This window comes from Amycolatopsis sp. EV170708-02-1, assembly GCF_022479115.1.
Classification (GTDB): Bacteria; Actinomycetota; Actinomycetes; order Mycobacteriales; family Pseudonocardiaceae; genus Amycolatopsis.
In genome coordinates, this window is record NZ_CP092497.1 from 2,517,958 (window position 1) to 2,633,300 (window position 115,343).

A 115,343-nucleotide genomic window follows, 5' to 3' on the forward strand; every position below is an offset into this window, starting at 1 on the left:
GACTGACCGACTATCTCGACAAGGGCGCTTCACTCGATCCGGCGGCCCCCTGCCTCACCATGGGCGACACGTCCTTCAGCTACGGCGAAGTGCGGGAGCTGTCGTGGCAGGTGGGGCGGGCACTGGCCCGGTCCGGCGTCAAGCCGGGCGACAAGGTGGCGATCCTGTCCGGGAACGATCCCCTGTCGTTCGGCTGCGTCTTCGGGATCAGCCGGGCCGGTGCCGTGTGGTGCCCGGTCAACCCGCGCAACGAGGCCGCCGAGAACAGGGAGCTGCTCGACCTGTTCGACTGCACCTGTCTTCTGGTGCAAGAGTCCTTCGCACCGCTCGTCTCCCGGATGCTTCCCGCCCTGCCGAAACTGTCCACAGTGGTCTGTCTCGACGGCTCGATGCCCGGCGCCGTCCCGTTCTCCGAATGGATCGGCGACGCCGAGCCCTGGGAGGAAACGCCGCCGGACGACATGGTCCTGCTCGTCGGCACCGGCGGCACCACCGGCCGCCCCAAGGCCGTGATGCTGAGTGGCACCAACGTGGAGACGATGTCGGCGCTCACGCTGATGAGTTACCCGTTCACCGGGCGCCCGCGCTATCTCGCGCTGGCGCCGCTGACGCACGCGGCGGGCGTGCTCTGCTTCCCGGTCATGACACTCGGCGGGGAGATCGTCGTCATGCCCTCGCCGGACCTCGGCGAATTCCTCGCGCTGGTGGAACGCCGCCGCATCACGCACACCTTCCTGCCCCCGACGCTGATCTACCTGCTGCTCGACAATCCGGCGCTGGCCGACGCCGATCTTTCGTCGCTGCAATGCCTTTGGTACGGCGCCGCGCCGATGTCGGCCACCAAACTCGCCGAGGCGATCACCCGGATCGGCCCGGTCTTCGGGCAGCTGTTCGGGCAGAGCGAAGCCCCCATGATGGTCTCCACCCTCTCCCCCGCCGAGCACCTCCGCCCCGATGGATCGCTTGCCCTGGAACGGTTCACGTCGGCTGGTAAGCCCACCCCGCTCACCCGGGTCGCGATCATGTCCGCCACCGGCGAGCTGCTCCCGCCCGGCGAACGCGGCGAGATCGTCGTCCGCGGGTCGCTGGTGATGCTCGGCTACTACAAGGATCCGGACGCGACGGCGGAAGCGAGCGCGCACGGCTGGCATCACACGGGCGACATCGGCTACCTCGACGAAGACCACTACCTCTACATCGTCGACCGCGCCAAGGACATGATCATCACCGGCGGCTTCAACGTCTATTCGGCCGAGGTCGAGCAGGCGCTCATGGCGCACGAAGCGGTGCAGGACTGCGCCGTGATCGGGCTGCCGCACGAGAAATGGGGCGAGCAGATCACCGCCGTCGTCCAGCTCCACTCCGGGAGAACGGCTGCGGCGCACGAACTCCGCGCCGCGGTCAAGGAGCGGCTGGGCAGCATCAAGACGCCGAAGGAGATCCTGGTCTGGCCGGATCTCCCCCGGTCCAAGATCGGCAAGGTGCTCAAGACCGAGATCCGGAAAGCCTTGCTGGACAACGCTTAGCGTCGCGCGAGCTCCTCCGCCGTCGGCAGCGGCCACTCGTAGCGTTCCTTGGCGATCCGGAGGTGGACCCACGTCTCCGCGGTCACGACGTCGGGCCTGCCGCTGATCTCTTCGAGCGCCCGGTCGAGCGCGCGGGCGGACTGCGCGGCGATGGTGGCGACGACGTCGAACCGCCCGATGGTCCTGGCGAGGAACTCGGTGTCCTCGCGCGCGGCGAGCGCCGCCGTCACCGCGTCCCCGGCGCCCCGCACGTTCAGGCCGATCCCGCAGACGAGGCCGGCGTCCGGCCGGGCCCGGCTGAGCACCGGCGCGATCCGGATGACGTCGTGCTCGACCAGGAAGCGCACGCGGGTCCGCGTGGCCGACGGCGACAGGCCGACGTGCTCGGCGATCCGCGCGTAACTTTCCCGCCCGTCGGCCTGTAGCCGCAGCATGATCGCGAGATCGCGGTCGTCGAGCCGCAGCCACGGCGGCAGTGGACGGCCCGGCATGAACAAGCCCTTGACCACGTCCACGTAGACGAGGGTGTTGACCTGTTCCACCTCCGGCAACCCGCGGATATCCGCGACCGTGCGATAGAGCTCGGGCGGGTCGGGAAGGCGCAGCTCGGCGACGGTCTGGTGATCCCCGCTCACCGCGGAGACGAACGCCGCGGCGGGCAGCGCCGCGATGGCGTCCGTCGTCGCCTGCGAGCGGCCCGACGTGCGGATCGCGAGGTGCGCGTACGCGGTCAGGCCGAGGAACTCGGGGTGGACCGCCGCGACCACGTTCAGCGAACCGTCGGCCTTCAGCTGCTCCAGCCGGGCCGACACGGCCGACCTCGAAGCCCCGACGCGTTGGGCCAGATCGGCGACGCTCATCCGGCCGTCCGTGCGCAAAGCCGCGACCAGCGCGTCGTCCACGACGATTTCTCCTCTGCTGAATTTCCGACGGCAAGGCGCACCATATCACCTGTCAAGACGCCTCAAATACAGCCGAGATAGCGCGTTGTGTTCATGATCGTGCGCAGATCGATCGTGGACACCGTCCGTACACACGCGATCTGATTGCGCGGAGGGTTTTCGTCGCTTACCTTCGCCCCACTTCACCGTCGAAAACCCCAGGAGTCCGCCCGATGCGTCTGTTGCCCCTCGATCGTTCAGTCCTCGACGCGCGAGCGACGATCCTGCGTCCCGATGAACTGGTGACCGTCGACGACGCCACCGAAGGCGCCGAAGCGGTGCTCGTGTTCGGCGAGGAGATCGCCGCGGTCGGTTCGGTGGACGAATGCCGTGCCCGCGCGGTGAGCCTCGGCCGTCCCGATCCGGAGGTGCGGCGGCTGCCGGGCACGCTCCTGCCGGGATTCGTCGATCCGCACGCGCATCCCTTGATGTACGGGCAGATGATGACCTGGGTCGACTGTGGACCCGAACGGGCCTCGACCATTCCCGCCATCGTCGCGCTGCTGCGCGAGGCGGCCGAGAACACCCCGGCGGGCAGGCCGATCCGCGGTTACGGCTACGAGCACCGCAACCTCGCCGAGAAACGCCATCCCCGCAAGGAAGAACTCGACGCAGTCGCCGACGATCGCGAGGTCTACCTCATGAACGCCAGCGGGCACGGCGGCGTCGTGAACAGCTTCACGTTGCGGCGCAACGGCGTCACCCGCGACACCCCGGATCCCGACGGCGGGGTGTTCTTCCGTGACGAGCTCGGCGAACTCACCGGGGAACTCTCGGACGCCGCGTGCAACATCCTCACCGGCGTCACCGGGGTGAAGGTCGGGCGGCACGGGCCGAACTTCCATCTCGAGGACGAGCCGGAGGAGCACGCGCGGCAGCTGGCCGCCGCGCAGGAGAAGTTCCTCGCCGCCGGGGTGACCGCGATCGGCGACGCCCAGGTCACGCGCCGCGAATTCGACATGTACCTGCGGCTGGACGAAGCCGGGCGGCTCAAGACACGCGTCCACATGTACCTGCTGTCCCATCTGCTCGACCAGGCCCTGGAAATGGGACTGCACGGCGCTTTCGGCACCACTCGCCTCGCTTTCGCGGGCATCAAGTTCTACGCCGACGGCACGCTCGGCGGGTGGACCGCGTACTTCCCGGACGGCTACGTCGGCGACCCGTGCCGCACCGGGCAGCTCTACCACGACCCGAAGGACTACTCCGCGCTCATCGGCAAGGCGCACGAAGCCGGGCTCCAGACCGCGACCCACGCCCAGTCCCCCGACGCGATCGCCATGGTGCTCGACGCCATCGAGGACGCGCAGCAACGGAATCCCCGGCCCGACGCCCGCCACCGCATCGAGCACTGCGGGCTGCCGTCCCCGGAGCAGATCGAGCGGATCGCCGCGCTCGGCGTCCACCCCGTCAACCAGCCGCAGCACTACTACAACTGGGGCGAAGGCGTCACCGACGCCGTCGGGACTCCCGGCGAGCGGTTCAACCCCCTCGGCGAGTTCCAGGCCGCGGGCGTGCCGGTCACGCTGAGCTCGGACGCCCCCGTCGCGGAGCCGAATCCGCTCGAAGCCATCCAGACCGCGGTGACCAGGACGACCCGCCGCGGTCACCGGCTCGGCGGCGACGACCTGCTGATCGACGTCCGCTCGGCCGTCGCCGCGCATACGATCGCCGGCGCCCGGGTGCTCGGCCGTGAGCGCGACCTCGGCTCGATCACCCCCGGCAAACGCGCGGATTTCGTGCTGCTGGACGAGAATCCCCTGACCTGCGACCCGAGCCGGATCGCGGGTATCGGCGTGCTGGAAACCTGGATCGACGGCGAGGTGGCCCGATGACCGTCCGAACCGACACACAGTCGCTCCGCCGAGCCCGCCGGGCCGGGCTCGCGGCCTTCGTCGGCACCACGATCGAGTGGTACGACAACTTTTTCTAAGGTGCGCTGACCAGCCATTATGTAGTTGTTGATCTTGTCAGGCCGTCGTCAGGCCGTCGCGGAGTCGGAGGCCGGTTCAGGCCGTCGACGGGGCTTGAACGTCTTGTTGGCCGCCAGTCGGGCGCGCTTGTGGCTGTTCGGCACGAGGTGGGTGTAAATGCGGAGGGTGTAGCCGGGGTCATGGTGACCAAGGTATTCGGCGACTTCCTTGATAGAGACGCCGTTGGCCAGCCAGGCCGACGCGCAATAATGCCGCAGGGCGTGCATGCCGTCACGTCGTTTGCCGTAGTCGTACCCCGCCGCGCGGACAGCGGGACCCCATACCTCGTTCGTGAAGTTCCCGCCCGCCACACGCTTGTGGCCAGCGTGCCCCGATACTTGCCCAACTCGTCAGAGTCTTTGTTGATCAACACCCGCACCGTGACCAGATCACCGCCGGGGTGCAGCCAAGGGAGCGTGAGCGTGGCAGGCTCGAACATCTCGCAGTAGTCGTCGATCGCGTCGAGGACCCCTTCCCCGAGCGGCACCACGCGCGTTTTCCCACCCTTGGGAGGCGCGAACACGGGAACCTTCCCGATCCACCTGATTTGCCGCTCTACACGCAACTCAAGGGCGTCACGGTCGATATCGTCCGGACTGGTCCCGAACATCTCCATCTGCCGCAGAGCGCACCCGCCGCCGAGCGGAACCATGATCTGATACACGGGCGGCAGCGCGAGCTGCACCTTGTGGATCTTCGCATCAGGCCAGGGAACGATCTTCCGTTGCTCCGGTTTCGGACGCCGGACACTCTTGGCCTTGCACGGGTTCGCGCGGATCTTCTTGTCCGCCACCGCAGCCTCCAGGATGGCCGACAGCAGATCCCACAACTGTGCCCGGTAGGACGCCTCCACTCCCGCTGTCTTCTCGTCGCCCTCTTTGAGCCATTCCAGCCAGTCCCGCAATGTGTCCACTTTGGCCACAACCTCAAGCGGCTTATCCCGAGCTTCGGATACACGCGCGCCTTCAATCGGTGCGCAACCGTCTGCATGGTCGACGCGTCCTGCGACTGCCCCTTAAGCCACTGCGCCGTGTAGACACGGAGACTGATCTTGCCCGCGTCCGGATCGATGTACTCACCCGATAGCACATCGTGTTGCATTTTGGTCAGGAACGCCTTCGCCCTTCCCAATTGCTTGTCCGGAAACGACTTCGCCCGCTCCTTGCCGTCCTCATCGTAATAGTGGACCTTGTACCGTTCTCCTTTGCCGAACAATTCCGTCTTTTCCCGCACCGGACGGCCGTTGGCATCGAAAACAAGGCGCTTGCCTTCCTTTTTCTGCCGCCACCACCGGTCTTGAACGTGACCTTTCACCGGGTAGTCCCTTTCTCTTCGAGGTTGCCGAAGCATCGGCGTCCCATAACACGACGACGAGGGACCCGGGCCGCCATGACAGAACGACCCGGATCCCCGCCGGTTAGGAGCTGGACAGCTTCGCCAGCCATGCCCTCACTTGTCCGGGCGCGTAGCGCACATGCCGCCCGACTTTCATCCACGGCGGACCCGATTCACCCTCGGACCGCCAATTTCGTAACGTCTTCTCCGGTATCCGCAGGAACGACGCCAGCTCGTCCGGCGTCCACAACGCCTCAACATCGGCCACATCCGTGCTCACCTGATCCCCCTTCCCCTCGATCAAGCAGCCCGCAGCCCGATTGCCGAAGTTTCGGGACTGTCGTCACCGGGTGGACCTTGCGCAGCGAGTAGCGCCCGGCCGTACTCGGCCCGCCAGGTGATCCGTTCGGCGATGGCGCGCATCACCAGGTGGTCCCTCGGTGGGCAGTGGGTGTCGCCGGGTTCGACCTTGCGCCAGACGAACCGATCCGCCGCCGGTTCCTCTTTCACCACCCCGATATCCGCCAGCGCCGACACCACGAACGCCTTCCGGTCCGCCTTGTGATCGGCCACCGTCTTGCCCGACCACTTCCGCGACACCAACACCCGCCGACCCGGCAGCCCGAGCGTCGTCCGACGGTGAGCGCGTCCCTTGCAGCGTCCGGGAACGGTCTTTCCGTTGGCTCCCTTGGGGTTGATGCCGTACAGCAGCCACACCGCGCACCGAGGCGAACACGGGGTCACCGACAGTTCAGCGTGAAGACGGTCGTGGTGATCCCGCTGCGCCGCAGTGTCAGCGTCGACCACCTCACCCGTCGACTTCGTCAGGTACTTGGTCAGGTAGCCGATATGACGCCCGGATTCCTCCGTGCCGCCCAAGATCCCCTTGGAGTGCACCTGACGGCCGAACGTGACCACGTGCGCCGGTTCCTCCACCGCCTCCCGAGCTTCGTCGAACGACGGCAGAGGCTCCCGCGTGTCCGGGTCCACAAACGAGCGGGAATCCATGTCCCACAACGGTTCCCGGTCCGTGTACACGATCTCGTCATGGTTGGGCCACCACACCTGATGGTAGGTAGCCTCCGTGACCATCCTGATGACTTCGTGGGAGATGGAGCCCCGGAGCGCGGTGTGCAGGTGCGGAGCCGCCCGCCGTTGGGGTTCCACGGTGGCGAAGTACTGCACATCCCAGCCGACCACGCGCCGCAGGTTCTGCCACCACCTGTCCACCAGCGCCGAGAAGTGCACCGCGTCCCGAGCCGCCCGCCGGTAGTCATACGTCGACGGGTTCACCGGCGAACCATCGGACCGCACCGGGCCGTAGGTGTCGCAGGTGAGCGTGACGAACATCGACGGCCGGAACTTCCCCGCGTACTCACGACCCACGGTGGTCTTGGCGACCTTGCGCCGAGGCAGGTTCGGCGCATCCTGCCGCCGCTTCGTGGACCGCTTCACCGGACGCTTCTCCGGAACGTCGAGAGCGGGCAGGCGCCCCGTCATCCCGGACGCCCGCAGCTCCTCGTCCACCGAGGCGACCTCTGCCCGCAGCTCCTCCGCCTCGACCTCATCCCCGGCTTCGATCGCGTCCCGGTAGTGCGCCGCCAGGTCAGCCCGGAACTCCAGTAGCTCCGTTTGCGTCTCTGACGGCCTCTCGCGGGTGATCACGGGTTCTTCGGTCATGTGCCAGCCCTCGCGGCACTGTGCCTGCCTCAGCGCCTTTGCCTTGCGAGCACAGGGAAGGCACACCGACTCCACAGTGGACCCGCACGGCACAGGCACGTAGCGGATCTCGCCGGTTTCGGTGTCTCCGACCTCCATAGTGAACGGCCGAACACACACGCCGTGCTTCTCCGCAGTGGCCTTCACGACCTCCGCTGACAGCGTCCCGCGGCTTACCCTGACCCCTACTCCATTCGGGGGTGCCGGCCGGGCGTCCGCACCCGCTTCTACCTGCGAATTCGTGATTTCGGTGGTGGTCATGCCGTCCCCCTCTCGCCGCGCCGATCTGACAGGTGCACCACCGACGCGCCACCGTTGGTGACGTAGTGCTCCAGATGCTTGACCGTCTGATCGGACACCCAGCCCGCCCGCACACGCAGCGGTTCGCGGATGCCCTCTCCCCACACGTAGCCGACACCGGCCGCCGACTCCGGAATCCGGTTCGCCCACGCCCCGCGCTCGAACGCGCCGTCACCGAGCACCATCGGAACCTGCGACTTGGACGTCACCCGCAGCGCCACCCGCCGGGGCAGCAACTCCCGCACCGGAACGGTTTCCTTCGTCGGCTCCTGCACATAGCCGCGCACCGTGAACAACAGCGCACGGCCTTGCGTGGCCAGCACTGCTACCCGCTCCACAATGGCCTCACGGGTCTTGCGGTCGGTGTAGCGGGTCAACGCGCCGATCTCGTCGAACTCCAGAAGCTCCAACGGATACTCCGTCGAGAGCGGCACCTCACGGGTGTTTCCCGCGAAGACGCGCTTACGGTTCTCCAGCTCATCGATCAGCGCGTCCAGGATCTCCAGAGCCTCCTTACCGCTCTGGCCGTAGCGGGTGAAGATCCCGCGCCCGTAGGACAATTCCATCGCTTTCGGGTCGATCCCCGACACACGCACCAGACCGGCCCGGATGGCCGGGGCAGCCGACACCAGCGGCGACCACATCACCGAGCCCTTACCGGCCCCGGTCGCGCCAGCCACCAACGTGTGCGCGCCACGACCCATCAGCGGCAGCGTCCACGGCGTGCCGTACTCCGTCGACCCCGCATAGACCGCCCGCAGATCCACCCCCGACCCGTCGGTGGGCAGCAGCTCCGGGACAGGCAGGCACGTCACCGCCGCGTCGAGCAGATCACGGCGCATGAAGTCGATGGACACCACATTGGGTTCCAGCTCCCGCACCTGACACCGCTGAACCTTGCGCGCCACCGCCAGCTCCCGCGCGACCTCATCGAAGTCTTCCGGCTTCTGGCCCGGAACCAGCCGGACCCGGACCTCATCCCACGACGGGCCGGAGCGCACGGACAGCAGTTTCGGCACTGCCACCCCGGATGCCTGCCGAGCCTTCGCGACCGCCTCACGCTTACGCCGACGTGACACCAGATTCACCGTCACATCAACGGGAATCGCGTCATCCCGGACAGTCAGGCCGCAGGCGTGCAGCCAACCGGCCAGCTTCCGACCGTAGAGCGCCCAGCGCAGCCACCACCCGCGCAGCCACCGACCGCACCACTGGTCATAGCCCACCTCGTCCAGCCGCCACCACACCAGCAGCACGACCGCCAGCACGCCCACCGTGACGACGAGCGAGATCCAGCCCAGCCAGGTGCACCAGGCCCACAAAGCCAGCAGTGCCAGGCAGGTACGCCAGCGCGTGACCAGTTGCCGAACAATCCAGCCGACCACCCGCAACAGGCCCCACAGCGCCATTCCGAGCACCGCCAGCGCGGCCAATGCCTCCAGCACACTCGCCAGGACACGGCCGACCTTGGCCAGCACCCACAGCACCACCGCCAGACCGCCGCCGACCGCAAGGGTGGTCATGATCTCCTGCGTGTTCATCGCCGACCACCCCGCAGACCAGCAGCGGGAACCACGATCGGCAGCGGCAGCATCCCCATGCACGGGGAGCACTTCTCCTCACCCGGCAGCAGCCGAGCGAACCGTTTGCATTCCGTACAGCGCGTTCGGGTGACCCCCGTTGACGCGCGCCGCGTGTCATCATTTATCTTATTCATTGTTCACTTGCTCCAGTGGACAGGCGCAGAACCGGTTTCAGTTTGCCGACCAAGGCCGGTTCTGCGTTCTTATGGGACACTTTTAGCCGCGTGAGGACGTGTTTATGTATCGCACGTCCTCACGCGCGTTTTTGTTTCTATATTGACTTTTCGTTCGGTCTATCTGAATTAGTAGCGCGAGATTCGATCCGCTCCCCACTGCGTCGAAGCCTGCCTGCCGGGTGGGCGAAGCTGAACACCCTCGGCCAGCAGGACCCGCCGAGTCTGGCCGCAGCTCATGCCATGAATGTCAGCCAGTTGCTGAATCGTGTGGCCGCCGTTGTAAGCGTTCACCAGACCCGGAGGCGCTGGCGGCAGCGGGACCTTTGGGGGGCGAAGCTTGACCTTCGCACCGAGGAGCGCCGTTCGGACCGCCCGATAGCTGAACCCGTATTGCTGAGCCAGGCCCTCGATAGTTCTCCCCTCATTCACGTAACGGTCGGCAAGCTCGACGACCACGTCAGAATCAAGCGCCATCAGCGAGTCTCCGCCTTCTCTTTCGCGATCCTCGCCGCCAGCTCCTCCGCCTTGTCTTCCTCGTGTGCGACCCAGTACCGAATCTCGTGATGATGGAAACGGTCCACATCGGACACTGCGCGGTACATCTTTGCGTTGGCCTGCCGCCATTTCAGCCACGTTGCGAGGTTCGAGCCCGGCAGCGGCCGAGTGGACGCCGCAACGTGGTGAGCATCCTTGAGCGTTTGCGGCTCATTCCTGCCCGGGGTAGTCATCACAGACCCCGTTCCTTGCGCGGCTTTCGAGCAGCGCCGCCAGTTCGTCCGCGCAATCGCGGAGTCGGCGAAGGAAGGCGGCTCGGTCCGGCCAAGTGCTCCGGTCGCCCGGGGCCTGATCAGCAGCAGGCCAGCCGTACCCGACAGCACCAGCGCCGGGGGTGATTCCGGACTCGAACCAGTCTCCTCCACTGTCGCCTCGTCCCACCGGGAGATCACCCATGTCGGACCGAACCCCTCCCGCATACTCGTCACCTCCTGCCCTGCGTTCCCACTCCCGTGCTTGGTCTTCGAACGCTTGCGCGGCCGAGCCCACGGCGGCAACCACCCACCACGGCTGATCACGGTCACCGGCCAACGCCCGCCAGGCCTGCGCGACCGACCGCGACGCCGCCGCCATCTCCCAGGCAACCTCCGGATTCGTGCCCCGCGACCGTGCGTCCGCGTCCGACGCGTCCCGATAGGCGCGATAGGCCGTCTCCCACGCTGATACCCGCTTGTTCGGCATCACGACACCACTTCCCTGTAGAAGTCAGTGCCGTCACGCGGCCTTGGCCGAGGACTCACCCGCCGTCGACCGGGCCGCCTTCCCACCCGGGGCCGAACCCGAGCCACTCGCCGCAGCCTTGAACCCGGTCGCGCGGAACATGTAGGCCAGGTACTTGAACTCGCCCTGCCCGGTCACCTTCGGCTCAGCGGTCAACCCGTCGAGCTCCACCGGCCGCATCCCCGGCATCACCTCCGCCGTCGTCGGCACCGGCTGCACATCAGCCAGCAACGTGATTTCAAACGATGCCCGCTTCGCCTTCGCCTCACCCGGATCGGTCGCCGTGAACTTCCACTGCCGCTTACCCGTCACTTCATCGACCCTCTGCCGCACCGGCCGCCCCTGCGCCTTGTCCTCACGCGACTGGTACTCGTTGTCCGCCGACACCTCTCCCACCATCACCAGACCCATAGGGAACGCGTCGTCGTGCTCGATGCTGAACCGGATACCTTTTTCGATCGCCATGTCGTGTTGAACCTTTCCGCTTGTCGTTTCCGCCTTTACCGGCGTACCTACAACAATCGGCCAAACAGGTGTCCCGTCACGACACCATGGAGTACTCACCTGAACGCATCGCGTGCTCATGTTGTCTCATCTTGTCTTGTCTCGCGTGCTAGATTGGTCTCATGAGCACCGATACGGCCACGTCGGAGGCCCGCCCCATCGTTCTCAAAGTGCTGCTCAGGGGACGGCACTTGCAGAGCTACCGCGCGTTCTGTCGCGAGTACGACAAGGTGGCCGAGAGGGTCGACAAGAGCCTACGAGGCGGCGCCCCCAGCAAGGCCCAGTTCTATCGGTGGCTATCCGGTGACATGGTCGGCCTTCCCTACGCCGACCATTGCCGCATCCTTGAAGCAATGCTCCCCGGCTGGCAGGCCGAACAACTCTTCGAGCCCCACGACGGCGGAATCGAGTTCGTACCCGAACCACCGAGTGCCACCCCGGAGCAGCCCGAGGAAACTCGCCTCGAACCCGAAGTGCGCCGCGCTCCGTACGGAAGCCAAATCGGCGAGGAATTTACTCTATCGGTTCCCCGTGCCGAATTCGGCGAAGCGAAGATCGACGTATTTTCCCTACCAAACCCCCAGCCCGGAAGTCTCCTGGATCTCAACTGGGAAACTTTTGGCCTTGGCATTGAACGACTCGGAAGCCAGATCAAGAACCTCGGAAGCCGTCTCGACGTCGATATTTGCTTCGGCATCAACGAGGCCGGATTGGTAATGGCTACCTTTCTTTCTTCCTCACGGTTCTCGCGATGCCCTATCGGATACCTTCGCTGCAACAAGGTTCGCGGCGGAATTGAACTCGATGACGCTTCCGTCTTCCCGGAATCAAAAGACCATCCCACGATCGTATTGTGCGATTTCGAAGTCAAACACTCGGACGCAATTGGTTACCTCGCAAAACAGGTCCGAGAGCGCTACCCGACGGCAGACCTCTACTTTGCGGTGTTTGGCGCCATGACCCACGGGGACGACCCCCGCGCGTACAGCTTTGACGACCTCGCGGGCGTGCAAAACCTGCGCAAGGCAGACTTCTCGGCTATCTTCATCGCTGCAACCATGAGCCCGCCCGGCATTGAACCCCCATTGGAACTGCGCTAAACCTCGAAGGTGGCCAATCAATGAAGCCCGACAGCTTGATTCCTGATCTGGCGGCAAATATCGCCAATTCAGTCAAGGCAATGATGCTCGAAATACGCCCGCGGCTTGAATACGCCGCCCTTTCAGGCAAGCGTAGTGAGCATGAAAACCTACGACACAGTGACAACTTTCTCTCAGACTTCGACCTCTGGATGCACCAACGCTACAAAGAGGAAATCGCCAAACACGTCCGTTCGTTCGTGTACGCCTCAGAGGAAGCTGATCCCGAGGTGATCGGCCCGGACCCAGACCCCGATCTGTGCGTCTTGGTTGATCCGCTGGACACGAGCGAACTTGCCGTGCGGGGCCTGTACGGCTACACCCACATCATGGTCTACTCGCGCTCGCTTGCGCGACCGATCGTTTCGGTGATCGGAGATATCTTCCATCACATTCAGCTCTACATTGGCGCGCGAGATGCACAAGGCGTGGACCGCGCGTTCATGGTTACCGCCGACTCGACGGAATACGTTCTCGATCGACCGTCCCAAGCCTCTCTGTCGCAAGCGTTGGTCACCAACTACCTCATGCGGCCAGACACACGGTTTGTCTCCCTTGCACAGCAAAGGGATTTTCTCGCTGCGCTCAGCGCGCCGTCCGCCGGGGACAAGAAGAAGGGGCGCATTGGCGTCGACTTCGGCTCGGTGAGCTTGTGTCATGTGGCCGCAGGGATGACCGATGCCACCGTCGAATTTGCCAAGGGTTTCGCCATCTGGGATCTCGCACCAGGCCACTACATACTTCACGCAGCAGGCGGGGCCGTCATCGACCTGCACGGCCGACCGATCCCTCTTGACTACGGCTTTCATTCGCTTGCCGACATTGGTGCAGCGATGGACCCGCGCCAAAAGTTCATCGCCGCCGGTAGCGCCAGCCTTGCCGACGAGATCCTGAAATCCTTGCGCGTGTAGCCCCTCTGTACCTCTCACTTCGGCAGGCGACGGCTACATGCGTTGCCTGCCGAATTTGGCTCTATGGGATCAAGGCGCCGCCGTTGGCGGCGCGCGGGTCACCACCCGTCCGGCGGGCTACGCCCAGGAGGCGACGCCGGCCTCCCGCTCCGCTCCGGCAGGCGCCGCCGGGCGAGCCCGCCGCAGGGCAGCACCCGCAGCGCGCCACCAACGACGACGGAGACCCAGGAGCAACACGGCCAGGTCACCCGACCCACCCGACTGACGTGGAGTGGTCACCGGGGCTCCCTCGCCTTTCAGCGTCTAACACCGGCCCGCCCGCATCAAGGCGGGAAAGCGTGCCTTGACACGACCGAACCGGCGCTAGAGGCAGCAGGGACGAGGGGGACGGGGGCAGAACAGGGACCGGCATTGGGCCAGGACACAGCGATAGCCCCGCCTCTTGTTCTGAAGCGGGGCTATCGTTTCCTGCTTTCCCACATGATCAGGTTGCTAACACCCAGCTCGAACCCGGGCATGACCGCCTGCCCGCCAGGCCGTCTACAGGCCGTCAGACGACAGGACACGGCCGGACACAGCGGGACACAACCGGTCCGAAAGAGGCAGGTCAGAGCACCTTTAGCCCCCCAGGCACCGAGGTGGCATCCACCAGGCATCAAGTTGTACGACTTCTTCCTCTACACCTCCGCCGCGGCGCTGGTGTTCGGCAAATTGTTCTTCCCCTCCAACGATCCGCTGACCGGCACGCTGCTCGCGTTCCTCACCTACGCCGTCGGTTTCCTCGCGCGGCCGATCGGCGGGCTGGTGTTCGGGCATTTCGGCGACCGCGTCGGCCGGAAGAAGCTGCTGGTGCTGAGCCTGCTGCTGATGGGCGGTTCGACCTGCGCGATGGGCATCCTCCCGACGTACGCCTCCGTCGGTGTCCTGGCGCCGATCCTGCTGACACTGCTGCGGCTCGTGCAGGGTTTCGCGCTCGGCGGTGAATGGGGCGGCGCGGTGCTGATCGTCTCCGAACACGGCGACGACAAGCGGCGCGGGTTCTGGGCGTCGTGGCCGCAATGCGGGGCTCCCGGCGGGAACCTGCTCGCGACGGCGGTGCTGGCGATCCTCGCCGCGACGCAGTCCGACGAGGCCTTCCTCGGCTGGGGCTGGCGGATCCCGTTCCTGCTGTCCGGGGTGCTCGTGGTGATCGGGCTGTGGATCCGGCTCGCGGTCAGCGAATCGCCGGCCTTTCTTTTGGCAAGAAAACACAGTCTCGCGGCTCAGAACAACGGCGCAACCGAACACGCGCCGGTCGTCGAGGTGTTCCGCAAGAGCTGGCGCGCGGTGCTGATCACGATCGGTTCGCGGATGGCGGAGAACGTCTCGTACTACGTGATCACCGCGTTCATCCTCGTCTATGTCACCACCGGGCTGAGCCTGCCGAAATCGGCGGGGCTCAACGCGGTGCTCATCGGCTCCGCCGTGCATTTCGTGACGATTCCCTTGTGGGGCAAGCTTTCCGACCGGATCGGCCGACGCCCGGTCTATCTGTTCGGCGCGATCGGCATGGCGGTGTGGAGTTTCGTGTTCTTCGCGATGCTCGACACGAAGAATTCCGCCATCATCATTCTCGCGGCGACCATCGGTCTGGTGCTGCACGGCGCGATGTACGGCCCGCAGGCCGCGTTCTTCTCCGAGCAGTTCCCGACACGGGTGCGCTACACGGGCCTTTCGGTCGGCGGGCAGCTGTCCTCGATCGCGGCCGGTGCGGTGGCGCCGCTCATCGCGGTGGCGCTGTTCAAGGAGTTCGGCAGCACGGTCCCGGTCTCGCTCTACGTGGTCGCGATGTGCGCGCTGACCGTGATCGCGCTGCTCGCCGCCCGTGAGACCAAGGGCGAGTCCCTGCACACCGAGGTACTCACGGAGCGCGGTCACGTGTCAGCATGACCGTTGTGGACAGTTCCCCGCAGTTGCGCCGGCTGCTCGAACTGCTCGCCTCCGGGGCGGGCAGCGAGCAGCTGGCGCACGTTCCTGTCGACCCGAAGGCCACCGAGCTGGCGCTGCGGATCCGGGACACCGTCGCCGAGCACCGGCGGCGCGAGGCGGAGCTGGCGGCGTTGTTCGACACGGCCAGCGACCTCGCGCGGCTGGACGATCCGGACGCCGTCCTCCGGTCGATCGTGCGGCGGGCGCGGGCGCTGCTCGGCGTGGACGTCTCGTATCTCAGCCTCAACGACGAGACCGAAGGCAAGACCTACGTCCGGGTCACCGACGGCTCGGTTTCCGCGTTGTTCCAGGACATCGTGCTCGGGATGGGCGAGGGGCTCGGCGGGCTGGTCGCCCAGACCGCGCGGCCGTACGCGACGGCGGATTACTTCAACGACAAGCGGTTCCGCCACACCTCGTCGATCGACACCGGGGTACTCGACGAGGGGCTGACCGCGATCCTCGGGGTGCCGCTGGCGATCGGCAGCAAGGTCATCGGGGTCCTGTTCGCCTCGGACCGGACCACACGGGAGTTCTCGCCCGACGAGGTCGCGTTGCTGTCTTCGCTGGCCGACCACGCGGCGATCGCGCTCGACAACGCGCATCTGCTCGACGAGACGCGCCGAGCGGTCGCCGAGCTGAACGCCGCCAACGCGACGATCAGCGCGCACAACGACGCGATGCGCCGGGCCGAGGACGCGCACGACCGGCTGATGGATCTCGTGCTGCGCGGCGGTGACCTGGCCGAGGTCGCCGCCGCGGTCGCGGACGTGCTCGGCGGCGCTATCGCGGTCTACGACGCGGACGGCGCCGTCCTCGCCCGGACCGACGGTGAGCTGAGTCTTTCGCGTACCGCGGTTTCCGCGTCCAGGACGAGCGGGCGTGCGGTGTCCACTGAGGACGGTTGGCTGTGCGCGGTCCAGGCGGGGCAGGAATTCCTCGGCAGTCTGGTGCTCGGCGGCGGGCCGTCGCTCGGCGAGGCCGACCGGCGGCTGTTCGAGCGGGCGGGCGTGGTCACCGCCGTGCTGCTGATGCAACGGCGGTCCGTCGCGCGCGCCGAGGACGAGGTGCGCGGCGAGCTGCTGTCGGATCTGCTCACCGCGCCCGGCCGTAATCCGGCCGCGCTGCTGGCACGCGGTCGCCGCCTGGGAGTCGATTTGTCGACATCGCACGCGGTGCTGATCGCGCATTCCGACGACGTCTCCCGGCGACGGCTGGCCGCGGCGGCTTCGCGGCACGCGGATCTGGTCGGGGTGCACGCCGACGAGGTGGTCCTTCTGGTTCGTGGCGCGGATCCCGGCGCGCTGGCGCGTTCCGTGGCCGCCGAACTGGCGTCCACAATGGACTGCCCGGTGACGGTGGGCGCGGCGGGCCCGGCGGCGTCACCGACGGAGCTGGCCGTGGCGCACGCCGAAGCCGCACGTTGTGTCGCTTCACTCCTCGCGCTGGGCCGGGCGGGGGAAGGCGCGAGCATGGCCGACCTCGGATTCGTCGGGCTGCTCCTCGGCGAGCACGCCGATCTCGGCGCGTACGTGACCGCAACGATCGGCCCGGTGCTCGACTACGACGAACGCCGCGGCACGGATCTGATCGGCACGCTCCGCGCGTATTTCGCCTGTGGCGGCAACTTGACGCGGGCGAAGGACCTGCTCCACGTGCATGTGAACACCGTCGTGCAACGGCTGGACCGCATCGCGTCGCTGCTGGGCGAGCAGTGGCAGGCGCCCGAGCGCGCGCTGGAACTCCAGCTCGCGCTCAGGCTGCACCGCCTCACCAGTGACCGAAACGGATGACGTCGTCGAATTCTCGGCGGGCGACCGTGGTCGGCGAGGAGCCGGGCGACGGACCGGATTCGGCGCCGTGCCCGAGCGCCACGACGCCGATCGGGTCGTGATCCTCCGGCACGCCGAACTCGCCGTGGAGCCGGTCCACGCTTTCCGGCGCGAGCCCGAAGAACACCGCGCCGAGACCTTCGTCGACGGCCGTCTGGAGGATCAGCATCGTCGCCATCCCGGTGTCGACGTCCCAGTACGGCACGCGCCACCACGAATCGTCTCGATCGGCGAAACCCTTGTCCGGCTTGGCATAGCGGTCGAGGTACGCGTTCTTGACCGAAAGCGGCACGATCGCGACCGGGGCCGTGGTCACGGTATCCGGTGCCCAGCTCGCGCCGAACTCCCAGAATTTCGCGAGTTCTTCGCCGGTGAGGACGAGAAATCCCTGCCCCTGTGAGAATCCGGCCGAGGGGCCTTTGAGCGCGTTGCGCAGGATGCGCCGAAGGCTCGCCTCGGCGACGGGCTCGTCGGTGAACTTCCGGACCATGCGACGGCGTCGTACGACGTCCTGGAATTCCATGGGATCAGCTTAGTGCGCAGGTGGCCGACAGGTCACCGCTCGCACGCGGGATCGTCGCCGAAGCGGGCGGGCGGACGCCGTCGAGCCAGCCTTCGAGAGCGCTGAAAGCCGTGCGGAAACACGGGCCGATCGGACGCAGCCGGTCCGGATATGCGTCATACAGGCCATCGACGTGGTTGCCGTCGACGATCCGGTAGTAGCGCTGCAGCCCGGCGCGGCCCTGCTCGGCGATCATCCGCTGGTAGACGTCGGAATCGCGGGTGATCGGCAGGAGCGTGTCGAGGGTTCCGTGCAGGGTGATCAGCGGTTTGCCGATCCGGCCGGTCAGCGAGACCCGTTCGACCGCGCGGTGCACCGACGGCGGGCGAGCGGCGTAGTCGTAATCGGTCCCGGCGAACGACGGGTCGAATTCGGCCTGATAGATCCGCTGGGTCAAGCCCCAGTAGACGTCGTTGTGGTACTTCCAGAGGAATTCCGAGCCAGGCGCGAAACCGGCGCCGAGGATTTCCTGGTGGGCTTGCGCGGAACCGGCGGCGTACGCGGGATAGGCCTTGATCGCGGGCGGCAGGAAGGTGAACAGGTTCGGGCCGTCTTCGTGCCAAAGCGTGCCCTCCCAGTCGATTCCGCCGTCATAGAGCCACGGCCGGTTCTCGAGCTGCCAGCGGACGAGGTAGCCGCCGTTCGACATCCCGGCCGCGAGGGTGCGGCTCGGCAGGCGTCCGTAGCGGTGCGCGACGGCGGCCTTCGCCGCGATGGTCAGCTGCGTGACCCGCGAGTTCCACTCGGTGAGCGCGTCGCCCGGGCGACGTCCGTCGGCGTGGAAGTCGGCGCCCGTGTTGCCCTTGTCTGTGGCGGCGAACGCGTAGCCGGCGGCGAGGACCTGGTCGCCGATCGCGCGATCGTTCGCGTACTGCCGCCGCACCCCGGGTGACCCCGAAACCACGAGGCCGCCGTTCCAGCGATCGGGCAGCCGCAGCACGAACTGCGCGTCGTGGTTCCAGCCGTGTGTCGTGTTGGATGTCGACGAATCCGGGAAGTAGCCGTCGATCTGGATACCGGGAACGCCCTTGGGGGCGGGGAAACCGGCGGAGGTGAGCCCGGCCCAGTCGGACTGGACGGTGTGCCCGGTGGCCAGGGTGCCGGTGGTGGTCAGATCGTCCAAGCAGGACAGTCGTTGGGCCGCGGCGCCGGGAACGCGCACGTTCCCGCAACCGCTCGCCGCCTGGGCGGGGGTGGCCAGTGCCAGCATCATCGCGAGGACCAGGAAGAGCCGCATCGGCCGACGGTAAGCGCGGTTCTCGGATGGGGGTACCCGGCGCGACCACACAAAACGGGCCGTCGCTGTGGTGTTCTCCCACGTGGGAAGTGCGCATCGGCGGTTTTAGCCTGAGGTGATGCGAAAACTCCTCATCGGCGCGGTGGTTTCGACATTGGTCCTTCTCTTCGCGACTCCGGCACAGGCGGCGACGATCCGTCCGGTGACCGGGTTCGGGAGCAATCCCGGTGCTTTGCAGATGTTCGAATACGTTCCCGACGGGCTGCCGTCCGGACGTCCGGCGGTGGTCGTGCTGCACGGCTGCACGCAGGACGCCGCCGGATACGCGCGTGGCTCCGGCTGGGTCGGGCTCGCGGACAGGCTGCGGTTCAAACTCGTTCTGCCGCAACAGGTCTCGGCGAACAACTTCAGTAAATGCTTCAACTGGTTCCAGGCGGCCGACATCAAGCGCGGGTCCGGAGAAGCCGAATCGATCGCGCAGATGGCGCGGTATTCGGCCGGGAGCCGGACGTACGTGACCGGCTTGTCGGCCGGTGGTGCGATGACGTCGGTGATGCTGGCCGCGTATCCGGAACTGTTCGCGGGCGGTGGTGTCGTCGCGGGGCTGCCTTATGGTTGCGCGACCACGATGATCGACGCGTACTCCTGCATGAACCCCGGCAAGGATCTGACCCCGAAGCAATGGGGCGACAAGGTGCGGGCCGCGGGCACGGGGTCGCGTTCGCCGGTCAGCGTCTGGCACGGGACCGCGGACTACACAGTCGCTCCGATGAACATGCGCGAGCTCTCCGAGCAGTGGACCGACGTCGGCGCGGCAGTAGACACGCACGCCGTCACCGGGATGGGGCACGGTCAGCCGATCGCGCCGGGAGCCGGCTGCGGGCAGGCGGGGCCGTATCTGCTGGACGTCGGCGTATGCGCCGCAGCGGAACTCGCGGCGAAGTGGCGGCTAAGCGAGGACGGCGTCCAGTAGCCCGGGGAAGCGGGCGTGGACGTCCTCGGTGCGTAGCTCGACCCAGCGGGTCCGGCCCTCGACGAACGTCGTCGTGAGGCCGGCCTCGCGCAACACCTTCCAGTGGTGGGAGAGCGTCGGCGCGCTGATCTCGACGTCGTACTCGGTGATGGCGCAGCTTCGCGGCGAAGGGTTGCTTCGCAGGGCGCGGATCAGCTCCAGGCGCACGGGATCCGCGAGCGCCTGGAGCACCGGCACGATCTCGATCTCGTCGACCGACGGCTGCGGCAGCGTGCTGCTCACTTCACTCCAAACTATTTGACAGTCATCGAATAGTCCCGCCACTATACCTCCCATGACGATTCGACGATCATCAAATGATCGGCTCGCTCTGGGGGCTCTGCTGGTACTCGCCGTCGGGACGTTCACCGTCGGCACCGACGGATTCGTCCTGAACGGGCTGCTGCCCGCCATCGCCGCCGACCTGCGCGTTTCCGAAGCGGTCGCGGGTCAGCTGACCACGGTCTTCGCGGTGACCTACGCGATTTCCTCGCCGCTCATCGCGGCTTTCACCGGACGGCTCGACCGGCGCTGGGTGCTCGGCGCTGGGATGGTGCTGTTCACGATCGGCATGGCCGGTCAGGCGCTCGGCGAATCCTTCGCCGTGGTCGCCGTCGCACGCGTGCTGGCCGCCCTCGGCGCCGCCGCGTTCCAGTCCAACGCCTATGTGCTCGCCGGTGCCCTGGCGTCGGACGAGCGCCGCGGCCGCGCGCTGGCCACGGTCTCCAACGGGATGAGCGTGTCGATGGTGCTCGGCGTGCCGATCGGGGTGGTGGCGGGCAACTGGTTCGGCTGGCGCGCGGTGATGTGGGGGATCGGCGCGGTGGCGCTGGTCGTCATGCTGCTCGTGCCGCTGCTGCCCGGGGTTCGGATGCCGACGGTGTCGTTGCGCGACAGGCTCGCCGTCGTCGCGCGGCCGCCGATCGCGCGCGTGCTCGGCGTGAGCGTTCTCGGCACCGCTGCGGGCTTCGCGGCCTTCGTGTACTTGCCGGTGCTGGTGGCGCCGGTGGCGGTGGGCGCGACGATCTCGTGGCTGCTGGTCGGTTTCGGGATCGGGCAGATCGCGGGCAACGCTTTCGCGGGCCGGGCGACGGACTCGCTGGGGCCTTCACGGGTCCGGTCGATCTCGCTGATCGGCACGGTCGTGACGTTCGCGCTGCTGGACGTCGCCGTGCTGAGCCTGCCCAGCTCGCTCGTACTCGCGCTGGCTTCGGGCGTTTTCGGCGGCATGCTGATGGTGCCGCAGCAGCACCGGCTGTTCTCGCTGGCGCCTGACGCGCCGACGGTCGCCATGGGGCTCAACGGTTCCGCGATCTACGGCGGCGGGGCCCTCGGTGCCGCGCTGGGTGGCGTCGTGCTGTCGTCGGCGGGTGTCTGGTGGGTCGGTCCCGTTGCCGCCTTCGTCGCTCTGCTGGGGTTTGCGCTTTCGGTCACTTCGCGCGCGAAGGTGCCCGAGCCCGCCTGACCGAAGTGGTAGCAAGGGACCTTTGCTATCGATTGCGTAGGCATGCTAAGTACCGCGTTGGGCCGCTGGACACTGGGAGCTGCCCAGGCTGGCGCAAGTGGTAGCAAAGGTCCCTTGCTCACTTTTCGCAGGTCAGAGGCCTACTCGACCGACCAGCGCTGCTCGATACGCGCGAATCGCCACACGAGGAGCGCGAAGAGCCACGTAAGCACGAAGAGCGCGACGACCGCGTAGCCCACGTAGTCCAGGCTCAGCGACCCGATCGCCGCGAGCGGCCCGGTCGTGATGCCGAACCGCTCGGTGATGATCGAGACGACCTCGATCGTCCCGATGAGCAAGGCGACCGCGACGGAAAGCGCCGTCACGATGAGGTTGTAGTAGATCTTCCGCACCGGCTTCGCGAGCGCCCAGCCGTACGCGTAGTTCATGAAGCAGCCGTCGGCGGTGTCGAACAGCGTCATCCCGGCGGCGAACAGGATCGGCAGCACCAGGATCGCGTACCAAGGCAGCGAGAACGCCGCCGCGCCGCCGGCGAGCACCAGCAGGCTGATCTCGGTCGCGGTGTCGAAGCCGAGACCGAACAGCACACCGATCGGGTAGATGTGCCAAGGCTTGCGCACCGCTTTGGTGGCGCCGCGGAGCAGCCGGTTCATGAAGCCGCGGTTGTCGAGTTGCCGTTCCAGCGCCGCTTCGTCGAACTCGCCCCGCCGCATACGCCGGAACACCTTCACGATGCCGACCAGCACCACCAGGTTCATGATCCCGATGAGGTACAGGAACACCGCCGAAACGGACGTCCCGATCAGCCCGGTCGCCTGGTGCAGCGCCGACGAATCGTCCTCGACGGCGCCGGCGAGCGCGCGCACGCCGAGCGACAACAGCAGGCACAGGACGAACACGATCGTCGAGTGCCCGAGGGAGAACCAGAAACCGACCGAAAGCGGCCGCTGCCCGTCGGCCATCAGCTTGCGGGTGGTGTTGTCGATCGCGGCGATGTGGTCCGCGTCGAAGGCGTGCCGCATGCCGAGCACGAACGCCGTGACGCCGAGGCCGACCCCGAACACGCCCGTGGCGCCGAGCTCGTACTGGCGCGGCGCCACGAAAAGCGTCAGGACCCCCCAGCCGATGACGTTGAGCGCCAGGATGAATCCGGCCATCCCGGCGACGGACACCCGTTCGCGTCGCGTGAGCGCGAAGCGTCGGGATGAACGGGTCTGTCCGCCGGTGTTCAGCTCGCGCGCACCCTCAGGGAGTCGAGAGCCTTTCGTACGTGGCCATCGCTGGCCGTCAGCGCCTTCGCCGCACTCGCGACGTCTTCGCCGGACAGCAGATGGACCAGCGCGACCTTGAGGTCGCCTTCGGCCTCGGTGAGCGCGTCGGAACAGTCCGCCATGCTCATCCCGGTGGCCTCGCGCAGGATCCGGATGGTCCGCCCGCGCAGCTTCGCGTTGGTCGCCCGCATGCTCACCATCAGGTTCGAATACGTACGGCCGAGTTTGATCATCGTCGCGGTGGAGAACGCCGTGAGGATGATCTTCTGCGCCGTGCCCGCCTTCATCCGCGTCGATCCGGCGATCGCCTCGGGGCCGGTGTCCACCGCGATGAGGACGTCGACCCCCGGCGGCGTCACCGCTGCCGGATTGCCCGAGACCAGCGCGGTACGGGCACCGAGACGGCTGGCCGCGGCCAGCGCGCCGAGCACGTAGGGCGTCCGGCCGGAAGCCGTCAGCCCGAGCACGAAGTCGCCCGGCGCGACGGACTCGGCCACCTCGGCGGCTCCGGCCTTCGCGTCGTCCTCGGCGTCTTCGACGGCTTGGCGCAGAGCGCGCGCGCCGCCCGCGTGATGCGCGATGAACCAATCGGAGGGCACGTTGAACGTCGGCACGAGCTCCGCCGCGTCCAACGTCGCCAGCCTGCCGGAAGTACCGGCCCCGAAGTAGTGCACTCGGTGCCCCGACCGCAGCGCTTCCACGGCGAAGTCGACCGCCCGCGCCACCTGCGGCAGCACCGCGGCGACGGCTTCGGGGACCCGGCGGTCCTCGGCGTTGATCGCGCCGAGGATGCCCATGGTCGACATCAGGTCGATGTCGGTCGTCCGTGGATTGCGCTGTTCGGTTGGCGAGTCGACGTGCACCACCTGGCGTGGGACGGTCATCATGCGCCTCACTTTTTCGCTCATTTGCCGGTTTCCCGCGGCCGCCGCCTGCCGTCGGGCCGGACGCCCAGACGGTGCGAGCCAACCGCGTCCCTGGTCGCGTCGAGCGCGTTGACCGACGCGTCCATGTGCCGCTGCGCGACACCGATGAACAGGCAGTCGATGACGGTCAGCTGCGCGATGCGACTGGCGGTCGCACCCGAGCGGAACGTCGTCTCCCGCGCGGCCGTGGTCAGCACGTGATCGGCGACCTCGGTGATCGGTGAACGCGGGAAGTTCGTCACGGCGACGGTGATCGCGCCGTGCTCACGGGCCACCCGCAGCGCCTCGACGGTGTCCGTGGTCGCGCCCGTGTGGGAGATGCCGATCGCGACGTCGCCGGGGCTCAGCACGGCGGCCGAGGTGAGCATGATGTGCGTGTCCGACCAGGCGAAGCTGACCCGGCCGATGCGGTGCAGCTTCTGCTGCAGATCCGCGGCGACGAACGCGCTCGCACCCACGCCGTAGACGTCCACGCGGCCCGCTCCGGCCACGATGTCGATCACGCGCTGTAGCGACGGGACGTCGAGCTGGTCGGCTGTCTCCTCCACGGCGCGCGCGTCCGCGAAGCTGACCTTGCCGATCACCGCGGCCAGGTCGTCCTCCGGCCCGATCTCGCCGCCGAGATTGCGGGTCGACCGTGCCTCGGACCGGGCGGTGTCGGCCGCCAGAGCGATCCTGAGCTGCGGATATCCGCCGACGCCGACCGCCTTGCAGAACCGCGTGACGGTGGTTTCGCTGGTGTTCGCCGCGAGCGCGACCTCGGTGATGCTGCGCCGCGCGACCTGCGCGGGGTCGTCGAGGACGACCTTCGCGACGCGCTGCTCGGCCCGGGCGAGCCCGGGCAGGAGGGAGCGAATCCGGACGAGCGGGCTCGCGTCAGCGTCCCGTGTCGGCTGCGCCGGCACGGCCTCGGACGGTGCGGCCGCGATTACGGATTCGGTATCGCCCACCGTGGGAAAGTTACTAACCGTTGGCATCTGCGACAAGGCTACCCACACCCTTCGGGAAGATCGCAACCTATCCGTGTCTGCGGATTCGATTTGCGATTAATCGTTGACCAGAAAGTCGCTAACCAGGTCGAGGCCGTTAACGAGGTCGAGCTAACGACTTGGCAACTTAGTGTCGCGACGCAAGGGGCTGTGTCCCGGTCAACGGGGCGGTCCGGTCAGCACATCGGAGCCGATTGGCTACCTAGTGCTCAACTTCCAGCCGGTAGCGACGAAAGTAGGGGGATTATGCTCACTGTCCAGCAGTATGCGGCCGCGTTCAGTGACTTTCACACCGTCCAAGGAAATTCCCCGTCCGGTGTAACGGGCATCGGTCGTGTAACGCCAGCGGAGGGTGATTTGTGAGCTTTGCGACACCTCGGCGGCGGCCCGCCACCAAGCGCGATGTCCGTGCCCGCCGAGCCCGGTCTGCTCCCCGGCGGGAGCACCTGGTCCGGACGCACGCAGGGTAATCGATTTCCAGGTGGCTCCGCCGTCGGTACTTATTTCCAGGAACAGCGAATCCGAGGGCCCTTCGGTGTCCACGAAGGTGTCGAAAGAGACCTTCAGCGGCCCACCGCGCGTCTGTAACGGCGGAGTCGTGAGCGTGGCCGTGGAGACGTCCCCGGCGCCGCTGAACCACGCGTCGCGGCCGCGCGCCGGGCGGACGGCCATCGCCTTCGCGAGCGAACTCGCCCACGTCTCCCTGGCGAGGTTGATCGAGCCCCAGCTCCGCGTCGGGTGCACGCGGTTGGTGAGCAGGATCGCGAACGACCGCGACAGCGGATCGATCACCAGCGAGGTCCCGGTGAAGCCGGTGTGCCCGGCCGTCGAGGGCGCCGACAGCGCGCCCATGTACCAAGGCTGGTCGAGTTCGAAGCCGAGCCCGTGCGCGTTGTCGGGGAACTTGTGGTTGTAGTTCGTCAGCATCGCTCGCACGGTCTCCTCACGCAGGATCCGGTGGCCGCGGTACGCGCCGCCGTTGAGGATCGTCTGCGCCAGCACCGCCATGTCGGGGGCCGTGGAGAACACGCCCGCGTGCCCGGCGACGCCGCCCAAGGACCAGGCGTTCTCGTCGTGCACTTCGCCGCGTACGAGCCCCCGAGGAGGCTTCGCGGCGTACTCGGTCGCCGCGACCCTGGCGAGTTTCGACGCCAGCGGGTTGTACCCGGTGTCGGCCAGCCCCAGCGGGGCGGCGATGCGATCCTGGACCACCTTGTCCAGCGGCGCGCCGGCCACCTTCTCGACCAGGAAACCGAGCGTCAGCAGATTGATGTCGGAGTAGAGGTACGTGCTGCCCGGCGCGTTCTTCAGCGGGCTGTCGAGGACGGCCTTCCGGCGGGACGGGATGTCCGGGTAGCCCTCCCACAGCGACGGGAGCGGTGTCGCGGCGAAGCCGGAGACGTGGGTGAGCAGCTGCTGGACGGTGACGGCCTCCTTGCCGTTCACGCCGAATTCCGGCAGGTACCGCACCACCGGCGCCGAGATGTCCAGCTTGCCCGCCTCGGCCAGCTGCATCACCGCGATGGAGGTGAACAGCTTCGAGATCGAGGCCATGTCGAAGATGGTGTCCGCGCGCATCGGCACCTGCTGCTCGGGCGGCAGTTCCGTGCCCTTGGCGTCGGCGTAGCGGACCGCGCCGCCGACGGCCTGGCGCTCGACGATCACGCCGTCGTGCGCGAGCAGGCCGACCGCTCCGGAGAAATGCGGATGCCCGGTGACGTCCGGTTTCGTCCAGCTCTCGATGAACCGCTCGGCCGCCTTGATCGGCTCCGGGTCGAGGCCGACGTCGGAGGGCGCGCCGTCGCGCAGCACGGTGGACGCGGGCGCGAAGCCGCCGCGCGGCTTGTCGAACCGGCCGGCCGCGCCGTCTCCCTGTTGTCCGGTACCCGGAATCGCCTGTGCTCCCGCCGTCGACAGCGTGGTCGCCGCGACCAGTACGGAGACGGCCGCGATCAGGATCTTCCTAACACGCAAGGTCGTTCCTCTCAGCGGTAGATGAGATGGCGGCGGCGTTTCCGGTCGAACTCGGCCAGTTCGGCCTGCCAGGACCCGACGATCTCGTCCGCTCCGGCGCCCTTGTCGATCATCGTGCGCAGCCTGTCGGAGCCGGAGAGCTTGTCGAGGAAGTTGTCGGGGCGCCACTTGAACTTGTCCGGGTGCACCTGTTTCGCGGTGACGAACATGGTGACCGCGGTGCGGATGGCGTCGAACGCCCGCGGGTCCGTGATGGTCACCTGCACGCCGCCGCAGGGCTCGTTGACGAACTTGCCGAACGTCGGCACGAAGTACGCCTCACGGAACTTCACCCCGGGAAGCCGTAGCTCGCCGAGCTTCTCGCGCCAGCGCCAGTCGAGGCCCGGCGCGCCGATGATCTCGAACGGCCTCGTGGTGCCCCGGCCTTCGGAGAAGACGGTGCCCTCGAACATCCCGGTGCCGGGATAGACGAGCGCGGTGTCCGGCGTCGGCATGTTCGGGCTCGGCGGGACCCAGGTCAGCCCGGTGCGGGCGAAGAGCTGATCGCGGCGCCAGTCCCGCACTTCGACGATTTCGAGCTTGCCCGGCGTGACCCCCTCGGCGGGCAGGAACTCGGCCGCGAAGAACCGCGCGAGCTCGCCGACGGTCATGCCGTGCTGCTGCACGATCGGCTTCCGGCCGACCCCCGAGGCGAACGCCGGGTTCAGCATCGGCCCGGCGGCCTTGCCGCCCAGCGGATTCGGCCGGTCCAGCACGACGACCGCCGCGCCGACCTTCGCCGCCGCGACCATCGCCGTGTACAGCGACCAGATGTAGGTGTAGAACCGTGCGCCGACGTCGGCGATGTCGAAGACGACGGTGTCGACGCCCGCCTTCGTGAACATCCCGGCGAGCTTCGTCGCGTCGGCGCCGTACGCGTCGTAGACGGGCACGCCGGTGCGCGGATCGGTGTAGTCGCCCTCGGAACCGCCTGCCTGCGCGCTGCCGCGGAAACCGTGCTCCGGCCCGAACGCGGCGAGCGGCCGGACGCCGGCGGCGACCATCGAGTCGACGATGTGGTCGCCGCTCGCCAGGACACCCGTCGGATTCGACAGCACGCCGAGCTTGCGGCCGGACAGCGGCGCCCAGCCCTTGGCGGCGAGCACGTCCGCGCCGGTGCGGGTGAGCGGGGGACCTTTGCTACCACTTTCCGGCTGGGCCCCCGCGACAGAGGACCCGGCCGTCAGCGCGGGGACCGCGAGCGCGCCGGTGGCGAGGAAGTGGCGGCGGTTGAGGTTCACCAGGTCAGCCCGTGGCCGAAGGGGTACTTCACCGTGCCCACGTCCTTGCCCGCGGGGACGTCCACCGGCAGCTTGCCCTGCGGCGTCACCTTCCCGAGGATCACCTTCGCCAGCGCTTCGAGCGAAGGCGTGATGTAGCCGTACGTGGCGAGCCATGTCTTGATCGGGTTCTCGTAGCCGGCGTCGTAGGGGATCTGGGCGGCGACCGCGACGACGGGCTTCCCGGTGTCGGCCAGCGCCTGCAACAGCTTGCCCTGCAACGGATACGTGCCCACGTTGTTGGTCAGCACGACGACGAGGTCGACGTTCTTCGCCGCCGCGACGGCCTGCGAGATCTGCGCGTCGGTCGGCGTCTGCCCGGTCTGCACCGCGGTCGCCTGCGTGCCGTGCGCGGTGAGCTTCGCGGCCAGCGACGCCGTCGTGCTCACGCCCCAGCCGGTCACGAGCGTCTTCGCGGGCTGCTGCTTGAGCGGAAGGACGCCGCCGTCGTTGCGGATCGCGGTGACCGACCGGTCGGCGATGCCCTGCGCGGTCGCGAGGTTGGCCGGGACACCGACCTTCGACATCACCTTCGCCGGGTCGACGAACGGCGAGGTCAGGATGCCGCGGTTCAGTTTGAGCTTCAGTACCCGCAGGACGCTCTCGTCGATGCGCCGCTCGGTCAGCTCGCCCTTGCGGACGGCGTCGAGCACCGAGTTGATCGCGAGTTCGAGGTTCACCGGCATGAGCAGCTGGTCGATGCCCGCCTTCAGGGCCAGCACCGGGATTTCCGCGTCGGTGTGCATCTCGCGCACCGCGTCCATCGAGAGGGAGTCGGTGACGACGACGCCGCGGTATCCGAGCTCTTCGCGCAGCTTGCCGGTGAGGATCGGCTTTGACAGCGTGGCGGGCTCGCCCGACGGGTCGAGGCTGGGGAACTGGATGTGCGCGCTCATGATCGAGTCGATGCCCGCCTTGATGGCGGCCTTGAACGGCGGCACGTCGGTCTCGCGCCAGCTGGCCTCGCTCCGGTCGATCCGGGGCAGTTCGTGGTGACTGTCGGTGGCCGCGTCGCCGTGGCCGGGGAAGTGCTTCGCGGCGGCGGACACCGTCTCGGAGCGCCGCCCGGAGTTCTGGAAGCCCCTGACCTGGGCTTCGACGAACTGGCTCGCCAGCTCCGGGCGGCCGGAGAAGGAACGGACGCCGATCACCGGGTTCGCCGGGTTCGAGTTCACGTCGGCGTCGGGGGCGAAATCCTGGTTGATGCCGACGGCGCGCAGCTCGTGCCCGAGGATCCGGGCGGCGTCCTGCGCGGCCTTGGTGTCACGACCGGCCGAGATCGCCATCGCGTTCGGAAGCTCCGTGGCGGGGGCACCCATCCGGGTGACCGTGCCGCCTTCCTGGTCGGTCGCGATCTGCAGCGGGATGCGGGCGCCGCTGCGGAGGGCGGCGCGCTGGAGGCCGTTCGACAGCTTGGCGACCTGCACCGGGTCGTCGAAGTTGTCGCGGCTGTCGTTGTTGAAGTAGATGACGCCGCCCAGGTGGTACTTCTCGATCACCTGCGCGGGGGTGTCCACGCCGAAGTCGGCCTTGTTCTTGGCGTTGACCTCGTCGGCCGATTTCCCGTTCACCCACGTGACGAAGAGCTGCCCGACCTTCTGCTCCAGGGTCAACCCGCGCAGCGTCCGCTGCGCCTCCGCGTCGGCCGTCACCGGCTGCGCGGTCGCCGGAACACCTGCGACACCCAGGGCGAGCAGGCCCGCGAGGGGCAGGGCGAGCGCATGGATCCTCCGATGACGGGCGTGCGCGATTCGGGTCGTCACCTCAAGCCTCCCAGATTCGTGCCTGACTCTCAGATGGAAAGAAGTCCACCTGGAAGCACTGATATCCGGAAGCTACCCACGAGCACTTTGCTTGTCCATCGGCCACCCGCACGAACGGTCCGTTCATACACAAAGGGACGCGAAGGGGCCTGTCACGCTTGAAAACGTGGGCAAAACACTGGCGGCGCCCGTCGGCTAGAAGCCGGCGGGCGCCGCCAGTCAGTGCGGACCACTCGGGCGACCAAGCGTGCAACTCTGGTCGTACCTTCATGGACTCGGCGTCCGGCGTCCCGGTACGCAGTCCCTAGACGACGAGCCTCCCGCGGCGCGCTGCGCGTGGGTACCCGGTGTCCGCACACGGAGATTCGCCGGGGTGGAACAGGCTTCTCTTCTACCTGTTCCCTGGCCGACCGAACGTCCGCACCTACTTTCTACGCCGTGAGCCGGGTCACTTCAAGTGCGCAGACGGGTGCACCGGTACAGAGGCTCGATCTAGTGACACGGGCACCCTCCGCGACGGACAATTCGCGGCTCTGACTGCGAAAACCGGCTGGGTACCGCCGTGTGGGTGTGCGCTCAGCGAGTGCGTTTGCGGCGGTTGTAGCCGTACCAGGTCGCCCCCGCCGCGAAGGCGCCGAGCGCCACCAGGCCGGCGGACCGCGCCGGGATCCGGGTCCGCAGCGACATCGGATGCTCGAAGGCGAGGATCTCCCAGCCCTGTTCCGTCGCGTGCTTGCGCAGGACGCGGTCGGGGTTGACCGCGTGCGGCCGTCCGACGACCTCGAGGAGCGGGATGTCGGTGCTCGAGTCGGTGTACGCGTGGCACTGGGTGAGGTCGTAGCCGTACGTCGCCGCGAGCTGCTTCGCGGCGACGGCCTTGTTCTCGCCGTAGCAATAGAAATCGACTTCGCCCGAGTAGCGGCCGTCCACGATCTGCATCCGTGTGGCCACGCTGCGCGTCGCGCCGAGCATTTCGGCGACCGGCGCGACGACCTCCTCGCCCGTCGCCGACAGGACCACGACGTCGTGTCCGTCCGCGCGATGGGACGAGATCAGTTCCGCGGCCTCCGCGTACACGAGCGGATCGACGACGTCGTGCAGTGTTTCGCGGACGATCGCGGACACCTGCGCGACGTCCCATCCGGTGCACAGCGCGGAAACCTCGGCACGCATCCGCTCGGTCTTCGCCGCGTCCGCGCCCGCGAGGGAGAAGACGAGCTGGGCGTACGCACTGCGAAGGGCGGCTCGGCGGTTGATCAGGCCTTCGCGCAAAAGCGGCTTACTGAAGGCCAGGGCGCTCGATGACGCGATGATCGTCTTGTCGAGATCGAAGAACGCCGCGACCTGGCTCGGCGTCGTGCTGGGTCGGTCCACTCGCCAAGGATAGGAGAGCCGGGCGGCCGGGCGCCCGTTGGTCGACCACGATCGGGATACGACGGTGGAAAATTCACGACCGCGTACCCGGTCCGGCGCGTCGTGCCGTTATCGAATTGTGGGTACCGGCGCCGCCCGCAACGGGCCGGTATCGGAGTTACAGTGAGATTGCCCGGTGTCGCACCGGGCCCAGGTTCAGTCCGACCCCCGGGGCTGAACCCCAGGCGGCCCTCGTCCCTCCCCCCTGGCGAGGGCCGCCTCCTATTTCCCCGTCGTGCCAATGGTTCAGACCTAGTCGGCCGCGGAAACCTATTCAGGGCAAGGTCGAATCGCCCGTAGTTCGTTAACTTTCCTTTCTCTCAAGGGTTTCCTGTGTCCAGCAGGGCTCCGCATCCCATAGCGGAGGGGACCGACAGAAATCGCGGGAAACCGGTTTCCCGAGGCGGAGTTGTCCACAACACCCCGGTTGTCCACAGGCGGGACGGAATGGCGTTGTGCGCGGTGGGGAAGTGGCGCGACCGTGGAAGTCGTCACCCGAGTCCGACCGAATCACTGGGGGAGTCATGACCGCGGAACATCCGCTCGTCGTCGCCGGAGACGACGTCCTGCTCGACGAGATCCTGCGCGTGGCGGCGGCCGCGGGTTGCGAGGTCGAACGAGCACCCGATCTCGACGCCGCCCGCGGGAGATGGGCCCGTGCGCCGCTCGTGGTGCTCGACGAGGAGGCCGCGAGCGCGCCGAACCGGCTGCTGCGGCGGAACAAGGTCCTGCTCGTCTGCAAGGGCGCGCCGACGCCGGTGACGTGGGAGCGGGCCGTCAACACCGGTTCGGAGAAGGTCCTTTCGCTGCCGGACGAGGAAAGCGACCTCATCGGCGAATTCGCCGACGTCGTCGACGGGCCGGCACGGGACGACGGAGTCGTCATCGGGATCATCGGCGGACGAGGCGGGGCCGGGGCTTCCGTGCTCGCGGCCGCCGTCGCGTACCGGGCGGAGAAGTCCGGCACCGGCGGGCTGCTCGTCGACTGCGATCCGCTCGGCGGCGGGGTCGACGTCCTCCTCGCCGCCGAACGCGATCGCGGGCCGCGCTGGCCGGAACTCGAACTCGGCGGCAGAGTGTCCATGGCCGCCTTGAGCGAAGCCCTGCCGCGAAAGAAGTACGCGACCGGCTCACTGTCCTTTGTGTCCTATGGCAGGGAAGGCCGCGGGCCAGGGCCCGATGCGATCGAGGGCGTGCTGTGCGCCGGACGCCGGGCGGGGCGGACGGTCGTCTGCGATCTGCCGAGGTATTTCGGCGCCGAGACGTCCACCGTGATCGGGCTGGCCGATCTGGTCGTGGTCGTCGTCCCCGCCGAACTCCGCGCCTGCGCGGCGGCGAAACAGGTCCTCGCCAGGATCGAGCCCCACGCGAACCGGATCGGTGTCGCGGTACGGGGGCCGTCGCCCGCCGGGCTGATCCCGCAGGAGATCGCCGACGCCGTCGGCGTTCCGCTCATCACCTCGATGGGCCGCGAGCGCTCCCTCGCGGCGGCTCTCGACCGCGGTGAGTTCGTCCTGAGGCATCGCGGGCATCTGGCCACCGCCGCCACCGAAGTCCTCGCCGCCGCGCGCGGACAGCTGGCCGGTGCCTCGCGATGACCGACGATCTGGTCGAGCGGGTACGGCGGCGCCTGGCCGGATCGGCCGCCCCGGCGGATCCGGTGAGCGTCGCGCGGGCGGTCCGCGCCGAAGCCGGTGGCGCGCTCGGTCAGGAGGCCGTCCTCGGCGCGGTCCGGCTGGCCCGTGACGAGTTCGTCGGAGCCGGTCCGCTGGCACCACTGCTCGACAAACCCGGTGTCACCGACGTTCTCGTCACGGCACCCGACGAGGTCTGGACCGATACCGGTGAAGGCATCCGCCTGACGGACGTTCGGTTCGCCGACGAGGAAGCCGTCCGCAGGCTGGCTCAGCGGCTCGCCCTGGCGGGCGGGCGGCGCCTCGACGACGCTCAACCCTTCGCCGACTGCTGGCTTCCGGGAGTGGGGCCGCAAGGCCGGGTCCGGATGCACGCGGTCCTCCCGCCGATCGCGCCGGCCGGGACCGCCCTCTCGCTCCGCGTTCTCCGGCCCGCCACCCATGATCTCGCCGAACTCCGGTTGCGCGGAGTGTTCGGCCCCAGCGGGGCGGAGTTGCTCGGCTCGATCATCCGGCGGCGGCTCGCGTTCCTGGTCTCCGGCGGGACAGGGGCGGGCAAGACGACCCTGCTCTCCGCGTTGCTCGGCGCGGTGCCCCCGGCCGAACGCATCGTGTGCGTCGAGGACGCCGGAGAACTGCAACCGGACCATCCGCAGTTCGTCAGCCTGCTCACCCGCCCGGCCAACGTCGAGGGCGCGGGCGAGGTCGGGCTGAGCGAGCTGGTGCGGCAGGCGTTGCGCATGCGCCCGGACCGGCTGGTCGTGGGCGAAGTACGCGGTGGCGAGGTCATCGCGTTGCTCAACGCCATGAACACCGGGCACGAGGGCGGCGGCTGCACCGTGCACGCCAATTCACCCGAGGACGTCCCCGCGCGGCTGGAGGCGCTGGCCGCGCTCGGCGGATTGAAACGGGACGCGCTGCACAGCCAGCTGACCGCGGCGGTGCGGGTGGTCCTGCACATGCGCCGCCTGCCGAGCGGCATCCGGCGGCTGGACGAGGTCGGTGTCCTCCGGTCCTTTCGAGGCGAGGCCAAGGTCGTTCCCGTCTGGAGCAAGGGCGCCTGGATCGGCGACGAGACGCCGTTCGAGGAGATGGCGGCATGAACCCGTGGTTCCTTCTCTCCTGGGGTGCGGGTCTCGCCTGCTGGCCGAAGCCGATGGCGCGCACTCCGATCGCCTGGCGGCTGCCTCGCACCGTCCGGGTGGGCTGGTGGCCGCTCCCCGCGTCGCTCGCTTTGGCCTTCCTCGGAATCGGCTGGGCGGTGGCGACGCTGGTCTTCACCTTGACCGTCCGCCAGGAGTACCGGTGGCGGGCACGGGAGAAGACGGCGCTGGCCGAAGCGGAACTCACCGGGTCCGTGCTTCGGACCATGATCGGCGAACTCCGCGCGGGCGCCCATCCGGTCGCCGCGGCCGAGGCCACCGCGGAGGCGGTGCCCGCGGCGTCCGGCCGGCTGCGCGGGCTCGTCGCGGCCGCCCGATTCGGTGGCGACACCGCCGCCGATCAGAACGCGCCACCGGCGCTGGCGAACGCGTGGGCGCTCGCGAACCGGTTCGGGCTGCCGATGGCCGAGGTACTCGATGCCGCGCGACGGGACGCCGAGGCGGAGATCGGCTTCCGCCGTCGTCTCAAAGCCAAGATGGCGGGCCCCAGGGCGAGCGCCGCCGTGCTCGCGGCGCTCCCGCTGATGTGCTTGGGGCTCGGCGAGGCGATGGGGGCGGGTCCGCTCCACGTCCTCACCGGGACGGGCGCCGGGCAACTGTCGCTCGTCGTGGGCAGCGGGCTGATCTGGGCGGGCACGGCCTGGTGCCGGGCTCTCACCGGCCGGGTGGCCCCATGCTGACCGGAGCGGCGCTGATCCTGCTGGGCGGTGCCGTCTTCTGCTGGCCGCGCGTCATCCGTGCCACGGAGCGGCCTAGGTGGCTCCGGTCGAAGGGGAGAACGTCCCGCGACAAAGGTGTTTCCGAACTACTCCGGTCCGCGGCCACCCTCGACCTGCTGGCCGCCTGCCTGGACGGCGGGCTTCCGGTACCCGTCGCGCTCGAAGCCGTCGCACCGACGGCTTCACCGAAGACCGCGGCGGCACTGCGCTCGGTGGCGTCGCATCTCGCCGTGGGCATCGGACCGGCGGAAGCGTGGGCCCCGGTCCGCGACCGGCCCGGCCTGACCGAACTGTCCGTCGCCGCCGTCCGCACGGCGAGGGCGGGCACCGCGCTCGCCACCCACGCGAAAGACCTCGCGCGAAGACTGCGCGAGTCGCTCTCCGCCGAAGCCGAGGAACGAGCCGAACGGGCCGGCGTGCTGCTGGCGGCACCGATCGGCCTCTGCTTTCTCCCCGCGTTCCTCTGCCTCGGCGTCCTGCCCGTCGTGCTCGGCCTCGCCGGTCGTCTCGACTTCCTCTGATCGAAAGGCGCTCCCCATGTACAAGCTCCCCACCTTCCGTGAAGACGACGGCATGGCGACGGTCGAGTACGCCATCGCCACCCTGGCCGCCGCCGCGCTGGGGGCCGTCCTCTACTTGGTCATCGACAGCGAAGCAGTCCGTGCCGGGCTCACCGCGCTCATCGAGCGGGCCTTGTCGGTGAAGTTCTGATGGCCGACCGTGGCTCCGTCACGGTGGAGGCCGCGCTCGGCATCGGCGCGCTGACCTTCCTCTCGGCCCTGTTGTTCGCCGGGATCGGCGTCGCCTCCGACCAGCTCCGCTGCACCGACGCGGCCCGCGAGGCGGCGAGGCTCCTCGCCCGTGGGCAGCCCGCCCGAGCCGAACAGGCGGTCCGGGAGATCGCGCCGTCCGGCGCTCGGCTGGACGTCGCCCGTGAAGGCGACACGATCACCGTCGGCGTCGAGGCCGAACCGGTGGCCGGGCTCCTGCCGGGTATCCGGCTGCACTCCCGTGCCTTCGCCGTCGCCGAGCCGGGGGCCGGGCCGTGACCGAGAGCCTGTCGGCCGAAGGGCCCCGCTGTCGCGGTGGCGCCCTGCCGGAGTCGGTCGCGGCTGCGGGTCCACCTGCGGACACCGAGGACGACCGTGGTGTCGCGACCGTCTGGACCGCCTCGATGGTCGCGGTCCTGGTGTGCGCGGCGGCGTTCGTCTTCTGGATCGGCGCCGTCGTCACGGCCCGGCACCGAGCGGAGGCCGCCGCCGATCTGGCTGCGCTCGCGGCCGCCTCACACGCGACGGCGGGGCCCGGCGCGGCCTGCGAGCGGGCCCGTGAGGTCGCCGCCCGGATGTCGGTCACGCTGCTCACCTGCCGGTGGGAGCGCGGCGATGCCCTGGTCGAGGTGCGATCGGAGCCGTCTGGACGGCCGGCGGTCACCGGACGGGCGGAGGCACGGGCCCGGGCGGGGCCGGTCGACCGGTCACCGTGACGGGCGTCGCACGACGAACGGTCGTCCAGTGGTGACCGGCCGGTAGTACGCGTGAGTAACCGCTCGGCGCGAGCAGCGGTCGTTGACGCACGGCGAGCGGTCGAAGCCATGATCAGCTCGCCGCCGAACGGCCGTCCGCCGCTCACCGTGAGCGCCGTCACGCCGGGCGGAAGCCCAGGTCGGCTGCGACGAACGGCCCCGGACCGGTCGTGCACGCCCGTTAATCGGACGTCTGGCGTTCGGTCCGTCCGGTCGGGCTACCGCGCGTTCATCGCTAAGTAACCGCCGGTTGTCGCGTGAGGTCTTCTCCCGATGTGCAACTTGCCGTTTATTGAGATGTGCGCCACCTCGAGAAGGTCGCCGGGTAGCGCGGAGCAGAACCGACACAGGACAGAGTTGACCTGAGGCAGGGACGGAATGTTGGACGCGAATTGGCCGGACAGCTGGCGGGGCGCCTTCCGCATCGAGATGCGGGCGGAGGCGATCGGCCTCGCGTGGCGTGGCTGGCCGGTGCTCCCGGGTGCGGAGCCCGCCGCGATCACCGCGGACGGCGACGACCTCACCTGGCGCCGTCCCGTCCCGGCGCAGGACAACTGGCGTGAACTGCTCGAGACCCACCCGCACGAGGTCGCCACCTGGTTCGGCGACGACACCCACAGCCTGCTCGTGGCCACCGGCACCGTGCTCGACGCCATCGAGGTCGACGACGAGCTCGGCAAGGCCGCCGCCCGCCTGCTGCGCGCCACCGGACACCCCGCCCCGATCGTCGCGATGCCGAACGGCCGCTGGCTGTTCCTGACCACCGTCGCCACGAGCATCCCGCGGGAACTGGCCGACCAGGCCTCGATCCAGTGGCACGGCGCGAACGGTTACATCCCGCTGCCCCCGTCGCCGTTCCAGCACGGTGTCGTGCACTGGCGGGTCAAGCCCGAGGTCTGGGGCTGGCAGCTGCCCGAGGCCACGGAGGTGCACGACGTGCTCGTCCGTGCGCTGGCCGGTGACCGGACCGTCGCCCCCGTGGCGACCCTGAGCACCGCCGCCTGATCAACCCACAACTTCAAGCCACAGCCATTCAAACCACCGAGTGGCCGGACACGGACCCGTGCTGACGCAAAGCCCGAGCACGGTGTCCAGAACGGCCACCGCCCCGCCTTGTCCAGCGGATCGTTGCCGTTCCCGCACTTCGGCGACTGGACGCAGGACGGGCAGCCGGCCGGGCACTCGCAGGAAACGATCGCCTCCCGCGTTGCGGCCAGCCAAGGGACAATCGCGGCAAATCCGCGGTCGGCGAATCCCGCACCCCCGGGATGGCCATCGTGCACGAACACCGTCGCCTCCCCGGTGTCTTCGTGCCACGCGGTCGACACCCCGCCAATGTCCCAGCGGTCGCACGTAGCGAACAGCGGTAGCAGGCCGATCGCCGCGTGCTCGGCGGCATGCAGGGCACCGGGGACGCGCGCCGGATCCAACTCGGCGCTCGTCCCCGGTGCTCCGCCAAGTTCCTTGGTCCCCACCCTGGAGCCTCCGGTCCCCACCGGCTCCAGAACTTCGGTCCCCGCCCGATGGCCCCCGGTCCCCGCCACGCCATCGGACACACCGAGCAGCTCCGCCGAGATCGTGTACCAGACGGCGCGGGTGTGCAGGCTCTGCTCCGGCAGATCCAGCGGAGTCTGGTCCAGCACCTCACCGGAAGGACGCCTCCGCAAGTAGCCGACCACTTGCGAACTGACCGACACCTCGCCGAGGTTCACCGTGACCCCGCCGTGCACGCTGGTCTCCTCGGTGCGCAGCACACTGATGTCGACGATCTCGCGCGGCGACGTGGTCCAGTCCGGATCTTCCGCGTGCACCAGCGCGAGCCCGGTCTCCAAATCCAGTTCGTCGACCACATAGGACGAACCCTGGTGCAGGTACACCGCGCCGGGATGCACCGCGTAACAGGCGGAACCCGGGTCGACGGTGCCGAGCATGCGGCCCGAATCGGCCTCCACCACGGCGATCTGCTCGCCGCCGGAACCGCGGATGCCGACCTCGGCGTGCGGCCGGTCGCGCGAGGTCCAGTACCAGCCGCTCGTCCGGCGCCGGACGATCTTCTCCGCGACCAGATCGGCGAGCACGGCACGCGCCGAGTCGCCGCCGAAGGCCGCGACCTCCGGCTCGGTCAACGGGAGTTCGGCGATGGCGCACGCCAGCTGCGGGCCGAGGACATACGGATTCGACGGGTCGAGGACGGCGGCTTCCACCGGCCGGTCCAGGATCGCGGCCGGATGGTGCACGAGATAGGTGTCCAGCGGATCGTCCCTGGCCACGAACACGACCAGAGCCGCGTCTCCCGCGCGCCCGGCCCGGCCCGCCTGCTGCCAGAACGAGGCGAGCGTGCCGGGGTATCCGGCCAGCACCACCGCGTCCAGCCCCGCGATGTCGACGCCGAGTTCGAGCGCGTTCGTCGTCGCGACGCCGAGCAGCCGCCCGGACAGCAACGCCGCTTCGAGGGCGCGCCGCTCCTCCGGCAGGTAGCCCGAGCGATACGCGGCCACGGATTCCGCCAGCGAACCGTCCACTTCGGACAGAATGCGCCGGGCGCCGAGCGCGGTCAGCTCCGCGCCTCGCCGCGACCGGACGAACGCCAGCGAGCGAGCGCCTTCGATGACCAGTTCGGCGAGGATGCGGGAAGCCTCGGCCCCGCCGAGCGCCGCACGGGTGCCCCGTTCTCGCCCGAGAGTTCCGACAGCAGCGGCGGCTCCCACAACGCGACCGTGCGGGCGCCGCGGGGTGAACCGTCTTCGGTGACCGGGACACAGTCCTGTCCGGTGAGTTTCGACGCGAACGCCGCCGGGTCCGCCGTTGTCGCGGACGCGAGGACGAAGACCGGCGAAGCGCCGTAGTACGCCGCGACCCTCCGCAGCCTGCGCAGCAGGAGCGCCACGTGGGAGCCGAAGACCCCGCGATAGCTGTGGCACTCGTCGACGACGACGAACGCGAGCCGCCGGAAGAACCGGGACCAGCGCGCGTGCGACGAGAGGATCCCGCGGTGCAGCATGTCCGGGTTCGTGAACACCCAGTTCGCGTGCGCGCGGACCCAGTCCCGCTCCTCCAGCGGGGTGTCGCCGTCGAACGACGCCGCCCGTGCCTTCTTGATGTCCAAAGAGGACACCGCGCGCAACTGGTCGGCGCCGAGCGCCTTGGTCGGCGACAGGTACAGCGCCGACGCCCGCTCGTCCTCGACCAGCGCCGAAAGCACCGGCAGCTGGTACGCGAGCGACTTACCCGACGCGGTACCGGTGGAGATCACGACGTGCTCGCCCGCGCGGGCGAGCGACGCGGCTTCCGCCTGATGCCGCCACGGCGCCTTGACGCCGTTCGCTCGCAGCGCCTCGACGACCGGGGCCGCCGCCCACTCCGGCCAGTCCACCGAATCCGCCGCACGGGCGGGCAGCTCGGCCACATGGGTGACCGGGTACAGCGAAGCCGGGATCCCCGCCGTCGCGCGGTCGAGAAGCCGCCGCCCTTTGCCGGGTCGCACCGTGCCGTCCACCTTCCGAGCTTCGCACAGCGCACCGACAGAAACGGGCCGCCGCCGAGCGGATCGGGCACTGGAAGCGGCCGTCGATGATCGATACAGTGACCAGCCTCACAAGGTAACGGAACGTGCGGTGGCGGGGACGCCTTGCCGTCCGCCATCCCACTACCAATACACTCCCGCAATCCACACCGACTGTGGCGAGCGTCATGTGAGACGTGCCTTGCAGTGCGACTAGCGTGACGTTCGGTTCAGTTCCCCATGCCAACGTCGGCACGCCGGTTCCATCGGCGGATCGTCGTTGGCCAACGGCGACGTCTCCAGGAGGACGAATGTCCCGGCAGTTCCTCGCGGAGGGCGAACTCACGCTCTCCGGAGGTGGTTACACCATCGTCGGTGTAATCGCCGTGGTCGCCCTTGCCGCACTGGTCATCGGCTACGTTCTGCTCAAGGAGGTGCTGGCCGCCGGCCAGGGCACCACCAAGATGCAGGACATCGCGAAGGCAGTGCAGGAAGGCGCGGCTGCCTATCTGAAACGGCAGCGCAACACCCTCGCGATCTTCGGTGCGATCGTGTTCGTACTGCTCTTCGCCTTGCCGGCCGATGACTGGAACGAGAAGATCGGCAGGTCGATCTTCTTCCTGGTCGGCGCGGCGTTCTCCTTCGCGATCGGCTATCTCGGCATGTGGCTGGCGACGCAGGCGAACCTGCGCGTCGCCGCCGCTTCGCGGGAGGAAGGCGGTCGCGAAAAGGCGATGCGCGTGGCCTTCCGCACCGGTGGCGTGGTCGGCATGATCACCGTCGGTCTCGGTCTCTTCGGTGCCGCGGTGGTCGTCCTCGTCTACACCGGACAGGCCCCGAAGGTGTTGGAGGGCTTCGGTTTCGGTGCCGCGCTGATCGCGATGTTCATGCGTGTCGGCGGCGGTATCTTCACGAAGGCCGCCGATGTCGGCGCGGACCTGGTCGGCAAGGTCGAGCAGGGCATCCCCGAGGACGACCCGCGCAACGCGGCCACCATCGCCGACAACGTCGGTGACAACGTGGGCGACTGCGCCGGGATGGCGGCGGACCTCTTCGAGTCGTACGCGGTCATGCTCGTGGCGGCACTGATCCTGGGCAGCACCGCCTTCGGCGTGCACGGTCTGATCTTCCCGCTCATCGTTCCCGCCATCGGCGTGATCACCGCGGTCATCGGTGTCTACATCACCAAGGCCAAAGCGGGCGAAGGCGGTCTGGTCACGATCAACCGCTCCTTCTACATCTCCGCCGGTATTTCCGCGGTGCTCTCGACGATCGCGGCGTTCGTCTACCTGCCCGGTTCGTTCTCCGAGCTGACCGGCGGCGCCACGAACGAGTCCGGGAACCCGGCGCTCATCGCGACCATCTCGGTCATCATCGGCATCGTGCTCGCGGCGATCATCCTCAAGATCACCGGGTACTACACCGGCACCGAGCACAAGCCGGTGAAGGAGGTCGGCAAGTCTTCGGAAACCGGTGCGGCGACGGTGATCCTGGCCGGTATCTCGGTCGGTTTCGAGTCCGCCGTGTACACCGCGCTCGTCATCAGCGCGGCCGTGTTCGGCGCGTACCTGCTCGGCGGCGGCGTCGCGTTGTTCGCCGTGGCGCTGGCCGGTACCGGTCTGCTCACCACGGTCGGCGTCATCGTCGCCATGGACACCTTCGGCCCGGTTTCGGACAACGCGCAGGGCATCGCGGAGATGTCGGGCGACGTCGACGAGGACGCGGCGCAGATCCTCACCGAGCTCGACGCGGTCGGCAACACCACCAAGGCCATCACCAAGGGCATCGCGATCGCCACGGCGGTTCTCGCGGCGACGGCGCTGTTCGGGTCCTATCAGGACGCGATCAGCAAGGCGCTGAAGTCGATCCCGGAGGCGGCGCAGGCCAGCGCGTCCGCGCTGAACTTCTTCGTCAACGAAGTGGTCAGCCCGAACACCCTGGTCGGTGTCATCATCGGCGCGGCGGTCGTGTTCCTGTTCTCCGGTCTCGCGGTCAACGCGGTGTCCCGGGCCGCCGGCGCGGTCGTCTACGAAGTGCGCCGCCAGTTCCGCGACATCCCGGGGATCATGGAGGGCACCACCCGTCCCGAGTACGGCCGGGTCGTCGACATCGTCACGCGCGATTCGCTGCGTGAGCTGACCACGCCCGGTCTGCTCGCGGTCTTCGCCCCCATCGCGGTCGGGTTCGGCCTCGGCACCGGCGCGCTCGCCGGCTACCTGGCCGGCGCGATCGCGACCGGCACCCTGATGGCGATCTTCCTCGCCAACTCCGGTGGCGCCTGGGACAACGCGAAGAAGCTCGTGGAGGACGGGAACCACGGCGGCAAGGGTTCGGACGCGCACGAGGCCACCATCATCGGTGACACCGTCGGCGACCCGTTCAAGGACACCGCCGGTCCCGCGATCAACCCGCTGATCAAGGTGATGAACCTGGTGTCGGTGCTGATCGCCCCGGCGGTCGTGCAGTTCTCGATCGGCGCGGACGCCAACGTCGGCATCCGCATCGCGATCTCGCTGGTCGCCGTCGCGATCATCGTCGCGGCGATCGTGGTCTCCAAGCGCCGCGAGTCGGTTCTTTCCGAGACGCCAGCGGAAGCGAAGGCGTAACACCGAACAGTTCCCCTCCGCCGGGCCCGCCACGATTCCCCGTGGCGGGCCCGGCGTGTGTCCGGGGCGGGCTAATCTCTGCGCGTCACGCCGATCCGATCCGGGGGAGTCCCGCCATGAGGCGTTCGATCATCCTGTTCGCCGCTTTCTTCCTGGCCGGCTGTGGTGGTGCCGAGAAGGCGGCCGCCCCTGCGCCTTCGTCGCCCGCTCCCGCGGCCGGGGTTTCCTGGATGGACAGTTTCTGCGGTTCGTTGATCGACTTCGCCAAGATCGGCGAATTCACCATGCCCGACTTCGAGCAGGGCGACGTCGTGAGCGCGCGGAAGGTGATGGACGAGGCGTTCGGGGTGTTCGCGCCCGGTTTCGACAACGCGGTCACCGGCTTGGGGAAGCTGAGCCAGGCGCCGAGCGCGGAGGCCGAAGCGACGCGCAAGGGCATCGTCGACGCGCTGACGCCGATCCGGGACGAGGTGCTCGCCGCGAAGGCGGCGCTCGACGCCGCGCCGAAGGACGACAAGCAGGCCGTCGTGGCCGCCGCGGCCTCCTTCCGGCAAATCGGTTCCCGTATGAACGACCTGCCCGACCCGTTCCAGCAGCTGGAAACGAACGTTTCGTTGAAAACACTGGCCGCGCAGGCCCCGAACTGCGGGAAGCTGCCTTCTTGACCGTTCTTTCCGCCACGTTGATTTGCATTGCCCCCCGGTATCGGTACCGTCGGGGGCCAGCCGGGAAGTCGTCAGGTCGGGAGGTGTTTTCGTGCGGCCGCGGTTCACCGTCCTTGCCGCGCTAGCAACAGGTATCGGACTCGGCCTCGCCGGGTGCGGGCAGCAGCCCGCGGTGACTTCCCACGCCAGACAAGAAGGTCTCGCGACGGTCAGCGCGTCGGAGGCCGACCCCACCTCCGCTTGGGCGGAGGCGTACTGCGGCGCGGCGGGCGGACTCGTCCGGACGCTGGCGACGCTGCCCAGCGTCGATCCGAGCACGCCGCAACAGGCTTCGCGTACCTCCAGCGAGCTGATGCTCTCGGTGGTCGAAGGGCTGGATCGGACCTCCACCGCCCTCGAGAACCTCGGCCCGGCTCCGGTCGCCGGCGGTGACAACTCGCGGACGGCAGCCGTCGCCCAGCTCGCCGGTATCCGCGCCCGGGCAGCCGACGTCCGCCACCGTCTCGACTCCTCAGCAGACCCCGAGGCGACGAAAGCCGCGCTTCGCGACGCCAGGACGTCGCTCGACGAACTGGACCGCCTTGACCTTCTCAGGGGCCTTAACGACGTGCCTCAGCTCGCCGCGGCGAGCAGCCGGATCCCGGTCTGCCAGGAATTGGTCAAACAACCGCGCTGAGTCAACGCCCGATCACTGGCCATGAGTCGAACTTGTGTTCTATTCTGTCCGGGTGGACGGGACGATCTCGCTCTTCTCGGCGGAGGCGAGCGGGCCCGTGCTCGCCGACCTCGCCGGAGTGCTGTGCGGGCCCGGGCGGATGACGGGTTTCGGGCGGACGGCCGCGCGGCTGTCCGCCGTGGTCGACGAGCCCTGGCGAGCGGGTGCCCTCGCCAGGGAATGCCGTCGGCGCGGTGTCCAGGTGCAGGTCTCGGTCGCCGAATGCGGGCGGCCACTCGTGAGAACGCCGTTCCGGGTCGATCTGCTGCCGCTGGAGCAGCACTGGAGCCGTGGTGAAGAGAAGGTGCTGCCGGAGGGCTTCCGGCTCGACGGGGCGATGTTGAGGATGTGGGCGCTGGCGGCGGGCAGTCCCCAGGGCAACGGCTACCTGCTCGCGCTCGATCCGGCGGCGCCGGAGACGCACGAGCGGCTGATCACGGCGCTCGCGCGGCTCGGCGTGCCCGCCAAGGTGCAGAAGGGGGAAGACGCGCTGCTCCGGGTCACCGGGCGGCGCCGGCTCGCGCACGTCCTCGAGCTGATCGGGGACGCGCCCGCAGGGGCCGAGCCCGCTTGGCCGAGCCTGGTGCCCGTCGTCCGGGCCGTCTGACGCTCGTGAGTGATAATGACGGTTCTAACCGTCCCTGCCACTCACGAGGACGTGGCACCGCACTCACGTGATCGAAGCCGTAACTCGCGTGATCAGCGGCGGAACACTCGAGTGCGGCCTCCAGTCGCGCGAGTTACGTCCCTGAGCACGCGAGTCACGCCTCCGCCCACGCCGCGCCTGTGTTCCCAGTCCGTGAAGGCCTCCTTGAGGGACCCAGGGTCCCTCAAGGAGGCCTTCACGGACACGGTTGGCACTCGGTGAGGAGGAAAGGTCAGGGCTTCGGCGCCCGGCAGTTCGGGTTCGCGAGGTCGAGTTCACTGTGCGAAAGGCAGGAGGTCAGCTGGTAGGTCTGCTGCCCGTAGTTGATGCCCTGCCGCACGGTCACGTTCCCGGCCGCGTCGACCTCGCACGGGTTGTTCATCGTGCACCGCTGGCCGCTTTCGTTGCCGGTGTTGTTGACGCCGACGACCTTCCCGGTCGAGGTCTCGATGATGGGCGACCCCGAGGTTCCGCCGATCGTCTTGCACGCCGAGGTGTACCTGATCGAGTCCTTCCAGACCCAGTTCGCCTCGCGGAGTTCGTGCACGAAGCCGTCGACGTTGCAGGAGTAGATCTTCTTCCAATACCCCGAGACCACGTCCATCGCGATACCCGCCGACGGACGGGTGGACGAGAGCGTCAGCGGGGCGATGCCGTACCTCGACTTGATCTTGGCGTAGCTCGTGTCGAGCTGGTAGAGCGAGACATCGGTGTCGGTCATCGTGGCGTAGAGCAGCTTCTTCGCCTTGAGGGTGCCCAGTGACGAGCGGCCGTCCTTGGACAGCAGGCTGAAGGTCCGTGACGAAGGCTTGTCGACGATTACTTCCCCGGGGTCCGGGAAACCTTCTTGCAGGCAATGCCCGTTGGAAAGGACGAGGGCGGGGTCGTCGAGGCTCGCCTCGGGCGGTTTGACCACCGACCCGGAGCAGTTCGACAACGCCACCGTTCCGGCGAAGGTGGTCGTGGCCGCTTCCGCCGGTGCGGTTCCGACCAGGGCGGACGCGGTCAGCATGGCGAACAGTGTGCCGAGGAGTCGTCGGGTCACGTGGAGTCCTTTCGGGTCGGCGTGGACATCAAGTGAAGCGTTGGCGGGTGGGAGCCACCACCGTCGAACGGAGGGTGTTCACCCCGTCACGCGGGACCCCAGGCGGACGTGTCCGACATCACGTGCTAGGTGTTGAAAGGAAACATCGACGAGGTCAGCGGCGATGCGCTGGACACACGATCGGCGGCGTGTTGCACCACCTAGCCGTGGTCCTGGCGGTGCGAGCGTGCACACTGACGGGTCGAGAGGCGGCGCGAAGGCGCCGAAGATGAGCGGAGAGCAGGACAGCGTGGCAGGAGCACGGACGAAGAAGACCGCGGCGTCGGACGACGGCGCGGGCCGTCGTCGGCTGGTGATCGTCGAGTCGCCGACCAAGGCCCGCAAGATCGCCCCGTACCTCGGCGGTAACTACGTCGTGGAGTCCTCCGTCGGACACATCCGCGACCTTCCCCGCGGCGCGGCCGACGTGCCCGCCCAGTACAAGGGCGAGTCGTGGGCGCGGCTGGGTGTCGACGTCGACAACGACTTCAAGGCGCTCTACGTCGTCACGCCGGACAAGAAGTCCAAGGTCACGGAGCTGAAGGGCCTGCTGAAGGACGTCGACGAGCTCTACCTCGCCACGGACCCCGACCGCGAGGGCGAGGCCATCGCGTGGCATCTGCTGGAGACGCTCAAGCCGAAGGTCCCGGTGCGCCGGATGGTCTTCCACGAGGTCACCGAGCAGGCGATCCGTGCCGCGGCCGACAGCACCCGTGAGCTCGACGGCGACCTCGTCGACGCGCAGGAGACCCGCCGCATCCTGGACCGGCTCTACGGCTACGAGGTCTCGCCCGTGCTGTGGAAGAAGGTCATGCCGAAGCTCTCGGCGGGCCGTGTGCAGTCCGTGGCGACCAGGATCGTGGTCGAGCGGGAGCGCGAGCGCATGCGCTTCACCTCGGCGTCGTACTGGGACATCTCGGCGACGATGGACGCCGGCGCCGACGCGTCGCCGCGCAACTTCCCGGCCAGGATGATCGCCGTCGACGGCGCGCGTCTGGCCACCGGCCGTGACTTCGGCTCGGACGGGCAGCTCAAGGCTTCCAACAACGAGATCCGCGTGCTGGCCGAGGCCGACGCCGTCCGGCTCGCCGAGGCGCTGAAGAACCGCGACTTCAAGGTCGCGAGCGTCGAGGAGAAGCCGTACACGCGGAAGCCGTACGCGCCCTTCATGACCTCGACCCTGCAGCAGGAGGCGGGCCGCAAGCTGCGGTTCACCTCCGAGCGCACCATGCGGATCGCGCAGAAGCTGTACGAGAACGGGTACATCACTTATATGCGTACCGACTCCACGACGCTGTCGGAGTCGGCGATCTCGGCGGCGCGCAGCCAGGCGACGCAGCTGTACGGCAAGGAATACGTCTCGCCGTCGCCTCGCCAGTACACCCGCAAGGTGAAGAACGCGCAGGAAGCCCACGAGGCGATCCGTCCCTCGGGCGAGGTCTTCCGCACGCCGGGCCAGGTCGCGAAGGATCTGGACACCGACGAGTACCGCCTTTACGAGATGATCTGGCAGCGCACGATCGCGTCGCAGATGGCGGACGCGAAGGGCACCACGATGTCGGTGCGCATCGTCGGCACCGCCACCAGCGGCGAGGAGGTCACGTTCGCCTCTTCGGGCCGCACGATCACCTTCGCCGGGTTCCTCAAGGCGTACGTCGAGGCCGTCGACACCGAGAGCGGTGGCGAGGCGGACGACAAGCAGAGCCGCCTGCCGCAGCTGGTCAAGGACCAGGCGCTGACCGCGACCGAGCTGAGCCCGGACGGGCACACCACGTCGCCGCCGGCGCGCTACTCGGAGCCGAGCCTGGTCAGCAAGCTCGAAGAGCTGGGCATCGGCCGCCCGTCGACGTACGCGTCGATCATCAAGACCATCCAGGACCGCGGCTACGTGTGGAAGAAGGGTTCCGCGCTGGTGCCCTCCTGGGTCGCGTTCGCCGTGATCGGCCTGATGGAGCGGCATTTCGAGCGGCTGGTCGACTACGACTTCACCGCCGGCATGGAGGACGAGCTCGACCGCATCGCCGCCGGTGACGAGCACCGGACGCAGTGGCTGTCGAAGTTCTACTTCGGCGGCGACATGGGCGTCGACGGTTCCGTCGGCCGTCTCGGCGGGCTGAAGAAGCTGGTCGGCTCGGGCGTCGAGGACATCGACGCCCGCGAGATCAACTCGATCCCGCTGTTCAGCGACGCCGACGGGCACACCGTCGTCGTGCGCGTCGGCCGGTACGGCCCGTACCTCGAGCGTGAGGTGGACGGGACGTCGCAGCGGGCGAACCTGCCCGAGGACCTGCCGCCGGACGAGCTGACCCAGGACATCGCGGAGAAGCTCTTCGCGACGCCGCAGGAAGGCCGTGTGCTCGGCAAGGACCCGGTCAGCGGGCACGAGATCGTGGCGAAGGAAGGCCGCTTCGGCCCGTACGTCACCGAGCTCCTGCCCGAGCCGGAGCCGCTTCCCGAAGGCGCCACCGCCGCGCAGAAGAAGGCCGCGAAGGCGAAGCAGCCGAAGCCGCGGACGGGTTCGCTGTTCAAGTCGATGTCGATCGAGACGATGACTCTCGAAGACGCGCTGAAGCTGCTCTCGCTGCCGCGCGTGGTCGGCAAGGACCCGGAATCCGGCGACGAGATCACCGCGCAGAACGGGCGCTACGGGCCGTACCTGAAGAAGGGCACGGACTCGCGTTCGCTCACCACCGAGGACCAGCTGTTCTCGATCACGCTCGAAGAGGCGCTGAAGATCTACTCGGAGCCGAAGCAGCGTGGCCGGTCCGCGACCGCGAAGCCGCCGCTGAAGGAACTGGGCGACGACCCGGTGTCCGGTAAGCCGATGGTGGTCAAGGACGGCCGCTTCGGTCCGTACGTGACCGACGGCGAGTACAACGCGACGCTGCGGAAGTCGGACAGCATCGAGGAGCTGACCGCCGAGCGCGGCGCCGAGCTGCTGGCGGAGAAGCGCGCGAAGGGCCCGGCGCCCAAGCGCAAGGCTCCGGCACGGAAGACGGCGGCGTCGAAGACGACGGCCACCAAGACGACCGCGGCGAAGAAGACCACGGCGACCAAGGCCGCCGGGACCAAGACCGCGGCGGCGAAGAAGCCCTCGACCCGCTCGACGGCTACGAAAACAAAGTAGCTCTGAGCGCTATGAACGGGCCGTTCCTGGCAAATCTCGCAAGGAACGGCCCGTTCGGCGCTCGTCAGGAGCGAAGGCCCGCCCAGAAGCCGCACCGGTGATCGGCCGCATGAGCGACCGGACGGATCGCGTCCGGCGCGAGCGACAGCACGACATCCCGATCCCAGCGGGGTGACCCTGGCGAGTTCGGGTCACCCGTGCGCATGAACGCGGTCCAGTACGCGATCATCTGCTCCGAAAGGCGTCGCTGCGCCTCGTCCAGCGACTGTTCGACCCCGCTGAGCTCGAACAGATAGACCAGATCGAGGGCGTGCGCCGCGCCGTGCGGCACCGTGGGAACGTCGTTTCCGTTGACGTTGGGCGCGTTCTTGTCGTCGAACTCGTAGGAGTGCACCGGAGTGCGCCGCGAAAGCAGCCTGTTCCCCTCGGCCGTCGGGCAGGCCCATGACCGGTCCGTGGTGACCGTCGCCCAGGCCAGGGCGGGCGAAAGGTAGTCGCGCGACGGGTATTCGGCCGCGACCTCGTCCGCGTGCTCGCCGAACGTCTTGCGCAGGAACTCCTGATAGCGCTCCTCGGTGATCGGCTTGAGCTTCTCGACACCGGCGATGAACGCGCGCATCTCGTCGTGCGTGCCGCCCGAAATCACCGGCACCCGGTGGAAAGCCCCACGCCGCACGGCTTTCGCCGGGTCGAGCGGGAGCAGCGGGGTCCCGTAGGTCAGGTGGTTGGCGAAGGTCTGGTTGTCCTTCATCAGCTCGGCGGCCGGAAGACGCCGCAGGCAACCGAGCGCGTCCGGGCCGTCGCAGCCGTGGCTCGCGGCCACCGCCGCACCGTCGGCTTCCGTTTTCGCGAGCGGCGAGTACGGGGTCTGCGCGGGCTGATTCGGGATGAGACCGCCGGGAGGCCAGTTCAGCAGGCACGAGCCGGACATGATCGCGGCCTTGTGGAACAGGCCGGCCGCGGCGGGTGAGGTGAGCAGCGCGCAGGTGCTCATCCCGCCGGACGACTGTCCCGCCACCGTCACGTTCCGCGGGTCGCCGCCGAACGCGGCGATGTTGCGCTGGGTCCAGCGCAGCGCGGAAAGCTGGTCCATGAGTCCGAAATCGCCGGACCCCGCGAGCCCGGGAAGGCCGAAGTAGCCGAAGACGCCGAGCCGGTAGTTCGTCGTCACCACGACGACGTCGCCCTGATCCGCCAGCCGCTGCGCGCCGTAAAAGCTTCCCGCGTCCATGGTGTAGCCGCCGCCGTGCAGCCAGACCAGCACCGGCAGCCGCCGGTTCCCCGCGTCGCGCGGCACGGTGACGTTCAGGAAAAGACAGTCTTCGGCGCTGTCCGGCAGATACTGGGTGCAGGCGGGGCCGGGTTTCGTCGCGTCGGCGACGTCCTTCCATGGTTCGGGCGGTCGCGGCGGCTTCCAGCGATCCTCGCCGACGGGTGGTGCGGCGAACCTGATCCCGTCGAACGTCCGGACCGGCCCGGAGTCCTTCCCACGGACCGGACCGGCGTCGGTGCGCACGACGAGCGGATCCGCGGGGGCGACGATCGTGAGAAGGCCGGTGACGATGGCCAGCAGAAGATGCATGAGAGGTCCTTTCAGGAGGCCGCGAGACGGCGCCAGAGCCCGACGCGGCGGAAATAGAGGTGTTGCAGTACCTGCACGGCGACGAACGTGACGCCGTACAGCGCGGTGCCGAGAGCCGGCACGGAGTCGACGGGCAGCGTGTACGCCAGCAGGACGCGTCCGGCGGCGTCGGCGATCAGGGCGACACCCCACAGGACGGTCGCGACCCGCCAGGCACGCCGGAACCACGCGTGCCGCGGCCACAGCTCGTCCCATTCGCCGGCGCGCAGCGAGTCCGCGAAACGGCTCTTCGCGACCATCGAGCGGGCCATGCCGAACGCGAGCGGCCTGGCGAACAGCAGCGAGACCAGGAAACCGGCGCCGATCGCCCCGGTGACCCAGCCCGCCTTCGCCACCATGAACCGGGGACTGCCGGTGACGAACGAGACGCCGACGCTGATCGCGAAGATCGTCAGCACGAAGATCGCGAGCGTGTCGATCTTCCGCCGGCGGATCGCCCGGTAGAGGACGAAGAGCACGGTCGGCAGGGCGCAGAGGGCGAGAGCGAAAAGCGGGCTGACGCCGAAGCCGCGAAGCACGTAGTACCCCGCGACGGGCACGACGACTTCGAGCAGCACCACACCCCACTGCCGGATCACGGGATCACTGCCTCCTGGTCGCGAGCTCGAAGAGGGTCACCAGTTCGGCCGCGTAGGTGGCGAGATCCAGCTCCGGGGTGCCGGCGAGCAGGAACACCGGGCCCTCCACCGAACGCCGGATGGTCGTCGCCATCACGTGAACGTCGAATTCGCGGAACTCACCCGATTCCTGGCCCCAGCGCAGGATGCGTTCGACCGGTTCCAACGCCGCTCGCTCGCTCGCCGGGTCGTAGTCGAGCGCGCCGCCGAGGAAGATGTTCAGCAACGCCCGCATGCGCGTCGGCTGTGCGGCGGCGAACTCCAGATTCGCCTCCAGGTACGTCCGCAGCGCCGCGCTCGCCGACGCGGGCTCGCTCATCCGCTCGGCCATGAACGCGCCGATCTCGCGGAAGACGTCTTCGAGGACCGTGCGGACGAGTTCCTCCTTGTTCGCGAAGTGGTACGAGATGAGGCCGGTGCTCGAAAGCTTCGCCTGTTTAGCGATCTGGGCGAACGACGCGCGGGTGTAGCCGAGCTCCGCGATCGTCTCGATGGCCGCGGCCACGATCTGTGCCCGTCTCGCACTCTCGGTGAACGTCTTCGCTTTTGCTTGCATGAGCAAAAAATAGCTCGGCCGAGCAAATCCGTCCACCGGCAACCGCTCACCGACCGCTCGCCGAACCGCCTCACCCGTTCGAACAAAAGTTCTAAAAATTGTCGGTACCAGGGTGTTCAATGGTCAGGTGAGCACTTCAACGACCGCTGTCTTCGACGTCATCGACGAGGTCATCGCCCCGCTGGCCGCCGAGGTTCCGGAGCGTCCCTCGGTGATGGAGTTCTACGACCCGGAGCTCGCCGTGCCGCCGGTGCTGGCCGACGAGGAGCCGACTCCAGGGCTCACCCTGGCCGAGGAGGTGGAGCAGTACACCCGGTTCGTGAGCGGGATGGCGACCATCGGGCTGGCCCCCGGCGGTGAGGTCACGCCCGAGGCCGTCGGGCTGTATCGCGCGCTGCGCGGCGGGTTCATCCGCGGCGTGGTGACCGGTGTGTTCCCGTCGCGCGCGGAGCCGTGGGAGGTCCGGTTCTTCGGCGACGAGGACTACACCACGGTGCTGAACAAACTCGGCAGGCGAGCGCGGCTGCGGTCCGGTTTCCTCAGCGCGCTGCCGGGCTGGGTGTTCGACGGCCTGCCCGACCATCCTCCGGGCACCGGCGAGACCGTGCGCATCGTGACGGACGCCGGCGGGCTGATCCCGCTGCGGGCCCGCGAGGCCGTCGAGGTGATCCGAGAGGGCGCTTCGCGGCCGCGGCACGGCACGGTCCTCGTCGATCTCGCGGTGCGGAATTCCATCCTCGCCGAGTATCCGCACGGCGCGTTCGGCCTGGTGGACAACGATCTCGGCCGGTACCAGTTCAGCGCGGCGATGGACGGCGACGGCCGGTGGACGCTCACCTGGGGCCCGGCCAGCCGGTCGACGGCCGAGCAATGGATCGTGAAGGCGGTGCAGAACCATGCGTGAACCGGCGACCGTGAAGGAACTGATGAAACGCGCCGCCGAGCCGGTGCTGCGCGCGGTGCCCGAGCGGCGGAGCGTCTATCTCGGCTACGACCCGGAGATCACCGACGACGAGATCCGCCGTCTGTGCCCGTCCTACGACGAGCCGGCGGATCTCGTCACCCAGGCCGAGCGGTACGCGGCCAAGGCGGCGATGCTCGAAGAGGCCGGGCTGATGGAGAACGGCGAGATCCATCCGGCCGCGGTCCGGATGCACGGCGTGATGCTGCGCGGTTCGGTGCGAGGCGTCCTCACCGGCGTCTTCGCGTCCGCGCCCCGCTCGGTGCGTGTCGATTGCTATGGCGACGGGCATCAGGCGGTCGTCTGGCGGATGCGGTCGGGGCGGCGGACCACGTTCAGCCTCAGCGATTTCGGCGAGCTGGGAGCCCGGGTCTTCGGCGGGCTCCCGCACGTTCCCGCCGGGGAGACCGAGCCGATGCGCATCAGGATCGACGAGCACGGCGTGCCGCTGCCCGGCCAAGAGGAGGAGGTCGGCCTGGTCGCCGACACGCTGAGCCGTCCGCGCACCGGCACGGCGATCCTCGATCTGGTCGCCTTCGGCGGGCTGAACGCCGAGTACCCGGATTACGGCTTCGTGATCGTCGACAACGATTTGGGGAGGTTCGTGTTGTACGCCGCCCCTTCCGAAGGGTGGCTGATGTTCGGTGGAATGGACCGCCGGGCACTGGCGGCCTGGCTGCACGAGGCGGTGGACTTGAGCCGGACGTAGCCGCCTTGAGCGATGGACGACTGGGGAGGGCGGGCATGGACCTGGATCGGCGCGCGGCCGACGCGTGGTTCCGGCGGCGAGGGCTGCCGATGGTCATCCACCGGCGGAGGCGCGGAGCGGGCATGTTGCGCCGGTCCACGCCGGGGCTGGTGTTCCTGTGCCTGCTCGACCTGCTGCTGGCCGCGTTGCTGAAGCTGCTCGACGTCCCCGAGGACGTCCTCGCGGCCCGGATGCGCAGCAGCGGCGTCGGCTACGTGCTGGGCGTGCTGGCGCTGACCTTCGCCGTGGTCGTGGTGCCGGTGATCGCCGGACGGCTGATGGCGAAGCTGCTTCGCGTGCTGAGCCGCACCAGGGTGCGGTTGGCCGTGATGGCGGCGACGATCGGCTTCTGGCTGGTCGTGCTGCCGCTCGGCGAACGGCTCACCGGGCTGGTGTCGTGGGACAACCCGTTGTGGGTCGCCGTGCTCACCAACCTGGTCGCGCTGGCCGTGCTGATGTTCCTGGTCCGGATCGGCGTCGGTTCGATCCTCACCTGGGCGGCACGGAGCGCGGTCGCCCAGGTCAGGGCCATCGGCACGCTGGCGTCGCGGGCGCTGCCGCTGCTCCTGCTGGTGGTGATGTTCAGCTTCTTCACCGCCGAGCTGTGGCAGGCCGTGGAACGGCTGACCCCGGGCCGGTTGTGGCTGGTGGCCGGCTTCCTCGTGCTGATCGGCGCGGTGTTCCTGGCGTCGATGCTGTCCGACGAGATCAAGGAGCTGAAGTCCTGGACCGTGGAGCCCGGTGCGACCGTGCTGCGTGGCACGCCGTTCGACGACGACACCCCGCCACCGGGCAGGCGCGCGTTGACGAAGACCGAGCGCTTGAACATCGCCTTGGTGCTGTTCTTCGCCCAGGCGGTGCAGATCGTGGCGTTCGGGGTGCTGGTGTTCGCGTTCTTCGTCGTGTTCGGGGTGCTGATCCTCAGCCCGGAGGTCGTGACGGAGTTCGCCGGCCGTGAATCGGCGCCCGGGACACTGCTGGGTGTCCCCCTCCCGGTGAGTTCCGCGCTCGTCAACGTCTCCGTTTTCCTCGCCGTGTTCTCCGGTCTGTACTTCGCCGCATCGACCGCGACGGACGTTCGGTACCGGCGTTCTTTCTTCGAACCTTTGCTGGAGGATGTGAAGATCAGCCTCGCGGCGCGTGACATTTATCTGGCCCATTGGGCGGATGTGCGGCGGGCCGAGGTGGTTACCCTGGAAGCAGAGGACATTCCGTAGTGAGGTGGTCACCATGAGCGGGAAGGGCGGAACTCCCTTCTTCGATGCCCCCGACTTCGTGAAAGGCGATGGCACTCAGGCAGATCCTCCGGGCGACACGTTCGCCGACCCGCTGTCCGGGCTGGTCACGACCGGCACGACGGCCCAAGCCGATCCGTCGGCGGGCGCCGACGAAGTCCACGTGCAGGTGCCGGGTCCGGTCCAGCACGACCCGAAGTCGTGAGCAGGATGGTCAGCGCGGCCATGCTCGCGGACGAGCGGCCCGCCGAAAGCCCGGGCGCGGAGCAGACCGCCGCCCCGTCGCCCGCCAAGGTCGTCAGCACGGTGGGTGAGCAGGGCGCTGCGCCGATCGGGATCCTTCCCCAGCAGCGCACCTGGCCGTCGAGGCCGTCTCAGCTGATCCGTCAGCCCCGCCGCCCGAAGCCGGAAGAACCGGTCGATGTCGACGACGAGGCCGAGGTCGAACTGCGGCGCGCCAAGCGTTCCATGCAGATGCCGAGGCTCGGGAAACCGTCGTCGAACACGGCCGGGGTGATGATCGCGATCGCCCTCATGATCGTCTTCGCGGTCCTCGCCATCCAGCTGCTGGCCAGCCTGTTCAACAGCATCGCGGGAATCTTCGGGTAACCCGTCCGGTGGATACCGCCGGACGGGGCCGTCCGTCCTGACCTCACCCATCGGGATACCCTGGCCATACGGTCGGGGTACCCGGTGTTGACCCGGGTCGCACCCCGGCGCCGCGTGACTAGTGGGGTGGGCGTATCAGCGAGGGCGTGCAGTCGGTGCCCGAGGCGGGCACGAGTGGTCCGTCGGGGCGTGACGCTTCCACCATGCACCGCGTGCGGCGGGTGCTGGCGATCAAGCCGTTCCGCCGGATCTGGGGCGTCTCGTACCTGTGCAGTGTCGCGGACTGGCTGAACCTCCTCACGCTGACCGGCCTGGTCACCAAGCTGACCGACAACTACGCCGCGCAGAACTTCGCGTTCGTCGGGGTCGTGCTGACGTCGCTGCTGCCGGGGCTGCTGTTCGCCCCGCTCGGCGGGCTGCTCGCCGACCGGTTCGACCGGCGCAAGGTGATGGTGCTCTGCGACCTCGGCCGGTGCGGGTTCCTGCTGTCGATCGCGTTCGTCGGCACGCCGTGGTGGGTGTTCGTCGGCAACTTCCTGGTCGGCTGCTGCTCGATGATGTGGATCCCGTCGAAGGACGCGGCGGTGCCGAACCTGCTGCGCCGCCCGGACCAGGTCGAGACGGCCAACCAGCTCGGCATGGTGATGACCTACGGCCTCGCGGTGATCACCGCGGCCGGGGCGAACGCCGTGCTCACCGGTAGCAACACCACGTTCCACTTCTTCCAGGGCGACGCGCAGCTCGGCATCGCCAAGGTCGCCGTCGTCATCACCGGCCTGCTGTACCTGACCAGCGCGATCGTGATCGCGACCCGGATCCCCGAGCTGTCGCTGCGCAACGTCCACGCGGTCGAGAAGCCCAAGGTCAAGCCCGCCGACGAGGAGAAGTTCGGCTTCCGGCAGATGATCGCCGACGGTGCCCGGTTCGTGCGGACGACGCCGCTGGTGCGCGGGCTGATGATCGGCGCTTTCGGGGCGTTCGCCGCCGGTGGCGCGGTGATCGGTTCGGCCAAGCCGTACTCGTCCAGCCTGCTCGCCGGTGACGCGGCGTTCAACCTGCTCGTCCTCGCCGTGTTCCTCGGGCTCGCCACCGGGATGGCGGTGGCCCCGAAGCTCGCGCGGCGGCTCGCGCACGACCGGCTGTTCGGGATCTCGATCGTCGCCGCGGGCCTGTGTCTCGTCGTGGTGGCGTTGTCGCCGCATCTCGCCGTTTCGCTGGTCGCGGTCGCCGCGGTCGGGGTCTGGGCGGGGACGGCGTTCCTGACCGGGGTCACGATCATCGGTTCACGGATCGAGGACGCCGTCCGCGGCCGGATCAACGCGATCTACCAGTCGCTGATGAAGATCGTGCTGTTCGGCTCGACCGTGCTGGTGCCGCTGCTGATCAGCCTGGTCCACACCCGCAAGATCGAGGTGTTCGGCAGCCCGATCACGATCGACGGGACGCGGCCGGTGATGCTCGGCGGCGGTGTCCTCGCGCTGCTCGCCGGCATCTTCGCGTACCGGCAGATGGACGACCGGCGGGCGGAACCGATCCTCGCCGACCTCCGCAACGCTTTGCGCCGCAGCCCGCGCCGGGTGAACGGGCTGCTGATCGCGCTCGAAGGCACGCGGGCGATCAACACCGAGACACAGGCCGCGCGGCTGGCCGAATGGCTGCGCGCGGGTACGCGTCCGGTCGTGCTGGCCGCCGACCCGGCGCTGGATGATCAGCGGCTCGCGAAGCTCGTCGCCGGCGCTTCGCTGTCCGGTGCGCGGGCGCAGGCGCTGGCCGCCGCCGCGGTGCGGGCGGACATCGTGGAACGGGACATCCAGCCCGCGCTCGACGCCGGTTCCGTCGTGGTGATGGAACGGTTCGTGGATTCGCCGCTGGCGCATCTGTCCGCGGTCGCCGGGCTGGACAGCCAGGAGCTCGAAGGGCTCGCCGACTGGGCGACCGGCCGGTTGCGGCCCGACATCACCATCCTGCTCGACGCCGATCCCGGCACGGTGATGCGGAAGTCGGAGTCGCTGGACGCGCAGTGGCGGGTGCAGCATCTGCTCACGGAGATGGCCGCCGCCGACCCGGACCGGTATGTCGTGGTCGACGCGGAAGGTACCGAGGACGAAGTGAGCGACCGGGTGCGGACCGCGATCCGCGCGGTGCTCGTCGGCAGGCTCGCCGGGCTCGCTCCGGCGGAGGAGAAGGTCGAAGCGAGATGACGCTGATCGGTGTCTGGAAGCAGCTCGTCGGCCAGGAGCCGGCCGCGCGCACGCTTTCTTCGGCGTCGACGGCGGCCGCCCGGATCATCGACAACCAGCCCGTCGCGCCCGGCGCGATGACCCACGCCTGGCTGATCACCGGCCCGCCGGGTTCGGGCCGCTCGACGGCCGCGCGGGTTTTCGCGGCGGCGTTGCAGTGCAGCACCGGAACGGGCTGCGGCGAGTGCCCTGGCTGCCGCACCGTGATGGCCGGGACGCACGCGGACGTCAAACTCGTCGTGCCGGAGGGCCTTTCGATCTCGGTCGCGGAAATGCGTTCCCTGGTGCAGGCCGCCGCCCGCCGCCCGACCACCGGGAAGTGGCAGGTGGTGGTCATCGAGGATTCGGACAGGCTGACCGAAGGCGCGTCGAACGCGTTGCTGAAGGCCGTCGAGGAGCCGCCGGACCGCACGGTGTTCCTGCTGTGCGCGCCGTCGGATCACCCGGACGACGTGTCGGTGACGATCCGTTCGCGGTGCCGTCTGGTCACGTTGCGGACGCCGCCGCCGGAGGCGATCGCGCAGGTGCTGATGGAGCGGGACGGCATCGATCCCGAGCGGGCGCGGTGGGCCGCGTCCGTCTCCAGTGGACATGTCGGCCGCGCGCGGCGGCTCGCGACCGACGAGGCGGCGCGGCAGCGGCGGGCGACGGTGCTGCGGATCCCGCTCGGCCTGCGCCGACCGTCCGATGTGTTCACTTGCGCCGATCAGCTGATCAGCGCGGCGGAGGCCGACGCGGGCGAGGAGAGCAAGGTCCGCGACGAGGCCGAACGTTCCGAACTCCGCACCGCGATGGGCGGTGACGGCACCGGAAAGGGTGTCTCCGGGGCGAAACGCGCCGCCGAAGCCGCCGTGAAGCAGCTCGAGAAGCGCCAGAAATCCCGCGCGACCCGAACGCAGCGGGACACCCTCGACCTGGCGCTGGTGGACCTGGCCGCGTTCTACCGGGACGTGCTGGTGACCGCGAGCGGCGCGGGCGCGACGCTGAACCATCCCGACCACGCCTCGGAAATCTCGCAGGCCGCCTCCGCCTGGGCGCCGGACTCGATCCTGCGGCGGCTCGAAGCCGTCCTGGAATGCCGCGAGGCCATCGACCTGAACGTGAAGCCGAGGATCGCCGTCGAAGCCATGGTCACCACCCTGCGCCAAGGCTGATCCGCGCTACCCCAGCCCCCGCCCGTCCCAGGGGGGCGACCCCGAGTCCAGTCTACCGGGGGTGGAGGGGGAAAACGGCTGGTCGCGGGAGTTGTCCACAGGTGGGGATGGTTGTGGACAACTGCTGTGGGTAAGTGAAGGCGCTTCGGGTTCGACGGGGGCCAATGCCGCATGGGGACATCGCGGCTGGGCAGAGGGCGAAGGCCGCCGAAGTCGGGAGCGCAGGGTCAGGGGTGTGTGGAAACAGAGACGTTGAGTATCCCTATTTCCACACACCCTCGACCAAGCGACCGTGTGGATTTCAGGTCATCCAACGCACCAAAATCCACACAGTCACCGCAAGCGAAAAGGGGCCCCCGCCGCGTCAAAAGCGGCGAAGGCCCCGAAGACGATCAAGGTACGAACGGTCCCTTCACGCGGGAGTGAAAGGACCGTTCATCACCCTCCTCGCCCCGTCTAGTCCTCCGAGCCCAGAGAGCGCGGACGCGGCGAAGGCTTGAAAGGCTTCTTCGCCACCGGAACGGGAACCACGGCGAGCCGGCGACGTCCCGGCATGGCGGCCACGAGAACGACACCGAGCAGCAGCATCGCCGTACCCGACCAGAACATCGGCACCGTGTCGTAGGCGGCGTTGGTGTACGCCAGGTTCTTGACCGGCCCCTTCGGCGCCGCGCCACCGTTGTTCCCCGCGGGGGGCGCCTGAGCCGTGCCGCACTCCACGCCACCGGCGGGCGCGTACGCCCGCGCGATCTGCTCACCGAGCGAGACCTGGGCCAGCGACGAAGGCAGCTTCTTCGCCGCGTCCGGCGGCAGCGCCTTCTGCAGCGCCGTCGTCGGCAGGATCTGCAGATCCAGCAGCCGCGCCGAGGCACCCATCTGGAATCCCTTGAACGGCGAGGTCATGTCGCTCGACTTCTGGTTCAGCCCGGCGATCGACAGCTTCAGCACCCCGATGTCGAGCGTGAGCCCGTTTCCGGCCTCACCGCCGGGAAGCTGCTTGGTGGCACCGTTCAGCAGCTCGGCGAGCCCGCCGACGACCGGCACGTTCTTCAGCTGGTCGAAACCCGGGACCTGCTTGAGCGACGGCAGCGGGATCCCGATCGGGATGTCCTTGGTCGGGTTGTTCGCGTCGAGGGTGAACAGCACCTTGTCGCCGCGGACGATCTGCAGCACCGGCGCGGTGTACTCGACCTTCGACGTCTTCTTGTCGCCGGTCGAGGTGACCCGCAGCGTCGGCTGGCTGGCGACCTTGATCGTCAGGCCGAGCGGCGTGCCCTTCAGCAGTTCGATGTTGGCCGCCTGCAGGGTCGACGTCGATTCGACGGCCTTGTTCTTCGAGCCGGGGATGTCGACCAGCCGCACGACCGAACGCGACGACAGCGTGTTCGGCAGGCTCAGCACCGCGCCCTTGCCGTCGGCGTTGGTGCTGGTGCCCGAAAGCAGCCCGCCAAGGTTCGCCAGCGGGCCGAGCGCGGACAGGCCGGCCTTGAGCTGCTCGGAGGCCTGAGTGAGCTGGTCGGCGCCCGGGATGTTCGGGATGGTCGGCAGCAGCGCGAGGTTCGCGATCGACGTGCTCGAATCGGCGATCGTGCCGACGCACGGCCCGAGCGTCGGGCTCCAGCGCGCGTGCGCCTGACCGTTGAGCAGGCCGAGGTTGAACAGCGGGTTCTTCGGCGCGTTGAGGCCGCCGCTGATCGGCTTCGGGTTGTCCGGCAGCGCTGTCTGCACGAGGCTGCCCGGAGTCTGCGGCGCGTTGCCGGCCGCGGACAGGCCGAACGGCGACGACTGCGCGATCGCCTTTTCGTAGTTCAGGTAGGCCTCGGAGTTGGCCTGAGCGCTGGAAAGCCCCATCCCGGCTTCGAGCGCGGACTGCTTCGGCAGCATCTCGCCCGCTCCGGGCAGGATGGCGCTGGTCGGCACCGCGTTCGGCAGCAACCGGAGCACGCCGAGCGCCGCCCCCGCGTCACCGACGGCCTTGCCCAGCGGCTGCGGCCCGATCGGCGCCGACATCGGCGGCTGTCCCGGATTCGCCGGATCGGGGATCGGCGTCGTCGGGATCGTCTGGGCGGTCGCCGGAGCCGCGGTCAGCAGTAGCAGGGCCGCGGCGGCGGGAAGCGCCAGCACACGGGGCAGTCGTTGCCGCATGAACAGGTCCTCCAGTGGGGGATGGGCCGATCTTGGGGGACTGAGACCGGCGTCATAGGACCTTAACGACGGTGGCCCTGGAAGGTGACGTTCAAGCCTCCGCTACACTTGTCTCCGTCATCGGGTGCGAGCCCGATGTCCGCCGCCTTAGCTCAGTCGGCCAGAGCGATTCACTCGTAATGAATAGGTCAGGGGTTCGATTCCCCTAGGCGGCTCCGCAGGTCAGGGCCTCATTCGGAACACTCCGGATGAGGCCCTGACGCATTTCGGGCCCGGTGCGGAGAGCACCCGGAAAGTTCACCCGTTGGTGTCACCCTTGAGGAACATCCGCGACAGCGAGGTGCCCACTCCCGTGAGGTGGTCGACGAGGGTGTCCGCGTCCGCGTCGAGCAGCCCGGAGCGCCACGCGAGCATGATCTCCACGAAGCCGCCGATGCCCAGCAGGACATTGACCCGGAACTCCAGCCCGTCCACGTCCGGTTTCAGATGCGGCCGCGCCAGGTCGATCAGCAGGCCGGTGGTCTCCTGGACGGTCTGCCGCCGCAGTTGCTCCAGCACCGCGCTGCCCGCGTGGTCGCCGAACAGGATCTGCGCGCGTGACGGCTCTTCCTGCACGTGGTGCACGACGACGTCGACGGCGGCGCGGAGCTGGTCCAGTGCGGGTTGCTCGATGCGGGCGGCGACGGCGTCGAGGACCATCCGCAGGGTCTCGTCGCGGACCTGTTCCCAGGCGGTGGCCAGCAGCGCGTCGCGGTTGGCGAAGCTCTCGTAGAAGTACCGGTCGGTCAGGTTCGCCCGCGCGCAGACGCCGCGCATGGTGACCGCCGCCCAGCCCTGTTCCTGCCAGATGTCGAGTGCGGCGCCGAGCAGGGCGAGCCGTCGTTCGGCGCGGCGTTCGTCGGCGGTTTTGCCGCTGTAGCGGCGGGACGCGGTCACTCCTCCATCTTGACAGCAGGTGCCCTCAGATTCATTCTGAGGGCATGCGACCGCAGAATGGCCTGCGCGCCGGGGTGGCCTCCGCGCTGACGTCCGCTTTCGTGCGGCCGATCGCCAACGCGATCCCGGCCAACCGGGCGGGGGTCGCGTTCTCCCGGGCCTTCATCGCGAGCGGTTTGTGGCTGGCTTCGCCGCCGTTGAAGGGGAGCCGTATCGAGCCCGGCATCCGCGGCGAGTGGGTCCGCGCGCCCGACGTGAGCGAGGGCAACGCCGTGGTCCTCTACATCCACGGCAGCGGTTACGCGCTCTGCTCGGCGCGCACGCATCGCGGGCTGACCACACGGGTCTCCGCAGGCACCGGGCTGCCGGTCTTCGCCTGCGAATACCGGCTCGCGCCGCGGCACCGCTTCCCGAGCGCCGCCGACGACGTCCGCGCGGCCTACGACCGGCTTCTCGGCCAGGGCTATCGCCGGATCCTCGTCGCGGGCGACTCCGCGGGCGGGCATCTCGCGGTCGACCTCGCCGCGCAGCTGATCCGGGAACGAAAAGACCCACCGGCCGCGCTCGCCCTCTTCTCGCCGTTGTTCGACGTGACGTTTTCGCTGGCCGCCCAACGGGAACGCATGAGCCCGGATCCGATGATCTCCGCCGCCGCGGCCGCGCGGCTGGTCGGTCTGTACACAGTGGACGCCGACCTCGCGTCGGCGCGGCTGCGCTTCGCCTTCGACGACATCAAGGGCTTCCCGCCGACGATCATCCAGGCGGGCGGGCTCGAAATGCTTGCCGCGGACGCCATCGAGCTGGCCAGGGCCCTGCGCCGCGCGGGGGCGGACTGCGAACTCGACGTGGTCCCCGGCCAGATGCACGTCTTCCAGGCACTGACCCGCTTCATTCCCGAAGCGGCACCGGCGATGGAGCGGGCTTGCCGCTTCCTCACCGGCAATCTCCCGGCGATCGTGAGGGCGGCATGACCAAACGGACCCACGGGGCACAGGCCGTCGTCACCGGCGCGGGCAGCGGGATCGGCAGGGCGATCGCGGCCGAGCTCGCCCGGCGCGGCAGCCGGGTCGTCTGCGCCGACATCGACCTCGAAGCCGCCGAAGAAACCGCGAAGATGCTCAAGGACGCGGTCGCCATCGCCTGCGACGTGTCCGATGTGGACGAAGTCGCCGACCTGGCGAACCAGGCGCGGTCCTGGTTCGGCCGCGAGCCGGACCTCGTCGTCAACAACGCCGGGATCGGCGCGGGCGGCAAACTCGTCGGGGAGAGCCCGCTGTCCGATTGGCAACGGACCCTCGGCGTGAACCTCTGGGGCGTGATCCACGGCTGCCACACCTTCGTTCCCGCCATGCGCGCGGCGAAGGCGGGCGGCGTCATCAACGTCGCTTCGGCCGCCGGTTTCACCGCCGCGCCGAGGATGGCCGCGTACAACGTGAGCAAGGCGGGCGTCGTCAGCCTTTCCGAAACGCTGGCCGCGGAACTGTCCGGCACCGGCGTCGCGGTCACCGTCCTGTGCCCGACCTTCGTGCGCACCAACATCTTCGGCGGCGAGCTCATCGAGGACGGGGCCCGTGGGCTCGCCAAGCGCGTTTCCGACGTGGTCGGGTTCTCGCCGGAGCGCGTCGCGAAGATGACGCTCGACGCCCACGACCGCGGCCGCCTCTATGTGGTGCCGCAACCCGACGCTCAGCTTCTCTGGCACGCCAAGCGTTTCGTGCCCGTCCCGTACACGCGGATCGCCGGCCTGCTCGGCCGGTTCCTGCCCGCCGAAAAGGAGAAGTGATGGCCTACGACTTCGCCGCGATGCTCCAGACGATCAAGGACAAGCAGTGGTCGCTGGCCGACATCGACTGGGACGCGCCCGGCGCGGAGACGATGACCGACGAACTGCGCGCCAAGATGCGGCCGTTCATGGCCGACCTCGTGTGGATCGAGCACGTCGGCGCGCGCGGGTTCGCCTCGCTGGCCAAGAAGGCGCCGACGCCGGTGATCCAGGAGATCTATCGTTACTTCCACGCGGAGGAACAGAAACACGCCAACGCGGAACTGGCGCTGATGAAACGCTGGGGCATGCTCGACGAGCACGGTTCGATGCCCGAGCCGAACATCAACGTCAAGCTCGCCATCAAGGTCCTCGACGACTACGGCGACACGCTGCCGCTGACGGCGCTCGCCACGCTCATCCCGCTGCTGGAATGCGCGCTGGACGGCGCACTGGTGAAGTTCCTGCTGGAAGAGGTCTCCGATCCGGTGTGCCACCAGGTGTTCCGGCATATCAACTCCGACGAGGCCCGGCACATCACGGCCGATTTCGAGGTGCTGGAGCTGATCGGCGCCGGATCCACGACCAAACTGCTCACCGAATCGATCGGCTCGCTCAAACCCCAGATCGTCCTCGGCCTGATCGTGGTGTTCGTGCCGCTGATCAACAAGATGCGGGACAACATCGTGGCGATGGGCCTGCCGGAGAAGAAGCTGTACAACGCCGTGAAGCGGTTCTCCACCATCGGCGGCCGCGGCGAGTTCACGAAACGCATCCCGGCGTATCACGTGCTCAAGGCGCAGGCGGCGATGATCGTCGACCGCTCGCACGTCTACCACCGGCTGCTCGCCGACCCGATGGTCAAGGTGACCCGCCTGATCCCCGCGCGGCTGCTGGGAAAGCCGCAGTCGTGGACCGAGGAGATCACCCACGAGCCGGTCGCGTCATGAGCCTCGGCGAATTCCGGGGCGAGGTGCTGCGCGGCACCGAATGGTTCGGGCACGACTTCACCGGGCAGCGCGTCGCCGTGGTCGCGCCCGGCCGCGAGGCGGCGCAGATCGTGCCCGAGGTGATGGCCACCGCGCGGTCGGTGAAGGTGTTCCAGGAGGAGCCGGACTGGGTGGTGCCGATGCCGGTCCCCGGGCCCGCCGTCCTCGGCGTCGCCGTCGCCAAGGTCTTCCTGCGCTGGCAGGTGAAAGACCCCTGGATCCGCAGGCTCCTGACGCCCGACCGCCGCTTCGGCTCGCGGCGGACGGCGCCGGGCCTCGGCTACTACGGCGCGCTCCGGCGGCCTGGCTGCAAGCTCGTCACCTGGCCGGTCTACGCCTTCGCGCCGCACGGAATCCGCACCGCCGAAGGTATCGAGCATCAGGCCGACGTCGTCGTGCTCGGCGCCAGTTCGCTGTTCGCCAAGGAAGGACTTCCCGCATGAAGCCGGACCACGAGATCGCGATCATCGGCGGGGGCTTCTCCGGCATCGGCGCCGCGATCCTGCTGCACAAGGCGGGTTTCGAGGACTTCCTGATGCTGGAGGAGGGCGACGGCGTCGGCGGCGCCTGGCATTGGAACACCTATCCCGGTGTCGCCGTCGACATCCCGTCGTTCAGCTACCAGTTCTCGTTCGAGCAGATCTCCGGCTGGTCGCGGGTCTACGCGCCCGGCCGCGAGCTGAAGGCGTACGCCGACTACTGCGTCGACAAGTACGACATCCGCCGCCGCACGCGCCTCGGCAGCAAGGTCGTCTCCGCGACCTTCGACGACGAAACGCACTTGTGGCGCCTCGAAACCGCCGAGGGCCGGCCGCTGACGGCACGGTTCGTCGTCGGCGCCACCGGCGTGCTCACCCAGCCGAAACCGCCGGACATCGACGGGATCGACCGTTTCCGGGGCACGGTCATGCACACCGCGCGCTGGGACCACTCCGTCGACCTGCGGGGCAAACGCGTCGCCGTCGTCGGCACCGGCGCCTCGGCCGTGCAGGTGATCCCGTCCATCGCGCCGGAAGCGGCCCACCTGACGGTGTTCCAGCGCACGCCGATCTGGTGCCTGCCCAAACCCGACGCCGTGCTGCCCAGGACGGCGCGACTCGCGCTGCGACGGCTGCCGGGCGCGAAACTGGTGTCCCGCCTGGCCAGCCAGGCCCTCGTCGAGGTGACCTTCCCGCTGGCCGCGCATTTCCACAACCTGCTGCCGACCGCCGGCGCGGGCGAACGGATCGGGCGCGCGCATCTGCGCCGTGCGGTCAAGGATCCGGAAACCCGCGAGAAGCTGACCCCGCGCTACGCCTTGGGCTGCAAGCGGCCGAGCTTCTCGAACGAATACCTCCAGACCTTCAACCGGGACGACGTCACGCTGGAGACCACCGGCATCGACGCGATCACCGAATCCGGTGTGCGCACCGTCGACGGCACCGAGTATCCGGTCGACGTCCTGGTGCTGGCGACCGGGTTCAAGGTGTTCGAGAAGGGCAACATGCCCGCCTTCACCGTGCGCGGAACGGGCGGCGCCGACCTGGAGAAGTTCTGGGAGGAGAACCGCTTCCAGGCGTATCAGGGGGTCAGCGTGCCCGGCTTCCCGAACCTGTTCACCATCCTCGGGCCCTACGGCTACAACGGTTCCTCGTATTTCAACCTCATCGAGACGCAGACCGCGCACATCATCCGCTGCCTGCGCAACGCCCGGAAGACCGGCGCGACGCGCGTGGAGGTGACGAACGAGGCCAACGACCGGTACTTCCGGAGCATGCTGGACCGGCGCAAGCACCAAGTGTTCTTCCAGGACAGCTGTTCGCTGGCCAACAGCTACTACTTCGACGCGAACGGGGACGTGCCCTTCCGTGCCTCGCCCACGCTGGAAACGATGGTGACGAGCCGGTTCGTCGACCTCGACGACTACGCCTTCGCGGACGGCCGGTGAACACTGGCTGAAGTCCGCCGTCCCCGGCCGTGACGGGCCTTAGGTTCGATTCCCCGAACCTGGAGGCTGGTCTTGGAAGGCTTTCCCTGGGACGTCCTGCTCGCGGTGGCCGGGATCGGCGTCCCGGCCGTCGCGTTCCTGTGGGAGTTCGTGCTCGTCGGCCGCAAACGGCTCGGCTACCGCGTGCAGATGGACACCCCGACGGCGTCCGGGCGCGGGTTCGCGCCGACGGCCGACGCGCTCGCGCAGCTGCAGCACGAGAACGGCGAGCGGCTCGTCGATCCGTCGTTCGTGCTGCTGCGCATCGAGAACAACGGCACCACCGACATCGACACCGACGACTACGCGGTCAACGAGAACGACCGCGTCGGCATCCGCGTGAAATTCCCCGGCCGCACCGTGGCCGGGATGGTGGTGACCGAGCTCAGCTCGCCGCATCTGCACGAATGCTTCGGCGACGACTCCGGTTTCGGCGCTCGCGACGAGAATCCCGAACGGCCGTCGGGCGTGATCGACCTGCCGAGGGTGCCGCTGAACCGCGGCGCGCACTACAAGATCCTCGCCGTGCTCGACCGGATCCCCAACGGCTCTCCCGACGATTTCGACGATCCTCAGGTGGTCGGCGAGATCAAGGGCGGCAGCCTCCGCGAGACCAAGAGCCGCACGGGGCCGACGGGTTCGGTGATGGCGCTGATCCTCTTCCTCGTGGTGATCAGCATCTTCCAGCTGACCCGCTCCCTGTTCTTCGACGAGAAGCCGCCACCGCTGGACTGCGCGTCCGGGAAGCTCACGATCACCGGGTCGACGGCCTTCGCGCCGGTGCTGAAGGAAGCCACGGCTTCGTATTCGAAGACGTGCCCGGGCGCGTCGTTCGTCTTCGACACCCGGGGGAGCGCGGAAGGCCTCGGCAGCCTGAACCAGGCCGGGAACGACGGCGTGCTGGCGTTCTCCGACGGCGCCAAGGGGGAGGGCTTCCCGCAGCTGCTGCCGCGTCCGGTCGCGTTCTCGCTGTTCACGCTCGTGATCAACAAGGAGGCGGGCGTCCAGGACCTTTCGCTCGCGCAGATCCGCGACGTCTACGACGGCAAGATCGCGAACTGGCGGGAGATCGGCGGCAAGGACCAGCCGGTCCGGCTCGTCGACCGGCATTCCGATTCGGGTACGCGGCGGACGTTCGAGGGCCAGATCCTGGCGGGCAAACGAGAGCCGGGCGACAACTCCGACGACTGCCTCAAACCGGCGCCGGGTGCCCAGCCCGGAGTGGTGCGGTGCGCGAAGCCGTCCACGAACGACGTCCTCGACGCGGTGTCGCGCGTGCCGGGCGCGCTGGGTTACAGCGAACTGGGCGCCGCCACGAAACGTGAGGACGTGCTGCCGGTGCGGATCGACGGCCACCAGGCGACGCTGGAGGGCGCGATCCACGCGGCGTACCCGTTCTGGGAGACGGAGTACGCGTACACGTTCGGTGAGCCGAAGGCGGACTCGCTCGTGGCGAGCTTCCTGCGGTACCTGACGAATCAGGTCGGCAAGGACATCGTGCGGTCGCATGGGCACCGGCCGTGCGCCGAGCTGGCGAATCCGGTGCTGTGCCGTCCAGGCGCGTGACCGATGTCGTGAGTGGTAAGGACGGTTCTAACCGTCCTTACCACTCACGAGACGGTCAGGCTGGCGGCTTCAGCGTGACGACGGTGGCGCTGGTCTCGCCGCGCGGCGTCCGGTACGTGATCTCGTCGCCCTCCTTGGCGCCGACGAGCGCGAGGCCGAGCGGGCTGTCCGAGGTGACCGTCGAGGCGTCCGCGTCCTCGCCGGGGATCGTGACGATGTGCAGCTCGTCTTCGTCGCCGTCGGCGAACCTGAGGGTGACGGTGGTGCCGTCGGGGAGCAGGCCCTTGCTGTCGCGGCCGCCGTGCTCGAGTTTCGCGGCGACGTCGGCGATGCGCCGGTCGAGGTAGGCGGCGGCCTCCGCGCGGTCCAGCACCTCCGCCTGGTCGGCGGCGTCGCCGGTTCGTTCCTGCTCGCCGACGAGCGGCGCCATCGCGTCGCGCTGCGCACGCAGATCGGCGAGTTCCTTCTCCAGCTGCCGTCGTGCGGCCGGGCTGAACCCGTTGTCCCCTGAGGTCACCATGCCGGGCATTGTCCGCTACGGATCGGCGGCTAGCCACCTAGATTTTTCACCCGCTGTGATCGGACAGGACGGCTGCCCTAAGCTTCAGGGCTCATGTCCTGACTACTTGGTGTAAGGAACTTCGTGACCGCCGTTCCCGGCCGCAGCGCGCGGCTCTCCCCTAATCAGCTGCAGAAACAGGAACAGATCGTCGAAGCGGCGCGGGTCGTGCTCGCCAGGGACGGGCTCGCGGGCTGCACCGTGCGGGCGATCGCGGACGCCGGGCCGCTCACGAAGAGTGCGATTCATTACTACTTCGCGGACATCGACGTCTTGATCGACCGCGCCATGGCGGCGCACATCACAACGTTCATCGCCGATTTGCGCAAAATATCGGCGAAACACGATCACCCGGATGAGCGGCTCTTCGCCGCCCTGGAGGCCTTCCTCGCCGAGTTCTCCGGCCGGCCGAACGCGGCCTTCCTCTGGTTCGAGTACTGGATCGCCGCGGGCCGCGCGCAGCACCCGCAGGCCATCGACGTCATGCTGACCTCGATCACCGAACTGCTCGCGGAGCTGCTCGCCCCGCTCGACGTCGAGGACCCGCGGGCGCGGGCGCGGGCCCTGCTGTCCTATCTGCTCGGCGCGATCGTCCAGCAGCGCGTCCGGCGGCGGCCGTTCGCCGCACTGCGCGGTGACATCGAAGCGCTCTGTTTCGCGAACTACGGCTAGAAATACGCATTAGATCCGTACCGTTACGGATTGTTCCCTCTTCCGGCTCCGGTCATGGTGAGGTTCCCCTTCCCTTGCCTGAGAGCTAGGAGACGACGATGCGCATAAGACGGTGCATGGCCGTGGCGATCGCGGCCGTGGCGGCGTTCACCATCCCGGTCGCCGCGAGTCCGGCGACCGCCGACCAGCAGGCCGAGGACGCGCAGGTCCAGATCTACGAGATCTTCGGCACCGGGACTTCCCAGCAGCGCACCCAGATCTCCCGGCTGGGCGTCGACGTCCTCGGCTCCGCGGGCGGCACGACCACGTTCATCGGCGAGGCGCGCGACGCGGCGAAGATCCGTTCGCTCGGCTACCGCGTCGAGCAGCGCGGCGTGGTCGACCGGTCGGAGAAGCCCACCACCAACGCGATCAACGACTTCCCGCCGTCGGACTCCGGCTTCCACAACTACGCCGAGGTGACGACCGAACTCCGCAACGCCCAGTCGAACTTCGGCTCGATCGCGCGGCTGAGCAGCGTCGGCAACTCGTATCAGGGCCGGGCGCTGAACATGCTGAAGATCAGCGACAACGTCGGCACCGACGAGAACGAGCCCGAGGTCCTGTTCACCTGCAACCAGCACGCCCGCGAACACCTCACCACCGAGATGTGCCTGCGGATCGTGAACCGGTTCACCCAGGGCTACGCCTCCGACCCGGCGATCAAACGGTTCGTCGACAGTGTCGAGATCTACGTGATCCCGAACGTCAACCCCGACGGCTCGGAGTACGACATCTCCGGAGGCAGCTACAAGTACTGGCGCAAGAACCGGCAGGGCAACGGCACCGACCCCAACCGCAACTGGGCCTACAACTGGGGCTGCTGCGGCGGTTCGTCGGGCTCGACCACCAGCGAGACCTACCGCGGCCCGTCGGCGTTCTCCGCCCCCGAGACCCGCGCGGTGTCGAACTTCGTCAACTCGCGCAAGATCGGCGGCGTCCAGCAGATCAAGGCGAGCATCGACTTCCACACCTACTCGGAGCTCGTGCTGTGGCCGTTCGGCTTCACCTACAACGACACCGCACCCGGCATGACGGCGGCCGAGGCCCAGCGGTTCCAGACGCTGGGACGGCAGCTGGCGGCGACCAACGGCTACACGCCGCAGCAGTCGAGCGACCTGTACATCACCGACGGGACGATCGACGACTGGATGTGGGGCACCCACAAGATCCTGAGCTTCACCTTCGAGATGTACCCGCGGGGTTCGAACCCCGGCTTCTACCCGCCCGACGAGGTGATCGTCCGGGAGACCACGCGTAACGACAAGGCCGTGGACCTCCTGCTGAACACCGCCATCGGCTGACGCACGTGGGCTGAAAGCGTCCTTCACCGCTCCATCCATGCCCCCGCCGCTGCTCTCAACGGAGGCGCTGCGCGCCCGGCCTGGATTCCAGCGGTGAAGGACGCTTTCGTCGCGTCTTATGCGGGCATGGTCCCCTTCGGCTCCCGCGCATAGGGTGCGGGGCATGCCGATGTTCGAATTCGAGGGACAGCGTCCCCAGGTGGATCCCGAAGCGTGGATCGCCCCCACCGCCACCCTGATCGGTGACGTCGTCGTCGAGAAGGGCGCCTCTGTCTGGTACGGCGCCGTGCTGCGCGCCGACTTCGGGAAGATCGTCATCCGAGAGGGCGCCAACGTCCAGGACAACTCGGTCATCCACGTCAACGGCGGCGTGACCGAGGTCGGCAAGAACGCCACCGTCGGGCACCAGTGCCTCGTGCACGACTGCACGGTCGGCGAGCAGGCCCTGATCGGCAACGGCTCGACCGTGCTCGACAAGGCGCAGATCGGCGCGAAGGCGCTGGTCGCCGCCGGCGCCACGGTGACGCCCGGGATGGTCATCCCGCCGGAGACGGTCGCGATGGGCAGCCCGGCGAAGAAGCACGTCCCGCTCGACGGCACCGCCCGCGGCTGGGTCGAGCACAACGCGGTGATCTATCAGGAGCTGGCACGCCGTCACGCGGAAAGCGTGAAGCCGATCGATTGACTCTCCAGTAACTGGAGACCATAGCTTCGGGCGCATGGCACCGAAGTCGAAGAAGAAAACCCACCAGGCGACCCTCGAGCTGACCGCCGGCAACGCGCCGGTGGTCGACCTCGGGAAGACGCTCGGGCAGACCGGCGTGAACCTCGTCGAGGTCAAGAAGGCCTACGACGCGGCGACGGCGGCGCAGCGCGGCGACATCGTCCCGGTGGTCGTGTCGGTGTTCGAGGACCGGTCCTTCGAACTTCGGCTGAAGACCCCGCCGGCGTCGTTCCTCATCAAGAAGGCCTTGGGCGGCAAGGGATCCGGCCGCCCTGGGCATGAGGTCGCCGGGAAGCTGACCCAGGAGCAGCTGCGCGAAATCGCCGAGCGGAAACTGCCGGACCTCAACACCGGCGACGTCGAAGCGGCCATGCGCACGATCGCGGGCACCGCCCGCTCGATGGGCGTCGCGATCGAAGAACCGTGACGCGCAAGCACGTGATCGTCCCGCCTTTCCGCGACCTCGACCCGGGCCTCGAAGTCGCGGAAAGGCTGCTGGCGCAAGGGAATCCGTGGCTCGCCGGCGTCGTATCGGCGCTGCCGGACGAACACGCCGCCGCCGACCGGCTCAACCGGATCCTCGCCGGGACCGGTGCCGCGCCGCGGCTGGCCGAGTCCGGAAAGGGCTGGCGGCTGGTGCAGGTGACGGCGTGGCCCGGCTGCGGTGACCTGGTCGCGGGAGCCTCCGGGCTGGCGGAACTGGTCGCGTTCGGCGGCTGGCGGCGGATCAAACGCTGTGCCGTCTGCGCACAGGCGTTCTGTGATCGCACGGCCGGGTGCAGCCGCCGATGGTGCGCCGGACATCGTCCGCACGCCGGGTCCCGCCGAGTGCTCTAGGCTTGTCCGCACCAGCGACTGGCGCCATTTGAGGTGGAGCACCACCGGGAAGCGACGACAAGGCCGGTACCGCGCGCCTGGGTCCGGCCGTCTCTGGCAGGAGTACGTCCGATGACACACCAGCCCGAACTTTCCGCGCTCGCCGCCACCGACCCGCAGATCGCGGGGCTCGTGGAGGACGAGGCGAAGCGTCAGCACGACAAGATCCGCCTGATCGCGTCCGAGAACTACGTTTCCCAGGCCGTGCTCGAAGCGACGGGCACCGTCCTCACCAACAAGTACTCCGAGGGCTACGCGGGCAAGCGGTACTACGAGGGCCAGCAGCTCATCGACCAGGTCGAGAACCTCGCCATCGAACGCGCGAAGGCCGTCTTCGGCGTCGACCACGCGAACGTCCAGCCGTACTCCGGCTCCCCGGCGAACCTCGCGGTGTACCTCGCTTTCGCGCAGCCGGGCGACACCGTGCTCGGCATGGCGCTGCCGGACGGCGGCCACCTCACGCACGGCTGGAGCGTGTCCGCGACCGGCAAGTGGTTCACCCCGGTCCGCTACGGCGTCCGCAAGGAGACCGGCCGCGTCGACCTCGACCAGGTCCGCGAACTCGCGCTGAAGCACCGGCCGAAGCTGATCTTCGCGGGCGGCACGGCGATCCCGCGCACCATCGACTTCCCGGCGTTCGCGGAGATCGCCCGCGAGGTCGACGCCGTGCTGGTCGCCGACATCGCGCATATCGCCGGGCTGGTCGCGGGCGGCGCGCACCCGTCGCCGGTCGGGCACGCGCAGGTCATCACAACGACCACGCACAAGACGCTGCGCGGCCCGCGCGGCGCGATGATCCTCTCCGACGCCGACCACGCGAAGGCCGTCGACAAGGCGGTGTTCCCCGGTCTGCAGGGCGGCCCGCACAACCACACCACCGCCGCGATCGCCGTCGCGCTGGGTGAGGCGCAGAAGCCGGAGTTCTCCGCGTACGCGCACCGCATCGTCGCCAACGCGCGGGCGCTGGCGGAGGCACTGGTCGAGCGGGGTTACGACCTCGTGTCCGGCGGCACCGACAACCACCTGCTGCTGATCGACCTGACGAACAAGAACGTGCCGGGCAAACCCGCCGCACAGGCGCTCGACCGCGCCGGGATCGAACTGAACTACAACACCGTGCCGTTCGACCCGCGCAAACCGTTCGACCCGTCCGGCATCCGGCTCGGCACCTCCGCGATCACCACCCGCGGGCTCGAGCCGGAGCACCAGGTCAAGGTGGCGGAGTGGATCGACCGCACGATCACCGCGGCGGCGGGCGAGGAACAGTCCGCTTTGGACACCATCGCCGCCGAGATCCGCGAGTTCCTGGCGCCGTTCCCGATCCCGGGCTACTCGGCGTAGTAGGGGCTGAGGGCGGCGGGTAAGCGTTGGGGCTCGTGAGTGGCAAGGACGGTTAGAACCGTCCTTGCCACTCACGAGACGCGACCCGGCACACGCGAGACGCGAAGGGGCCCTTCACCGCATGCGATGCGGTGAAGGGCCCCTTCGGTGCTTGAGCGACTAGTGAGCCGCCGGACCGTCGATGGCCTCCTTGGCCAGCCGGTCGGTCTCACGGTCGAGCGAACGCTTGATCTCGGCCTCGGCCTCGGAACGCCCGACCCAGGTCGAACCCTCGACGCTCTTGCCCGGCTCCAGGTCCTTGTACACCTCGAAGAAGTGCTGGATCTCGAGCTTGTGGAACTCGTTCAGGTGGTGGATGTCGCGGAGGTGCTCGAGCCGCGGGTCGTTCGTCGGGACCGCGAGGACCTTGTCGTCCGGGCCCTTCTCGTCGGTCATCCGGAACATGCCGATCGCGCGGCACCGGATCAGGCAGCCCGGGAAGGTCGGCTCCTGGACGAGCACCAGCACGTCGAGCGGGTCGCCGTCCTGACCGAGGGTGTCGTCGATGAACCCGTAGTCGGCGGGGTACTGGGTGGCGGTGAACAGCGTCCGGTCGAGCTTGATGCGACCGGTCTTGTGGTCCACCTCGTACTTGTTGCGCTCCCCCTTGGGGATTTCGATAGTGACGTCGAATTCCACGCCGGCCTCGCTGCTCTCGTCTTTGGTACGCCCCGCCGTCGCGGACGGCTCACCGAAATCATCGTCTTGTCTTCACTAGTGTGGACCACGGGGTCCCGGGCGGTCGCATCGATGTGGTCGTATGTGAGCTTGGCCCCTTCCCCGGACGGTGGATGAAGGAGCGTTGAGTGCCGGAAAACGATGCCCCGATGTGGCCGTCGGACGACAAGGACAGCTCATCCACCGAGCCCAAGGGCCCGAAGGGGGAGGGCGAGGCCACCGTCTGGCTGCCGATGACGGGGCTGGCGAACGGCAAGACCGAAGAGCTGTCAGTGCCGAAGGTCACACCCGAAAGTGGCTCCTGGTTCCAGCCCGTCGTCGAGGTGGAGGAGGAACCGGACGTTCCGGTGACCCCGACGCCGAAGTGGTCCGCGTTCGAGCCGGCGACGCCGGTCGAGCCCGAAGCGCCGAAGACGGTCTTCGTCCAGCCCGTCCAGCCGCAACAAGCGGACAAACCGGACTGGGATCAGTTCGACCGGCGTGACCAGGAGCCCTCGAGACCCGAGCCGCGGCCCGAGCCCCCGGCCCAGGAATCGCCGCGCCGTCCCGAGCCGGCCAGGGTCGAGCCGCCGGCGCCCGCGCCGGTCCCGTCCGCGACCATGCACGCGCGCCCGGTCCGCATCGAGCCCGCCGAAGAGCGCTTCGACTCCGAAGCGACCGTCGGGATCCAGAAGCCCGAGCCGCCGTCTCAGGAGCCCCCGGCCGCCGAGACGGAGTCCGCGCCCGCGCCGAAGCCGAAGCGCAAACGCAAGGCCCTGCTGATCACGACGCTGGTCGTCGTCCTGCTGCTCGCCGGGATGGGCGGCGCCGCCGCGATGCCGAAGGTGTCGAACCGGCTCGGCCTGCCCTGGGCGCCGAACGCGCCGAAGGGCGAGATCCCCAAGCCCGCCGGGGTCACCCGGGTCCTGCACGGGCCGGACATCAACGGCGCCGGGCCGACGAAGGAAGGGCTCGCGGCCGCGCTGGCCGGCCCCGCCGGTGCGCCGGATCTGGGCACGCTCACCGGCACCGTCGTGGACGCGGCGTCCGGCGAGGTCCTGTGGGACAAGAACTCCGGCACCCCGCTGACCCCGGCGTCGACCACGAAGATCCTCGTCGTCGCGGCCGCGCTGCTGTCGATGGAGCACGGGACGCAGTTCTCGACCAAGATCGTCCAGGGCGCGGAACCGGGCACGGTCGTCCTCGTCGCGGGCGGCGACCCCTCGCTGACCGCGCTGCCGCTGGGCACCGATTCGCCGCTGTACCCGGGCGCGGCGCACGTCGACGACCTCGTCGCCCAGGTCAAGAAGGCCGTCGGCGGCAAGATCTCCAAGGTCCAGCTGGACATCAGCCTGTTCAAGGGGCCGACGGCCGCGAAGGGCTGGGACCCGGAGGACACCGCCGCCGGGAACACCTACATGGCGCCGGTCCTCCCCGTGATGGCCGACGGCGGCCGCACCGACCCGAAGAACGACCACGCGCCCCGCGTCGCGAACCCGGCCGCCGCGCTGACCCAGAAGATCGCGGGGAAGCTCGAAGCCCAAGCCGGCGGCACGACGACGGCGCCGAAGGACGCGAAGGTGCTCGGCGAGGTCAAGTCGCAGCCGCTGACCGAGTTCGCGAACTCGCTGCTGCAGCTCTCGGACAACCTGATGGCCGACGTCCTCGCCCGCCAGATCGCACTCGCGAAGGGCGCCGAGCCGTCGTTCACCGGCGGCGCGACCGCGACGATGGACGTGCTCAAACAGGCCGGTTTCGATCTCACCGGGGTCCAGATCAACGACGGCAGCGGACTGTCCGACCAGAACAAGATCCCGGCCAAGGTGCTCGGCGAGATCCTCGCGGTCGCGGCGGCGCCGGACGGCAAGGACCCGAGGACGCCCAAGCTGCGGCCGCTGCTGGCCGGTCTCCCCGTCGCGGGTGGCAGCGGGACGCTGGAGAAACGCTACGGCGATCCGGCCTCGGCGGCGGGCCGGGGCTGGGTGCGCGGCAAGACCGGCACGCTGTCCGGGGTGAACACCCTCGCGGGCGTGGTGCTGGACACCGACGGCCGGATGCTGGTGTTCGCGCTGATGTCGTCCGGTTCGGACCAGAACAAGGGCAGGGCCGCGCTCGACGTCGTCGCGGCGACACTGCACAAATGCGGCTGCAGGTGAGCGACCGGAATCGGAGCGTGAGGAAGTCGGGACGGAAACCGGTCTTCCAGCGGGTAGCGTCATAAGAGTGACTGAGGAAACGCCGACCAAGACACGTTCGATGGTCGACTGGTCCCTGGCCGCCTCGACGGGCGCCCTCCTGGTGCGTGGCGGTCCGGTGGTCGACCGCGAAGAGGCCGAAGAAGCCGTCGCCGAGCTACGTGACCTGACGAGCGAGGCCGAGGGGCACGTCCGCGAGCTGACCGGGCTCGGCCTCGACCTGCCGCTGCTGCCCGCCGAAGTCGTCGACAGGCCCGGCTGGGTCCGTTCGGCCGCGGCGGGGCTCGACGCGCTCACCGGTCGCGCGCTGCCGGAAGCGCAGGGCGGCCCGCTGGCGCCCGTGCTGGCCGGTGGCGCCGGCGTCCAGACCGGTCTGGTGCTCGCCTTCCTGGCTTCCCGCGTGCTCGGGCAGTACGACCCGTTCGGCGGGCCGGACCGCGCCGGGCAGCTGGTGCTCGTCGCGCCGAACGTGGTCGCCGCCCAGCGCGCGATGGACGTGCCGGGGCACGACTTCCGGCTGTGGGTCTGCCTGCACGAATGCACCCACCGGCTGCAGTTCACCGCGGTCACCTGGCTGCGCGACTACTTCGCCGACGAGGTCGAGCGCCTGATCGGCGGGCTCGCCGGACGCGACGCGGACGGGCTGAGCGATCTGGTCGGCCGCCTGCCGGACACCATCAAGCAGATCGGCAAGGGCAAGGCGGGCGGCGCCGGTCTCGCCGAGCTCCTGCAGTCGCCGAGCGAACGGGCGGTGTTCGACCGGTTGCTGGCCCTTTCCACGTTGCTGGAGGGGCACGCCGACTTCGTGATGGACGCCGTCGGACCGCGGGTGGTGCCGAGCGTCGAGCTGATCCGTTCGCGGTTCACCGCCCGGCGCAAGGGTGGCGGGCTGATCGACCGCGTCCTGCGCAGCCTGCTCGGCGTGGACGCGAAGCTGCGCCAGTACGAGCAGGGCGCGAAGTTCACCAAGCACGTCGTCGACGCCGTCGGCATGGACGGCTTCAACGCCGTGTGGACGTCGCCGAACACGCTGCCGACCAGGGCCGAGATCAGCGATCCGGCGGCCTGGGTGCGGCGCCTGCACGGGTGAGCGGACCGCATCCGGCGATCGCGGCCGTGCGGGCGGCCGTGCGGGAGTTCCTCACGTCGGCGAGCCCTCGCGAGGAGGTGTGCGTCGCGGTCTCCGGCGGCGCGGACTCCCTGGCACTGACCGAAGCGGCCGCGTTCACCGGCGCCAGGGCGGGACTGAAGGTGCGGGCGCTCGTCGTCGACCACGGCCTCCAGGACGGCTCCGCCGAAACCGCCGCCCGGGCCGCGGACACGGCACGAGAACTGGGCGCCGACACCGCCGAAGTCCTGAAAGTGCGCGTCGAGGGCGCGGGCGGACCGGAAGCCGCCGCCCGCCGGGCCCGTTACGGGGCCCTGCGCTCGGCGCTGCCGGACGGGCACGGTCTCGTCCTGCTCGGTCACACCCTCGACGACCAGGCCGAAACAGTCCTGCTCGGCCTCGGCCGGGGTTCCGGGCCGCGCTCGCTCGCCGGGATGCGGCCGCTCGATCCGCCGTGGGGACGGCCGCTGCTCGGCGTCACCCGCGCCACGACCCGCCGCGCCTGCGAAGCGCTCGGCGTCGACCCGTGGCAGGACCCGCACAACGAGGACCCGCGGTTCACCCGTGTCCGGTTACGGACGGAAGTACTGCCCCTTCTGGAGGAGGTGCTGTCCGGAGGTGTCGCGGCGTCGCTCGCGCGCACGGCCGCGCAACTGCGCGAAGACACCGAGGCGTTGGACACACTCGCGGACGAGGTCCACCTGCGTGCCTTCACCGGCGAAGGGCTCGACGTCGCGGTGCTCGCCACCGAACCGCCCGCGCTGCGGCGACGCGTCCTCCGCAGGTGGCTGCTGGACTCCGGGGTCCGCGAACTCACCGACGCCCATCTGCGTTCGGTCGACGCGCTGGTGGGGAACTGGCGGGGTCAGGGCGGGGTCTGGCTACCCGGCGACTTGGTGGCCAAGCGGGCGCATGGCAGGCTCTCCCTCGAAGCACCCCAGTCCACCACCTAGAGGGGAACGTCCCGTGTACGAAGGCGAGATCGCCTCCGTGCTCGTCACCGAGCAGCAGATCAACGACAAGATCGCCGAGCTGGCCGCACAGGTCGCCGCGGACTACCCGGCCGACGGCCCCGGCTCCGGGCAGGGAGACCTCCTGCTCGTCGGCGTGCTCAAGGGCGCGGTGATGTTCATGACCGACTTCGCCAGGGCGCTCCCCCTTCCCTCCCAGCTCGAGTTCATGGCGGTGTCCTCCTACGGCTCGGCGACGTCGTCGTCCGGCGTGGTGCGGATCCTCAAGGACCTCGACCGCGACATCGCCGGCCGCGACGTGCTCATCGTCGAGGACATCGTCGACTCCGGGCTGACCCTGTCCTGGCTGCTGAAGAACCTCGCGAGCCGGAACCCCGCTTCGCTGGAGGTCGTCTCGCTCCTGCGCAAGCCGGAAGCGGTCAAGGTCGACGTACCGGTCAAGTACATCGGGTTCGACATCCCGAACGAATTCGTAGTCGGATATGGCCTGGACTACGCGGAGCGTTACCGGGACCTGCCCTACATCGGCACCCTGGATCCGCACGTTTACACGTCCTGAGAACCGCTTGCCCGTTCGCGGGGGAATGCGGAACCCTGAGCGCGGCGAACACGTCATAGGCTGCGATCAAGTGCGTTAACCTATGCGAAGACCTTTGCCACGAAGCCGTCGTGGCCTGGCCCGGGGGAAACGGAGAGAGCTCAGATGGGGAACAGCAGCCTGGCGGACGCGAACGCGTTCAAGAACGCCGCGGCTCAGGGGCAGGTCGGGATCGACCCGGACGCGGCCCAGACCGCACTGAACAAGATCCGCACCGGCAAGGACGCCGTCGAGGCGCTGCTCCACAGCGCCGGCGACCTCGGACAGGCACCGAAGCTGGGCAACAACCCGGTCGGCAACGCGATCGCGGCGAAGGTCGCGAACCGTGCCGACGGCGGCGGCGACTCCTACACCGCCGCCCTCCAGAACCTGTACCAGCAGTACGAGGCGGCCGAGTCCGGCATCGTGACCGCGATGGCCCGTTACCACGAGATCGACCAGGCCGCGGCCGAGCCGTTCCGGAACGTCTGAGGGGGAGTCAGAAAGCCATGCCACCGAAGCACAGCGCCGACTCTTACGGCGAGAGCAACACCAGCGGCACGCCGGTCCAGCTCGGCGACAACTCGGAAGCCGCGAACATCGTGTCCTCCGCGCGGGGCCGTTCCGACGGGTTCGACATCGGCGCGGACCGCGCCATCACCAACCCGCCGAACTGGGAAAGCGCGCCGAGCAGCCAGGACCTGTGGAACCAGGCCAACCTCGGCAACGACCCCAGCACGGCGACCGCGATCAGCCAGTCGTGGGGCGCGCACGGCAGCAAGCTGAGCCAGGCGTCGAACGACCTCTACAACGCGATCTCCGAACTGGGCTCCGCCTGGATCGGGCAGGGCGCGGCGGCCGCGCAGGGTTCGCTGGTCGCCATCGCGAACTCGGGTTCGCAGGCCTCCGAGGCCGCGCACACGATGTCGGACAGGCTCCAGAAGCAGGCCGACGCCGCCACCAAGGTCAAGCTCATGCCGAAGCCGACCGACTACAGCCCCGAGAAGGCCATGGGCCAGGCGCTGGCGGCGGGCCCGGTCGGCATGATCACCGACCAGAAGCCCCTCGCCGACCAGGACAAGGAAGTGCGGGCGGAGCAGGCCAGGTTCCTCGAGGCCTACACCAAGGAGATGAGCGAGGTCGACAGCTCGACCCCGAGCTTCGGCCCCGAATCCCTCGGTATGAAGCCGACCGCTACGCACAACAGCGCTTCGTTCAGCGGTGTCGGCAACATCGCCGCCGGTGGCCTCAACTCCGGCGCCGTCTCCGGCACCCCCGTCCTCGCCGGCACGCACGGCTACGGCGGCGCGCAGGGCAGCGGCGCGGCCCCGATCCACGCCGGTCCGGACTCGGGCGTCTTCTCGCAGGCCGGTTACAACCCCGCGGCGAACGTCCCGGCCTCCGGTGTCGCGCCGGGTGCGGGCGTCGCCTCCGGCGCCGGTGCCCCGATGACCCCGCACGCCCCGGCGAGCGGCGGCAACGGGATGGGCCAGGCCCTCACCGCGGCCGGGCTCGGCGGCGCACTCGGCTACGCCGGTGCCAAGGCGCTCGGCCAGGGCAACAAGTCCGGCGCCAAGGACACCGACAGCACCGACGCCGCGGCCACCGAGAAGGGCGGGCCCGCGCAGAGCGCGGCGTCCCAGGCCGTGCCGCAGCAGGGCATCGTCTCCTCCAGCGGCACCATCGGTGGTGGCCCCACCCCGCCGATGCAGGGCATGGGCGGCGGCATGGGCATGGGCGCTCACGGCGCGCAGGCCGAGCAGGAGGAGGAGCACACGCACGCGTCGTTCCTCATCGAGCCCGACCCGGACGACGCCTTCGGCGCCAACGAGGCGACCCCGCCGCCGGTCATCGGCGCCTGGACCGAAGACGACGAACGCTAGAACGGTTTTCACCGGGCGCGCGGCCGATCCGGCCGCGCGCCCGCTGACTTGTTTGGGGGCGGAAGATGGCGAACGGTGACCTGCTCACCCCGGTCGAGCTGGACTTCCTGTGGGAGAGCGCGAACGCCGGAGAGCTGCCGTACCCGCTGCGGCTCCGCTCGCACGGGGCCACCATGGACGAGCGCGGCGCCCTGCGCACACAGACCCTCCAGTCGCTGAACCAGCGCCGCCTCGCCGACGAGCGCGGACGTCCCGAGCCGCATATCGAGGACTACTTCGGTGTCCTCGCGAGGCCGGACCTGAGCCTGGACTGCGTCCAGCTCAACAACCCCAACACCGAACCGCTGCTCGCGGTCGCGTCGCTGCTCGGCGGCCAAGGCCTGCTGACGGTGCAGGATCCGCGCGGTTTCCACTTCCACCCCATCGCCCCCGACGGTCTCGCGAGCGCGATCGTCTCCCTCCTGCCGCCGGGCACCCGTGGCACGGAGAAGTCGATCACCCTGCCGCTGGACGGGCTCGTCGGCGCTTCGGGGGCGGACTTCCTCCAGCGCCGCCAGCCGCAGATCGACGGCACGGCGACGTCCGACGAGGACCGCAAAGCCCTGTCGCGCCTCCAGGCTCAGCCGCGGCTTCGCGGTGGCCAGTTCGGCGCGAACGCGCGCAGCAAGCACGGCACCCGGAGCCGGTCTTCGGTGCTCAGCTGGTTCGACACGCAGTCCGGCCGGTACTTCACCCAGGCCACCCGCGGCGCCGACGGACGGGACTGGATCACCATCGCGCCCGCGGATCCGGCGACCTTGCGGCACCGGCTCACGGAGATGCTGGGGAAGATCGCGGCCGAGGCTTCGCTGTCGCGCTGACACTTGGCGGCCGGGCGCTGACCGCATCCGGACGACGACTGTCGTACCCCTTCGCTATCGTGAACCGTCTGGGCGTCCCGAGGCCCAGAAGCCGAGGTGCCGGGAGGGCACGGAGCAATGCACCAAGAACACTTCACGCCGATGGCGTTCGACTTCCTCTGGGAGTCCGCCGAGCTCGGCGACCTGCCATACCCGCTGCGCGTCCGGTCGCACGGCGCGACCGAGCTCGAACGGCGGGCCCTGCGCCAGCGCGTCGACAACGAACTCCAGGCCCGCGGCATCCGCGACGGCCGGGGACGGCTGGAGCGGAGGATCGAGGACTGGCTGTACCTCCTCGCCCGCGGTTCGCTGACCATCGACGCGCTGCACATCCCCGACTTCCAGGCCCCGACGATCGCCGTGCTCGGCGCCACCGACGGCCGCGACGGGGTAATCGCGATCCAGGACCAGTCCGGGATCTGGCTGCGGGAGGCGCCCGCCGACGGGCTCCCGACCGCGGTCGTCGACCTGCTACCCCCGGGGCAGCGCGGTTCGGAGGCGTCCATCACGCTGCCGATCGACGACGCCCGCCGCACCGAGCCGATCCGCGCCGCCATCAACGCGACGAAGCAGTCCGAAGAGCCCGAAGCGGCGAAGGCGCGCCGCAAGGACAAGCCGCGCGTCTCGCTCAGTGAACGCATCACCGCGGACCCGCGCGAGGCATTCGGCAAGCTCACCGGCCAGCCGAGGCTCCGCGGCGGTCAGCTCGCAGCGAACAGCCGGTCCCACGTGGGCGCCAAACAGCGCTCCCGCGTCCTCGGCTGGTTCGACACCGCCAGCGGCCGCTATCTCAGCACGTCACAGGCCGGTCCGGACGGTCGCGAATGGGTCACCGTCTCACCCGCCGACGTCAAGACGCTCCGCATGCGGCTGGGTGAAATGGCCGCCGGTGTGGCGGTCGACACACGCTAGGCTCCCGCCCCGGGAACCCTCGCGAGGCGTCCGCCGTTTACGTCCGAGAGGCTCACCACCCTCATCCGTCCAGGCGGGCGGTATCCTGAGGGGCGGGTGTCGGAGCACCATGGGTCGTCAAGATCGTGATGGCGGGTATCACAGGAGCCGCCCAACCAGGAAGGGTCGAGGCCACCAGGGCCGAGTCGTATGAACCGGAAGAGCGTGCTCAGGAACCCAGTGCTCTGGATTCTCGCGGCGGTACTGGCGTTTCTCGCATACAACACGATCTTCGACAGTGATCGTGGCTACACCCAGGTGCCGATCTCGATCGCGAACCAGCAGATCACCGCGAACAACGTCAAGGAAGCCTCGCAAGAGGACAAGGAGCAGCAGATCAAGCTGCTGCTGAACAAGAAGATCGAGGTCGACGGCCAGCAGGTCGACCAGATCATCGCGCAGTACCCGGCGAACGTCGCGGGCACCATCTACGGCCAGCTCATCGGCCTCAAGAGCGGTGACAACCCGGTCAAGTTCACCACCAAGGTCACCCAGCAGAACGTCCTCACCCAGATCCTGATCTTCGCCATCCCGCTGGCGCTGGTGCTGGGCCTGCTGATGTGGATGATGAACAACGCGCAGGGCGGCGGGAACCGCGTCCTCAACTTCGGCAAGTCGAAGGCCAAACAGCTCAACAAGGACATGCCCAAGACGACCTTCGGGGACGTCGCGGGCGCCGACGAGGCCGTCGAAGAGCTGTACGAGATCAAGGACTTCCTGCAGAACCCGGCGCGCTACCAGGCGCTCGGCGCGAAGATCCCCAAGGGCGTCCTGCTCTACGGGCCGCCCGGTACCGGTAAGACGCTGCTCGCGCGAGCCGTCGCCGGCGAGGCGGGCGTGCCGTTCTACACGATCTCCGGTTCCGACTTCGTCGAGATGTTCGTCGGTGTCGGCGCCTCGCGAGTCCGCGACCTTTTCGAGCAGGCCAAGCAGAACGCGCCCTGCATCATCTTCGTCGACGAGATCGACGCGGTCGGCCGCCAGCGCGGCGCCGGCCTCGGCGGCGGCCACGACGAACGCGAGCAGACGCTGAACCAGCTCCTCGTCGAGATGGACGGCTTCGACGCGCGCGGCGGCATCATCCTGATCGCCGCGACCAACCGTCCCGACATCCTCGACCCGGCGCTCCTGCGCCCCGGCCGCTTCGACCGCCAGATCCCGGTGTCCGCGCCCGACATGCGCGGCCGCAAGGCGATCCTCGAAGTGCACGCCAAGGGCAAGCCGATCGCGCAGGGCACCGACCTGAGCAGCCTCGCCAAGCGGACCGTCGGCATGTCCGGCGCGGACCTGGCGAACGTGCTCAACGAGGCCGCGCTGCTCACCGCCCGCCAGAACGGGCACGTGATCACCGACGCCGCGCTGGAAGAGTCCGTCGACCGCGTCGTCGGCGGCCCCGCCCGCAAGAGCCGGATCATCTCCGAGAAGGAGAAGAAGATCACGGCCTACCACGAGGGCGGGCACGCGCTCGCCGCGTGGGCGATGCCGGATATCGAACCGGTCTACAAGCTGACGATCCTGCCGCGCGGGCGCACCGGCGGGCACGCCCTGCTCGTCCCGGAGGACGACAAGGAGTTGATGACCCGCTCGGAGATGATCGGGCGCCTGGTCTTCGCGATGGGCGGCCGGACCGCGGAGGAGCTCGTCTTCCACGAGCCCACCACCGGTGCCTCCTCCGACATCGAGCAGGCGACGAAGATCGCCCGCGCGATGGTCACCGAATACGGCATGAGCGCCCGGCTCGGCGCCGTCAAGTACGGCCAGGAGCAGGGCGACCCGTTCCTCGGCCGCTCGGCGGGCCGTCAGGCGGACTACTCGCTGGAGGTCGCGCACGAGATCGACGAGGAGGTGCGCAAGCTCATCGAGACCGCGCACACCGAGGCGTGGCACGTGCTGAGCACCTACCGCGACGTGCTGGACGAGCTGGTCATCGAGCTCCTCGAAAAGGAGACGCTGACCCGCAAGGACCTCGAGCGGATCTTCGCGACCGTCGAGAAGCGTCCGCACATCACCATCTTCAACGAGTTCGGCGACCGGAAGCCGTCCGACAAGCCGCCGATCAAGACCCCCGGCGAGCTGGCCATGGAGCGCGGCGAGCCGTGGCCCCCGCCGGAGGAGAAGAAGGAGCAGCCGGTGCTGCAGCCGGCGCCGACCCCGGTCGGCACCGCGCAGGGCGGCGGCGACCTTCCCGGCGGCCCGCCGTACACGCAGCCCGCCCCGCCGCCGGACCCGAACGCCAACCCGTACGCTCCTCCGCCGCCGGGCGCCTACCCCAACGGCGGTCGCCCCAACGGCGGGCCGAACGGCACCGGTCACTGGCCCCAGGCATATGGTGGGCAGCAGCCGGGCGGACCGGCAGGCGGTTACCAGGGTGGGCCCGTAGGCGGCCCGCCGAACTACGGGGCTCCTCCCGGATGGACCCCGGCCACGCAGCCGGGCGGCCAGCCGAACCAGCCCTGGCGTCCCGCCGAAGACCGCCCGCGCGACGGCTGGTTCGCTGACCAGCCCGGCGGTCAGCAGGACGAAGGACAGCAACGGCGTGACGACGGACAGGACGACACCAAGCGATAACGGCGACCGCCCGGTCTTCGACCAGGACCGGGCCGAGAAAGCCGTACGCGAACTCCTGCTCGCCTGTGGTGAGGACCCGGACCGGGACGGTCTCTTGGAGACCCCGGCCCGGGTCGCTCGCGCTTACCGGGAAATGTTCGCCGGTCTCTACACCGAACCGGACCACGTCCTGGACCGCACGTTCGACGAGGCACACGAAGAACTCGTGCTCGTGACGGACATCCCGATGTTCTCGACCTGCGTACCCAGCAAGCAGACGGTGAACGCGGTCGGTGGCCGGAAGCAAGCGGCCGAGGTTGAAGTCGGTGACAAGCTGTGGACTCTGTCGGGCGGCAAGGTCGAGGAGACCACGGTCACCGAGATCAGCTCGCACCAGACTCGCGAGCTTGTCGAGGTCACGACCGCGGGGGAAGTTTCAAGGTCACTCCTGACCACCCTTTGGCGACGCCGAAGGGATGGATGGAGGCCAAGGACGTCGAGGGTTCCTTCATCGAGTGGACTCACGCGCGCAAGCTCAACCGGGATCGATGGAAGCCGAAGTTCGGATACGACTTCGGCTACGTCATCGGTGCGACCTGCTCGGACGGGACCGTCGCCGAGCGCTACGTCTCCTTAGTGGTGAACGACCGTGACTTCGCGAAGAAGTACGCCGAATCGCTCTACCGGGCCTTTGGGATCGAGGCGAAGCTCGAACCGGTCACGCGGCCGTCGGGCTATCTGGAACGTGATGTACCCGGATTCCGGGTGCGAGTCGTCTCGTCGTTCCTCGCGGATCTGATGCGGCAGTACGTCGGCGGCGATGCCCACCATCAGCGGCAGCGCTTCCCGATGGTCGTGCTCAATGACTTGAGCACGTTCAACGGCTTTCTCGACGGGTACGTGGACGGGGATGGCTTTCGGCACAAGAAGATCGCGGGCAGAACGATCGTCAGTGCGAACATTCCCTTCCTGGAGGATCTGGCCACGGTCATCGGGGCACGTTTCACCCCTCGGACAGGGGGAATCGCTTCGCAGCTCTACGTGGCTGACAGCTGGTTCCGGCGGCACGGTTTCCCGCAGGATGACTACACAACCGATCTGATCGAGTCGGAGTACGTCGAGGTCGAGTCGGTCCGGCCGGTGAAGGCAACGGGAACCAAGCCCTACACCGTGTACAGCTTCAAATGTGAGCCTCACCCGACCTTCCTGATCGCCGGGCACCTGACGCATAACTGTGAACACCACCTCGTGCCCTTCCACGGTGTCGCCCACGTCGGCTACATCCCGAACGGCCACGGCAAGGTCACCGGCCTGTCCAAACTGGCCCGTCTCGTCGATCTCTACGCCAAGCGCCCGCAGGTCCAGGAGCGCCTCACGTCCCAGGTCGCCGACGCGCTCATGCGCAAACTCGAGCCCCGCGGCGCGATCGTCGTGGTCGAGGCCGAGCATCTGTGCATGGCCATGCGCGGTATCCGCAAACCCGGTGCCAGGACGACGACGTCCGCCGTGCGCGGGCTGCTGCAGTCTTCGGCGTCCTCGCGGGCGGAGGCGCTGGACCTGATCAAGGGCCGTCGATGACCGCCCTGCCCCGGCCCGGCCGGTGCGCGGTGATGGGGATCCTCAACGTCACCCCGGATTCCTTTTCGGACGGTGGCCGCTACCTCGGCGTCGAGCAGGCGCTGGAGCACGCGCACGAGATGTGGGCGCGCGGCGCGGATCTGATCGACGTCGGCGGGGAGTCGACGCGGCCGGGAGCGTCCCGGGTGGACGCCGAGACCGAGATTTCCCGGATCATGCCGGTGATCCGCTCCCTCGCCGCCGACGGAATCGCGATGTCCGTGGACACCACCCGCGCCGAGGTCGCCCTCGCCGCGGTCGAGGCGGGCGCGTCCGTCATCAACGACGTCTCCGGTGGGCTGGCCGATCCGAACATGGCGAAGGTCGCCGCCGAGACCGGTGTCCCGTACGTGCTGATGCACTGGCGCGGGCACAGCAAGGACATGAACGCGCTGGCGTCCTATGAGGACGTCGTCGCGGACGTGCGCGCCGAGCTGCTGTCCCGAGTGGACGAAGCGCTCGCCGCGGGCGTCGACGCCGCTGCGATCGTGCTCGACCCCGGGCTGGGTTTCGCGAAGAACGCCGAGCACGACTGGGCGCTGTTGAACGGCCTGGATTCCTTTCTGTCACTGGGTTTCCCGGTTCTCGTCGGCGCGTCGCGCAAACGGTTCCTCGGGCGCCTTTTGTCCGGAAAGGACGGAAAGCCCGCTCCGCCGGACGGTCGGGAGAACGCGACCGCGGCCGTGTCCGCGCTCGCCGCGGCGGCCGGTGCCTGGGGGGTGCGGGTGCACGAGGTCGGCGCGAGTATCGACGCCGTGACCGTCGCGGCGGCTTGGCGGAAGGGGAGTCCTGTTGTCTGACCGGATCACGTTGACCGGATTGAGGGTCTTCGGCAGGCACGGGGTCTTCGACCACGAGAAGCGGGACGGGCAGGAGTTCGTCGTCGACATCGTGGTGTGGCTGGACCTCGGCCCGGCCGCCGCGTCCGACGATCTGACCAAGACGCTGCATTACGGCGAGCTGGCGGAGCTCGCCGCCGGGATCGTGGCGGGCGAGCCGTACGACCTCATCGAGAGTGTCGCCGGGAAGATCGCCGACGAGGTGCTGCGCGACGAGCGGCTGACCGCTGTCGAGGTGACGGTGCACAAGCCGTCCGCGCCGATCCCGCTGAACTTCGACGATGTCGCGGTCACGGTGTTTTCTGCGCGCGCTGCCGAAAACGCGCCGACGGGGCGCGAGCCGGAGTCTTCCCGGCGGTTGCCGTGACCAGCGCCCCGGCATCGCGTTTTCGGGCGGCCTGGCGGCCGCGAAAGAGGGCGCGCGCGGTGAAGTCTCCGATCGCGCGCTGCGCGCACTCACAGAGACGGCGGGAGCGATGAGCCGCGCGCTGCTCTCGCTCGGCTCCAACCTGGGTGATCGGCTCGCGTACCTCCGATCCGCCGTCGACGCGGTGCGGCCCGCGGTCGTCGCGGTGTCGTCGGTCTACGAGACCAAGGCGTGGGGCGTCGAGGACCAGCCGGACTTCCTGAACGCCGTCGTCCTGGTCGACGACCCGGCGCGCGATCACTGGGACTGGCTGCGCACCGGGCAGGCCGCCGAGCGGGCGGCGGAGCGCGTGCGCGAACTCCGGTGGGGCCCGCGCACGCTGGATGTCGACATAGTGACCGTGGACGGGGTGCGCTCCGACGACCCCCAGTTGCTGCTTCCGCATCCCGGCACGCCGGAGCGCGCGAGCGTGCTGATCCCCTGGCTGGAGATCGAGCCCGACGCGGTGCTCCCCGGCCATGGTCCCGTCGCCGACCTCCTCGCTGCCCGCCCCGCCTCGGACCGCGACTCCGTCCGCCTCACGCGTTTCGTCCTCTGAATGCGGTAGTCGGCGATACGAACCACCGCGTACAGAGGACGAAACGCGCGCCGAGCGGGTGGGTGTGTGGATATAGGGACGTTGAGTGTCCCTATATCCACACACCTCTCACGCTCGGTCACCTCGCGTGGGACTGTGTGGATTTTGGTGCGTTGGATGACCAGAAATCCACACAGTCACCGCCAAGCTCCGCCGGCGTTGCGAAAGCCACTTTCGCAACGCCCACTCCACCCGCCCCCGACCCTTGCAATTAGTCGACTAATGCGGGTGGTAGCAAAGGTCCCTTGCTACCCCAGCGCGGAGCGCAGGGCGGCGATGATCCACTCCGCCTGCGCCATCTGCGACGGGAACGACGGCCAGCCGTTGATCTTCCCCAGCAGCAGCCAGTACCGCTCGGCCCGCGGGTCGGCGCTGATCGCCATCCCGTCGGTCAGCCGCTTCCGCCAGGCCGGGTCGGCTGGGTCACGGCCGTTCCGCGAAGACTGCGTGAAGATCGTCTCCGCCAGCTCGCGGCCCTCGGCAGAGTCGGGCGCGAGGCCGGCTTCGAGCGCTTCGGTCGCCCGAGCGCTCCACGCCAACCACAGCTCCTGCTGCTTCGCGCCGAAGTCCGCTTCGTCCTGCTGCCGGAGCTGCGAGTGCCACTCGCTCATCCGGCGGATGGACGCGCGGAAATCCTCGTCCTGCACGAGTTCGGCGAATTCGATCCAGGCCTCCAGCTGCTCGGGCGTCGGGTCGTCGGGCAGTTCCGGTTTCGCCGAGCGCATCCGCTCGTAGAACTCCGGATCCAGTTCGAGCCCTTCGACCATGTCCGCCCAGAACTCGTCGAGCAAACGTCTGCGGTCTTCGTCCGACATCGACGCGAGTTTGTTCATCAGTTCGACCTCCTCCAGTGGCGAGTCCCGTTTGGCCACCGCTCGCAGGACCGCGCGGCGCAGTTCCAGCCGCCGGATCTGCTCGTCCAGGGCGGCGACGTGCTGGACCGCGAGGTCCCCGATGGTCGCTTCCCTGGTCAGCGCCCGCTCAACGTCCGCGAGACCCAGCCCGAGCTCCCGCAAGGTCCGGACCAGCTCCAGGCGAGCCATAGCGGTGGCGTCGTAGAGGCGGTAGCCCGAATCGGTGCGATCGGTCGGGGGCAGGAGCCCTTCGTCGGAGTAGAAGCGGATGGTCTTCACCGGCAGGCCGGTCCGTTTGGCCAGCTCCCCGATGGTGAAAACCGCTGCGGTGCCCATATGCTTCATCGTCGACTCTCCAGTTGGTGGAGAGTCAAGCCTGCCAGGTAGCGTTGGACCATGCACTTCACCCGGCCACGTGAGCTGGCGGTGGCCGGCCTCCTGGGATTGGTACTGGCCTATCTGCTCTTCCAGGTCGCCTACGGCTCCATCCCCGCGCTTCCGCTCTTCGCCGGAATCACTCTGCTCGTCCTCGCGCTCTGCGAGACCGTGCTCGCCTTCATCATCCGTGCGCGGATCAAGAGCAACCGCGTGCTCGCCGCGATCTCCGTCGCCCGATCGGTGGCCCTCGCGAAGGCCTCTTCGCTCGCCGGATCCGCCATGACGGGGGTGTGGCTGGCGGCTTTCGCGTATCTTTTTCCGCGACGTGACGAACTCCTCGCGGCGAGCGGTGATCTCCGCTCGGCGACGGTCGGGATCGTCAGCTCGGTGGCGCTGGTAGCTGCGGCTTTATGGCTCGAACACTGCTGCCGGACCCCCGAGGGCGGCGATCGGGAGCGCGATCCCGAGCCGACCGGTTAACGCTCGAGAGGCACCGCTCGAAGTACCGACTAGGTCTCGTTCGGATTACTAGAAGGTACGGTGTTGGGCATGACCGGGGTGGGTGACGACTCGCGCGGCCGCCTTGCGGGTAGGCCGTGGCTTGTCGTCGGCTTGGTTCTCGCCGTCGGCGCGACTCTCGCATTGGTGCTTTCCGACGACCTCCGCTACTTGCGCTTGGGGATCGTCGCGGCGCTGTGGGCCGCCTTGATCGGTGCGTTCCTCGCGGTCCGCTACCGCAAGCACGTTTCGCAGAGCGAGGACGCCGTCGCCGAGGCTCAGGCCGTCTACGAGCTGGAGCTGGAACGCGAGATCGCCGCCCGCCGCGAGTTCGAGCTGGAGATCGAGGCGGAGACCAGGCAGGCCGCCGAGAGCCGCTCCCACGACGAGCTCGAAGCGCTCAGAGCCGAGGTGAGCGCCCTGCGTGAAAGCCTCCAGTCGCTCTTCGGTGGCGAGGTTCTCCTCGAACGCGTCGCGCTCACCGCGCAGGCCACCCGGATGCGGTCCCTCGACAACAAGCAGCTGATGAGCGCGGGGTCCGAGAACGGCAACGGCAAACCCCAGCTCATGGCCGCCAAGAGCACCACTATCGACGTCGACGAGCGCGAACGTGAGCGCCCGACCGAGATGATCGACCGCGTCCTCGAACCCGCCTCCGCGCGGGCGGGCACGCCGCCAGCCGCCCGCCGCAAACCGGCGAACGGCCAGGTCAACGGCACGAACGGCTACGGGCAGAGCAATCAGGTCCAGCGACCGAAGCCGGTCGACGAGTCGACTCGCCGCAGTATGCGCAAGGCGGATGCCCGCGCTTCGAAGGCGGCCGAGGCGCTCGCCGCCGAAGCCGCTCGCCGCGAGCGGCTCGAGATGTCGAACCCCGGGATGTCGCCCGCCGAGATCTCCCGGCCGATGCCGAGGGTCGACGCCCAGCGCAAGACCCCGCCGCCGGTGACGCCCGCCGAGGTGTCCCGCCCGTCGATGCCGGGTGTGTCGCGCGCCGAGGTCTCGCAGCCGTCGATGCCCACCATCGCCCGGCAGCCCCAGCGTCCGGAGCCCCCGCGCAGCGAGCCGCCGCGCCGCCCGCAGCAGTCTTCGCTGCAGCAGCGGCTCGACGCCGGCACCGTGCAGCGTCCTCCCGCGACGCGGCCCGAGGAGCAGACCCGCAAGCAGACGCCGCCGGTGAAGCCTCCGGCGCAGCCGAAGCCGGTGAAGAAGGTCGAGCCGGACCGTCCCCGGCCGAACCGCGAGCTCGGCCTGACCCGCCCCGGGATGAAGCCGGTGGAGCGGGCCCGCCCGGCCGGTGGCACGCCGCCGCCCGTGAACAAGCCGGCCACGCCGGAGCCGATGGAGGCCACCGGCGAGTGGAAGCCGTCGTGGACGCAGGAGCGCCCGGTCTCCGATCTGAGCGCGGCGTTCCCCAGGAAGGACGACTTCCAGGACCGGCTGCGTCCCACGCCGCCGGCCAAGCCTCAGCCCGCGGCCGCCCAGTCGCGCCCCGAGCCGAGGCCGGAGCCGCGTCGTGACCCGGAGCCGCCGACCCCGCCGTCGATCCCGGCCGTGTCCGAGCCGCCTCGCCGGGCCGAGCCCGTGCGGCAGCCGGAGCCCGAACCGGTGCGCCGCCCGGCCGCCGAGGCGCCGTCGCGGCACGGCTCCCCGGCGGCGGAGGAGCCGCCCGCGGTCAACCCGACGTTGCCCGAAGAGATCCGGCTGGCGCAGAACGGCGGCGGCGGACGCCGTCGCCGGGCCGCCGAGGACTCCTCGGTCTCGATCACCCCGGCCCCGAACGTCCCGGAGCCCACCGGCGGCGGCCGTCGCCGTCGTCCGGACGGGGAGCCCCCGGCCTGGCAGAGCGCCGAGTCCACCGGCGGCCGTCACGGCGGCAGGCGGGCGAAGCCGGACGACGAGACGCCGTCCCGCAATGGCTCGTCCGGGGCGTCGCACAGCCGTCCGGAGACCTCCGAGGCGGGCTCTCACGCGTCCGGTCGCTCGGTGATGGATCTGCTCGCCGCCAACGGCGCGAACGAATCCACTCCGCGGCGCAGGCGGCGCGCCGAAGACTGACCGTGTCCGACAGGCGAGCCCTGTGTGGCCGGTAGCGTCTCGGACTCCGGCTCCACGTACGGCTCGTGTCCCGTACCGACGGTAGGGTGACCCGCTGTGAGCGAGCCTTCCTCCCCGGCGCCCGGTCTCGACCGGCCACGCCGGTCTCGGTCGATCACCGTGCTGCTGCCGGTGCTCGGGCTGATCGCCGTCGCGCTGTGCGGGCTGTTCGTCTTCGGCACGGTGACCGAAAAGGTGGGCCCGCTCGCGGCGGGGATCGGCGTGCTCGCGGCCCTGGTCCCGGTCGCCGTGGTGGTCACCGCGTTCCTGTGGGTCGACCGCTGGGAACCCGAGCCGCCGAAGCTCCTCCTGCTGGCCTTCGTCTGGGGCGCGTGTGTCGCGACGATCATCGCGTTGCTGCTCAACAGCGGCGCCGAGGCCGTCGGCGATCTGCTGCTCGGCACGGGTGTCGGCGGCAAGATCAGCGGCCTGGTCTCCGCGCCGCTGGTCGAGGAGGCCGCGAAGGCCGCTTTCATCCTGTTGCTGTGGTGGCGGCGCCCGAGCGAGTTCGACGGGGTCGTGGACGGCATCGTCTACGCCGGGTTCACTGCGGCGGGCTTCGCCTTCACCGAGAACATCTATTACTTCGGCCGTGCCTTTGCCGAGCACGGTTTCGGCGACGGCACGAGCGCCGGTGTGCTCGCGGCGTTCTTCCTGCGTGGTGTCCTTTCACCGTTCACGCATCCGCTGTTCGCCGTGATGACCGGGATCGGCCTCGGGGTCGCCGCGAGCAGCAAGGTCCGCTCGCTGCGGATCCTGGCGCCGATCGGCGGTTACCTCGTCGCCGTGCTGCTGCACGCGCTGTGGAACGGCGCCGCGCTGCTCGGCGGCGCCAAAACCTTCCTGAACGTCTACTTCCTGATCATGGTGCCGCTGTTCATCGGCGTCTTCTCGGTGGTGGTCATGCAGCGCCGCCGCGAGCAGCGGATCGTCGCGGCCGCGTTGCCGATGATGGTCGACGCACGCTGGATCGCCCCGACCGAGGTCTCGCTGCTGGCCAGCCTGTCCGGACGGCGGTCGTGGCGGAAACAGGCACGGAAGCAGTCGGGACGGGAGGCGGCGAAGGCCGTCGGCCGCTATCAGGCCAGCGTGACCGAGCTCGCGTTCCTGCGGCGCGGCCAGAAGCTCACCGACGAGGCGAAACAGCGGCAGCGCGAGCTGTTGCAGGTGCTCAAGACGTCGCGGGCCGAGGCCGTCCGGCTCGCCGACGGCGCGCCGCGAGGATGACCACGGTCAGGTGAAGCTGGTCACGAGCGCCGGTTCAGACCCGGGCCGGAGGGTTACCCTCGCGCCGTCGTCTGGTACCCGCGACCGCAGAGCGGGACTGGAACGAGCTGAGGAGTTTTCGACCATGAGCGTCCATCGGCGCACGCCATGATGAGGCCCGCTCGCCTGGCCGTCGGCGTCGTTTCCGCAGGCCGTGTCGGCAGTGTCGTAGGCGCGGCGCTCACCAGGGCCGGGCACACGGTCGTCGCCGCTTCGGGCCTTTCCAACGCTTCGGTGCGCCGGGCGGAGCAGCTGCTCCCCGACGTGCCGCTCCTGCCGCCCGACGAGGTCGCCCGCCGGGCCGACCTGGTCCTGCTGGCCCTGCCGGACGACGCGCTCGCCGGGATGGTGCGCGGCCTCGTCGCCACCGGCTCCCTGCGTCCGGGACAGATCGTCGTGCACACCTCCGGATCGCACGGCATCGACGTCCTCGCACCCGCCGCCGAGGCCGGCGCGCTGCCGCTGGCCCTGCACCCCGTGATGACCTTCACCGGCCGTCCCGAAGACCTCGACAGGCTCGCCGCCTGCAGCTTCGGCGTCACGGCGGCGGAAGGTGACGAAGCGGCGTGGAACGTCGGCGAGGCGCTGACCGTGGAGATGGGCGCGGAGCCCGTCCGGGTCCCCGACGAAGCGCGAGCGCTCTATCACGCGGCGTTGGCACACGGCGCGAACCACCTGATGACACTGGTCGCCGACTGCGCGGAACTGTTGCGAGGGGCGGGAATCGCCCAGCCCGAACGCCTGGTGGCTCCGTTGTTGTCGGCGGCGTTGGATAATGTTCTGCGACACGGGGACCGGGCACTGACCGGGCCGGTGGCCCGTGGTGATCTCGGCACCGTGCGCAAGCATCTCGCGGTGCTGGCCGAACGTGGCCCCGACATCGCCCCGAGCTATCGCGCGCTGGCCAAGCGCACGCTGGCGCGCGGCGACGCCGCCGGGCTCTTGGACGCCTCGGCCGCCGCCGAGCTCACCGAACTCCTCAGTGACCCCGCCGAAGGGCAGCAAAACCAGTGACCACACCGAAATTCGCCCGAGGCACGCTGCACACCTTCCAGCCGCCGGAGCAGGTCAGCCAGGTGACGCGTGCGCTGCACGGCGTCGGCCGCAAGGTCGCGCTGGTGCCCACGATGGGCGCCCTGCACGCGGGGCACCGCGAGCTGATCCGCCGCGCGAAGCGGCTGCCGAACACGGTCGTCGCGACGTCGATCTTCGTGAACCCCCTGCAGTTCGGGGAGGGCGAGGACTTCGAGGCGTACCCGCGTCCGCTGGACAAGGACCTCGAAGTGCTGAAGGAGGACGGCGTCGAATTGGGCTTCCTGCCCAAGGCGTCGGATCTGTATCCCGAAGGGGCCACCGTCACGGTGCATCCCGGCGCGCTCGGCGACGAGCTGGAAGGCGCGGTGCGGCCGGGGCATTTCGCCGGCGTGCTGACCGTGGTGGCGAAACTGTTCAACATCGTGCGGCCGGACTACGCCTTCTTCGGGGAGAAGGACTACCAGCAGCTGGTGCTGATCAAGAAGATGGTGCGCGACCTGAACTTCGACACCCGGGTCATCGGGGTGCCGACGGTACGGGAGCGCGACGGGCTGGCGTTGTCCTCGCGCAACGTCTACCTGACTCCGGAACAGCGCGAGGACGCGATCGTGTTGTCGGCGGCGCTCACCGCGGGTGCCTTCGTCGGACGCGACGGCGCGGAAGCCGTGCTGGCGACCGCCAGGCAGACCCTCGCCGCGCGACCCGCGGTCGAGGTCGACTATCTGGAATTGAGGGGAACCGACCTCGGGCCCGCGCCCGTCGACGGTGAGGCGCGTCTGCTGATCGCGGCCAGGGTGGGGAGTACCCGGCTGATCGACAACGTCCCGGTGGTGCTCGGCGCGGCCGTGGACCATCCGGAACACGCGCCGGACGCAGGGGAATAGGGAGAGTCCACGATGTACCGCACGATGCTGAAATCGAAGATCCATAGGGCGACGGTCACCCAGGCCGATCTCCACTACGTCGGATCGGTGACCGTCGACGAGGACCTGATGGACGCGGCGGATCTGCTGCCGGGCGAACAGGTGTCCATTGTGGACGTCACCAACGGCGCACGGCTCGAGACCTACGTGATCGCGGGCGAACGCGGCAGCGGGGTGCTCGGCATCAACGGCGCCGCGGCGCATCTGGTGCACCCCGGCGATCTGGTGATCCTGATTTCGTACGCGCAGATGGAGAACGCCGAGGCGGCCGCGTTCCGGCCGCGGGTCGTCTTCGTCGACGCGGACAACCGGATCGTCGAGAAGGGCGCGAACCCGGGCCACGCGCCGGAGGGTTCCGGCCTGCTGAGCGGCACCGTGACGCTGGCCGACGACGACACGATGACCTTCCCGGTCGCCGAAACCGCCGACGCCCGCCGTCTCGACGCGCTGCTGCACGCCGAAAGCTGAGCCCTTTGCTGCTCACGGTCGACGTCGGCAACACCAACATCGTTCTGGGGCTGTACTCCGGCTCCGAGCTGGTCGGTGACTGGCGCATGCGCACCGACGCGCGGATGACCGCCGACGAGCTCGCGCTCACCATGCGCGGGCTCCTCGGCTCGCACGCGGACGCGGTCACCGGGATCAGCGCGCTGTCCACGGTTCCCGCCGTGCTGCGGGAGCTGCGCGTGATGCTTTCGCGGTACTACGCCAGGGTGCCGAAGATCGTCATCGAGCCGGGGGTGCGCACCGGCGTGCCGCTCCTGGTCGACAACCCCAAGGAGGTGGGCGCGGACCGGCTGGTGAACACCCTGGCCGCGCATCACCTGCACCCGTCCACCGCCTGTGTGGTGGTGGATTTCGGGACTTCGACCAATGTGGACGCCATCTCCGCCAAAGGCGAGTTCCTCGGCGGCGCGTTCGCGCCCGGTATCGAGATCTCGGTGGACGCGCTGGCCGCGCGGGCCGCGGCGCTGCGCAAGGTGGAGCTGGTGCCGCCGCGGTCGGTGATCGGGAAGAACACCGTGGAATGCCTGCAATCCGGCATCCTCTACGGTTTCGCCGGCCAGGTCGACGGCCTGGTGAAGCGGATCAAGCGCGAGCTTTCGCCGAGCGGGACCGACCCGGTCGCCGTGATCGCGACCGGCGGCCTCGCACCCTTGGTGCTCGGCGAGTCCGAGACGATCACCGAGCACGCGCCGGATCTGACGCTCCTGGGCCTGCGGCTGGTCTACGAGCGCAACCACGCCCCGGCCCGTTCGTGATCAAACCCGTGACTCGCGTGCTCAGAGACGTAACTCGCGTGCTTGGAGGCGTAACTCGCGAGATACGCCTCCAAGCACGCGAGTTACGTGCCTGATCACGCGAGTTACGCCTTCAGGCACGGCGGGAGGCGATCATCAGCACCCGCCGCGTCATGAGGTCCTGGTTCCGCAGCGTCTGTTCGAGGCTCGCCCGGAGCCTCGAAGGATCGTCGCCCGATTCGGCCGCGAGTTCCTCCAGCCGTTCGAGCGACAGCTCGACGGTCCGTCGCTGCCGCGCCCGCCAGTCCGGTGTCTCCTCGTAGGCGAGGACGTCGAAGCCGGCGGCCTCCAGCAGCGGCCGGTGGTCGGCGACCTGGGGCGGCCGGTTCACCGGCTGCCCGTCGAAGTCCCAGGTCGTGACGAGCAGCCGCCCGCCCGGCGCGAGGATCCGCGCGAACTCCTCGCAGGCGCGCCGCTTGTCGGGCGCGAACAGCAGCGCGTCCACGCTCATCACCGCGTCGAACGACGCGTCCTCCATCCCGGTGTCCTGGAAGTCGCCGACCCGGAATTCGGTGGCCTCGACGTCCATCGCCTCCGCGCGACGCCTCGCCGACGCCAGCGCGGTCTCCGCGATGTCGATGCCGGTGAGCGTCGCGTACGTGCGCGCGGCGACCCAAAGCCCGGGGCCGCCGCGCCCGCAGCCGATGTCGGCCAGCCGCCCACCCGGCTCCAGACGCGCTTCGGCCGCGATGCGGCGCAGGTCGGTGCGGGTCACGAAGCTGTAGGTGTCCAGCTCGGCGGGGTACTCGTCGCCGTACACCTCGGCCCAGATCCGAGCGGACACCGCCGACGCGGGGGCGCCGAACGTCGTCGTGAACGTCGCCTTCCAGTCGGTCATCGCTTACGCGCCCGGAAGACGGTGGTGGTGATCGGCAGGTCGAATTCCCCCGAGGCGGTTTCCGGATTCCGGTCGAGGAATTCCCGCGCCGTGCGCAGTTTGGCTTCGCGTTCCGCCGCCGTGGCCACCAGCAGGTGCGAATGGGTCGCGAGAGTGGCCACCAGGGTTTCCGCCGTCCTGGGGTGTTTGTGGCCGAAGGTCTTCTTCTCGAACGGCTCGAAGGCCTCGTGTTCCGGCAGCGATTCGTAGTCGCTCAGCCAGCGCCTGCTCATCGACGTCTTGATCAGCGAGTTCAGCTCGGCCAGCCAGCCCGCCGATTCGTCGTCGTGGTTCCACAGCGCGGCAACGACTCCGCCCGGCTTGAGCACCCTGGCCATCTCCGGATAGGCCCGGTCGAGGTCGAACCAGTGCACGGCCTGGCCCACCAGCACGGCGTCCACGGATCCGTCCGGCAGCGGGATCTCTTCGGCGGTCCCGACGAGCGGCGTCACGCCGGGGAGTGCCTTAGTGAGCTCGGCGAGCATCTTCTCGTCCGGCTCGACGGCGGTGACCTCGACGCCGAGCGTCAGCAGTCCTTCGCTGACCTTGCCGGTCCCGGCCGCCAGGTCGAGGACCCGCCGCGGGGTCGCCGCCGCGCCGGCCAGCCCCCAGGCCAGTGCCTTTTCCGGATAGTCCGGCCGATGCGCGGCATAGTCGGCGGCCTTCGCGCCGAACGAGGCGGCGCGACGTGCGTGCAGTTCGGGTTCGATGCCGGGAGTGGATGAGTTCACGCGCTCAAGGTTAATGGAGAGAAAACCGGCCGGTCCGGACCCGGAAAAGGTAATCCGGTTGGCGTAGGGAAGCGGCGGGTTCGTACGCTGTGCGCCATGACTGAAATCCCCGCATCCGAGGGCGTGAGCCCCGACGAAGACCTGCCGGAACAGATGCGGGTGCGCCGGGACAAGCGCGACCGGATAATCGCGGAGGGTATCGATCCGTATCCGGTCGAGGTGCCCCGGACGCACTCGCTGGCCGAAGTGCGCGCGAAGCATTCCGGTCTTCCTGCCGACACCGCCACCGGCGACATCGTCGGTATCACCGGCCGGGTCATGTACATGCGCAATACCGGCAAACTGTGTTTCGCGAGTCTTCGTGAAGGCGACGGCACCGAGTTGCAGGCGATGCTCAGCCTCGCGAAGGTGGGCGAGGACGCGCTCGCGGCGTGGAAGTCCGATGTCGATCTCGGTGATCACGTATTCGTCTCCGGTGAGGTCATCACCTCCAAGCGCGGTGAGCTTTCCGTGATGGCCGACTCCTGGCGCATCACGTCGAAAGCATTGCGCCCGTTGCCCGTGGCGCACAAAGACCTGGCCGAGGAAACGCGGATCCGGCAGCGTTATGTCGATCTGATCGTGCGTCCCAAGGCGCGGGACGTGGTCCGTACCCGCGCCGGTGTGCTGCGTTCCCTGCGTGACTCGTTTCACGGCCGGGGATTCCTCGAGGTCGAGACCCCGATGCTGCAAACGCTGCACGGCGGCGCCGCGGCGCGGCCATTCGTCACGCATTCGAATGCCTTCGACCTCGATCTGTACCTGAGGATCGCGCCGGAGCTGTACCTCAAGCGTTGCGTGGTCGGCGGTATCGAGAAGGTCTTCGAGATCAACCGGAACTTCCGGAACGAGGGCAGCGACTCCTCGCACTCGCCCGAGTTCGCCATGCTCGAGTACTACGAAGCGTATGCGACCTATGACTCCAACGCGGTGATGACGCGTCAGCTCATCCAGGAGGCGGCGCAGAACGTTCTCGGCACTCAGGTGGTCACTCTCGCCGACGGTTCGGAGTACGACCTGTCCGGCGAGTGGACCACGCTCGGAATGTACGAGTCGTTGTCCGAGGCGTTGTCGGAAGAGGTCACTCCCGAGACATCGGCGGACAAGCTCCGTTCCTATGCCGAAGCGCGAGAGCTGGAGCTCGACCCAAAGTTAGGCCACGGCAAACTCGTCGAAGAACTTTGGGAACATCTCGTCGGCGATCATCTCCACGAACCCACTTTTGTCCGTGATTTTCCGGTCGAGACATCCCCGCTGACCAGGCAACATCGCAGCAAGCCGGGGGTCGCCGAGAAGTGGGATCTGTACGTGCGCGGATTCGAACTGGCCACCGGATACTCCGAGCTGGTCGATCCCGTGGTAGAGCGTCAGCGTCTGGTGGAACAGGCCCGGCTGGGTGCGCAGGGTGATAGTGAGGCCATGAACCTGGATGAGGATTTCCTCCGCGCGCTGGAGTACGGAATGCCGCCGAGCGGTGGTGTCGGAATGGGGATCGACCGGTTGCTGATGGCGCTGACCGGCCTTGGTATCCGGGAGACCATCCTGTTCCCGCTCGTCCGACCCGAATAACCCGTCCGCGTGACAGATACCTCGATCGTTCTCGTAAACAAGATTTGCGTTATGAGTCGGTAGCGGGTATTAATGTCGCTAGACAAAGTCTTCTGTCCGGGGCATGCCCCGTACCAGATCATTCGTGTAAGCCCCCAGCAGGAGGAAACAGATGGCACAGAAGGTGCTCGTCTCGCTCGTCGACGACCTCGACGGCACCGAGGCGGAAGAGACCGTCGAGTTCGGTTTGGACGGTGTCAGCTACCAGATCGACCTTTCCGCGGAAAACGCGGAAGAGCTTCGTGACGCGCTGGCCCAGTATGTGGAGCACGCCCGTCGCGCGGGTGGCCGTAAGCGCACCGCCATTCGTCCGGTCGCCGGCGTGAAGGCCGCCGCCCGTCCCGCGACCGTGGACCGCGAGCAGAACCAGGCCATTCGCGCCTGGGCCCGCAAGAACGGCTTCCAGGTTTCCGACCGCGGACGTATCCCGTCCGAGGTCGTGGAGGCGTACCACAAGAAGAACTGAGGTCTTTCAGACCAGACGGCCGCCGGGAAACTGTTCCCGGCGGCTTTCTTGTTCTTGTACACGGTTCAAGCGGGCGTACTCGGTGGGCGCCCATCCGGTCACGGAGCGGAAATCCCGGGTGAAGTGCGCTTGGTCGCTATAGCCCAGCTCGGTCGCCAGTTCCGCGTAGTCCGGCCGTTCCTCGGCCGCGATCCGTGCCGCCGCCTCGTTCAATCGGTATACCTGAATCGCCCATTTGGGGGCGGTGCCGACATGTTCGGCGAACAGGCGTTGCAGGCTTCGTTGAGACAGGCCTGTCCGGCTTGACAGCTCGGCGACCCGGGTAATGGCGGGCTCGGCCGCGATTGTTTCCACCGCTTCGATGGCCGTCGCGGCCGCAGCGGTGAGCACGGGGCGTTTCGCGAGGAGCAGTTCCTCCGCGACACGGACCATTTCGAAGTCGTCCGTCGCATTCCGTACCGATTCCGTCACTGGCCCGGCGCCGGGGAAGAGATCGGTGAGCGGAACGGAACCGCCGGAGATCATCGAGACCGGACCGCCGAGGAATGCCCGGAATGCCCCTGGGCGGAATCGCACACCGATACCGTGGTCCGTGCCCTCGACGAGGTAGCGGAAAGGCCGTTTCCCCGGCCCGAACGCGCCCGCCGCGTGGCGGAAGAACGTGACGTTCACCGCGAGATTGGGCAAAACCGCCTGTTCCTCGCCGGGGCGGCCGCGCAGATCCCAGCGCAGCACCCAGTGGTGGTCGACGTACGGGCGCAGTTCCGGCGCCGGCGGATGCCGGACGAGGCTGAACTTCGCCGCCCGCGCGTTGACGATCCCCGCCGGGATCCGGTGCCCGCTCACCGGATCAACCTAACGCTGTCGCGTTTCTTCAAGACAGCGCGCCGGTTCCCGTGAACTCATGACCGTATGTCCGAACACGCTGCCCTGATCGCCCCCGCCGCCGCGGAATTCGCCGGAATCCTGCGCGGGATCGGCGAGTCCGACCTCGCCGCCCGCACCCCGTGCGCCGAATACGACGTCCGCGCGCTGCTGAACCACCTTCTCTACTGGGGTCCCTGGCTCGAAGCCGCCGGGAGCAAGGCGGCACCGCCCGAGGTGTCCGTCGGTGAGGCCGAAGCGGGCCTCGCCGACGGCGAATGGCTCAGTGCCATCGAAAAGCAGACCGCGCGGCTCGTGGACGTCTTCGGGGCACCTGAGGCGTGGCAGGGCATGACGGCGCTCGGCAAGGCCGAGATGCCGTCGTCGATCGTCGGCGACATGGTGCTCGGCGAGTTCGTCCTCCACGGCTGGGACCTGGCGAAGGCGACCGGCCGCTCGCTCGACGTCGCACCCGAAGCGGCCGAAGCCGTCTTGGCGTCCGCCGTGGCGATGGGCGAGCAGGCCCGCGCGATGAAGGTGTACGGGGAAGAAGTGACGGTCGCCGATGACGCGACGCCGTTCGAGCGCGCTTTGGGAGTGACGGGGCGGAACCCCGGCTGGACCCGTTAGCGGCTTCGCGGACAGCCCCCGCATTCCGATTCCGCGGGAAGCAGATAGTTGAAACAGCAGGCTTCGCGGATTCGCATCCACTCGCGGCGTCCGTCGGTTCCCGATGCCAATGTCAGCTTCGACGCCGACGTGAGCGGCGGGAACCGGGCTTCGAGGACCAGCGCGGCGTCCGCGACCCCGGCTCCCTCGGCCTCCGGGGTCCCGCCCAGCCGTCCCGCCGACCACAGCGCGTTGTCGAGCGTGTCCGTGGCGGCGGCCCACAGCTGGCGTCGCCCGAGCCTCGTCAGCGGCCCGTAGACGTCGATGAACCGGCTCGCGTGCGCGACGTACCGGCCCCGCAGGACGGTGGCCAGCGCCCGCTCGTCCGGGACCACGACGGCCCTCGGGTGCGCCGAACCCGGGTCCGTCGGCAGGCAGTGGAACGTCTCACCGAGGACGGCGACCGACTCGGGGTGGGGCCGTTCGGCGCCGATCCGGAAGGCCAACGCGGACGGAGCCAGCGACGGGACGCGGCGCTCGTGATGGAGCAGCATCGCGCCGGCGATGGCCGGGACGTGCAGGTACCAGGACAGGATCCAGCTCGCCGGGGTCCGCTCGGGGATCACCGGGGCTGCCCGATACGTCTCGGCCAGCCAGTCGTGGAGGCGCTCTCGCCAGCGCACGAGACGGGCCGGTTCGCCGAGCAGGTCGCCGCAGCGGACCCAGCCCGGCTCGTCCGGCGGGACGTCCGCGCGGAGCGGGGCGTCTTCGGGCATCCTGGACAGGGAGGCCCGAAGCCCGCCCTCCGGCGACGCGAGCATGCGGGGATGCGACACACCGGCCTCCCGTCATTAGGTACGCCTAACCTTACATACCGTCCGTGACTACTCCGGACGGGTGTCCATCCAGTGGGCGGAGCCGTGTTCGCGCTCAGCGGACAACCCTCGTCCGGCGGAATCCGGACGCGTGTTCGCACGTTGGGCTTGACGTAAAGGTGCAGGGCAACCGGAAGATGAAAGAGCGCACGGCCGGAGAACGGCCGGGGCGCGAACGGGCCGCAATCAGCCGTAGTGGTACGCCAGCGCGACCGCATGGCTACTAGAGTGGTCTCACGGTGCTGAATCCATCGCGGTGAAAGCACGATGGAAACGGGCCGCCGTCGCAGCAGTCGAGGGAGTGCACATGTTTGAGAGGTTCACCGACCGCGCGAGGCGGGTGGTCGTCCTGGCCCAAGAAGAGGCCAGGATGCTCAACCACAACTACATCGGCACCGAGCACATCCTCCTGGGTCTGATCCACGAGGGTGAAGGTGTCGCCGCCAAGGCGCTGGAATCGCTGGGCATCGCGCTGGAGGGCGTCCGCCAGCAGGTCGAGGAGATCATCGGCCAGGGGCAGCAGGCCCCGAGCGGGCACATCCCCTTCACCCCGCGGGCCAAGAAGGTGCTTGAGCTGTCGCTGCGCGAAGCGCTGCAGCTCGGCCACAACTACATCGGCACCGAGCACATCCTGCTCGGGCTGATCCGCGAGGGAGAAGGCGTCGCCGCACAGGTGCTCGTCAAGCTCGGCGCGGACCTCAACCGGGTGCGTCAGCAGGTCCTGCAGCTGCTGTCGGGCTACCAGGGTGGCAAGGAGTCGACCGAGACCGGCTCCGGACGCGGTGAAGGCACCCCGTCGTCGTCGCTGGTGCTCGACCAGTTCGGCCGCAACCTGACCGTGCAGGCCCGCGAAGGCAAGCTCGACCCGGTCATCGGCCGGGGCAAAGAGATCGAGCGGGTCATGCAGGTGCTGTCGCGGCGCACCAAGAACAACCCGGTCCTCATCGGCGAGCCCGGCGTCGGCAAGACCGCCGTCGTCGAGGGGCTCGCGCAGAACATCGTCAAGGGCGAGGTCCCCGAGACGCTGAAGGACAAGCAGCTCTACACCCTCGACCTCGGCTCCCTGGTCGCCGGTTCCCGGTACCGCGGTGACTTCGAAGAGCGCCTGAAGAAGGTGCTCAAGGAGATCAAGACCCGCGGCGACATCATCCTGTTCATCGACGAGCTGCACACGCTCGTCGGCGCGGGTGCCGCCGAGGGCGCGATCGACGCCGCGTCGATCCTGAAGCCGATGCTGGCCCGTGGCGAGCTGCAGACGATCGGCGCGACCACGCTCGAGGAGTACCGCAAGTACATCGAGAAGGACGCCGCGCTGGAGCGCCGCTTCCAGCCGATCCAGGTCGGCGAGCCGTCGCTCGAGCACACGATCGAGATCCTGAAGGGTCTGCGCGACCGGTACGAGGCGCACCACCGCGTCTCGATCACCGACGGCGCGCTGGTGCAGGCGGCCACCCTCGCGGACCGCTACATCAACGACCGCTTCCTGCCGGACAAGGCGATCGACCTGATCGACGAGGCCGGCGCCCGGATGCGCATCCGCCGTATGACCGCGCCGCCGGACCTGCGCGAGTTCGACGAGAAGATCGCCGACGTGCGCAGGGACAAGGAGTCCGCGATAGACGCGCAGGACTTCGAGCGCGCCGCCCGCCTCCGTGACGAGGAGAAGACCCTCCTCGGCCAGAAGGGCGAGCGGGAGAAGCAGTGGAAGGACGGCGACCTCGACGTCGTCGCCGAGGTCGACGAGGAGCAGATCGCCGAGGTCCTCGCCAACTGGACCGGTATCCCGGTGTTCAAGCTCACCGAGGAGGAGACCACGCGTCTGCTCCGCATGGAGGACGAGCTGCACAAGCGGATCATCGGCCAGGAGGACGCGGTCAAGGCCGTCTCCCAGGCGATCCGTCGCACCCGTGCCGGCCTGAAGGACCCGAAGCGCCCCTCCGGTTCGTTCATCTTCGCCGGCCCGTCCGGTGTCGGTAAGACCGAGCTGTCCAAGGCGCTCGCGGCGTTCCTGTTCGGCGAGGACGACGCGCTCATCCAGATCGACATGGGCGAGTTCCACGACCGGTACACCGCTTCGCGGCTCTTCGGTGCCCCTCCGGGCTACGTCGGCTACGAAGAGGGCGGCCAGCTGACCGAGAAGGTGCGGCGCAAGCCGTTCTCGGTGGTGCTGTTCGACGAGATCGAGAAGGCCCACCAGGAGATCTACAACACGCTCCTGCAGGTCCTCGAAGACGGCCGTCTCACCGACGGCCAGGGTCGTACGGTCGACTTCAAGAACACCGTGCTCATCTTCACCTCGAACCTGGGTACCTCGGACATCTCCAAGTCCGTCTCGCTCGGGTTCTCGTCCGGCGGTGACAGCACCAACCGGTACGAGAAGATGAAGCAAAAGGTCAACGAGGAGATGAAGAAGCATTTCCGGCCGGAGTTCCTGAACCGGATCGACGACATCATCGTCTTCCACCAGCTGACCAAGGAACAGATCATCGAGATGGTCGATCTGATGATCGCCCGGGTCGAGACGCAGCTCAAGGCCAAGGACATGGAGCTCGAGCTCACGCCCAAGGCCAAGTCGCTGCTCGCCAAGCGCGGCTTCGACCCGGTGTTGGGCGCGCGGCCGCTGCGCCGCACGATCCAGCGCGAGATCGAGGACCAGCTGTCGGAGAAGATCCTGTTCGGCGAGGTCCAGCCCGGCCAGATCATCCTGGTCGACGTCGAAGGCTGGAACGACGAAGAGGGCGAGAAGGACGACAAGGCGCACTTCGTCTTCCGCGGCGAAGCCCGGCCCTCGTCGGTCCCGGACGCCCCGCCGGTGAGCATCGGTGCCGGCTCGACCGAAGAGAACGGTGAAGCCGAGGGCGAGTAAAGCCTCTCTGCTCCGGAAGTGCCCGTCGCGGTTCGCCGCGGCGGGCACTTTCGCGTTCCTGGCCGTCGTGTCGTCCGTCTGATCACGCGAGTTACGCCTCCAAGCACGCGAGTTCGCCGTTCAAGCACGCGAGTTCGGGTTTCCGTACGGAGGCCATGCGTGTGTGGATGGACGACACGTGTGACTGGACGGACGACACGCGTGCTTGGGGGCGCGACTCGCGTGCTTGGGGGCGTAACTCGCGTGCTTGGAGGCGGAACTCGCGTGATCGGGGGGCGTGAGACGATGCCCTCGGGTCCGGGAGGGGGTCAGGTGGACGTTCTGGCGATCGATTTCGGTACCTCCAGCACGGTGGGGGTGCTTTCGATCCACGGCAGGGGGACGCAGGTCGTCGAGATCGACGGGTCGGTGACGATGTCGTCCGCGATCTACGCCGACAAGGACGGCACGGTCTTCGTCGGCCGGGACGCCGAACGCCGGGCCCGGCTGGATCCGAGCCGGTTCGAGGCGAATCCGAAGCGGCGCATCGACGAGGGCGCTCTCCAGCTCGGTGACGTCTCGCTCCCCATCGCCGACGCCTTCGCCGCGGTCCTGCGCCGCGTCGGCGAAGAGGCCGAGCTGATCCTCCAGCGGCCGCCCGCGCAGGTGCGCATTTCGCATCCCGCGGGCTGGGGCCCGGATCGCAAGCAGATCCTCCGCGACGCCGCGCTCAAGGCCGGATTCGGCACGACGGTGCTCATTCCCGAGCCGGTCGCGGCCGCCGCGCATTACGCCTCGCTCAACAGCGGCAGGCGGCCGCCGGGCCCGATCGCGGTGTACGACCTCGGGGCGGGCACCTTCGACTGCGCCGTCGTCGGCGTGAGCGCGCAGGGGTTCGCCGTGCTCGCCGAGGACGGGTTGCCCGATCTCGGCAGTCTCGACATCGACCAGGCGCTGCTGGTGCACATCGGCCGCGAGGTCTCGCATTCCGATCCCGCGCAGTGGCAACGGATCCTGCGTCCGCAGTCGGTCAGCGACCGCCGGACGCGCCGGTCGTTGCTGCAGGATGTCCGTGACGCCAAGGAAAGCCTGTCCCGCCACCAGCAGACCGAGATCCCGATGCCGGAGCCGTTCGGCGACGTGCGGGTGACGCGGATGGAGCTCGAAGCGCTCGTCCGGCCGAGTTTCCTGCGCAGCGGCGAACTACTGGCCACCACGATCCAGCGCGCCGGGCTGTCCCCGGACCGGCTCGGCGGCGTCTACCTCGTCGGCGGGCCGAGCCGGATGCCGTTGCTGGCGAGCCTGCTGGCGAACCAGCTCAGGATCGCGCCGACCACGCAGGACCAGCCGGAGACGGCGGTCGCGTTCGGGCTGCATCACGTGCCGGCCGGTGGCGAGGACTCGCAGCTGACGGTGCCCGCGTTCGCACCGGTCTCGCCGCCGGTGCGGCCGCAACCCGTCCAGCATCAGCCTCCACCCGTGGCGAGGCGTCCGCAGCCGCCGCGCTGGACGCCGCCCCCGCCACCGCCTGGCCGGAACTGGCAGAAGCCCACGACCTACGGCGTCGTCGCGCTCGCCCTCGCGGCGATCGTGACCACGATCGTCCTGCTCAGCGGCGGCGAGGAGGAGCCGGTCGCCGGACCTGCCCCGGTGAAACCGGTGAGCTGCGATCAGCCCGGGCCGAAGGACGCGCAGGGGTTCACGGACTGTCTCCGCCGGATCGCCGCCGTCATCCCGCAGCGGGACGAGTGCCGGGACGCGCCGGACGCGGCCGCCACGGTGGGCGCGGCGTCGGCGGTCACGTGCGTGTTCAAGGACGGCAAGGGGTCGAACGCGATCAACTACTACCAGGGCATCGCGATGACCGGCCTGGAGGACGGCGTCCGCCAGCGGATGACCAAGGGCAAGCCCGCGGAGGGCACCTGGGCGGCCGACGGGCTCCGAGGGCGCTACGTGGCGGGCGTGGGCGCGCGAAGCGGCATCGTGCTCTTCGGGACCGAAGACGCGCCGTTGAGCGCGATGCTCGTTTCGACGCGCAGCGACGGCTCCGCGCGGACGACCGCGGAGATGGTCGAGTTCTTCACCGCGCAGCTCAAGCCATGATCAGTGCAGGGTGCCCGCGGGCGTCGAAAGGTCTTCGGTCACCGTGAGCGAGGTGTCCACGATGATCTCCAGTGCCTCGGCGGCGCGGTGCACGGCCAGGCTCGGCGCGGTGGTCCGCGCGGCCTGCTCCGGGGTGTACGGCACGTGCACGAAACCGCCGCGCACACCGGGAAAGTCGTTGTCCAGCAAGTGCATCAGTCCGTAGAAGACCTGATTGCACACGTACGTCCCAGCCGTGTGCGACACCGACGCAGGCAGCCCCGCGTCCTTGATCCCGGTGACACACGCCTTCACCGGCAGAGTGGTGAAGTACGCGTTGGGCCCGCCGGGGATCACCGGGACGTCGACGGGCTGAGAGCCCGCGTTGTCCGGGATGCGGGCGTCGATCAGGTTGATCGCGACCCGTTCCGGGGTGACGTCGGGGCGGCCGCCCGCCTGGCCGACGCAGATCACCAGATCCGGGCGGTACTCGTCGATCGCGTCGCGCAAGGTGACCAGCGATCGCGAGAAGACACACGGCAGTTCGACGGCCACGGTGTCGTGCCGACGGCCGGTGAGCAGGGAAACCGCCTGCCATGACGGATTCACCCGCTCACCGCCGAACGGCTCGAAACCGGTGAGGAGCACAGACGTCATGCCCTCACCCTAACGTGTGACGCGGCTCAGGCTGGTTCTCGTGAGTGGCCAGGACGGTTCTAACCGTCCTGGCCACTCACGAGTGGCGAACGTCAGGCGGCCGGCTTGAGGTCCCCCGGGTAGAGGAACTCGGGCGCCGGTTTGGTGTTGCCGTAGAACCACGCGTCGAAGAAGCCCTGAAGGTTCTTGTGCGCGACGCGTTCGGCGAACTTCTGGAACTCCGGCAGGCTCGCGTTGCCGTCGCGGTGGATGGCGGGCCACGTCTTCAGGATGCGGTCGAACGGCGCGGCGCCGATGTAGTTCTTCAGCGCGTGCAGCGCCACCGGGCCCTTGGAGTAGACGTACGTGAACTCGTTGCCGGGACCCATGTCGTACAGCTTCCCGGCCCAGAACCGGTCCGTCGCCTTCTGCACGGCGGTCAGGTAACGCGCCTTGAGGTCCTGCCCCGACTTCGCCTCGGACCACAGCCATTCCGCGTACGAAGCGAAGCATTCGTTGAGGCAGACGTCCTTCCACTTGTCGACGGCGACCGAATCACCCCACCACTGGTGGGCGTTCTCGTGCACGATCGTCGGGACGTTGCCCGCCGCGCCCGAGTAGATCGGCCTGCTCAGCGTCTCCAGCGAGAATCCGATCGGCTCGGCGAGGAAGATGCCGCCCGCCGCGTCCACCGGATAGCGCCCGAACTTCGAAGCCAGGAAGTCGATGATCTCCGGCAGCCGCGCCTCGGCCTGTTTGGTCGACGCGGGGGTGCCGGGCGCGTAGGCGTTGACGACCGGGGTGCCGTCGGACAGCTTCGTCCGCTCGAACTCCCATTTGTCGATCGCGACCGTCGTCATGTACGGCACGGCCGGGGTCTCTTCGGCCCAGACGTAGGTGGTCTTCGCCCCGTCGGCGAAGTGCCCGCGCTCGCGGCCGTTCGAGATGACGCCCCACTCCGAGGGCACGGTGACGGCGAGGTGGAAGGTCGCCTTGTCGCGCGGGGTGTCGTTGACCGGGTACCAGGTGGTCGCGGATTTCGGCTCGCCCGCGACGAACGCGCCGCCGGATTTCGCGTACTGCCAGCCGTTCTCGCCCAGCGCCGGATCCTCGATCGGCTGCGGGACGCCGTGATACGCGATTTCGGCGGTGAACCGCTCGTGGTTCCGCAGCGAACGCGCCGGGGTGATCACGAGTTCGTGGTCGCCGGTGCGGGTGAAGGCCGCCTTGCGCCCGTCGACCTTGACCGAATCGACGGTCAGCCCGTGCAGGTCGAGGTTGAACGAGCTCAGCGCCTGCGTGGTCCGCCCGGTGATCGTCTGCAGGCCGGTGAGCTGCTTGGTGGCGGGCTCGTAGCCGATTTTCAGGTTGTAGTCGGCGACGTCGTAGCCGCCGTTGCCGTCCTGCGGGTAGTAGCTGTCGCCCGCGCCGTCGGCGCCGGGTTTCCCGGTGCCGGCGAGGGCGGTCCCGCCGCCGAGGACACTCGCGGCCAGAACGGCGGCGATGACGGCCGCACTCCGGTACCTCATTCACGCTCCCAGTCGATCGGCTGTGACTTGGTCCCGAACGTAGCGCCGTGACCTCGGCCGTCCGCCCGGAAAGATCCTTCGTGCCCGGATAATCCCCACTTCCGTCGCCTGATCGGGGTCCGGAGTCCGAGAGCGCGCTCTGAGAGACACAGCCTGGTCGGGCTATCCGTTTGCGGCTTCTGGAAAGCTGGGGGTCGTGCGTGTGACGCTGCTGGGCCCGGTCGGAGCGGAGGCCGGTGACGGCACCCCGGTCGACATCGGCGGTGCCCGCCTCCGCATGCTCTTGGCCAGGCTCGCGCTGGAGCCCGGCCGCGCCGTCCCGGCGACTGCCCTCGTCGACGGTCTCTGGGGCGCGGAGCCGCCCGCCGACGCGGCGAACGCGCTGCAATCCCTGGTCTCGCGGCTGCGCAAGGTCCTGCGCGGCGAAGACGTCGCCCTCGACTCGGGGCCGGGCGGCTACCGGCTGGACGTCGCCCGCGAGGACGTCGACGTGTGCCGCTTCGAGCGGCTGGCCGCGGAGGGGCGCGCGGAGCTGACGGCGGGCCGGGACGCCGCTGCGGCCGCGATCCTCGCCGAGGCGCTCGGGCTCTGGCGTGGTCAGGCGCTGTCCGACGTCCTCGAGGCTCCTTTCGCGCAGGCACCGGCGACGCGCCTGGAGGACCTGCGGCTCGAAGCCACCGAAGACCGTTTCGAAGCGGAGATCCGGCTCGGCGGACATGACCGGGTGCTGGCGGATCTCAAGGAGGCCGCCGGGCGGCATCCGCTGCGCGAGCGGCTCGCCGGGCTGTGGATCCGGGCGTTGTGCGCGGCCGATCGCCAGTCCGACGCCCTCGCGGTCTACGAGGAGGTCCGTGCCGCGCTGGCCGACCAGCTCGGCGTCGACCCTTCGGCCGAGCTCCAGGAGATCCATCTCGCCGCGTTGCGCGGCGAACTCGGCCCGCCGCCCGCGCCCGCCGATCACCTGCCGGTCCGGCTGACCAGTTTCGTCGGCCGTGACGACGAGCTGAAACTGGTCGCCGAGCTCCTCGCCGGCGCGCGGCTGGTGACGCTCGTCGGGCCCGGTGGCGCCGGGAAGACGCGGCTGGCCACGGAGGTCGCGACACGGCATCCGGCGCACGCGCGCGGACGCGTCTGGTTCGTGCCGCTCGCCGGTGTCCGCGATCCAGGCGACCTGCCCGGCGCGGTCTTCGCGGCGCTGGAGCTGTGGGATCTCGGCCTGTCGCACGCCGGCGACCCGATGCGCCGCCCGGCGGACGCGCTGGCCAGGGTCGTGGAGACGCTCGGCGCCGGTGAATCGGTGCTGGTGCTGGACAACTGCGAGCATCTGGTCGACGCGGCGGCGGAGCTGACGAACACCCTGCTGCGGCGCGTGCCGACCTTGCGCGTCCTCGCGACGAGCCGGGAGGCGCTGGCCATCGACGGCGAGACGCTGTGCCCGCTCGGCCCGCTGGCGGTCCCGGAAGGCACGCCGACCGTTTCCCAGGCCGCCGAGGCGGGCGCGATCCGGCTGTTCGTCGACCGGGCGGTGGCCGTGCGCCCGGATTTCCGGCTCGACGAGTCCACTGTGGACGACGTCGCGCAGATCTGCCGCAGGCTGGACGGGATGCCGCTGGCGCTGGAGCTGGCCGCGGCGCGGCTGCGGTCGATGACCGTCGCGCAGATCTCGCAACGCCTCGACGACCGGTTCCGCCTGCTGACCTCCGGCAGCCGCACGGCGCTGCCGAGGCAGCGCACGCTGCGTGCCGTCGTCGAGTGGAGCTGGGACCTGCTCGACGACGCCGAACGCGTGCTCGCCAGACGGCTTTCGGTGTTCGGGGCAGGCGCCGAGGTCGAAGCGGTCGAAAGCGTCTGCGCGGACGAGGGCCTCCCCGCCGAGGACATCCTGTACGTCCTCGGCTCGCTCGTCGAGAAGTCCATTGTGGACGCGATCGCCGGGGAGCAGGGCGAGCCGCGTTACCGCATGCTGGAGACCATCCGGGCCTACGCGGCGGAACGGCTCGATGAGGCCGAAGAGCGGGAACAGCTGACGAAGGCCTATCACCGCTACTACGCCCAGCTCGCCGAGCGGCTGGAGCCGATGCTGCGGACGGCCGATCAGCTCATCGCCATCTCGCGCTACGACGCTGAGCACGGCAACATCGTGACCGCGCTCCGCCAGGCCATCGACGCCGGCGATGTCGACATGGCGACGCATCTGTTCGGCAGCACCTTCTGGTACTGGCTGATCAAGGGCGACAGCGATCGGGTCGAATCCTTCGTCGCCGAAGTGCTCGCTTTCGGTGACCGGCTGGACGAGGACTTCGCGGCCGCTTTCCAGGCGATGCGCGAGATCACCACGATGGTGCCCGGCGTCGGCGACCGCGAAGCCGTGCGGGTGCTGATCGACGAATGCGTGCGGACGGACGCGTACACCCGGTTCGCCGGGCTGGCCATCGGCCTGCCGATGCTGGCCTTCTTCAGCCAGGACAAGGAACTCGCGCACCGTGAGGTGGAGCGGGCGTTGTCGAGCCCGGATCCGTGGGCGAGGTCGGCGGGGGCGTGGGCGCAGAGTTTCATCCTCGTCGACGACGGTGACCCCGACGGCGCTGAACAGGCAAGGGACCGGGCCTACGAAGGATTTCTGGCCGTGGGCGACCGGTGGGGCACCGCGATGGCGCTGGGGATGAAGGCGAGCGACATCTCGATGTCCGGCGATCACGAAGCCGCGCTCGCGCTGTACCGCCGGGGGCTCGCCCTCGCGCTCGAACTGGGGTCGCAGGACGACCTAGTCCAGCAGCGATGGAGGCTCGCGACGGAGTACGCGCGGGCGGGCGATCTGGACACGGCGATGCGCGAGATGTTCGAGGCCGAGCGCTACGCGAGCGAAATGGGCAACGCCCAGCTGGCGGTGATGGTGCTGGTGGGCAAGGCCGATCTGCTCTGCCGCGCCGGACGCGTGGACGAGGCGCGCGAGGTCGCCATCCGATTCCGGGAGAAGATGACCTCGGTCGCGGCGCCGGGCACGTTCGGCGAGGAATTCGGCGGATACATCGACACCGAGATCGGGCTGGCCGCCGGGGATCTGGCCGCGGCCGAACGCGGGGCCGCGGCCGTCGCGAAGTCCACCGCGGAGCGCGGCGACATCGCCGACCTCGGGCGGATCGTCGAGGTCGGCGGCCTGATCCGGTTCCGGCAGGGACGACCTGAGACCGCCGTCCGGCTGCTCGGCGCGGCGAAACTCCTGCGCGGCAGACTGGACCTCGGTGAACCCGGTATCCGGCAGCTGATCGGCGATCTTCGCGAGCATTTCGGCGAGGAGCGCTACGAAGAGCTGCTCGTGCAGGACGCCGGGCTTGCCCGCACCGAGCTGCTGTCCTGGATCCTGCGGGAACTGGCTCCGTGAAGAAGGGCCCCTCGCCTGGCAGAGGCGAGGAGCCCTTCACGCGCGTTCCCCCTGACCCCCGTCAGACGCGCTTCCGGTAAGCCCACGTGGCGAGCGGGAAGAAGACCGCGAGCGCGGCCGCCATCCAGATCAGCGAGCCGGTCAGCGGACCGGCGATCGGCCCGCCGTTCATCAGCCCGCGCAGGACGTCGGACATCTGCGTCACCGGGCTGATGTCGGCCCACGCCTTCAGCCAGCCGGGCATGGTGCCGGTCGGGACGAAGACGTTGCTGCCGAAGGTCAGCGGCATCAGCACCACGAACATCAGGCCCTGCACCGCGCCCGGGCTCTTCACCAGCATCCCGACGAACACCGAGGCCCAGCAGAACGCCAGCGCGAACGCGATGACGAGCGCGATCGCCAGCGCGAACTCGGCCGGTCCGGTCTGGACGCGGTAACCCATGATCGTCGCGACGACCATCAGCACGACCAGGCACACCAGGTACCGCACGATATCGGCCAGAACGGCGCCGATCAGCGGCGCCGACCGGGCGATCGGCATCGCGCGGAACCGGTCGAACACGCCCTTGGTGACGTCGGTGTTCAGCTGGACGCCGACGGTCATGCTGGCCTGCAGGATGTTGAACACCATGATGCCGGGCACGATCATCTGGAGGTAGCCCTCGGTGCTGCCCATGATCGCGCCACCGAACAGGTAGACGAACATGACCAGGAAGATGATCGGCGCGATGGTGACGTCGGCCAGCTGCTCCGGGTTCTTGCGGATCTTCAGGATGCCGCGCCAGGCAAGGGAAAGCCCGTGCCGGGTGCTGCTCGACAGTGAGACGCGCCGTGGTGGTGCGGGCGCTGCGATGGTCGTCATACCAGGCTCCCTTCCGGAGTAGCGTCCTTTGTGGACTCGCCGGTCTTCTTGCCGGTCAGTGCGAGGAACACCTCGTCGAGGCTGGGCAGCCGCAGCGCCAGCTCGTCCGCGGTGATCCCGGCCTCGTCCAGCTTGCGGACCAAAGTGGACAGCAGGACCGGGTCGGCGACGGGCGCGGTGAGCAGCCCGGTGTCGTCGTCCCGGTTCGGCCGGACCCCGGTGAGCCCGGCCAGGATGCGCTCGACGGCGTCGAGGTCGGCGAGCGCGGACGGCCGGACCTGCAGCGTCTGGCCGCCGGTCCGCCGCTTGAGCTCGTCGGCCCGCCCGTTCGCCACGACGTGCCCGTGGTCGAACACGGTGATCGTGTCGGCCAGCTGGTCTGCCTCTTCCAGGTACTGCGTGGTGAGCAGCACCGTCGTGCCGTCCGCGACCAGCGTGCGGACCACGGCCCAGACCTCGTTGCGGGCGTGCGGGTCGAGGCCGGTGGTCGGCTCGTCCAGGTACAGCACCTTGGGACGGCCGACCAGGCTCGCGGCGAGGTCGAGCCGCCGCCGCATGCCGCCCGAGTAGGTCTTGATCGCGCGGCCGGCGGCGTCGGTCAGCTCGAACCGCTCCAGCAGCTCTGCCGCGCGCTTCTTCGCGTCCGTCCTCGAGAGTTCGAGCAGCCTGCCGATCAGGACGAGGTTCTCCGTACCGGAAAGGTCCTCGTCGACCGACGCGTACTGCCCGGTCAGCCCGATCATGCTCCGGACCGCCATCGGGTTCTTGACGACGTCGTACCCGAAGACGCTCGCGTGGCCGCGGTCCGGCCGGATCAAGGTGGCCAGGATCCGGACGGCGGTCGTCTTCCCCGCGCCGTTCGGCCCCAGCACCCCGACCACCTTGCCCGCCGGGACCTCCAGATCGACCCCGTCGAGCGCCTTCGTCTCCCCATAGTGTTTGACCAGGCCCTCGGCCCTGATCGCGTGAGTCATCGCTTTCCTCCTGTGGATCTCGCCCGCGGACAAAGGTGCACCCGATGGCTGGCAGACCACGCACAGCGCGCTGGCAGCGGCTGATAAGCGCTGGTAGACGCCGTGTGAGGAGGTTGTGAAGGTGTTGTGGAGACCGCCGCCCCGGCGCGCTCGATCGGCATACTCGACGGCATGGTGATCGAAGA

Annotated in this window: 100 protein-coding genes, 1 tRNA gene and 4 pseudogenes (2 of these 105 only partly in view); 69 read left to right on the plus strand and 36 right to left on the minus strand. The window is 69.0% G+C overall.

Annotated elements, in window-relative coordinates:
* Positions 1-1,526, plus strand: the 3' portion of a protein-coding gene (locus tag MJQ72_RS11525; RefSeq protein ID WP_240599198.1) for an AMP-binding protein. It extends 4 nt beyond the left edge of the window; 1,526 of the gene's 1,530 nt are visible here — the last part of the coding sequence; its start codon lies off the left edge, out of view; its stop codon occupies positions 1,524-1,526.
* Here MJQ72_RS11525 and MJQ72_RS11530 read toward each other — a convergent pair.
* On the minus strand, positions 1,523-2,428 hold the full coding sequence (locus MJQ72_RS11530) for an Lrp/AsnC family transcriptional regulator (protein ID WP_240599199.1): 906 nt from the start codon (positions 2,426-2,428) through the stop codon (positions 1,523-1,525). The two genes, MJQ72_RS11525 and MJQ72_RS11530, sit on opposite strands and share 4 nt — an antisense overlap.
* Positions 2,429-2,640: 212 nt before the next feature.
* Here MJQ72_RS11530 and MJQ72_RS11535 point away from each other — a divergent pair, with 212 nt between their 5' ends.
* Positions 2,641-4,302 (plus strand): amidohydrolase, encoded by a 1,662-nt coding sequence (locus MJQ72_RS11535; RefSeq protein ID WP_240599200.1) that lies wholly within the window; start codon positions 2,641-2,643, stop codon positions 4,300-4,302.
* Between the two features lie 146 nt (positions 4,303-4,448).
* Here the strand turns inward: MJQ72_RS11535 and MJQ72_RS11540 are convergent, their stop codons facing one another.
* From MJQ72_RS11540 to MJQ72_RS11570, 7 genes are all read right to left on the minus strand, one after another.
* On the minus strand, positions 4,449-4,667 hold the full coding sequence (locus MJQ72_RS11540) for a tyrosine-type recombinase/integrase (RefSeq protein WP_240599201.1): 219 nt from the start codon (positions 4,665-4,667) through the stop codon (positions 4,449-4,451).
* A gap of 1,190 nt (positions 4,668-5,857) precedes the next feature.
* Positions 5,858-6,055: a helix-turn-helix domain-containing protein gene (locus MJQ72_RS11545; protein WP_315860817.1), complete on the minus strand. Its 198-nt coding sequence runs from the start codon at positions 6,053-6,055 to the stop codon at positions 5,858-5,860.
* Positions 6,056-6,075: 20 nt separating this feature from the next.
* The gene (locus MJQ72_RS11550; protein ID WP_396426917.1) at positions 6,076-7,755 is read right to left on the minus strand and encodes a replication initiator; all 1,680 of its coding nucleotides are present in this window, start codon (positions 7,753-7,755) and stop codon (positions 6,076-6,078) included.
* Positions 7,752-9,335 carry an FtsK/SpoIIIE domain-containing protein gene (locus tag MJQ72_RS11555; protein ID WP_240596917.1) on the minus strand — a complete coding sequence of 528 codons (1,584 nt, stop codon included), beginning with the start codon at positions 9,333-9,335 and terminating at the stop codon, positions 7,752-7,754. The genes MJQ72_RS11550 and MJQ72_RS11555 overlap by 4 nt, the downstream gene beginning before the upstream one ends.
* 344 nt (positions 9,336-9,679) lie before the next feature.
* A complete protein-coding gene (locus MJQ72_RS11560; protein ID WP_240596918.1) occupies positions 9,680-10,027 on the minus strand; it encodes a helix-turn-helix domain-containing protein in 348 nt (115 codons plus the stop codon).
* Positions 10,027-10,527, minus strand: a complete 501-nt coding sequence (locus MJQ72_RS11565; protein ID WP_240599202.1) for an AMED_5909 family protein — start codon at positions 10,525-10,527, stop codon at positions 10,027-10,029. Before MJQ72_RS11565 ends, MJQ72_RS11560 begins: the two co-directional genes overlap by 1 nt.
* A gap of 295 nt (positions 10,528-10,822) precedes the next feature.
* Complete coding sequence (locus tag MJQ72_RS11570) at positions 10,823-11,293, minus strand: hypothetical protein (protein WP_240596920.1); 471 nt, start codon at positions 11,291-11,293, stop codon at positions 10,823-10,825.
* Positions 11,294-11,454: 161 nt separating this feature from the next.
* On the opposite strand from MJQ72_RS11570, the gene MJQ72_RS11575 reads away from it, so the two are divergent.
* From MJQ72_RS11575 to MJQ72_RS11590, 4 genes are all read left to right on the plus strand, one after another.
* A complete protein-coding gene (locus MJQ72_RS11575) occupies positions 11,455-12,432 on the plus strand; it encodes a hypothetical protein (protein ID WP_240596924.1) in 978 nt (325 codons plus the stop codon).
* A gap of 20 nt (positions 12,433-12,452) precedes the next feature.
* Positions 12,453-13,382, plus strand: coding sequence for an inositol monophosphatase family protein (locus tag MJQ72_RS11580; protein WP_240596922.1), 930 nt, complete (start codon positions 12,453-12,455; stop codon positions 13,380-13,382).
* Between the two features lie 516 nt (positions 13,383-13,898).
* Positions 13,899-15,311 carry an MFS transporter gene (locus MJQ72_RS11585; RefSeq protein WP_396426984.1) on the plus strand — a complete coding sequence of 471 codons (1,413 nt, stop codon included), beginning with the start codon at positions 13,899-13,901 and terminating at the stop codon, positions 15,309-15,311.
* Positions 15,308-17,143, plus strand: coding sequence for a GAF domain-containing protein (locus tag MJQ72_RS11590; protein ID WP_240599203.1), 1,836 nt, complete (start codon positions 15,308-15,310; stop codon positions 17,141-17,143). Before MJQ72_RS11585 ends, MJQ72_RS11590 begins: the two co-directional genes overlap by 4 nt.
* Here the strand turns inward: MJQ72_RS11590 and MJQ72_RS11595 are convergent.
* Complete coding sequence (locus MJQ72_RS11595; protein ID WP_240599204.1) at positions 17,121-17,705, minus strand: nitroreductase family protein; 585 nt, start codon at positions 17,703-17,705, stop codon at positions 17,121-17,123. The genes MJQ72_RS11590 and MJQ72_RS11595 overlap by 23 nt on opposite strands.
* Positions 17,706-17,709: 4 nt before the next feature.
* Positions 17,710-18,981 carry a tannase/feruloyl esterase family alpha/beta hydrolase gene (locus tag MJQ72_RS11600; RefSeq protein ID WP_240599205.1) on the minus strand — a complete coding sequence of 424 codons (1,272 nt, stop codon included), beginning with the start codon at positions 18,979-18,981 and terminating at the stop codon, positions 17,710-17,712.
* 118 nt (positions 18,982-19,099) lie between these two features.
* Between MJQ72_RS11600 and MJQ72_RS11605 the strand changes: the two genes are divergently transcribed.
* Positions 19,100-19,954 (plus strand): PHB depolymerase family esterase, encoded by an 855-nt coding sequence (locus MJQ72_RS11605; protein ID WP_240599206.1) that lies wholly within the window; start codon positions 19,100-19,102, stop codon positions 19,952-19,954.
* Here the strand turns inward: MJQ72_RS11605 and MJQ72_RS11610 are convergent.
* Positions 19,931-20,236: a helix-turn-helix transcriptional regulator gene (locus MJQ72_RS11610; RefSeq protein ID WP_240599207.1), complete on the minus strand. Its 306-nt coding sequence runs from the start codon at positions 20,234-20,236 to the stop codon at positions 19,931-19,933. The two genes, MJQ72_RS11605 and MJQ72_RS11610, sit on opposite strands and share 24 nt — an antisense overlap.
* Positions 20,237-20,288: 52 nt before the next feature.
* Here MJQ72_RS11610 and MJQ72_RS11615 point away from each other — a divergent pair, with 52 nt between their 5' ends.
* Positions 20,289-21,458: an MFS transporter gene (locus MJQ72_RS11615; RefSeq protein ID WP_240599208.1), complete on the plus strand. Its 1,170-nt coding sequence runs from the start codon at positions 20,289-20,291 to the stop codon at positions 21,456-21,458.
* A 140-nt stretch (positions 21,459-21,598) separates the two neighbouring features.
* On the opposite strand, the gene MJQ72_RS11620 is transcribed toward MJQ72_RS11615, so the two are convergent.
* The 7 genes from MJQ72_RS11620 to MJQ72_RS11650 all read right to left on the minus strand — a co-directional run bounded on the left by MJQ72_RS11620 (position 21,599) and on the right by MJQ72_RS11650 (position 31,074).
* Positions 21,599-22,630: a HoxN/HupN/NixA family nickel/cobalt transporter gene (locus tag MJQ72_RS11620; protein ID WP_396426937.1), complete on the minus strand. Its 1,032-nt coding sequence runs from the start codon at positions 22,628-22,630 to the stop codon at positions 21,599-21,601.
* A gap of 56 nt (positions 22,631-22,686) precedes the next feature.
* Positions 22,687-23,616 carry an N-acetylmuramic acid 6-phosphate etherase gene (locus MJQ72_RS11625; RefSeq protein ID WP_240599210.1) on the minus strand — a complete coding sequence of 310 codons (930 nt, stop codon included), beginning with the start codon at positions 23,614-23,616 and terminating at the stop codon, positions 22,687-22,689.
* A 17-nt stretch (positions 23,617-23,633) separates the two neighbouring features.
* A complete protein-coding gene (locus tag MJQ72_RS11630; protein WP_370323676.1) occupies positions 23,634-24,632 on the minus strand; it encodes a MurR/RpiR family transcriptional regulator in 999 nt (332 codons plus the stop codon).
* Between the two features lie 210 nt (positions 24,633-24,842).
* Positions 24,843-26,618 (minus strand): serine hydrolase, encoded by a 1,776-nt coding sequence (locus tag MJQ72_RS11635; RefSeq protein WP_240599211.1) that lies wholly within the window; start codon positions 26,616-26,618, stop codon positions 24,843-24,845.
* 11 nt (positions 26,619-26,629) lie between these two features.
* The gene (locus tag MJQ72_RS11640) at positions 26,630-27,898 is read right to left on the minus strand and encodes an exo-beta-N-acetylmuramidase NamZ domain-containing protein (RefSeq protein ID WP_240599212.1); all 1,269 of its coding nucleotides are present in this window, start codon (positions 27,896-27,898) and stop codon (positions 26,630-26,632) included.
* Complete coding sequence (locus MJQ72_RS11645) at positions 27,895-29,700, minus strand: glycoside hydrolase family 3 protein (RefSeq protein ID WP_240599213.1); 1,806 nt, start codon at positions 29,698-29,700, stop codon at positions 27,895-27,897. The genes MJQ72_RS11640 and MJQ72_RS11645 overlap by 4 nt, the downstream gene beginning before the upstream one ends.
* 576 nt (positions 29,701-30,276) lie before the next feature.
* Positions 30,277-31,074: an HAD family phosphatase gene (locus MJQ72_RS11650; RefSeq protein WP_016337846.1), complete on the minus strand. Its 798-nt coding sequence runs from the start codon at positions 31,072-31,074 to the stop codon at positions 30,277-30,279.
* A 563-nt stretch (positions 31,075-31,637) separates the two neighbouring features.
* On the opposite strand from MJQ72_RS11650, the gene ssd reads away from it, so the two are divergent.
* The 8 genes from ssd (at position 31,638) to MJQ72_RS11690 (ending at position 37,159) form a co-directional block, all read left to right on the plus strand.
* Positions 31,638-32,711: a septum site-determining protein Ssd gene (gene ssd, locus MJQ72_RS11655; RefSeq protein WP_240599214.1), complete on the plus strand. Its 1,074-nt coding sequence runs from the start codon at positions 31,638-31,640 to the stop codon at positions 32,709-32,711.
* Complete coding sequence (locus MJQ72_RS11660; protein WP_240599215.1) at positions 32,708-33,850, plus strand: TadA family conjugal transfer-associated ATPase; 1,143 nt, start codon at positions 32,708-32,710, stop codon at positions 33,848-33,850. Before ssd ends, MJQ72_RS11660 begins: the two co-directional genes overlap by 4 nt.
* Positions 33,847-34,590: a type II secretion system F family protein gene (locus MJQ72_RS11665; protein WP_240599216.1), complete on the plus strand. Its 744-nt coding sequence runs from the start codon at positions 33,847-33,849 to the stop codon at positions 34,588-34,590. Before MJQ72_RS11660 ends, MJQ72_RS11665 begins: the two co-directional genes overlap by 4 nt.
* Positions 34,584-35,150, plus strand: coding sequence for a type II secretion system F family protein (locus tag MJQ72_RS11670; RefSeq protein ID WP_240599217.1), 567 nt, complete (start codon positions 34,584-34,586; stop codon positions 35,148-35,150). Before MJQ72_RS11665 ends, MJQ72_RS11670 begins: the two co-directional genes overlap by 7 nt.
* A 16-nt stretch (positions 35,151-35,166) precedes the next feature.
* The gene (locus MJQ72_RS11675) at positions 35,167-35,340 is read left to right on the plus strand and encodes a DUF4244 domain-containing protein (protein WP_240599218.1); all 174 of its coding nucleotides are present in this window, start codon (positions 35,167-35,169) and stop codon (positions 35,338-35,340) included.
* Entirely contained in the window at positions 35,340-35,678 is a 339-nt protein-coding gene (locus tag MJQ72_RS11680; protein ID WP_240599219.1) for a TadE family type IV pilus minor pilin, read from the plus strand. Before MJQ72_RS11675 ends, MJQ72_RS11680 begins: the two co-directional genes overlap by 1 nt.
* Positions 35,675-36,115, plus strand: coding sequence for an Rv3654c family TadE-like protein (locus MJQ72_RS11685; RefSeq protein ID WP_396426938.1), 441 nt, complete (start codon positions 35,675-35,677; stop codon positions 36,113-36,115). Before MJQ72_RS11680 ends, MJQ72_RS11685 begins: the two co-directional genes overlap by 4 nt.
* Positions 36,116-36,532: 417 nt before the next feature.
* Positions 36,533-37,159: a bifunctional DNA primase/polymerase gene (locus MJQ72_RS11690; protein ID WP_240599220.1), complete on the plus strand. Its 627-nt coding sequence runs from the start codon at positions 36,533-36,535 to the stop codon at positions 37,157-37,159.
* Positions 37,160-37,187: 28 nt separating this feature from the next.
* Here MJQ72_RS11690 and MJQ72_RS11695 read toward each other — a convergent pair.
* Positions 37,188-39,650: pseudogene (locus tag MJQ72_RS11695) on the minus strand (DEAD/DEAH box helicase).
* A gap of 317 nt (positions 39,651-39,967) precedes the next feature.
* Between MJQ72_RS11695 and MJQ72_RS11700 the strand changes: the two are divergent.
* The 4 genes from MJQ72_RS11700 to MJQ72_RS11715 all read left to right on the plus strand — a co-directional run bounded on the left by MJQ72_RS11700 (position 39,968) and on the right by MJQ72_RS11715 (position 44,249).
* Positions 39,968-42,262, plus strand: coding sequence for a sodium-translocating pyrophosphatase (locus MJQ72_RS11700; RefSeq protein WP_240599221.1), 2,295 nt, complete (start codon positions 39,968-39,970; stop codon positions 42,260-42,262).
* A 116-nt stretch (positions 42,263-42,378) separates the two neighbouring features.
* On the plus strand, positions 42,379-42,927 hold the full coding sequence (locus tag MJQ72_RS11705; RefSeq protein ID WP_240599222.1) for a hypothetical protein: 549 nt from the start codon (positions 42,379-42,381) through the stop codon (positions 42,925-42,927).
* A 91-nt stretch (positions 42,928-43,018) separates the two neighbouring features.
* Positions 43,019-43,603 carry a hypothetical protein gene (locus MJQ72_RS11710; RefSeq protein WP_240599223.1) on the plus strand — a complete coding sequence of 195 codons (585 nt, stop codon included), beginning with the start codon at positions 43,019-43,021 and terminating at the stop codon, positions 43,601-43,603.
* A gap of 34 nt (positions 43,604-43,637) precedes the next feature.
* On the plus strand, positions 43,638-44,249 hold the full coding sequence (locus MJQ72_RS11715) for a hypothetical protein (RefSeq protein WP_240599224.1): 612 nt from the start codon (positions 43,638-43,640) through the stop codon (positions 44,247-44,249).
* 271 nt (positions 44,250-44,520) lie between these two features.
* Here MJQ72_RS11715 and MJQ72_RS11720 read toward each other — a convergent pair whose 3' ends face one another.
* Complete coding sequence (locus MJQ72_RS11720; RefSeq protein ID WP_240599225.1) at positions 44,521-45,333, minus strand: serine protease; 813 nt, start codon at positions 45,331-45,333, stop codon at positions 44,521-44,523.
* 268 nt (positions 45,334-45,601) lie between these two features.
* On the opposite strand from MJQ72_RS11720, the gene topA reads away from it, so the two are divergent.
* The gene (topA, locus tag MJQ72_RS11725; protein ID WP_240599226.1) at positions 45,602-48,499 is read left to right on the plus strand and encodes a type I DNA topoisomerase; all 2,898 of its coding nucleotides are present in this window, start codon (positions 45,602-45,604) and stop codon (positions 48,497-48,499) included.
* A gap of 64 nt (positions 48,500-48,563) precedes the next feature.
* Here topA and MJQ72_RS11730 read toward each other — a convergent pair whose 3' ends face one another.
* Genes MJQ72_RS11730 through MJQ72_RS11740 form a run of 3 tightly spaced genes read right to left on the minus strand, consistent with a single transcriptional unit; the run spans position 48,564 to position 51,314 of the window.
* Positions 48,564-50,081, minus strand: coding sequence for a carboxylesterase/lipase family protein (locus tag MJQ72_RS11730; RefSeq protein WP_240599227.1), 1,518 nt, complete (start codon positions 50,079-50,081; stop codon positions 48,564-48,566).
* Positions 50,082-50,092: 11 nt separating this feature from the next.
* Positions 50,093-50,719 carry a VC0807 family protein gene (locus MJQ72_RS11735; protein WP_240599228.1) on the minus strand — a complete coding sequence of 209 codons (627 nt, stop codon included), beginning with the start codon at positions 50,717-50,719 and terminating at the stop codon, positions 50,093-50,095.
* A 4-nt stretch (positions 50,720-50,723) separates the two neighbouring features.
* Positions 50,724-51,314: a TetR/AcrR family transcriptional regulator gene (locus MJQ72_RS11740; protein WP_240599229.1), complete on the minus strand. Its 591-nt coding sequence runs from the start codon at positions 51,312-51,314 to the stop codon at positions 50,724-50,726.
* Positions 51,315-51,426: 112 nt separating this feature from the next.
* Between MJQ72_RS11740 and MJQ72_RS11745 the strand changes: the two genes are divergently transcribed.
* From MJQ72_RS11745 to MJQ72_RS11775, 7 genes are all read left to right on the plus strand, one after another.
* A complete protein-coding gene (locus MJQ72_RS11745) occupies positions 51,427-52,218 on the plus strand; it encodes an ESX secretion-associated protein EspG (protein ID WP_240599230.1) in 792 nt (263 codons plus the stop codon).
* Positions 52,211-52,984 (plus strand): ESX secretion-associated protein EspG, encoded by a 774-nt coding sequence (locus tag MJQ72_RS11750; RefSeq protein ID WP_240599231.1) that lies wholly within the window; start codon positions 52,211-52,213, stop codon positions 52,982-52,984. Before MJQ72_RS11745 ends, MJQ72_RS11750 begins: the two co-directional genes overlap by 8 nt.
* 35 nt (positions 52,985-53,019) lie before the next feature.
* Positions 53,020-54,240, plus strand: coding sequence for a hypothetical protein (locus MJQ72_RS11755; protein WP_240599232.1), 1,221 nt, complete (start codon positions 53,020-53,022; stop codon positions 54,238-54,240).
* Between the two features lie 13 nt (positions 54,241-54,253).
* Positions 54,254-54,463, plus strand: a complete 210-nt coding sequence (locus tag MJQ72_RS11760; protein ID WP_240599233.1) for a hypothetical protein — start codon at positions 54,254-54,256, stop codon at positions 54,461-54,463.
* Positions 54,460-54,867: a hypothetical protein gene (locus MJQ72_RS11765; RefSeq protein ID WP_240599234.1), complete on the plus strand. Its 408-nt coding sequence runs from the start codon at positions 54,460-54,462 to the stop codon at positions 54,865-54,867. Before MJQ72_RS11760 ends, MJQ72_RS11765 begins: the two co-directional genes overlap by 4 nt.
* Before the next feature lie 146 nt (positions 54,868-55,013).
* Positions 55,014-57,068, plus strand: a complete 2,055-nt coding sequence (locus MJQ72_RS11770; protein WP_240599235.1) for a dTMP kinase — start codon at positions 55,014-55,016, stop codon at positions 57,066-57,068.
* On the plus strand, positions 57,065-58,261 hold the full coding sequence (locus MJQ72_RS11775) for a DNA polymerase III subunit delta' (RefSeq protein ID WP_240599236.1): 1,197 nt from the start codon (positions 57,065-57,067) through the stop codon (positions 58,259-58,261). Before MJQ72_RS11770 ends, MJQ72_RS11775 begins: the two co-directional genes overlap by 4 nt.
* Before the next feature lie 456 nt (positions 58,262-58,717).
* Here the strand turns inward: MJQ72_RS11775 and MJQ72_RS11780 are convergent, their stop codons facing one another.
* The gene (locus tag MJQ72_RS11780) at positions 58,718-60,406 is read right to left on the minus strand and encodes a hypothetical protein (RefSeq protein WP_240599237.1); all 1,689 of its coding nucleotides are present in this window, start codon (positions 60,404-60,406) and stop codon (positions 58,718-58,720) included.
* A gap of 141 nt (positions 60,407-60,547) precedes the next feature.
* Here MJQ72_RS11780 and MJQ72_RS11785 point away from each other — a divergent pair.
* A tRNA-Thr gene (locus tag MJQ72_RS11785) sits at positions 60,548-60,621 on the plus strand.
* A gap of 82 nt (positions 60,622-60,703) precedes the next feature.
* Here MJQ72_RS11785 and MJQ72_RS11790 read toward each other — a convergent pair.
* Entirely contained in the window at positions 60,704-61,342 is a 639-nt protein-coding gene (locus MJQ72_RS11790) for a TetR/AcrR family transcriptional regulator (protein WP_240599238.1), read from the minus strand.
* 44 nt (positions 61,343-61,386) lie between these two features.
* Here MJQ72_RS11790 and MJQ72_RS11795 point away from each other — a divergent pair, with 44 nt between their 5' ends.
* The 6 genes from MJQ72_RS11795 (at position 61,387) to MJQ72_RS11820 (ending at position 67,625) form a co-directional block, all read left to right on the plus strand.
* Complete coding sequence (locus tag MJQ72_RS11795; protein ID WP_240599239.1) at positions 61,387-62,313, plus strand: alpha/beta hydrolase; 927 nt, start codon at positions 61,387-61,389, stop codon at positions 62,311-62,313.
* Complete coding sequence (locus tag MJQ72_RS11800; protein WP_240599240.1) at positions 62,310-63,125, plus strand: SDR family oxidoreductase; 816 nt, start codon at positions 62,310-62,312, stop codon at positions 63,123-63,125. The genes MJQ72_RS11795 and MJQ72_RS11800 overlap by 4 nt, the downstream gene beginning before the upstream one ends.
* A complete protein-coding gene (locus MJQ72_RS11805; RefSeq protein ID WP_007028507.1) occupies positions 63,125-64,054 on the plus strand; it encodes a hypothetical protein in 930 nt (309 codons plus the stop codon). Before MJQ72_RS11800 ends, MJQ72_RS11805 begins: the two co-directional genes overlap by 1 nt.
* A complete protein-coding gene (locus MJQ72_RS11810) occupies positions 64,051-64,536 on the plus strand; it encodes an FAD-dependent oxidoreductase (protein WP_240599241.1) in 486 nt (161 codons plus the stop codon). Before MJQ72_RS11805 ends, MJQ72_RS11810 begins: the two co-directional genes overlap by 4 nt.
* A complete protein-coding gene (locus tag MJQ72_RS11815) occupies positions 64,533-66,020 on the plus strand; it encodes an NAD(P)/FAD-dependent oxidoreductase (protein WP_240599242.1) in 1,488 nt (495 codons plus the stop codon). Before MJQ72_RS11810 ends, MJQ72_RS11815 begins: the two co-directional genes overlap by 4 nt.
* A gap of 72 nt (positions 66,021-66,092) precedes the next feature.
* Positions 66,093-67,625, plus strand: coding sequence for a PstS family phosphate ABC transporter substrate-binding protein (locus MJQ72_RS11820; RefSeq protein WP_240599243.1), 1,533 nt, complete (start codon positions 66,093-66,095; stop codon positions 67,623-67,625).
* Between the two features lie 55 nt (positions 67,626-67,680).
* On the opposite strand, the gene MJQ72_RS11825 is transcribed toward MJQ72_RS11820, so the two are convergent.
* Positions 67,681-68,145, minus strand: a complete 465-nt coding sequence (locus tag MJQ72_RS11825; RefSeq protein WP_037336264.1) for a GreA/GreB family elongation factor — start codon at positions 68,143-68,145, stop codon at positions 67,681-67,683.
* A 123-nt stretch (positions 68,146-68,268) separates the two neighbouring features.
* Between MJQ72_RS11825 and MJQ72_RS11830 the strand changes: the two genes are divergently transcribed.
* The 6 genes from MJQ72_RS11830 (at position 68,269) to glyA (ending at position 73,140) form a co-directional block, all read left to right on the plus strand.
* Positions 68,269-68,856: a TetR/AcrR family transcriptional regulator gene (locus MJQ72_RS11830; protein WP_016337793.1), complete on the plus strand. Its 588-nt coding sequence runs from the start codon at positions 68,269-68,271 to the stop codon at positions 68,854-68,856.
* Between the two features lie 116 nt (positions 68,857-68,972).
* Complete coding sequence (locus MJQ72_RS11835; RefSeq protein WP_240601308.1) at positions 68,973-70,199, plus strand: M14 family metallopeptidase; 1,227 nt, start codon at positions 68,973-68,975, stop codon at positions 70,197-70,199.
* Between the two features lie 163 nt (positions 70,200-70,362).
* The gene (locus tag MJQ72_RS11840; RefSeq protein WP_240599244.1) at positions 70,363-70,884 is read left to right on the plus strand and encodes a gamma carbonic anhydrase family protein; all 522 of its coding nucleotides are present in this window, start codon (positions 70,363-70,365) and stop codon (positions 70,882-70,884) included.
* Positions 70,885-70,918: 34 nt separating this feature from the next.
* The gene (locus MJQ72_RS11845; RefSeq protein ID WP_240599245.1) at positions 70,919-71,350 is read left to right on the plus strand and encodes an uL11 family ribosomal protein; all 432 of its coding nucleotides are present in this window, start codon (positions 70,919-70,921) and stop codon (positions 71,348-71,350) included.
* Positions 71,347-71,760, plus strand: a complete 414-nt coding sequence (locus tag MJQ72_RS11850) for a hypothetical protein (RefSeq protein ID WP_240599246.1) — start codon at positions 71,347-71,349, stop codon at positions 71,758-71,760. Before MJQ72_RS11845 ends, MJQ72_RS11850 begins: the two co-directional genes overlap by 4 nt.
* Positions 71,761-71,871: 111 nt before the next feature.
* Positions 71,872-73,140, plus strand: a complete 1,269-nt coding sequence (gene glyA, locus MJQ72_RS11855; protein WP_240599247.1) for a serine hydroxymethyltransferase — start codon at positions 71,872-71,874, stop codon at positions 73,138-73,140.
* A gap of 159 nt (positions 73,141-73,299) precedes the next feature.
* Here glyA and MJQ72_RS11860 read toward each other — a convergent pair whose 3' ends face one another.
* Positions 73,300-73,818 carry an inorganic diphosphatase gene (locus MJQ72_RS11860; protein WP_016337787.1) on the minus strand — a complete coding sequence of 173 codons (519 nt, stop codon included), beginning with the start codon at positions 73,816-73,818 and terminating at the stop codon, positions 73,300-73,302.
* Between the two features lie 167 nt (positions 73,819-73,985).
* Between MJQ72_RS11860 and dacB the strand changes: the two genes are divergently transcribed.
* From dacB to folK, 14 genes and pseudogenes are all read left to right on the plus strand, one after another.
* Positions 73,986-75,992 (plus strand): D-alanyl-D-alanine carboxypeptidase/D-alanyl-D-alanine-endopeptidase, encoded by a 2,007-nt coding sequence (gene dacB / locus MJQ72_RS11865; RefSeq protein WP_240599248.1) that lies wholly within the window; start codon positions 73,986-73,988, stop codon positions 75,990-75,992.
* 100 nt (positions 75,993-76,092) lie between these two features.
* Positions 76,093-77,121 (plus strand): zinc-dependent metalloprotease, encoded by a 1,029-nt coding sequence (locus MJQ72_RS11870; protein ID WP_240601309.1) that lies wholly within the window; start codon positions 76,093-76,095, stop codon positions 77,119-77,121.
* Positions 77,118-78,092 carry a tRNA lysidine(34) synthetase TilS gene (tilS, locus tag MJQ72_RS11875; protein WP_240599249.1) on the plus strand — a complete coding sequence of 325 codons (975 nt, stop codon included), beginning with the start codon at positions 77,118-77,120 and terminating at the stop codon, positions 78,090-78,092. The genes MJQ72_RS11870 and tilS overlap by 4 nt, the downstream gene beginning before the upstream one ends.
* 13 nt (positions 78,093-78,105) lie before the next feature.
* Positions 78,106-78,669 carry a hypoxanthine phosphoribosyltransferase gene (gene hpt, locus MJQ72_RS11880; RefSeq protein ID WP_016337783.1) on the plus strand — a complete coding sequence of 188 codons (564 nt, stop codon included), beginning with the start codon at positions 78,106-78,108 and terminating at the stop codon, positions 78,667-78,669.
* 144 nt (positions 78,670-78,813) lie between these two features.
* On the plus strand, positions 78,814-79,179 hold the full coding sequence (locus MJQ72_RS11885) for a hypothetical protein (protein ID WP_038520899.1): 366 nt from the start codon (positions 78,814-78,816) through the stop codon (positions 79,177-79,179).
* A gap of 17 nt (positions 79,180-79,196) precedes the next feature.
* Positions 79,197-80,570 carry a WXG100 family type VII secretion target gene (locus MJQ72_RS11890; protein WP_240599250.1) on the plus strand — a complete coding sequence of 458 codons (1,374 nt, stop codon included), beginning with the start codon at positions 79,197-79,199 and terminating at the stop codon, positions 80,568-80,570.
* A 65-nt stretch (positions 80,571-80,635) separates the two neighbouring features.
* On the plus strand, positions 80,636-81,430 hold the full coding sequence (locus MJQ72_RS11895; RefSeq protein ID WP_240599251.1) for an ESX secretion-associated protein EspG: 795 nt from the start codon (positions 80,636-80,638) through the stop codon (positions 81,428-81,430).
* A gap of 117 nt (positions 81,431-81,547) precedes the next feature.
* Positions 81,548-82,381, plus strand: coding sequence for an ESX secretion-associated protein EspG (locus tag MJQ72_RS11900; protein WP_240599252.1), 834 nt, complete (start codon positions 81,548-81,550; stop codon positions 82,379-82,381).
* Positions 82,382-82,570: 189 nt separating this feature from the next.
* Positions 82,571-84,988, plus strand: coding sequence for an ATP-dependent zinc metalloprotease FtsH (ftsH, locus tag MJQ72_RS11905; RefSeq protein ID WP_016337778.1), 2,418 nt, complete (start codon positions 82,571-82,573; stop codon positions 84,986-84,988).
* Positions 84,957-85,229: pseudogene (locus MJQ72_RS11910) on the plus strand (GTP cyclohydrolase I); the annotation flags it as partial. The gene ftsH and the pseudogene MJQ72_RS11910, both read left to right, overlap by 32 nt.
* A 971-nt stretch (positions 85,230-86,200) precedes the next feature.
* A pseudogene (gene folE, locus MJQ72_RS11915) lies at positions 86,201-86,545 on the plus strand (GTP cyclohydrolase I); the annotation flags it as partial.
* Positions 86,542-87,384, plus strand: a complete 843-nt coding sequence (gene folP / locus MJQ72_RS11920; RefSeq protein WP_240599253.1) for a dihydropteroate synthase — start codon at positions 86,542-86,544, stop codon at positions 87,382-87,384. The pseudogene folE and the gene folP, both read left to right, overlap by 4 nt.
* Positions 87,377-87,790 carry a dihydroneopterin aldolase gene (gene folB, locus MJQ72_RS11925; RefSeq protein WP_240599254.1) on the plus strand — a complete coding sequence of 138 codons (414 nt, stop codon included), beginning with the start codon at positions 87,377-87,379 and terminating at the stop codon, positions 87,788-87,790. Before folP ends, folB begins: the two co-directional genes overlap by 8 nt.
* A gap of 109 nt (positions 87,791-87,899) precedes the next feature.
* Positions 87,900-88,388, plus strand: coding sequence for a 2-amino-4-hydroxy-6-hydroxymethyldihydropteridine diphosphokinase (folK, locus tag MJQ72_RS11930; RefSeq protein WP_240599255.1), 489 nt, complete (start codon positions 87,900-87,902; stop codon positions 88,386-88,388).
* A 287-nt stretch (positions 88,389-88,675) separates the two neighbouring features.
* Here folK and MJQ72_RS11935 read toward each other — a convergent pair whose 3' ends face one another.
* Positions 88,676-89,617, minus strand: coding sequence for a MerR family transcriptional regulator (locus MJQ72_RS11935; RefSeq protein WP_240599256.1), 942 nt, complete (start codon positions 89,615-89,617; stop codon positions 88,676-88,678).
* A 60-nt stretch (positions 89,618-89,677) separates the two neighbouring features.
* Between MJQ72_RS11935 and MJQ72_RS11940 the strand changes: the two genes are divergently transcribed.
* From MJQ72_RS11940 to MJQ72_RS11970, 7 genes and pseudogenes are all read left to right on the plus strand, one after another.
* Positions 89,678-90,139 (plus strand): DUF3180 domain-containing protein, encoded by a 462-nt coding sequence (locus tag MJQ72_RS11940; RefSeq protein ID WP_240599257.1) that lies wholly within the window; start codon positions 89,678-89,680, stop codon positions 90,137-90,139.
* Between the two features lie 69 nt (positions 90,140-90,208).
* Positions 90,209-92,215, plus strand: coding sequence for a DUF6779 domain-containing protein (locus tag MJQ72_RS11945; RefSeq protein WP_240599258.1), 2,007 nt, complete (start codon positions 90,209-90,211; stop codon positions 92,213-92,215).
* Positions 92,216-92,311: 96 nt separating this feature from the next.
* The gene (locus tag MJQ72_RS11950) at positions 92,312-93,481 is read left to right on the plus strand and encodes a PrsW family intramembrane metalloprotease (RefSeq protein ID WP_240599259.1); all 1,170 of its coding nucleotides are present in this window, start codon (positions 92,312-92,314) and stop codon (positions 93,479-93,481) included.
* Positions 93,482-93,619: 138 nt separating this feature from the next.
* A pseudogene (locus MJQ72_RS11955) lies at positions 93,620-94,534 on the plus strand (Rossmann-like and DUF2520 domain-containing protein); the annotation flags it as partial.
* The gene (panC, locus tag MJQ72_RS11960) at positions 94,531-95,439 is read left to right on the plus strand and encodes a pantoate--beta-alanine ligase (protein WP_016337768.1); all 909 of its coding nucleotides are present in this window, start codon (positions 94,531-94,533) and stop codon (positions 95,437-95,439) included. The pseudogene MJQ72_RS11955 and the gene panC, both read left to right, overlap by 4 nt.
* 12 nt (positions 95,440-95,451) lie before the next feature.
* Entirely contained in the window at positions 95,452-95,946 is a 495-nt protein-coding gene (gene panD / locus MJQ72_RS11965; protein WP_016337767.1) for an aspartate 1-decarboxylase, read from the plus strand.
* A gap of 5 nt (positions 95,947-95,951) precedes the next feature.
* Positions 95,952-96,740 carry a type III pantothenate kinase gene (locus MJQ72_RS11970; protein WP_240599261.1) on the plus strand — a complete coding sequence of 263 codons (789 nt, stop codon included), beginning with the start codon at positions 95,952-95,954 and terminating at the stop codon, positions 96,738-96,740.
* A 112-nt stretch (positions 96,741-96,852) separates the two neighbouring features.
* Here MJQ72_RS11970 and MJQ72_RS11975 read toward each other — a convergent pair whose 3' ends face one another.
* Together MJQ72_RS11975 and MJQ72_RS11980 are read right to left on the minus strand one after the other, a co-directional pair.
* The gene (locus MJQ72_RS11975; protein ID WP_240599262.1) at positions 96,853-97,617 is read right to left on the minus strand and encodes a class I SAM-dependent methyltransferase; all 765 of its coding nucleotides are present in this window, start codon (positions 97,615-97,617) and stop codon (positions 96,853-96,855) included.
* Entirely contained in the window at positions 97,614-98,387 is a 774-nt protein-coding gene (locus MJQ72_RS11980; RefSeq protein ID WP_240599263.1) for a class I SAM-dependent methyltransferase, read from the minus strand. Before MJQ72_RS11980 ends, MJQ72_RS11975 begins: the two co-directional genes overlap by 4 nt.
* Positions 98,388-98,483: 96 nt before the next feature.
* On the opposite strand from MJQ72_RS11980, the gene lysS reads away from it, so the two are divergent.
* Both lysS and MJQ72_RS11990 read left to right on the plus strand, forming a co-directional pair.
* Positions 98,484-99,995, plus strand: a complete 1,512-nt coding sequence (lysS, locus tag MJQ72_RS11985; RefSeq protein ID WP_043848432.1) for a lysine--tRNA ligase — start codon at positions 98,484-98,486, stop codon at positions 99,993-99,995.
* 151 nt (positions 99,996-100,146) lie between these two features.
* Positions 100,147-100,500, plus strand: a complete 354-nt coding sequence (locus MJQ72_RS11990; protein ID WP_005165380.1) for an Lsr2 family protein — start codon at positions 100,147-100,149, stop codon at positions 100,498-100,500.
* Between the two features lie 6 nt (positions 100,501-100,506).
* Here MJQ72_RS11990 and MJQ72_RS11995 read toward each other — a convergent pair whose 3' ends face one another.
* Positions 100,507-101,346: an AraC family transcriptional regulator gene (locus tag MJQ72_RS11995; RefSeq protein ID WP_240599264.1), complete on the minus strand. Its 840-nt coding sequence runs from the start codon at positions 101,344-101,346 to the stop codon at positions 100,507-100,509.
* Positions 101,347-101,412: 66 nt separating this feature from the next.
* Here MJQ72_RS11995 and MJQ72_RS12000 point away from each other — a divergent pair, with 66 nt between their 5' ends.
* Positions 101,413-101,994, plus strand: a complete 582-nt coding sequence (locus MJQ72_RS12000) for a TIGR03086 family metal-binding protein (protein ID WP_240599265.1) — start codon at positions 101,413-101,415, stop codon at positions 101,992-101,994.
* Here MJQ72_RS12000 and MJQ72_RS12005 read toward each other — a convergent pair.
* Positions 101,991-102,749, minus strand: coding sequence for a (2Fe-2S)-binding protein (locus MJQ72_RS12005; protein WP_396426985.1), 759 nt, complete (start codon positions 102,747-102,749; stop codon positions 101,991-101,993). The two genes, MJQ72_RS12000 and MJQ72_RS12005, sit on opposite strands and share 4 nt — an antisense overlap.
* Positions 102,750-103,155: 406 nt before the next feature.
* Here MJQ72_RS12005 and MJQ72_RS12010 point away from each other — a divergent pair, with 406 nt between their 5' ends.
* Both MJQ72_RS12010 and MJQ72_RS12015 read left to right on the plus strand, forming a co-directional pair.
* Complete coding sequence (locus MJQ72_RS12010; protein WP_191256707.1) at positions 103,156-105,714, plus strand: ATP-dependent Clp protease ATP-binding subunit; 2,559 nt, start codon at positions 103,156-103,158, stop codon at positions 105,712-105,714.
* 312 nt (positions 105,715-106,026) lie between these two features.
* The gene (locus MJQ72_RS12015) at positions 106,027-107,796 is read left to right on the plus strand and encodes an Hsp70 family protein (protein ID WP_240599267.1); all 1,770 of its coding nucleotides are present in this window, start codon (positions 106,027-106,029) and stop codon (positions 107,794-107,796) included.
* Here the strand turns inward: MJQ72_RS12015 and pcp are convergent, their stop codons facing one another.
* Both pcp and MJQ72_RS12025 read right to left on the minus strand, forming a co-directional pair.
* On the minus strand, positions 107,797-108,432 hold the full coding sequence (gene pcp / locus MJQ72_RS12020) for a pyroglutamyl-peptidase I (protein WP_240599268.1): 636 nt from the start codon (positions 108,430-108,432) through the stop codon (positions 107,797-107,799).
* 92 nt (positions 108,433-108,524) lie between these two features.
* Positions 108,525-109,940, minus strand: coding sequence for a M1 family metallopeptidase (locus MJQ72_RS12025; RefSeq protein WP_240599269.1), 1,416 nt, complete (start codon positions 109,938-109,940; stop codon positions 108,525-108,527).
* Between the two features lie 196 nt (positions 109,941-110,136).
* Here MJQ72_RS12025 and MJQ72_RS12030 point away from each other — a divergent pair, with 196 nt between their 5' ends.
* A complete protein-coding gene (locus MJQ72_RS12030; RefSeq protein ID WP_240599270.1) occupies positions 110,137-113,322 on the plus strand; it encodes a BTAD domain-containing putative transcriptional regulator in 3,186 nt (1,061 codons plus the stop codon).
* A gap of 61 nt (positions 113,323-113,383) precedes the next feature.
* Here MJQ72_RS12030 and MJQ72_RS12035 read toward each other — a convergent pair whose 3' ends face one another.
* Together MJQ72_RS12035 and MJQ72_RS12040 are read right to left on the minus strand one after the other, a co-directional pair.
* Complete coding sequence (locus MJQ72_RS12035; RefSeq protein WP_240599271.1) at positions 113,384-114,184, minus strand: ABC transporter permease; 801 nt, start codon at positions 114,182-114,184, stop codon at positions 113,384-113,386.
* Positions 114,181-115,158: an ATP-binding cassette domain-containing protein gene (locus MJQ72_RS12040; RefSeq protein WP_240599272.1), complete on the minus strand. Its 978-nt coding sequence runs from the start codon at positions 115,156-115,158 to the stop codon at positions 114,181-114,183. The genes MJQ72_RS12035 and MJQ72_RS12040 overlap by 4 nt, the downstream gene beginning before the upstream one ends.
* Before the next feature lie 126 nt (positions 115,159-115,284).
* Between MJQ72_RS12040 and MJQ72_RS12045 the strand changes: the two genes are divergently transcribed.
* Positions 115,285-115,343, plus strand: partial view of an endonuclease/exonuclease/phosphatase family protein gene (locus tag MJQ72_RS12045; RefSeq protein ID WP_240599273.1) — the beginning only. The gene runs 970 nt beyond the window's last position; only the first 59 of its 1,029 coding nucleotides appear in the window; it begins with the start codon at positions 115,285-115,287; its stop codon lies off the right edge, out of view.

Coding starts and splice junctions, on each gene's coding strand:
- MJQ72_RS11740 (WP_240599229.1), bottom strand. CDS start 51,314: ATGCAAGCAAAAGCGAAGACGTTCACCGAGAGTGCGAGACGGGCACAG.
- folK (WP_240599255.1), top strand. CDS start 87,900: ATGAGCCGCGCGCTGCTCTCGCTCGGCTCCAACCTGGGTGATCGGCTC.
- MJQ72_RS11835 (WP_240601308.1), top strand. CDS start 68,973: ATGGCCGTGGCGATCGCGGCCGTGGCGGCGTTCACCATCCCGGTCGCC.
- MJQ72_RS11585 (WP_396426984.1), top strand. CDS start 13,899: ATGACCGCCTGCCCGCCAGGCCGTCTACAGGCCGTCAGACGACAGGAC.
- MJQ72_RS11885 (WP_038520899.1), top strand. CDS start 78,814: ATGGGGAACAGCAGCCTGGCGGACGCGAACGCGTTCAAGAACGCCGCG.
- MJQ72_RS11870 (WP_240601309.1), top strand. CDS start 76,093: ATGGTCGACTGGTCCCTGGCCGCCTCGACGGGCGCCCTCCTGGTGCGT.
- folP (WP_240599253.1), top strand. CDS start 86,542: ATGACCGCCCTGCCCCGGCCCGGCCGGTGCGCGGTGATGGGGATCCTC.
- MJQ72_RS11595 (WP_240599204.1), bottom strand. CDS start 17,705: ATGGAATTCCAGGACGTCGTACGACGCCGTCGCATGGTCCGGAAGTTC.
- MJQ72_RS11605 (WP_240599206.1), top strand. CDS start 19,100: ATGCGAAAACTCCTCATCGGCGCGGTGGTTTCGACATTGGTCCTTCTC.
- ftsH (WP_016337778.1), top strand. CDS start 82,571: ATGAACCGGAAGAGCGTGCTCAGGAACCCAGTGCTCTGGATTCTCGCG.
- MJQ72_RS11795 (WP_240599239.1), top strand. CDS start 61,387: ATGCGACCGCAGAATGGCCTGCGCGCCGGGGTGGCCTCCGCGCTGACG.
- pcp (WP_240599268.1), bottom strand. CDS start 108,432: ATGACGTCTGTGCTCCTCACCGGTTTCGAGCCGTTCGGCGGTGAGCGG.
- MJQ72_RS11890 (WP_240599250.1), top strand. CDS start 79,197: ATGCCACCGAAGCACAGCGCCGACTCTTACGGCGAGAGCAACACCAGC.
- MJQ72_RS11550 (WP_396426917.1), bottom strand. CDS start 7,755: ATGACCACCACCGAAATCACGAATTCGCAGGTAGAAGCGGGTGCGGAC.
- MJQ72_RS11590 (WP_240599203.1), top strand. CDS start 15,308: ATGACCGTTGTGGACAGTTCCCCGCAGTTGCGCCGGCTGCTCGAACTG.
- MJQ72_RS11705 (WP_240599222.1), top strand. CDS start 42,379: ATGAGGCGTTCGATCATCCTGTTCGCCGCTTTCTTCCTGGCCGGCTGT.
- panD (WP_016337767.1), top strand. CDS start 95,452: ATGTACCGCACGATGCTGAAATCGAAGATCCATAGGGCGACGGTCACC.
- MJQ72_RS11665 (WP_240599216.1), top strand. CDS start 33,847: ATGAACCCGTGGTTCCTTCTCTCCTGGGGTGCGGGTCTCGCCTGCTGG.
- MJQ72_RS11660 (WP_240599215.1), top strand. CDS start 32,708: ATGACCGACGATCTGGTCGAGCGGGTACGGCGGCGCCTGGCCGGATCG.
- MJQ72_RS11535 (WP_240599200.1), top strand. CDS start 2,641: ATGCGTCTGTTGCCCCTCGATCGTTCAGTCCTCGACGCGCGAGCGACG.
- MJQ72_RS11580 (WP_240596922.1), top strand. CDS start 12,453: ATGAAGCCCGACAGCTTGATTCCTGATCTGGCGGCAAATATCGCCAAT.
- MJQ72_RS11630 (WP_370323676.1), bottom strand. CDS start 24,632: ATGCCAACGGTTAGTAACTTTCCCACGGTGGGCGATACCGAATCCGTA.
- MJQ72_RS12040 (WP_240599272.1), bottom strand. CDS start 115,158: ATGACTCACGCGATCAGGGCCGAGGGCCTGGTCAAACACTATGGGGAG.
- MJQ72_RS11990 (WP_005165380.1), top strand. CDS start 100,147: ATGGCACAGAAGGTGCTCGTCTCGCTCGTCGACGACCTCGACGGCACC.
- glyA (WP_240599247.1), top strand. CDS start 71,872: ATGACACACCAGCCCGAACTTTCCGCGCTCGCCGCCACCGACCCGCAG.
- MJQ72_RS11800 (WP_240599240.1), top strand. CDS start 62,310: ATGACCAAACGGACCCACGGGGCACAGGCCGTCGTCACCGGCGCGGGC.
- MJQ72_RS11760 (WP_240599233.1), top strand. CDS start 54,254: ATGAGCGGGAAGGGCGGAACTCCCTTCTTCGATGCCCCCGACTTCGTG.
- MJQ72_RS11670 (WP_240599217.1), top strand. CDS start 34,584: ATGCTGACCGGAGCGGCGCTGATCCTGCTGGGCGGTGCCGTCTTCTGC.
- MJQ72_RS11555 (WP_240596917.1), bottom strand. CDS start 9,335: ATGAACACGCAGGAGATCATGACCACCCTTGCGGTCGGCGGCGGTCTG.
- MJQ72_RS11575 (WP_240596924.1), top strand. CDS start 11,455: ATGAGCACCGATACGGCCACGTCGGAGGCCCGCCCCATCGTTCTCAAA.
- MJQ72_RS11825 (WP_037336264.1), bottom strand. CDS start 68,145: ATGGTGACCTCAGGGGACAACGGGTTCAGCCCGGCCGCACGACGGCAG.
- MJQ72_RS11940 (WP_240599257.1), top strand. CDS start 89,678: ATGCACTTCACCCGGCCACGTGAGCTGGCGGTGGCCGGCCTCCTGGGA.
- MJQ72_RS11780 (WP_240599237.1), bottom strand. CDS start 60,406: ATGCGGCAACGACTGCCCCGTGTGCTGGCGCTTCCCGCCGCCGCGGCC.
- MJQ72_RS11775 (WP_240599236.1), top strand. CDS start 57,065: ATGACGCTGATCGGTGTCTGGAAGCAGCTCGTCGGCCAGGAGCCGGCC.
- MJQ72_RS11840 (WP_240599244.1), top strand. CDS start 70,363: ATGCCGATGTTCGAATTCGAGGGACAGCGTCCCCAGGTGGATCCCGAA.
- MJQ72_RS11540 (WP_240599201.1), bottom strand. CDS start 4,667: ATGCACGCCCTGCGGCATTATTGCGCGTCGGCCTGGCTGGCCAACGGC.
- MJQ72_RS11805 (WP_007028507.1), top strand. CDS start 63,125: ATGGCCTACGACTTCGCCGCGATGCTCCAGACGATCAAGGACAAGCAG.
- ssd (WP_240599214.1), top strand. CDS start 31,638: ATGACCGCGGAACATCCGCTCGTCGTCGCCGGAGACGACGTCCTGCTC.
- MJQ72_RS12000 (WP_240599265.1), top strand. CDS start 101,413: ATGTCCGAACACGCTGCCCTGATCGCCCCCGCCGCCGCGGAATTCGCC.
- MJQ72_RS11615 (WP_240599208.1), top strand. CDS start 20,289: ATGACGATTCGACGATCATCAAATGATCGGCTCGCTCTGGGGGCTCTG.
- MJQ72_RS11675 (WP_240599218.1), top strand. CDS start 35,167: ATGTACAAGCTCCCCACCTTCCGTGAAGACGACGGCATGGCGACGGTC.
- MJQ72_RS12010 (WP_191256707.1), top strand. CDS start 103,156: ATGTTTGAGAGGTTCACCGACCGCGCGAGGCGGGTGGTCGTCCTGGCC.
- MJQ72_RS11700 (WP_240599221.1), top strand. CDS start 39,968: ATGTCCCGGCAGTTCCTCGCGGAGGGCGAACTCACGCTCTCCGGAGGT.
- MJQ72_RS11815 (WP_240599242.1), top strand. CDS start 64,533: ATGAAGCCGGACCACGAGATCGCGATCATCGGCGGGGGCTTCTCCGGC.
- MJQ72_RS11975 (WP_240599262.1), bottom strand. CDS start 97,617: ATGACCGACTGGAAGGCGACGTTCACGACGACGTTCGGCGCCCCCGCG.
- MJQ72_RS12035 (WP_240599271.1), bottom strand. CDS start 114,184: ATGACGACCATCGCAGCGCCCGCACCACCACGGCGCGTCTCACTGTCG.
- MJQ72_RS12005 (WP_396426985.1), bottom strand. CDS start 102,749: ATGCCCGAAGACGCCCCGCTCCGCGCGGACGTCCCGCCGGACGAGCCG.
- MJQ72_RS11945 (WP_240599258.1), top strand. CDS start 90,209: ATGACCGGGGTGGGTGACGACTCGCGCGGCCGCCTTGCGGGTAGGCCG.
- MJQ72_RS11935 (WP_240599256.1), bottom strand. CDS start 89,617: ATGGGCACCGCAGCGGTTTTCACCATCGGGGAGCTGGCCAAACGGACC.
- MJQ72_RS11690 (WP_240599220.1), top strand. CDS start 36,533: ATGTTGGACGCGAATTGGCCGGACAGCTGGCGGGGCGCCTTCCGCATC.
- MJQ72_RS11680 (WP_240599219.1), top strand. CDS start 35,340: ATGGCCGACCGTGGCTCCGTCACGGTGGAGGCCGCGCTCGGCATCGGC.
- lysS (WP_043848432.1), top strand. CDS start 98,484: ATGACTGAAATCCCCGCATCCGAGGGCGTGAGCCCCGACGAAGACCTG.
- MJQ72_RS12025 (WP_240599269.1), bottom strand. CDS start 109,940: ATGAGGTACCGGAGTGCGGCCGTCATCGCCGCCGTTCTGGCCGCGAGT.
- MJQ72_RS11565 (WP_240599202.1), bottom strand. CDS start 10,527: ATGCGGGAGGGGTTCGGTCCGACATGGGTGATCTCCCGGTGGGACGAG.
- MJQ72_RS11895 (WP_240599251.1), top strand. CDS start 80,636: ATGGCGAACGGTGACCTGCTCACCCCGGTCGAGCTGGACTTCCTGTGG.
- topA (WP_240599226.1), top strand. CDS start 45,602: ATGAGCGGAGAGCAGGACAGCGTGGCAGGAGCACGGACGAAGAAGACC.
- MJQ72_RS11730 (WP_240599227.1), bottom strand. CDS start 50,081: ATGCATCTTCTGCTGGCCATCGTCACCGGCCTTCTCACGATCGTCGCC.
- MJQ72_RS11755 (WP_240599232.1), top strand. CDS start 53,020: ATGGACCTGGATCGGCGCGCGGCCGACGCGTGGTTCCGGCGGCGAGGG.
- MJQ72_RS11570 (WP_240596920.1), bottom strand. CDS start 11,293: ATGGCGATCGAAAAAGGTATCCGGTTCAGCATCGAGCACGACGACGCG.
- MJQ72_RS11560 (WP_240596918.1), bottom strand. CDS start 10,027: ATGGCGCTTGATTCTGACGTGGTCGTCGAGCTTGCCGACCGTTACGTG.
- MJQ72_RS11600 (WP_240599205.1), bottom strand. CDS start 18,981: ATGCGGCTCTTCCTGGTCCTCGCGATGATGCTGGCACTGGCCACCCCC.
- MJQ72_RS11750 (WP_240599231.1), top strand. CDS start 52,211: ATGCGTGAACCGGCGACCGTGAAGGAACTGATGAAACGCGCCGCCGAG.
- MJQ72_RS11900 (WP_240599252.1), top strand. CDS start 81,548: ATGCACCAAGAACACTTCACGCCGATGGCGTTCGACTTCCTCTGGGAG.
- MJQ72_RS11845 (WP_240599245.1), top strand. CDS start 70,919: ATGGCACCGAAGTCGAAGAAGAAAACCCACCAGGCGACCCTCGAGCTG.
- MJQ72_RS11625 (WP_240599210.1), bottom strand. CDS start 23,616: ATGATGACCGTCCCACGCCAGGTGGTGCACGTCGACTCGCCAACCGAA.
- MJQ72_RS11810 (WP_240599241.1), top strand. CDS start 64,051: ATGAGCCTCGGCGAATTCCGGGGCGAGGTGCTGCGCGGCACCGAATGG.